Source organism: Rhizobium sp. TRM95796 (assembly GCF_025779995.1).
In the GTDB taxonomy this organism is placed as follows: domain Bacteria; phylum Pseudomonadota; class Alphaproteobacteria; order Rhizobiales; family Rhizobiaceae; genus Rhizobium_E.
This window is the reverse complement of sequence record NZ_JAOXHE010000005.1, coordinates 336,102-447,389: the sequence shown is the minus strand read 5'-3', so window position 1 is coordinate 447,389 and position 111,288 is coordinate 336,102. Positions and strand designations below refer to the sequence as shown.

At 64.4% G+C, this 111,288-nt stretch carries 111 protein-coding genes and 1 pseudogene (2 of these 112 running past the window's edge); 57 read left to right on the top strand and 55 right to left on the bottom strand.

Annotation, left to right across the window (positions count from 1 at the left end):
• The 4 genes and pseudogenes from OCK01_RS13585 to OCK01_RS13570 form a co-directional block, all read right to left on the bottom strand.
• Positions 1-763 carry the 5' portion of an HlyD family secretion protein gene (locus OCK01_RS13585; protein WP_263824381.1) on the bottom strand. 275 nt of this gene lie to the left of the window's left edge, so the window shows 763 of its 1,038 coding nt (coding positions 1-763); the start codon lies at positions 761-763; the stop codon falls past the left edge of the window.
• A gap of 18 nt (positions 764-781) precedes the next feature.
• A complete protein-coding gene (locus OCK01_RS13580; protein ID WP_263824380.1) occupies positions 782-2,392 on the bottom strand; it encodes an MFS transporter in 1,611 nt (536 codons plus the stop codon).
• A complete protein-coding gene (locus OCK01_RS13575; protein WP_263824481.1) occupies positions 2,389-2,814 on the bottom strand; it encodes a MarR family winged helix-turn-helix transcriptional regulator in 426 nt (141 codons plus the stop codon). Before OCK01_RS13575 ends, OCK01_RS13580 begins: the two co-directional genes overlap by 4 nt.
• A 166-nt stretch (positions 2,815-2,980) precedes the next feature.
• Positions 2,981-3,971 (bottom strand): annotated as a pseudogene (locus OCK01_RS13570) (carbon-nitrogen hydrolase family protein).
• A gap of 284 nt (positions 3,972-4,255) precedes the next feature.
• Here OCK01_RS13570 and OCK01_RS13565 point away from each other — a divergent pair.
• The 3 genes from OCK01_RS13565 (at position 4,256) to OCK01_RS13555 (ending at position 5,290) form a co-directional block, all read left to right on the top strand.
• Entirely contained in the window at positions 4,256-4,534 is a 279-nt protein-coding gene (locus OCK01_RS13565; protein WP_263824379.1) for a helix-turn-helix domain-containing protein, read from the top strand.
• Between the two features lie 166 nt (positions 4,535-4,700).
• Positions 4,701-4,856: a hypothetical protein gene (locus tag OCK01_RS13560; protein WP_263824378.1), complete on the top strand. Its 156-nt coding sequence runs from the start codon at positions 4,701-4,703 to the stop codon at positions 4,854-4,856.
• A 29-nt stretch (positions 4,857-4,885) separates the two neighbouring features.
• Positions 4,886-5,290 (top strand): type II toxin-antitoxin system death-on-curing family toxin, encoded by a 405-nt coding sequence (locus OCK01_RS13555; RefSeq protein ID WP_263824377.1) that lies wholly within the window; start codon positions 4,886-4,888, stop codon positions 5,288-5,290.
• Between the two features lie 75 nt (positions 5,291-5,365).
• Here the strand turns inward: OCK01_RS13555 and OCK01_RS13550 are convergent, their stop codons facing one another.
• Positions 5,366-5,743: a nuclear transport factor 2 family protein gene (locus OCK01_RS13550; protein ID WP_263824376.1), complete on the bottom strand. Its 378-nt coding sequence runs from the start codon at positions 5,741-5,743 to the stop codon at positions 5,366-5,368.
• A 5-nt stretch (positions 5,744-5,748) separates the two neighbouring features.
• A complete protein-coding gene (locus OCK01_RS13545) occupies positions 5,749-6,510 on the bottom strand; it encodes a DeoR/GlpR family DNA-binding transcription regulator (RefSeq protein WP_263824375.1) in 762 nt (253 codons plus the stop codon).
• 361 nt (positions 6,511-6,871) lie between these two features.
• Between OCK01_RS13545 and fba the strand changes: the two genes are divergently transcribed.
• Positions 6,872-7,936 carry a class II fructose-bisphosphate aldolase gene (fba, locus tag OCK01_RS13540; protein ID WP_263824374.1) on the top strand — a complete coding sequence of 355 codons (1,065 nt, stop codon included), beginning with the start codon at positions 6,872-6,874 and terminating at the stop codon, positions 7,934-7,936.
• 220 nt (positions 7,937-8,156) lie between these two features.
• On the opposite strand, the gene OCK01_RS13535 is transcribed toward fba, so the two are convergent.
• From OCK01_RS13535 to OCK01_RS13525, 3 genes are all read right to left on the bottom strand, one after another.
• Positions 8,157-8,483: a helix-turn-helix domain-containing protein gene (locus tag OCK01_RS13535; RefSeq protein ID WP_263824373.1), complete on the bottom strand. Its 327-nt coding sequence runs from the start codon at positions 8,481-8,483 to the stop codon at positions 8,157-8,159.
• A gap of 178 nt (positions 8,484-8,661) precedes the next feature.
• On the bottom strand, positions 8,662-8,877 hold the full coding sequence (locus tag OCK01_RS13530) for a DUF4287 domain-containing protein (protein WP_263824372.1): 216 nt from the start codon (positions 8,875-8,877) through the stop codon (positions 8,662-8,664).
• Positions 8,874-9,353 carry a VOC family protein gene (locus OCK01_RS13525; protein WP_263824371.1) on the bottom strand — a complete coding sequence of 160 codons (480 nt, stop codon included), beginning with the start codon at positions 9,351-9,353 and terminating at the stop codon, positions 8,874-8,876. The genes OCK01_RS13530 and OCK01_RS13525 overlap by 4 nt, the downstream gene beginning before the upstream one ends.
• Before the next feature lie 242 nt (positions 9,354-9,595).
• On the opposite strand from OCK01_RS13525, the gene OCK01_RS13520 reads away from it, so the two are divergent.
• The 4 genes from OCK01_RS13520 (at position 9,596) to OCK01_RS13505 (ending at position 13,626) form a co-directional block, all read left to right on the top strand.
• Positions 9,596-10,537, top strand: a complete 942-nt coding sequence (locus OCK01_RS13520) for a helix-turn-helix transcriptional regulator (protein ID WP_263824370.1) — start codon at positions 9,596-9,598, stop codon at positions 10,535-10,537.
• A gap of 114 nt (positions 10,538-10,651) precedes the next feature.
• Positions 10,652-11,872 carry a calcium-binding protein gene (locus OCK01_RS13515; RefSeq protein ID WP_263824369.1) on the top strand — a complete coding sequence of 407 codons (1,221 nt, stop codon included), beginning with the start codon at positions 10,652-10,654 and terminating at the stop codon, positions 11,870-11,872.
• Entirely contained in the window at positions 11,869-12,387 is a 519-nt protein-coding gene (locus tag OCK01_RS13510; RefSeq protein ID WP_263824368.1) for a hypothetical protein, read from the top strand. Before OCK01_RS13515 ends, OCK01_RS13510 begins: the two co-directional genes overlap by 4 nt.
• Positions 12,388-12,417: 30 nt before the next feature.
• Positions 12,418-13,626, top strand: a complete 1,209-nt coding sequence (locus OCK01_RS13505) for a calcium-binding protein (protein ID WP_263824367.1) — start codon at positions 12,418-12,420, stop codon at positions 13,624-13,626.
• A gap of 22 nt (positions 13,627-13,648) precedes the next feature.
• Here the strand turns inward: OCK01_RS13505 and OCK01_RS13500 are convergent, their stop codons facing one another.
• The 7 genes from OCK01_RS13500 to OCK01_RS13470 all read right to left on the bottom strand — a co-directional run bounded on the left by OCK01_RS13500 (position 13,649) and on the right by OCK01_RS13470 (position 20,135).
• On the bottom strand, positions 13,649-14,974 hold the full coding sequence (locus tag OCK01_RS13500) for a sensor histidine kinase (RefSeq protein WP_263824366.1): 1,326 nt from the start codon (positions 14,972-14,974) through the stop codon (positions 13,649-13,651).
• Complete coding sequence (locus OCK01_RS13495; RefSeq protein ID WP_263824365.1) at positions 14,971-15,639, bottom strand: response regulator transcription factor; 669 nt, start codon at positions 15,637-15,639, stop codon at positions 14,971-14,973. Before OCK01_RS13495 ends, OCK01_RS13500 begins: the two co-directional genes overlap by 4 nt.
• A 2-nt stretch (positions 15,640-15,641) precedes the next feature.
• Positions 15,642-16,064: a PepSY domain-containing protein gene (locus tag OCK01_RS13490; RefSeq protein WP_182827001.1), complete on the bottom strand. Its 423-nt coding sequence runs from the start codon at positions 16,062-16,064 to the stop codon at positions 15,642-15,644.
• A 166-nt stretch (positions 16,065-16,230) separates the two neighbouring features.
• Positions 16,231-16,644, bottom strand: a complete 414-nt coding sequence (locus tag OCK01_RS13485; RefSeq protein WP_263824364.1) for a hypothetical protein — start codon at positions 16,642-16,644, stop codon at positions 16,231-16,233.
• Positions 16,645-16,815: 171 nt separating this feature from the next.
• Positions 16,816-18,612, bottom strand: a complete 1,797-nt coding sequence (locus OCK01_RS13480) for a methyl-accepting chemotaxis protein (RefSeq protein ID WP_263824363.1) — start codon at positions 18,610-18,612, stop codon at positions 16,816-16,818.
• Positions 18,613-18,892: 280 nt separating this feature from the next.
• On the bottom strand, positions 18,893-19,333 hold the full coding sequence (locus OCK01_RS13475) for an RpiB/LacA/LacB family sugar-phosphate isomerase (RefSeq protein ID WP_263824362.1): 441 nt from the start codon (positions 19,331-19,333) through the stop codon (positions 18,893-18,895).
• 31 nt (positions 19,334-19,364) lie between these two features.
• Entirely contained in the window at positions 19,365-20,135 is a 771-nt protein-coding gene (locus OCK01_RS13470; protein WP_263824361.1) for a triose-phosphate isomerase, read from the bottom strand.
• 372 nt (positions 20,136-20,507) lie between these two features.
• Here OCK01_RS13470 and OCK01_RS13465 point away from each other — a divergent pair, with 372 nt between their 5' ends.
• The 14 genes from OCK01_RS13465 (at position 20,508) to OCK01_RS13400 (ending at position 36,407) form a co-directional block, all read left to right on the top strand.
• Positions 20,508-21,476 carry a sugar-binding transcriptional regulator gene (locus OCK01_RS13465; RefSeq protein WP_182827007.1) on the top strand — a complete coding sequence of 323 codons (969 nt, stop codon included), beginning with the start codon at positions 20,508-20,510 and terminating at the stop codon, positions 21,474-21,476.
• 121 nt (positions 21,477-21,597) lie between these two features.
• Positions 21,598-23,043: an ABC transporter substrate-binding protein gene (locus OCK01_RS13460; protein WP_263824360.1), complete on the top strand. Its 1,446-nt coding sequence runs from the start codon at positions 21,598-21,600 to the stop codon at positions 23,041-23,043.
• A gap of 188 nt (positions 23,044-23,231) precedes the next feature.
• On the top strand, positions 23,232-24,155 hold the full coding sequence (locus tag OCK01_RS13455; protein WP_263824359.1) for a carbohydrate ABC transporter permease: 924 nt from the start codon (positions 23,232-23,234) through the stop codon (positions 24,153-24,155).
• Positions 24,156-24,164: 9 nt separating this feature from the next.
• The gene (locus OCK01_RS13450; RefSeq protein ID WP_263824358.1) at positions 24,165-25,022 is read left to right on the top strand and encodes a carbohydrate ABC transporter permease; all 858 of its coding nucleotides are present in this window, start codon (positions 24,165-24,167) and stop codon (positions 25,020-25,022) included.
• 3 nt (positions 25,023-25,025) lie between these two features.
• Positions 25,026-26,144 carry an ABC transporter ATP-binding protein gene (locus OCK01_RS13445; protein ID WP_263824357.1) on the top strand — a complete coding sequence of 373 codons (1,119 nt, stop codon included), beginning with the start codon at positions 25,026-25,028 and terminating at the stop codon, positions 26,142-26,144.
• A complete protein-coding gene (locus OCK01_RS13440) occupies positions 26,141-27,265 on the top strand; it encodes an ABC transporter ATP-binding protein (protein ID WP_263824356.1) in 1,125 nt (374 codons plus the stop codon). Before OCK01_RS13445 ends, OCK01_RS13440 begins: the two co-directional genes overlap by 4 nt.
• Entirely contained in the window at positions 27,262-28,848 is a 1,587-nt protein-coding gene (locus tag OCK01_RS13435) for an FGGY-family carbohydrate kinase (RefSeq protein WP_263824355.1), read from the top strand. The genes OCK01_RS13440 and OCK01_RS13435 overlap by 4 nt, the downstream gene beginning before the upstream one ends.
• 4 nt (positions 28,849-28,852) lie before the next feature.
• Positions 28,853-29,890: a 2-hydroxyacid dehydrogenase gene (locus OCK01_RS13430; protein ID WP_263824354.1), complete on the top strand. Its 1,038-nt coding sequence runs from the start codon at positions 28,853-28,855 to the stop codon at positions 29,888-29,890.
• 7 nt (positions 29,891-29,897) lie between these two features.
• The gene (locus tag OCK01_RS13425) at positions 29,898-30,551 is read left to right on the top strand and encodes a class II aldolase/adducin family protein (protein WP_263824353.1); all 654 of its coding nucleotides are present in this window, start codon (positions 29,898-29,900) and stop codon (positions 30,549-30,551) included.
• Between the two features lie 2 nt (positions 30,552-30,553).
• A complete protein-coding gene (locus tag OCK01_RS13420; RefSeq protein WP_263824352.1) occupies positions 30,554-32,080 on the top strand; it encodes a glycerol-3-phosphate dehydrogenase in 1,527 nt (508 codons plus the stop codon).
• A gap of 241 nt (positions 32,081-32,321) precedes the next feature.
• Positions 32,322-33,362: a class II aldolase/adducin family protein gene (locus OCK01_RS13415; protein ID WP_263824351.1), complete on the top strand. Its 1,041-nt coding sequence runs from the start codon at positions 32,322-32,324 to the stop codon at positions 33,360-33,362.
• Positions 33,359-34,639, top strand: a complete 1,281-nt coding sequence (locus OCK01_RS13410; RefSeq protein ID WP_263824350.1) for an FGGY-family carbohydrate kinase — start codon at positions 33,359-33,361, stop codon at positions 34,637-34,639. The genes OCK01_RS13415 and OCK01_RS13410 overlap by 4 nt, the downstream gene beginning before the upstream one ends.
• The gene (locus OCK01_RS13405) at positions 34,636-35,469 is read left to right on the top strand and encodes a TIGR01459 family HAD-type hydrolase (protein WP_263824349.1); all 834 of its coding nucleotides are present in this window, start codon (positions 34,636-34,638) and stop codon (positions 35,467-35,469) included. Before OCK01_RS13410 ends, OCK01_RS13405 begins: the two co-directional genes overlap by 4 nt.
• An 11-nt stretch (positions 35,470-35,480) precedes the next feature.
• Positions 35,481-36,407: a sugar phosphate isomerase/epimerase family protein gene (locus tag OCK01_RS13400; RefSeq protein ID WP_263824348.1), complete on the top strand. Its 927-nt coding sequence runs from the start codon at positions 35,481-35,483 to the stop codon at positions 36,405-36,407.
• A 32-nt stretch (positions 36,408-36,439) separates the two neighbouring features.
• Here the strand turns inward: OCK01_RS13400 and OCK01_RS13395 are convergent, their stop codons facing one another.
• The 3 genes from OCK01_RS13395 to OCK01_RS13385 all read right to left on the bottom strand — a co-directional run bounded on the left by OCK01_RS13395 (position 36,440) and on the right by OCK01_RS13385 (position 43,228).
• Complete coding sequence (locus OCK01_RS13395; RefSeq protein WP_263824347.1) at positions 36,440-39,472, bottom strand: M10 family metallopeptidase C-terminal domain-containing protein; 3,033 nt, start codon at positions 39,470-39,472, stop codon at positions 36,440-36,442.
• Between the two features lie 331 nt (positions 39,473-39,803).
• A complete protein-coding gene (locus OCK01_RS13390; RefSeq protein WP_263824346.1) occupies positions 39,804-41,153 on the bottom strand; it encodes an HlyD family type I secretion periplasmic adaptor subunit in 1,350 nt (449 codons plus the stop codon).
• Complete coding sequence (locus tag OCK01_RS13385) at positions 41,150-43,228, bottom strand: type I secretion system permease/ATPase (RefSeq protein ID WP_263824345.1); 2,079 nt, start codon at positions 43,226-43,228, stop codon at positions 41,150-41,152. The genes OCK01_RS13390 and OCK01_RS13385 overlap by 4 nt, the downstream gene beginning before the upstream one ends.
• 370 nt (positions 43,229-43,598) lie before the next feature.
• Between OCK01_RS13385 and OCK01_RS13380 the strand changes: the two genes are divergently transcribed.
• Together OCK01_RS13380 and OCK01_RS13375 are read left to right on the top strand one after the other, a co-directional pair.
• The gene (locus OCK01_RS13380) at positions 43,599-46,277 is read left to right on the top strand and encodes a bifunctional acetate--CoA ligase family protein/GNAT family N-acetyltransferase (protein ID WP_263824344.1); all 2,679 of its coding nucleotides are present in this window, start codon (positions 43,599-43,601) and stop codon (positions 46,275-46,277) included.
• Between the two features lie 228 nt (positions 46,278-46,505).
• Complete coding sequence (locus OCK01_RS13375; RefSeq protein ID WP_263824343.1) at positions 46,506-46,934, top strand: hypothetical protein; 429 nt, start codon at positions 46,506-46,508, stop codon at positions 46,932-46,934.
• Positions 46,935-47,010: 76 nt separating this feature from the next.
• On the opposite strand, the gene OCK01_RS13370 is transcribed toward OCK01_RS13375, so the two are convergent.
• The gene (locus tag OCK01_RS13370) at positions 47,011-48,033 is read right to left on the bottom strand and encodes an NADP-dependent oxidoreductase (protein ID WP_263824342.1); all 1,023 of its coding nucleotides are present in this window, start codon (positions 48,031-48,033) and stop codon (positions 47,011-47,013) included.
• A gap of 133 nt (positions 48,034-48,166) precedes the next feature.
• On the opposite strand from OCK01_RS13370, the gene OCK01_RS13365 reads away from it, so the two are divergent.
• Positions 48,167-48,751 carry a TetR/AcrR family transcriptional regulator gene (locus tag OCK01_RS13365; RefSeq protein WP_263824341.1) on the top strand — a complete coding sequence of 195 codons (585 nt, stop codon included), beginning with the start codon at positions 48,167-48,169 and terminating at the stop codon, positions 48,749-48,751.
• A gap of 26 nt (positions 48,752-48,777) precedes the next feature.
• Here the strand turns inward: OCK01_RS13365 and OCK01_RS13360 are convergent, their stop codons facing one another.
• Positions 48,778-49,518: a sulfotransferase family 2 domain-containing protein gene (locus OCK01_RS13360; protein WP_263824340.1), complete on the bottom strand. Its 741-nt coding sequence runs from the start codon at positions 49,516-49,518 to the stop codon at positions 48,778-48,780.
• Between the two features lie 87 nt (positions 49,519-49,605).
• Positions 49,606-51,711 carry a S8 family serine peptidase gene (locus tag OCK01_RS13355; protein ID WP_263824339.1) on the bottom strand — a complete coding sequence of 702 codons (2,106 nt, stop codon included), beginning with the start codon at positions 51,709-51,711 and terminating at the stop codon, positions 49,606-49,608.
• A 198-nt stretch (positions 51,712-51,909) separates the two neighbouring features.
• On the opposite strand from OCK01_RS13355, the gene OCK01_RS13350 reads away from it, so the two are divergent.
• Both OCK01_RS13350 and OCK01_RS13345 read left to right on the top strand, forming a co-directional pair.
• On the top strand, positions 51,910-53,361 hold the full coding sequence (locus OCK01_RS13350; protein ID WP_263824338.1) for a DUF6880 family protein: 1,452 nt from the start codon (positions 51,910-51,912) through the stop codon (positions 53,359-53,361).
• Between the two features lie 122 nt (positions 53,362-53,483).
• A complete protein-coding gene (locus OCK01_RS13345; RefSeq protein WP_263824337.1) occupies positions 53,484-54,572 on the top strand; it encodes a helix-turn-helix transcriptional regulator in 1,089 nt (362 codons plus the stop codon).
• 75 nt (positions 54,573-54,647) lie between these two features.
• Here OCK01_RS13345 and cysN read toward each other — a convergent pair whose 3' ends face one another.
• The 3 genes from cysN to OCK01_RS13330 all read right to left on the bottom strand — a co-directional run bounded on the left by cysN (position 54,648) and on the right by OCK01_RS13330 (position 58,013).
• Complete coding sequence (gene cysN / locus OCK01_RS13340) at positions 54,648-56,123, bottom strand: sulfate adenylyltransferase subunit CysN (RefSeq protein WP_263824336.1); 1,476 nt, start codon at positions 56,121-56,123, stop codon at positions 54,648-54,650.
• Between the two features lies 1 nt (position 56,124).
• The gene (gene cysD, locus OCK01_RS13335) at positions 56,125-57,075 is read right to left on the bottom strand and encodes a sulfate adenylyltransferase subunit CysD (RefSeq protein WP_263824335.1); all 951 of its coding nucleotides are present in this window, start codon (positions 57,073-57,075) and stop codon (positions 56,125-56,127) included.
• A gap of 188 nt (positions 57,076-57,263) precedes the next feature.
• Positions 57,264-58,013 carry a phosphoadenylyl-sulfate reductase gene (locus OCK01_RS13330; RefSeq protein ID WP_263824334.1) on the bottom strand — a complete coding sequence of 250 codons (750 nt, stop codon included), beginning with the start codon at positions 58,011-58,013 and terminating at the stop codon, positions 57,264-57,266.
• Between the two features lie 407 nt (positions 58,014-58,420).
• Here OCK01_RS13330 and OCK01_RS13325 point away from each other — a divergent pair, with 407 nt between their 5' ends.
• From OCK01_RS13325 to OCK01_RS13310, 4 genes are all read left to right on the top strand, one after another.
• Positions 58,421-59,464, top strand: a complete 1,044-nt coding sequence (locus tag OCK01_RS13325) for a sulfate ABC transporter substrate-binding protein (RefSeq protein ID WP_412179008.1) — start codon at positions 58,421-58,423, stop codon at positions 59,462-59,464.
• A gap of 271 nt (positions 59,465-59,735) precedes the next feature.
• Positions 59,736-60,590 (top strand): sulfate ABC transporter permease subunit CysT, encoded by an 855-nt coding sequence (gene cysT / locus OCK01_RS13320; protein WP_263824333.1) that lies wholly within the window; start codon positions 59,736-59,738, stop codon positions 60,588-60,590.
• Positions 60,583-61,461 carry a sulfate ABC transporter permease subunit CysW gene (gene cysW, locus OCK01_RS13315; RefSeq protein ID WP_263824332.1) on the top strand — a complete coding sequence of 293 codons (879 nt, stop codon included), beginning with the start codon at positions 60,583-60,585 and terminating at the stop codon, positions 61,459-61,461. The genes cysT and cysW overlap by 8 nt, the downstream gene beginning before the upstream one ends.
• 11 nt (positions 61,462-61,472) lie before the next feature.
• Positions 61,473-62,507 carry a sulfate/molybdate ABC transporter ATP-binding protein gene (locus OCK01_RS13310; protein WP_263824331.1) on the top strand — a complete coding sequence of 345 codons (1,035 nt, stop codon included), beginning with the start codon at positions 61,473-61,475 and terminating at the stop codon, positions 62,505-62,507.
• Positions 62,508-62,809: 302 nt separating this feature from the next.
• On the opposite strand, the gene OCK01_RS13305 is transcribed toward OCK01_RS13310, so the two are convergent.
• Positions 62,810-63,049, bottom strand: a complete 240-nt coding sequence (locus tag OCK01_RS13305; RefSeq protein WP_263824330.1) for a hypothetical protein — start codon at positions 63,047-63,049, stop codon at positions 62,810-62,812.
• 252 nt (positions 63,050-63,301) lie between these two features.
• Between OCK01_RS13305 and OCK01_RS13300 the strand changes: the two genes are divergently transcribed.
• From OCK01_RS13300 to OCK01_RS13290, 3 genes are all read left to right on the top strand, one after another.
• Entirely contained in the window at positions 63,302-63,511 is a 210-nt protein-coding gene (locus OCK01_RS13300) for a cold-shock protein (RefSeq protein ID WP_182827030.1), read from the top strand.
• A gap of 170 nt (positions 63,512-63,681) precedes the next feature.
• Entirely contained in the window at positions 63,682-63,921 is a 240-nt protein-coding gene (rpsU, locus tag OCK01_RS13295; RefSeq protein ID WP_137157718.1) for a 30S ribosomal protein S21, read from the top strand.
• 84 nt (positions 63,922-64,005) lie between these two features.
• Positions 64,006-64,212 carry a hypothetical protein gene (locus OCK01_RS13290; RefSeq protein WP_263824329.1) on the top strand — a complete coding sequence of 69 codons (207 nt, stop codon included), beginning with the start codon at positions 64,006-64,008 and terminating at the stop codon, positions 64,210-64,212.
• A 70-nt stretch (positions 64,213-64,282) separates the two neighbouring features.
• On the opposite strand, the gene OCK01_RS13285 is transcribed toward OCK01_RS13290, so the two are convergent.
• The 5 genes from OCK01_RS13285 to OCK01_RS13265 all read right to left on the bottom strand — a co-directional run bounded on the left by OCK01_RS13285 (position 64,283) and on the right by OCK01_RS13265 (position 68,799).
• Entirely contained in the window at positions 64,283-64,723 is a 441-nt protein-coding gene (locus OCK01_RS13285; RefSeq protein WP_263824328.1) for a type II toxin-antitoxin system VapC family toxin, read from the bottom strand.
• Positions 64,720-64,998 carry a prevent-host-death protein gene (locus tag OCK01_RS13280; protein ID WP_263824327.1) on the bottom strand — a complete coding sequence of 93 codons (279 nt, stop codon included), beginning with the start codon at positions 64,996-64,998 and terminating at the stop codon, positions 64,720-64,722. The genes OCK01_RS13285 and OCK01_RS13280 overlap by 4 nt, the downstream gene beginning before the upstream one ends.
• 139 nt (positions 64,999-65,137) lie before the next feature.
• Entirely contained in the window at positions 65,138-67,132 is a 1,995-nt protein-coding gene (locus OCK01_RS13275) for a primary-amine oxidase (RefSeq protein ID WP_263824326.1), read from the bottom strand.
• A 69-nt stretch (positions 67,133-67,201) separates the two neighbouring features.
• Positions 67,202-67,360 (bottom strand): hypothetical protein, encoded by a 159-nt coding sequence (locus OCK01_RS13270; protein WP_263824325.1) that lies wholly within the window; start codon positions 67,358-67,360, stop codon positions 67,202-67,204.
• Entirely contained in the window at positions 67,357-68,799 is a 1,443-nt protein-coding gene (locus OCK01_RS13265) for an APC family permease (RefSeq protein WP_263824324.1), read from the bottom strand. The genes OCK01_RS13270 and OCK01_RS13265 overlap by 4 nt, the downstream gene beginning before the upstream one ends.
• A 121-nt stretch (positions 68,800-68,920) precedes the next feature.
• On the opposite strand from OCK01_RS13265, the gene OCK01_RS13260 reads away from it, so the two are divergent.
• Positions 68,921-69,934 carry an AraC family transcriptional regulator gene (locus OCK01_RS13260; RefSeq protein WP_263824323.1) on the top strand — a complete coding sequence of 338 codons (1,014 nt, stop codon included), beginning with the start codon at positions 68,921-68,923 and terminating at the stop codon, positions 69,932-69,934.
• A gap of 70 nt (positions 69,935-70,004) precedes the next feature.
• Positions 70,005-70,130: a hypothetical protein gene (locus OCK01_RS13255; protein ID WP_263824322.1), complete on the top strand. Its 126-nt coding sequence runs from the start codon at positions 70,005-70,007 to the stop codon at positions 70,128-70,130.
• A gap of 892 nt (positions 70,131-71,022) precedes the next feature.
• On the opposite strand, the gene OCK01_RS13250 is transcribed toward OCK01_RS13255, so the two are convergent.
• From OCK01_RS13250 to OCK01_RS13240, 3 genes are all read right to left on the bottom strand, one after another.
• Complete coding sequence (locus OCK01_RS13250; protein ID WP_263824321.1) at positions 71,023-71,475, bottom strand: hypothetical protein; 453 nt, start codon at positions 71,473-71,475, stop codon at positions 71,023-71,025.
• 283 nt (positions 71,476-71,758) lie between these two features.
• Positions 71,759-72,103 (bottom strand): hypothetical protein, encoded by a 345-nt coding sequence (locus tag OCK01_RS13245; RefSeq protein WP_263824320.1) that lies wholly within the window; start codon positions 72,101-72,103, stop codon positions 71,759-71,761.
• A gap of 113 nt (positions 72,104-72,216) precedes the next feature.
• On the bottom strand, positions 72,217-73,218 hold the full coding sequence (locus OCK01_RS13240; protein WP_263824319.1) for an asparaginase: 1,002 nt from the start codon (positions 73,216-73,218) through the stop codon (positions 72,217-72,219).
• Positions 73,219-73,304: 86 nt separating this feature from the next.
• Here OCK01_RS13240 and OCK01_RS13235 point away from each other — a divergent pair, with 86 nt between their 5' ends.
• Positions 73,305-74,039 (top strand): DUF3750 domain-containing protein, encoded by a 735-nt coding sequence (locus OCK01_RS13235; RefSeq protein ID WP_263824318.1) that lies wholly within the window; start codon positions 73,305-73,307, stop codon positions 74,037-74,039.
• A gap of 16 nt (positions 74,040-74,055) precedes the next feature.
• Here OCK01_RS13235 and OCK01_RS13230 read toward each other — a convergent pair whose 3' ends face one another.
• The 9 genes from OCK01_RS13230 to OCK01_RS13190 all read right to left on the bottom strand — a co-directional run bounded on the left by OCK01_RS13230 (position 74,056) and on the right by OCK01_RS13190 (position 84,147).
• Positions 74,056-75,135 (bottom strand): adenylate/guanylate cyclase domain-containing protein, encoded by a 1,080-nt coding sequence (locus OCK01_RS13230; RefSeq protein ID WP_182827044.1) that lies wholly within the window; start codon positions 75,133-75,135, stop codon positions 74,056-74,058.
• Positions 75,136-75,295: 160 nt separating this feature from the next.
• Positions 75,296-76,063 carry an SDR family NAD(P)-dependent oxidoreductase gene (locus OCK01_RS13225; RefSeq protein WP_263824317.1) on the bottom strand — a complete coding sequence of 256 codons (768 nt, stop codon included), beginning with the start codon at positions 76,061-76,063 and terminating at the stop codon, positions 75,296-75,298.
• A gap of 173 nt (positions 76,064-76,236) precedes the next feature.
• On the bottom strand, positions 76,237-77,451 hold the full coding sequence (locus OCK01_RS13220; RefSeq protein WP_263824316.1) for a cytochrome-c peroxidase: 1,215 nt from the start codon (positions 77,449-77,451) through the stop codon (positions 76,237-76,239).
• A gap of 205 nt (positions 77,452-77,656) precedes the next feature.
• Positions 77,657-78,304, bottom strand: a complete 648-nt coding sequence (locus tag OCK01_RS13215) for a hypothetical protein (protein WP_263824315.1) — start codon at positions 78,302-78,304, stop codon at positions 77,657-77,659.
• A 106-nt stretch (positions 78,305-78,410) separates the two neighbouring features.
• Positions 78,411-79,355, bottom strand: a complete 945-nt coding sequence (locus OCK01_RS13210) for a dipeptide ABC transporter ATP-binding protein (RefSeq protein ID WP_263824314.1) — start codon at positions 79,353-79,355, stop codon at positions 78,411-78,413.
• Entirely contained in the window at positions 79,352-80,353 is a 1,002-nt protein-coding gene (locus OCK01_RS13205) for an ABC transporter ATP-binding protein (RefSeq protein ID WP_182827047.1), read from the bottom strand. The genes OCK01_RS13210 and OCK01_RS13205 overlap by 4 nt, the downstream gene beginning before the upstream one ends.
• Before the next feature lie 193 nt (positions 80,354-80,546).
• The gene (locus tag OCK01_RS13200) at positions 80,547-81,446 is read right to left on the bottom strand and encodes an ABC transporter permease subunit (protein WP_263824313.1); all 900 of its coding nucleotides are present in this window, start codon (positions 81,444-81,446) and stop codon (positions 80,547-80,549) included.
• A gap of 10 nt (positions 81,447-81,456) precedes the next feature.
• Positions 81,457-82,461, bottom strand: a complete 1,005-nt coding sequence (locus OCK01_RS13195; RefSeq protein ID WP_263824312.1) for an ABC transporter permease subunit — start codon at positions 82,459-82,461, stop codon at positions 81,457-81,459.
• 90 nt (positions 82,462-82,551) lie between these two features.
• Positions 82,552-84,147, bottom strand: coding sequence for an ABC transporter substrate-binding protein (locus OCK01_RS13190; protein ID WP_263824311.1), 1,596 nt, complete (start codon positions 84,145-84,147; stop codon positions 82,552-82,554).
• A gap of 290 nt (positions 84,148-84,437) precedes the next feature.
• Here OCK01_RS13190 and OCK01_RS13185 point away from each other — a divergent pair, with 290 nt between their 5' ends.
• The 5 genes from OCK01_RS13185 to OCK01_RS13165 all read left to right on the top strand — a co-directional run bounded on the left by OCK01_RS13185 (position 84,438) and on the right by OCK01_RS13165 (position 87,667).
• Positions 84,438-84,836: a hypothetical protein gene (locus tag OCK01_RS13185; protein WP_182827051.1), complete on the top strand. Its 399-nt coding sequence runs from the start codon at positions 84,438-84,440 to the stop codon at positions 84,834-84,836.
• A 190-nt stretch (positions 84,837-85,026) separates the two neighbouring features.
• The gene (locus OCK01_RS13180) at positions 85,027-85,245 is read left to right on the top strand and encodes a hypothetical protein (protein ID WP_182827052.1); all 219 of its coding nucleotides are present in this window, start codon (positions 85,027-85,029) and stop codon (positions 85,243-85,245) included.
• A gap of 51 nt (positions 85,246-85,296) precedes the next feature.
• Positions 85,297-85,995 (top strand): SDR family NAD(P)-dependent oxidoreductase, encoded by a 699-nt coding sequence (locus tag OCK01_RS13175; RefSeq protein WP_263824310.1) that lies wholly within the window; start codon positions 85,297-85,299, stop codon positions 85,993-85,995.
• Complete coding sequence (locus tag OCK01_RS13170) at positions 85,992-87,530, top strand: cryptochrome/photolyase family protein (RefSeq protein WP_263824309.1); 1,539 nt, start codon at positions 85,992-85,994, stop codon at positions 87,528-87,530. Before OCK01_RS13175 ends, OCK01_RS13170 begins: the two co-directional genes overlap by 4 nt.
• Entirely contained in the window at positions 87,530-87,667 is a 138-nt protein-coding gene (locus tag OCK01_RS13165) for a DUF2256 domain-containing protein (RefSeq protein WP_263824308.1), read from the top strand. Before OCK01_RS13170 ends, OCK01_RS13165 begins: the two co-directional genes overlap by 1 nt.
• A gap of 185 nt (positions 87,668-87,852) precedes the next feature.
• On the opposite strand, the gene OCK01_RS13160 is transcribed toward OCK01_RS13165, so the two are convergent.
• From OCK01_RS13160 to phnF, 3 genes are all read right to left on the bottom strand, one after another.
• Complete coding sequence (locus OCK01_RS13160; RefSeq protein WP_182827056.1) at positions 87,853-88,278, bottom strand: hypothetical protein; 426 nt, start codon at positions 88,276-88,278, stop codon at positions 87,853-87,855.
• A gap of 96 nt (positions 88,279-88,374) precedes the next feature.
• Positions 88,375-88,656 (bottom strand): hypothetical protein, encoded by a 282-nt coding sequence (locus tag OCK01_RS13155; RefSeq protein ID WP_263824307.1) that lies wholly within the window; start codon positions 88,654-88,656, stop codon positions 88,375-88,377.
• 166 nt (positions 88,657-88,822) lie between these two features.
• Positions 88,823-89,569 carry a phosphonate metabolism transcriptional regulator PhnF gene (phnF, locus tag OCK01_RS13150; protein ID WP_263824306.1) on the bottom strand — a complete coding sequence of 249 codons (747 nt, stop codon included), beginning with the start codon at positions 89,567-89,569 and terminating at the stop codon, positions 88,823-88,825.
• A 90-nt stretch (positions 89,570-89,659) separates the two neighbouring features.
• On the opposite strand from phnF, the gene phnG reads away from it, so the two are divergent.
• From phnG to OCK01_RS13075, 15 genes are all read left to right on the top strand, one after another.
• Entirely contained in the window at positions 89,660-90,136 is a 477-nt protein-coding gene (phnG, locus tag OCK01_RS13145) for a phosphonate C-P lyase system protein PhnG (RefSeq protein ID WP_263824305.1), read from the top strand.
• A 261-nt stretch (positions 90,137-90,397) separates the two neighbouring features.
• Complete coding sequence (gene phnH / locus OCK01_RS13140; protein WP_263824304.1) at positions 90,398-91,024, top strand: phosphonate C-P lyase system protein PhnH; 627 nt, start codon at positions 90,398-90,400, stop codon at positions 91,022-91,024.
• Entirely contained in the window at positions 91,024-92,130 is a 1,107-nt protein-coding gene (locus OCK01_RS13135; RefSeq protein ID WP_263824303.1) for a carbon-phosphorus lyase complex subunit PhnI, read from the top strand. The genes phnH and OCK01_RS13135 overlap by 1 nt, the downstream gene beginning before the upstream one ends.
• Complete coding sequence (fosX, locus tag OCK01_RS13130) at positions 92,127-92,546, top strand: FosX/FosE/FosI family fosfomycin resistance hydrolase (RefSeq protein WP_263824302.1); 420 nt, start codon at positions 92,127-92,129, stop codon at positions 92,544-92,546. Before OCK01_RS13135 ends, fosX begins: the two co-directional genes overlap by 4 nt.
• Positions 92,543-93,421 carry an alpha-D-ribose 1-methylphosphonate 5-phosphate C-P-lyase PhnJ gene (locus tag OCK01_RS13125; protein WP_263824301.1) on the top strand — a complete coding sequence of 293 codons (879 nt, stop codon included), beginning with the start codon at positions 92,543-92,545 and terminating at the stop codon, positions 93,419-93,421. The genes fosX and OCK01_RS13125 overlap by 4 nt, the downstream gene beginning before the upstream one ends.
• A gap of 229 nt (positions 93,422-93,650) precedes the next feature.
• Positions 93,651-94,427 carry a phosphonate C-P lyase system protein PhnK gene (gene phnK / locus OCK01_RS13120; RefSeq protein ID WP_182827062.1) on the top strand — a complete coding sequence of 259 codons (777 nt, stop codon included), beginning with the start codon at positions 93,651-93,653 and terminating at the stop codon, positions 94,425-94,427.
• 1 nt (position 94,428) lies between these two features.
• Complete coding sequence (gene phnL, locus OCK01_RS13115; protein WP_263824300.1) at positions 94,429-95,133, top strand: phosphonate C-P lyase system protein PhnL; 705 nt, start codon at positions 94,429-94,431, stop codon at positions 95,131-95,133.
• Complete coding sequence (locus OCK01_RS13110) at positions 95,130-95,750, top strand: DapH/DapD/GlmU-related protein (RefSeq protein ID WP_263824299.1); 621 nt, start codon at positions 95,130-95,132, stop codon at positions 95,748-95,750. Before phnL ends, OCK01_RS13110 begins: the two co-directional genes overlap by 4 nt.
• A 135-nt stretch (positions 95,751-95,885) precedes the next feature.
• Positions 95,886-96,710, top strand: coding sequence for a phosphonate ABC transporter ATP-binding protein (gene phnC, locus OCK01_RS13105; protein WP_263824298.1), 825 nt, complete (start codon positions 95,886-95,888; stop codon positions 96,708-96,710).
• A gap of 81 nt (positions 96,711-96,791) precedes the next feature.
• Positions 96,792-97,697, top strand: coding sequence for a phosphonate ABC transporter substrate-binding protein (phnD, locus tag OCK01_RS13100; RefSeq protein WP_263824297.1), 906 nt, complete (start codon positions 96,792-96,794; stop codon positions 97,695-97,697).
• A gap of 107 nt (positions 97,698-97,804) precedes the next feature.
• Positions 97,805-98,767 (top strand): phosphonate ABC transporter, permease protein PhnE, encoded by a 963-nt coding sequence (phnE, locus tag OCK01_RS13095; protein ID WP_263824296.1) that lies wholly within the window; start codon positions 97,805-97,807, stop codon positions 98,765-98,767.
• A gap of 11 nt (positions 98,768-98,778) precedes the next feature.
• Positions 98,779-100,347 (top strand): phosphonate ABC transporter, permease protein PhnE, encoded by a 1,569-nt coding sequence (gene phnE / locus OCK01_RS13090; protein ID WP_263824295.1) that lies wholly within the window; start codon positions 98,779-98,781, stop codon positions 100,345-100,347.
• Positions 100,344-101,483: an alpha-D-ribose 1-methylphosphonate 5-triphosphate diphosphatase gene (locus OCK01_RS13085; RefSeq protein WP_263824294.1), complete on the top strand. Its 1,140-nt coding sequence runs from the start codon at positions 100,344-100,346 to the stop codon at positions 101,481-101,483. The genes phnE (OCK01_RS13090) and OCK01_RS13085 overlap by 4 nt, the downstream gene beginning before the upstream one ends.
• Positions 101,483-102,052 (top strand): phosphonate metabolism protein/1,5-bisphosphokinase (PRPP-forming) PhnN, encoded by a 570-nt coding sequence (gene phnN / locus OCK01_RS13080; RefSeq protein WP_263824293.1) that lies wholly within the window; start codon positions 101,483-101,485, stop codon positions 102,050-102,052. The genes OCK01_RS13085 and phnN overlap by 1 nt, the downstream gene beginning before the upstream one ends.
• 341 nt (positions 102,053-102,393) lie before the next feature.
• On the top strand, positions 102,394-102,675 hold the full coding sequence (locus tag OCK01_RS13075) for a helix-turn-helix domain-containing protein (RefSeq protein ID WP_263824292.1): 282 nt from the start codon (positions 102,394-102,396) through the stop codon (positions 102,673-102,675).
• 6 nt (positions 102,676-102,681) lie between these two features.
• Here OCK01_RS13075 and OCK01_RS13070 read toward each other — a convergent pair whose 3' ends face one another.
• The 9 genes from OCK01_RS13070 to OCK01_RS13030 all read right to left on the bottom strand — a co-directional run.
• Complete coding sequence (locus OCK01_RS13070; protein ID WP_263824291.1) at positions 102,682-103,296, bottom strand: DUF4166 domain-containing protein; 615 nt, start codon at positions 103,294-103,296, stop codon at positions 102,682-102,684.
• Positions 103,296-103,691: a DUF393 domain-containing protein gene (locus OCK01_RS13065; RefSeq protein ID WP_263824290.1), complete on the bottom strand. Its 396-nt coding sequence runs from the start codon at positions 103,689-103,691 to the stop codon at positions 103,296-103,298. The genes OCK01_RS13070 and OCK01_RS13065 overlap by 1 nt, the downstream gene beginning before the upstream one ends.
• A gap of 110 nt (positions 103,692-103,801) precedes the next feature.
• Complete coding sequence (locus tag OCK01_RS13060) at positions 103,802-104,653, bottom strand: calcium-binding protein (RefSeq protein ID WP_263824289.1); 852 nt, start codon at positions 104,651-104,653, stop codon at positions 103,802-103,804.
• A 109-nt stretch (positions 104,654-104,762) separates the two neighbouring features.
• Entirely contained in the window at positions 104,763-105,656 is an 894-nt protein-coding gene (locus tag OCK01_RS13055; RefSeq protein WP_263824288.1) for a metal ABC transporter substrate-binding protein, read from the bottom strand.
• A 41-nt stretch (positions 105,657-105,697) separates the two neighbouring features.
• Complete coding sequence (locus OCK01_RS13050; RefSeq protein WP_263824287.1) at positions 105,698-106,570, bottom strand: metal ABC transporter permease; 873 nt, start codon at positions 106,568-106,570, stop codon at positions 105,698-105,700.
• On the bottom strand, positions 106,567-107,313 hold the full coding sequence (locus OCK01_RS13045) for a metal ABC transporter ATP-binding protein (protein ID WP_263824286.1): 747 nt from the start codon (positions 107,311-107,313) through the stop codon (positions 106,567-106,569). Before OCK01_RS13045 ends, OCK01_RS13050 begins: the two co-directional genes overlap by 4 nt.
• Complete coding sequence (locus tag OCK01_RS13040) at positions 107,310-107,435, bottom strand: hypothetical protein (protein ID WP_263824285.1); 126 nt, start codon at positions 107,433-107,435, stop codon at positions 107,310-107,312. Before OCK01_RS13040 ends, OCK01_RS13045 begins: the two co-directional genes overlap by 4 nt.
• A gap of 370 nt (positions 107,436-107,805) precedes the next feature.
• The gene (locus OCK01_RS13035; RefSeq protein ID WP_263824284.1) at positions 107,806-111,264 is read right to left on the bottom strand and encodes an AAA family ATPase; all 3,459 of its coding nucleotides are present in this window, start codon (positions 111,262-111,264) and stop codon (positions 107,806-107,808) included.
• Positions 111,264-111,288, bottom strand: partial view of a metallophosphoesterase family protein gene (locus OCK01_RS13030; RefSeq protein ID WP_263824283.1) — the 3' portion only. The gene runs 1,232 nt beyond the window's last position; 25 of the gene's 1,257 nt are visible here — the last part of the coding sequence; the start codon falls outside the window, past its right edge; it ends in the stop codon at positions 111,264-111,266. The genes OCK01_RS13035 and OCK01_RS13030 overlap by 1 nt, the downstream gene beginning before the upstream one ends.

The window sequence follows — 111,288 nt, the reverse complement described above, 5'->3', positions numbered from 1 at the left end:
AATTGGCCGAGATCCAAATGCGGTCGGGCACCACCGACATCAGCTGCGTGCCGGTGGTCACATAGGCGCCGACGCGGGCGGCGACTTCGCCGAGGCGGCCATCGGATGGCGCGCGGATCGTCGTGTTGGCGAGGTCGATGCGGGCGAGTTCGAGCGCGGCGCGCGCGCCTTCGATCGCCGCTTCATATTGCTTGCGGGAGACGGCGAGCGAGACCAGCGCCTGTTGGGCGACATCGGCGTCGGCGCGGGCGGAGACGAGGCTGGCGCGGGCGGCTTCCAGCGCGCTTTCGCTCTGCTCCAGCGCCGTCTGCGAAATGGCGTTCTGGCGGGCGAGCGAGAGGTTGCGGTCATAGGTCGCCTGGGCTGTTTCCAGCCCGACATTGGCGCTGTCCACCTTCGCCTTGGCCGCCCTGAGCTTGGCCTCGTCTGAAGCGCGCTCCTGCTCCAGCGTGGCGAGTTGAGCGTCATCGGAGGCCAGCGTCGCCTCGGCCTGGCGGAGTTTCTGCACATAGATGCGGTCGTCGATCTTCAGCACCACATCGCCCTTCTTGACCCGCTGGTAATCGGTGACCGGCGCCTGCAGCACATAGCCCGACACCTGCGGCGCCAGAAACGTCACCTGGCCCCGCACATAGGCGTTGTCGGTGGTCTCCACCGACGTGGTGAAGGGCGGCAGTTTCCAGACATTGAGGATGAGCAGCACGCCACTGAGGCCGGCGAGGATGGCGAGAAGGCTGGCGATGGTGCGAATGATGCGGGACATGAGCGTGGTTCCGGTGGTTTAGACGGCGGCGGGCGCGGGACGGGCAAAGACCGCGCGCCAGGCGGTGTGGACAATGAGGGCTAAAAGCGCCAGCGCGCAGATGGCGGCGATGGCGAGGAAAAGATCGTTATAGGCCAGCACCCAGGCTTCGCGGGTCACCTGCTGGGCGAGCAACTGCCCGCCTTCGGCCGTGAGCAGCGCTTTGTCGGTCAGCACTCTGGCATAGGACTGGCCGAGCTGAGCGACGCGGGCGGCGACCAGCGGGTCGGCGCGGCCGAGATGGGAGACGAGATCGACCGAATGGACTTTTTCACGGATGGTCGCGAAGGTGCCGAACAGCGCCGCGCCGAACAGGCCGCCCATGGTCTGGGTGAAGATGAACACCATGATGAAGCTGGTGATGTAATTCGGCCCCTTCTTCAGCGCCCCGACGAAGCCCGCCGACAGCGCCGGCGGCAGGAACAGGCCGCCGCCGGCGGCGATCAGCGCCTGGCTGACGAGGATATTTTCGGGGCGGGTGAGATTGGTGGCGGAGGCGTCCATCCAGGCGCCGGTTCCGATCATGACGAGCGCCACGGCATGGATGAGCGGTTCGCGGCCCGGCTTGAGGATGAGGGCGCAAAAAGCCGAGGCGCCGACGGAGGCGACGAGGATCACCGCCCAGAGCGTGGTGAGCTGATAGGGCGCGAGCCCCAATTGCGTCAGCAGCGCCAGCGCGCCGGAGGCCTGTTCCGACAACGCGACGCGGAACAGCAAGAGCACGCCGAGGAAATGCAGCATCGGCGGCGACGTCAGCCAGGCGATGTCGAGCAGCGGCTCCTTGCGATTGAGTTCTATGACGACGGTGGCCGCGACGCCCGCCACCGCGACGGCGAGCAACACGCCGATCCACGGCGCCTCCAGCCACCAGTAATAACGGCCGAGCGTCAGCGCCACGGCGAGGCAGCCGAGGCCGGCGGCGAGAAAGCCGTAGCTGAGCAGATCGATGAGCCGGATGGTCATGGTGCGCGGCATGGGGCCGAGCGGCACTTTGTAGACCAGCGCGAAGGCGATGAGCGACAGCGCCACTTCGAGCAGATAAAGCGCATGCCAGCCGCCCATATCGAGCAGCGCCGGCGACAGGATGCGGGCCAGCGGCGCCGCCAACGCCTGATTGGCGAGCGCCAGCGACAGGCCGACCGTCATCTTCCGCGCCGGCGGAAACGGTTCGAGCATGTAGAGGAAGCCGAGCGAGGACAGCGCCGAGCCGGCCGCGCCGGCGAAGAAGCGCAGGATCAGCGCCGAATGGAAGTCGTCGACGAAGAGGTGGATGGCGGACACCGCGAGGAAAACGACGATGGCGATCTCGGCGAAATTCCTGAGCCCGAACTGATTGCGCACCTTGATGAGGATGATCGAGAGGCTGACATTGGGGATGTAATAGGCGGCCAGCAGCCAGGCGGATTCATTGGTGGTGACGCCGAACTGGCCCTGGATCTGGGTGATGTTGGCGGAAATGAAATTGAGCCCGAAACCCTGGGCGAGGCCGAGCACGATGGCGGTCAGCACATAGAAGAGGAACGGCCTGGGCGTGTGGGCGATCTGCGGCGCGGCGGGCGGTTGCTGCGTCTGGGCGGCGGTCTCGCTCATGCCAGCGTCTCGACATTTTTCGCCATCCGCGCGACGACGCGCTCGAAGGCGGCGACATCGGCGGGATCGAGGCCGGATTGCAGGCGGGCGCGAAAATCCTGCGCCAGCGCCTCGACCTCGGCGGATTGCCGGCGCCCCTCCTCCGTCAGCCGGACCAGCTTGACGCGGCGGTCGCCGGGATCGCTCTGGCGCACGAGATAACCCTGTGTTTCCAGGCCATCGAGCATGCGCACCAGCGTGGGGCCTTCGACCTCGATTTCCTGGGCGACGACATTCTGCGCCAAGCCCTCGGGCGCGCCGCCCAACAACCTCAGCAGCCGGCCGCGCGCCAAGGTCATGCCGCGGGCGCGGGCGTGATTGTCGAACGCCTTGCGCACTTTGCGGGTCAGCAGATTCATCTGGTCGTAAAGCGACAGCGGCATGTTCAAGGCCTTTTCGATAGCATGCTACTATTTAGGCGCCTATCGATTATTGTAAAGGGTCTGTGGATTTTTTCTCCCATCGGCTTCAATGTCAGAGCGCATAAAAAGTTCGGCCCGGCCCCCCAAAAGCAGCCCGGCCGAAGCGAAAATATCCCTCTCTTCCGGATCAGAAGCGGGTGCGGGCGGTGCTACGCGGATCATCCTCGGGGCGGGCTGCGGCATAGAGGCCCGCGCGGGCCTTTCTGCGCCAGGGTCGCGCGGGGTGATCGGGATCGCGACGGATCTCCGAAACGACAAGATCCGCCTCGCCATCATTGCGGCACAGGCCGGCCCAGCGGCCATCCGGCCCGGCGAGACCCGATGGCGCCCCCGGGCTCTGCGGCGCGTGCGCGCTGTAGCTGACGACGTAGCTGTTGCTGGCGGCGTGGCCGAGCGCTTCGGCGGCGAAGGCAGGCGCGGAGGCCGGGTTTTCTCCCGTGGTGGAGAAGAGCACCCCATCGACCTCCAGCGCCTCGTAGGCCGCGAAAATTTCGGGGTAGTGCGTCTCCATGCCCATGGCGAGGCCGAGCCGCAGGCCGTCGACGGAAAAGACCTGCGGCTCCCCGCCGGGGGAATACATGAAGGACAGCTTGGTTTGCGACAGCATGCGCTCGTCATACCGCGTGACGAGCCGGCCCCTATCGGAGATGACATAGAGGCTGTTATGCGGCCGGTGCGGCGGGGTGAGACAGTGGACCGCGCCAAGCGCGACGTAAAGGCCGAGTTCGGCGCACAGATCGGCGATGGCGCGGAGTTCCTCCCCAATCACATCGAAGCGGCAGCGGCTCCAGTCGGAGGCGCCGATCTCGCGGCGGCCGAGCGAGGACATCACCCGCTTGTTGGGCGCGACCAGCGCGCCTTCGGGGAAATGCGCAAGCCGCCCCCTCGACTTTCGCCCGGCGCATCAGCGCGCGGATCTCTTCGCCTCCGGCGCGCAGCGCCTGTTCATCGGCGGGATCGTCGCGATAGCCGGTCTGGCAGACGGCGATGCGCAGCGCCGTCGCTTGCCGTTCATCGGGTTCGGGCGCGCGCAATTGGCGGAGCGCCATCATGTAACTCTCACCGGTTTTCACCGCCCGGGCGCGGACAAGGCGCTTGAAACGTCTGTTGTCGGTCATGATTGGGCCTTTCGACGCCAGACGCGCATTCCCCGGCAACCGCATCCGGCAGACCGAACCACGGTGGATGAACCCGAGAAAACTCCCTTTGCCTTCGCGCAAGGGCCATGCCGGGGATGACCTCAGAAGGTGAGGCGCGGGCCGCGCCGAGCGCCAAGGTGCGACGGCGGGGACGATTCGTCAATTGCGGGAAATCGGCTTGGGCAATGGCTTGCGCAACGCCGAAATTGCTGCAGGATATCCGGATCGGCCCCGCTTCATATCCGTGAGAAGGAGCAATTGCGGTGAAGAAAGAGCCACTCGCGCTGATGGCGGAGCCTGACGACGAGGAGGATTTCGACGTCAGCGCCGAAGCGCTGGAACGCGGACAACGCGCCCGCATCATCCGCAGGACGCGCTCGGATCTCGGACTGACGGAGGCGGAATTCGCGGCGCGCTTTCGTATGCCCGCCGGCACGCTAAGGGACTGGGAACAGGGCCGCGCCACGCCGCCCGATTTCGCGCTCGCTTATGTGACGGTGATCGCGCGGTTTCCTGACATGGTGGCGGAGGCGCTGGGGTGATGGAGGATCGGACTGGAGGCCGCTTCCGCATTGTGTTTGGGAGCCGCTCAACCGATTGCTCCGCGGTGGAGAACATCAGCTTGAATAGACGGCGCTCAAGTGTTAATTCTACAAAATACAACGTGCGGGATATACCCAAGCATGAGACGGAAGGGAGAGCGACGCGATGCTCACCAAGACGAGCGGCCCTGAAGAAGAACAGGCTGCGACCAAAAGAACCGCGAAATTCCAGGTCCGCAATGTCGAGACAGTGGACGCGGAGCAGTCTGCGCAGGATTCCCTGAAACGCTTTCCACGGATCAACGCCGCGCTCGCCAAATGACTTTCCTTTGGATCGGGACGGATGACGCCGTGACGATCAACGCCGTCAACTGTGCGTCGACCCGGGAACCACATCAACTCATCGATCCGGGCAAGCTCGAAGGCGCGCTTGCGCGGCCGGAGAACGCAGCCTTTTACGACGGCGAGCAGGATATCCTCCGCCTCGCAATTGTTACGCTCGTGGCGATTGCCAGAGCGCACGCTTTTCTCCAAGGAAACAAGCGGACTGCCTTTCACTGCGCGCGGCTGTTCCTGCAGCGTCACGGCTATGATTTCGACCAGCGCCTCGACGAGGTGATCGGACTGTCGGGAGAACCCGTCGTCGCGGAGATGATCATCGCCGTCATCGAGGGGGAGAAAGAGGCGTTGGAGCTGGAAGTGTTTCTCGAAGCCTTCATCGTCGAAACCGGACAGCCCTTGGCGGATGGGCAATAGGACGCCTCCACGAGGGACGAGGCGCTTCGTCCGATGTCGGGACGCATCGTCTGCGCAGACCCCGAGCGGACGATCTCACCCCTCCCTGTCCAACCGCTTCTCACCCATCTTGAACCAGGCGTTGGCGATCAGTCCGTCGCGGATCTCGTAGATCGCCACCACCTCCACCTCGCCGCGGCCTTCCTCGAAGTTGCGCGTGACGATCTCGTGATCGACGACGAGATCGCCGAGCGCGATGCGCGAGACGAGCCGGCCGTGCAGGTCCGGCTCGCGGAAGCGCTCGACATGGCGGGCGCGGATCTCCGCCGCGCCTCGGGCGAGCAGGGTCGAGGGGAAAGCGTAATAGCCGCAATCCGCCGCCCAAAACAGCATGAAGGCGTCGATGTCGCGGGCGTTATAGGCGTCGAGTTGCGCCTGGACGGGATCGGTCATGACGATGTTTGCCGATGACATATCTCTCACCTCGCCACGCTCACCCTCGCCCCGCTTTCCGCCATCAGCCGCGCCCTCTCCGGATCGAGCGCGCCGCCGGTGAGGACGCCGGTGAAGGCGGAGAGAGGGGTGAAGGCGTGCAGCGCGCGCTTGTCGAACTTGCCGCGATCGACCAGCAGGAAGCTGCGCTCGGCGCTTTGCATCATCGCCCGCTTGGTGACGACGACCTCCTGTTCCTGATGGAAGGCGGTCGCGCCCTGGATGGCGGAGGCGGTGAGGAAGGCGATATCGGCGGAGAGCGAGGCGAGCGCCGCATCGGTGACCAGGCCGAAAAAGCCGTTGAACTTCTTGGAATATTGCCCGCCCAGCGCGATGAGGTTGACGCCCGCCTCGCCTGCGAGCGCCGTGATGACGCCGAGATTGTTGGTGATGACGGTGAGCGGCTTCAGATCGAGCAGATGGGCGCCGACGCGGCCGGCGGTGGAGCCGTCGTCGAGGATCACCGTCTGGCCGGGCTCGACGAGACCGGCGGCGGCGCGGGCGATGCGCTCCTTCTCGTCGGCGGCCATTTTCTGCCGGTAACGATAATCGCTTTCGAACCGGGCGGAGGATTGCACGGTGGCGCCGCCGCGCACCTTGCGCAGGAAGCCGCTCTGCTCGAGTTCGTCGAGATCGCGATGGATGGTCATTTTGGAGACGGCGAAGCGGGCCGCGAGATCATCCACGCTCGCCTGCCCCTCGGCGAGCAGCCATTGCATGATGCCGTCGCGGCGATCTTCCGATTTCATGCGCGCCCCTTCCCACTTCCGCCTGCGGTTTTGGCCGATCGCACGGCGGCTGGCAAGAGTCGGGAACGCGAAGCGGGCCGAAACGTTTGCGCTCGATGAGGCACGTACGGCAAGGACAGGGCGGGGATTTATAAAATCGATTTAAATATTTTATGCCGCCCGGGTAGCGGACGCAAAGCGATGGAGGACTGATTTCATTTCAAAATTTCAAATTGTTTCCGGTCTTGACTTTCATTTTCCGAGATTGCACCTAGACGAGGACTTAAATGTTTAATTCCATTTAAAACGTTTGAAATGGCAGACGTCAGGAATGGAGCTAGACTTCAGACACCGCCGACACAGGGTAACAGGAGGATAACACGTGGCGCGCATCACGCTCAGACAGCTTCTCGATCACGCAGCCGAATACAGCTATGGCGTCCCCGCCTTCAACATCAACAATATGGAGCAGGGACTGGCGATCATGGAGGCCGCTCAGGCGACGCGCGCGCCGGTGATCCTGCAGGCGAGCCGCGGCGCGCGCGCCTACGCCAATGACGTGGTGCTGGCGAAACTGATCGACGCGCTGGTCGAGATCCATCCCGACATCCCGATCTGTATGCATCTCGACCACGGCAACAACGAAGCCACCTGCATGACCGCCATCCAGCACGGCTTCACCTCGGTGATGATGGACGGCTCGCTCAAGGAAGACGGCAAGAGCGCGGCCGATTACGACTACAATGCCGGCATCACCCGCCGCGTGGTCGACATCGCCCATTGGGGCGGCGTCTCGGTGGAAGGCGAAATCGGCGTGCTCGGCTCGCTCGAACATGGCGGCGGCGAGCAGGAAGACGGCCACGGCATCGAGGGCGAGATTTCCCACGACCAGTTGCTGACCGATCCGGACCAGGCGGCGCAATTCGTGCGCGACACGCAGGTGGATGCGCTGGCGGTGGCGATGGGCACCAGCCACGGCGCCTATAAATTCTCGCGCAAGCCGGATGGCGAAGTTCTGGCGATGAGCGTGATCGAGGCGATCCACGCCAAGCTGCCCGACACGCATCTCGTGATGCACGGCTCGTCGTCGGTGCCGGAAGAACTGCAGGAGATCATCAACAAGTTCGGCGGCGAGATGAAGCCGACCTGGGGCGTGCCGGTGGAGGAAATCCAGCGCGGCATCAAGCATGGCGTGCGCAAGATCAACATCGACACCGACAACCGCATGGCCATGACCGGCGCGATCCGCAGGGTGCTCACCGAAAACCCTAGCGAATTCGACCCGCGCAAATATCTGGCCCCGGCGATGGCGGCGATGAAGAAGCTTTGCATGCAGCGCTTCGAAGAATTCGGCACGGCTGGCCATGCCGACAAGATCAAGCCGATCGGGCTCGCCGAGATGGCCAAGCGGTATAAGAGCGGAAGCCTAGCGCCCAAAGTGGGGTGACCGAGTTGTACGCGGAATGACGGGGAGCCGGGGGCCGGGAGGCCTCCGGAAGCGTCGCGCCTGTCCTCACGGAGCGGCCACACAGCGCGCTCAGAAACTCGGTTTTCCGAAGTCTGGGGACGAAAACTGACATCTTCGGAGCCCGTGACGGCGGCGATGATCAATCTCCCGCGGCTACAAGAGGCGGCGCGCCGAAGACGCTTCGCATTCGGCGTTATTTTCAATAGACCGCGACTCTTTCATCCGCCGCAACCCGCGTCGAAAACGTCAGACTGACCTCAATCATCGGCGCCAACCGGCGCAGGATGCGCAAGAGGCGGTCGAGCGTGAATTTGGCGAGATCGGCGTTGCGGACGCGGGAAATGTCGGCGGCGGCGACGCCGGTGATTTTCTCGGCTTCGCGCACGCTGATCTTGCGCGCATCGAGCACACCGACGATTTCGGCCGCAAGCTTGGCCTTCATCAGCTTGGTTTCGGCGTCGGTATCGCCAAAGTCGGCGAAGATGTTGCCGCTACCCCTGACAATCTCAAAATCGTCGTCGCTCACAGAGCTATCTTCTTTATTCGCTTCAGCCGGGCTTTGATGACCTCCACCTCCTTGAGAGGTGTGGCGACGCCTCTTGTGGACTTCTTCTGGAATGCGTGAACCACCCAGACCGCATCTCCGATCTGGACGGCCGATTTGCTAGCCCAACACGCTGGTTCAGGGACCGCAAGCCGCCCCCTCACCCGCCCTTGTCCTCCGCCAGCGTCTGCGCCACGATCGCATTGGCGTGGCCGTGGCCCATGCCGTGCTCGGTCTTCAGCATCGCCACCAGCTCCATATGCCTGGCGGGAGCGCGCGCCCGCACCAGCGCCTGCCAGTCGGCGATCGGGCGGCCGTATTTCTTTTCGATGGAGGGGAAATAAGAAGCCGGGCCTTTGATCTTGTCGTCGGTCATTGCGGGCCTTTCCGTGCGGCATCGATGGCGGCGACGTCGAGTTTCTTCATGGTCATCATCGCGGCGAAGGCGCGGCGGGCTTCGTCGCCGCCGGCGGCCATGGCGTCGAGCAGCGTGCGCGGGGTGATCTGCCAGGAGACGCCCCAGCGATCCTTGCACCAGCCGCAGTCGCTGGCCTTGCCGTCATTGCCGATGATGGCGTTCCAATAGCGGTCGGTCTCCTGCTGGTCTTCAGTGACGATCTGGAAGGAGAAGGCTTCCGATTGCGTGAAGGTCGGGCCGCCGTTGAGGCCGATGCAGTCGATGCCGGCGACGGTGAATTCCACCACCAGCACGTCGCCCTCGCGACCGTCCGGGAAATCGCCCGGCGCGCGGATCACGCGGCCGAGACGGCTGTCGGGAAATGTGTCGGCGTAAAAGCGGGCGGCGGCTTCGGCGTCGCGGTCGTACCAGAGGCAAATACGGTTGCTGGACATGGCTCTCCTCCCCGTCCTGTTCGAAGGCCGATCCTGTCAGCGCGACGGAGAACGCACAAGACGCGCGATGTGAATTTTCTCGCCGCTTGCCATCGAGGGGCAGCACCGGATTGCGGCGATCGCGACGCCCTCTTCGGAGAATGCGGAGAATATCTGCGGTCGAGTCCGATCGAGAGATTGACTTGGCGGCAGATCTGCGGATTTTTAGCCATGATGTAGAATTCTTGCGGATGGCGCTGTTGATGAACCAGACACCGGTGGCGGTCCGCGCGAGGATGGCGCGGGCGCAAGATGCGGCGGCCATGCTCGGCTTTCTCGAACGCCATCTCTGGCGCAGGACGGTGACCGACCCGGCTTTGCTGGAGTTCTGCGCCGAGCGTCTTGCGGCAGGCACGCTGCGCGGCGGCATGATCGAGGAGGTTCACAACCGGGCGGACGATCCTCTGGTGTTGTCGGCGGTCGGCGCGAGCGCTTTCGTGACCGATGAGGCCATTGCGGAATTCCTGACCGGCGACAGACCCATGGGCGCCCTGGACATGTTGTTGAAGGCCGGACGCGGCGAAGGCGGCATACTTGCGCGCGAAAGCGATATCGCCGCCGGCAATTCCGGCCCGGGGCTCAACCTGCTGGTGATCGGCTTTGCGCATCGCTATGACAATCCGGAGGATCCGCGCTGCCGGGCGCTGCTGGCCCGCGCCATCGGCCATTTCGTCGAGGCGCATTCCGGCTTTCTGCTCAAGCAGGCGGCGCGCGAGGATCCCGAGCCGGTCGCCGGCGTGCTGATCAGTTCCGGCATGCGCGAGATCCGACGCTACCGGCTCGGCGAGATGGAGATCGCCCTCACCCATCGCCGCCGCGACGACGCGCTGCCGATCTTTCCCGATTCCATCACATCGCAGATCCTTGCGCATGCGCCGCCGATCATTCGCTTCTCGCCGGCGCAACGCGGGTTGCTGGAACTCGCGAGCCAGGGAATGACCGACGAGGAGATCGGCGCGGCGCTCGACATTTCGATCAATACCGTCAAACGGACCTGGAAACTTATTTACGAGCGCGTCGAGGAACGCGCGCCGCAGGTGATCGGTCCCAGGCCGGCGGGAACGGCGCATGTGCGCGGCGCAGAGCGCCGGCGGCACCTGATGTCCTATCTCAAGCAGCATCCACAGGAACTGCGCCCGCACTGACGCGCGGCGGCGCCGTCGAAAAACCACGCAGGGAGCAACGCCGGGACCCTTTTAGGGTGATTGCGGAACGGCCGGCGGAGGCCAAACATATCGCCATCTCCAAGGAGAGGCGCGATGACCCTGAAGACGCATTTTCTCATCACCACCCGCACCACCACCTGGGCGATCGACAGCGATGCAGACGTGTGGATCGTCAAGCCCGCCGGCGCGATCCTCTCCAATCTGCAGGACGGCATCGTCGAATCCGTCGGAGCCTCCAACAACACGATCGACATCCAGGGCGAAGTGCGCACCAATGTGCTGAAGGAGAATTCGGCGACCGCGATCCTGGCCCAGGGCGACGGCACGGCCATCGGCGTGGCGGACAAGGGTAGCGTCGAAGGCTTTTTCGGGATCATGCTGTCTGGCGCCGATCAGCGGATCGTCAACAACGGCGTCGTGCATGGCGGCGACGACCGCGGCTATGGCGTCTATATGCGCGGCGACAAGGGATCGACGGTGGTCAATTCCGGCTCCATCGTCGCCGACACCGCCGTGTTCGTCTATGCCGGCATCAACCAGTCGACGCCCGACGGCGAGACGGTGATCACCAATACCGGCACGATCTATGGGGTCGACACCGGCGTGGAGACCCATAGCGGAGTGGGCGATTATCTGAAACTCGTCAACAAGGGGCTCCTGAAAGGCGAGGAGATCGCCTATAGCGGCGATATCGGCTCCGACAGGATCACCAATAGCGGCGCGATATCAGGCGATGTCGTCCTGGCCGGCGGCAACGACTATTTCCTGAACAAGGGCGGCAGACTGATCGGCAATCTCTATGGCGGCGATGGCGACGACACGCTGACCACCATCAACTCCAGCCTCAAAATGATCGAATCCGCCAATAAGGGGTACGACACGGTCTATTCTTCGGTCAATTATGCGCTCAACGCCAATGTCGAGCAGTTGCTGCTGACCGGCGGCAAGAATATCAATGGCGACGGCAACGAGATGGGCAACGCCATCGACGGCAATGCGGGCGCCAACCGGCTGCGCGGCTTTTCCGGCTCCGACACGCTGTGGGGCCATGCCGGCAACGACGTTCTGATCGGCGGCGGCAATGGCGACATCTTCGTCTTTTCCGAAGGCGACGGGCGCGACCGCATCGCCGATTTCCAGAATGGGTCGGACCTCATCAACCTTTCGGGCTGGACAGAGATGGAGACGTTCGCCGATGTCCGCCCCCATCTGCGCGTCGACGGCGACGACATCGTCATCTCCGCCGGCGGCGACAGCCTCAGGCTGACGGATGTCGATCGCTCGGAGATCAACAAGACGGATTTCATCCTGTGACGGCGCGCGCAAAGCTGCAGCGCCGCGCCCTGCGGGGCCTGCTGCCGACGGCGATCGCTGCGGCTGTGGCGGGACCGGCGCTCGCCGATGACTGCCGGCCGGTGGCCGACGCCTTTGATCTCCTCGGCAAAGCCTCCGCTTATCGGCAAGTCACCAGTCTCGACGGCAAGCTTCTGCTCGACAGCATCGCGATCGGCGACGATCTCTATGTCAGGGATGGCGAAAGCTGGACCAAGACCTCGCTCAAAAAAGGCCAGCGCGCGGCGATGACCAAGCGCATGGTTCCCGACGCCGCCAGCCTGAAGGACTGCGCTGTAGCCGGCGACGAGACGCTCGATGGCGCGGCCATGCATGTCTATGATTACACGCCGCCCGCCGTTCAAGGCGTGGGCGATCCCGGTCCGCAGCGGGTTTGGATCGGCGCCGATGACGGCCTGCCGCACCTTGTGACGAGCGCGCGCGCCAAGACGGACGCGCGGCTCATATTCGACGGCGTTACCGCCCCCGCGCCGTAAAGGCGCAGTCCAACAGGAAAGGAGCGCCCGATGGCCGGCGTCTCGCATGTCTACGGCAACCTCGCCTCCACAGTCGCCATCGACACGGATGGCGACGCCTGGACGTTCAAGCTGGGCGGAATATCCCCGAGCACCGGTCCCGGCATCCAGATGGTCGATGGCGCCGAGGGCAACGTCATCACCGTTCATGCAAACGTAAGGACCATCGCCGAATTCGAATCCGCCGTCGTGCTTTCAGGCACAGACTGGTTCATGTCGATCAGTTCGTTGGCGGTCATTTCAGGCTATAATGGCGTCTATATCGACGGCGGAGCTTCGGGGACGACGTCGTTTCTCGTCAATGACGGCGAGATCATCGCCAATGGCGGCGCGGGCGTGACCATGGCGCCGAAAGCGCAGTCGCCCTTGTCGATCACCAATTCCGGGCTGATCTCGGGGGTGGTGGGGCTCGAATCCGTGCGCGGCGCCAATTACGTCACCAACGCGAAGGACGGCGTGATCAGCGGCTCCTCCATCGGCGTGCTGATCGACGACAGCAGCCAAGCGCATCTGCTCAATCTTCAGAATTTCGGCCTGATCAAAAGCGCCAACACCGCCATCCAGGGTTCGAAGGCCGTCGATCATATCGAAAATTCCGGCCGGATCCTCGGCGATGTGAGGCTCGGCGCCGGTGATGACTACTTCGACACCATGGCCAAGGGTTCGAGCGTCGACGGCAAGATCTATGGCGGGACTGGAAACGATTTGATCCTCTTGCACAGCGCCGCCACGATGCTCATCGAAAAGGCCGGACAAGGCTATGATAAAGTCATATCGAGCGTGAATTACTCGCTCAACGCCAATGTCGAATCCCTGTCTCTCGAAGGACTGAAGGGGCTGACGGGAACCGGCAACGAATTGAACAATGAGCTCAACGGCGACGACGGCAACGACACGCTCCGCGGCATGGCGGGCAACGACACTTTGTTCGGCGATGTCGGCAACGACGTGCTGACCGGCGGGGCCGGCAAGGACATCTTCGACTTCTACACGACCCAGGGCCGCGACCGGATCACCGATTTCCAGAACGGGCAGGACCGCATGGACATCCACCTCTGGACCGGCATGGACACATTCGCCGATGTGAAAGCGCATGCATCGATGGCCAGCGGCGACCTCGTGCTCAAATTCGGCGCCGATGTCCTGACGGTGGCGGGCCTGACGCTGATGACGATGGACAAGACGGATTTCATCTTCTGATAGAGAACAATCCGCGCCGCCCTCACCCGCGCCTTTCGGGGAAGGAGAGCCGCGCCTCGAGCCCGCCCAGCGTGGAGGCGCCGAGCGTGAGGTCGCCGCCATAGGCGCGGGCGATGTCGGCGGTGATGGCGAGGCCGAGGCCGGAGCCCGAGGCGTCGGCGCTCGCGCCGCGGGCCAGCATGGCGGCGCGGTCGGCTTCGGTGAGGCCGGGGCCGTCGTCGCCGATGGTGAGAATGACCGCGCCCTCCTCCCGCCGCGCTTTCGCCTCGATGCGGCGGCTCGTCCATTTGGCGGCGTTGTCGAGGAGATTACCGATGGCTTCGGCGAGATCGGCGGGATCGGCCTCAAGGCTCAGACCGGAGGGACAATCGATCCGCCAATCGATGCCGCGATCCTCGGTCAGAGGCTTCAGCACCTGCACGAGCTTGCCCATCAGCGCGCCGACATCGGTGGTGGCCATGCGCTCGACGCCGAGCCTCGCGGCCTGCAATTGTCGGTCGGCGCGCTGGCGGACAAGATCGATCTGACGGAGCGCGAGATCGGCGGCGTCGGGATCGAGCCGGCTGGTGAGCTGGGCGAGCACGGTGAGCGGCGTCTTCAGCCCATGGGCGAGATCGGAGGCGCGCTGGCGGGCGCGTTCGATGGCGGTTTCGCGCTCGTCGAGCAGCAGATTGATCTCGCGCACCAGCGGACGGACTTCGAGCGGGCCTTCGTCATCCAGCCGCGCGACGTCGCCCGCCCGGATGCGGGCCACGACGCCGCGCAGCCTGTCGAGCGGGGTGAGCCCGAGGGCCGCCTGGATGAAGGCGGCGGCCGACAGCACCGCCGCCGTCAGCAGCAGCATGGTGCGCAGCCACGCATGAAAGGCCTCGAGCGCGTTGGTGATTTCACGCTCCGCAAACGCGACGCGGACGGTGAATTCGCCCGCCTCGGGCGCGTCCTCCAGCCGGGACCTGCGGCTGAGCACCAGAACCGGCGCGCCGTCGGGTCCCGCCGTCGTCTCGAAGGGCGGCATGTCGGAGGCGGTGAGCGGCTCATCGCCGAGCCTCGTGTCCCAGAGCGAACGGGACCGCAGCGGCTCTTGTCCCCCGGCCTCGAACTGCCAATAGCGGCCGCCCGCCGGCGCGCCGAGACGGGTGTCGGACCAAGCGGCGTTGAGCGTGAACCGGGTCTTGTCCCAGACCGCGGCGGCGGCGACGCTGTCGGCGAGCGCGGTCATCTCGGCGACATAGCGGTCGCGGACATAATCGGTGAAGAGCCGGCTCAAGGACCACCAGACGGTGGCGAGCGACAGCATGACCGCGATCACGGCGCCGATGGCCAGGCGAAAGCGAAGGCTGCGGATCATGCAGGCTCATCCGTGATGAGATAGCCGAAGCCACGCCGGTTCTCGAACGCGTCGGCCGCGGTCTTGCGGCGGAGCCGGGCGACCATGGCTTCGATGGCGTTCTTGGCGCTGTCGTCGTCGCGGCCCTGGACATGCAGAGCGAGATCGAGCGCCGGCGCCGGCCGGCCCCGGTTCTGCATGAGATAGGTGATCAGGCGATATTCCATGGCGCTGACGTCGATGGGCTTGCCGTCGAAGCTCACACGGCGGGCGGCCTCGTCGAGCGTGAAGCGGCCACAGCGCGCCACGGGGGCGGCGGCCGAGCGGCCGGCGCGGCGCAGCAGCGCCCTCAGGCGCGCGAGAAGTTCCTCGGGCCGGAAGGGTTTGGGCAGATAGTCGTCGGCGCCGGCGTCGAAGCCGTCGACGCGCTCCATCCAGGAGCCGCGCGCGGTCAGCACCAGCACCGGGGTCTCCACCCCCGCCGCCCGCCAGCGCTTGAGGATCGACAGGCCATCCATGCCCGGCAGGCCGAGATCGAGAATGATGGCGGCGTATTCGCCGATCTCGCCCTCCTCCCAGACTTCGGGACCGGTGCTGCGGCGCTCGACCACGAAGCCCGCGCCGGCGAGCTGGCCGCCCACGAGCTCGGCGATCGACAGGTCGTCCTCGGCGATCAGAATGCGCATGTTCAGGATCCCAGCAAGGAGAGGACGCGACCGCTCCGCGCGTCGATCCGCAGCGTGCGGATGACGCCGGCGTCGTCACGGATCTTGAAGCGATAAAAATAGCCGCGCATGCCTTTGCTGAGCCTCACGTCGATCACATCGCCCTCCATCTTGCTCTCGACGAGCTTGAGCGCCCTGGACAACGGCATCACCTCGCCTTTGAGGCGCTCCTGGCGCGCATCGTCATGGCTGAGGCCGGCGCGATTTCCATTTTTGCCGTCGCCGTCGTCGTCGCCATGATCGTCCCCGCCGTCATCGCCGCCATGGTCGTCGCCGCCGTCATGGCCGTCGCCGCCCTTGCCGCCGCCGTCATCGGCGCGCGCCGGTCCGGCCCAGGCCGCAGCCATGCCGAGAAGAAGCAACAGGAGATCGCGGCGCGCCAGCATGACGAGGTTCCAGGAATGCGAGACAGGTGGTCACGATCATGGCCCGCGAGAGGACCCGCGGTCAATCGCCCCAAGGCCCCGCCGCGCGGGACGGCGCGGCGGGGCTTCGGGCGGGAGATCCCGCCGGACCGGCGTGCGGCGGACGAGGCGCCGGTCATCGGAGACGTCAGCCGCGCTTGCCGTCGCGCCCGCCATGGTGACCGTGGCCGCCATGATGATTGCGGTCGCGGTCGCGGTCGCGATTACGGTGTTTGCCGTGTCCCTTGGCGTCGTCGTCATCGTCGGCGCCGTGATCGTCGCCCGCCTCGTCGTCGTCGCCGCCGTGATCGTCGTTCAGGTCGTGATCGGGGCCGTCGTCGGAAGAGGCGCCGTCGTCATCGGAGCCGTCGTCATCGCTGGACGAGGAGTGATGCTTGCCGTGCTTGCCGCCCTTGTCGTCGGGCCGGGTCTTGTCGTCGCGCCCCTTGGCGAAGGCGTCGCCGGCGCCGAACAGCGACGGGGCGGGCGCGGCGACGATGGCGGCAAGCGCCATCACCGACCCCAGCAACAGGCGACGACGTGATTGACTGGTGGTGTACATGTGCGTTTCCTCTCTCCAAACGGCCGCGGACCCATCCTGCGGCCCGGGCGATCCCGCCCTTGCAAGAGACTATGGCGGATCGCCGCTGACGGAGCGCTGAGGCCGGGCGTCAGCAAGTTGTCAGGAAAGAAGAGCGCGTGGTTCTTCGGCGACGGAGGACTGCCGGCGGTCTCAGAACTCTTCCCAGTCGCCGCCATTGGCGACTTTCTTGAGCGGGGCTGCGGGCGGCGCGGCGGCGCGGGCGGCGCGTTGCGGCGCCGGGCGGGCCGAGACGGTGGATGGGGCCGCTTTGGCGCGCGACGGCGCGGCGGAAGCCGGGGTCGCGCACGAGGTGCGGAACTGGCCGATCAGGGCCGCGAGCGCATCGGCGCGTTCGGCGAGCTGGTGGCTGGCGGCGTTCTGTTCCTCGACGCTGGCGGCATTCTGCTGCGTGCCCTGATCGAGCGCGGTCACGGCCTGGTTGATCTCCTTGATGCCGATGGTCTGCTCGCGGCTCGCCTCGACGATGGCCGTCACATTGCGGTCGATGTCCTGCACCCGGGCGACGATCGTCTCCAGGGCGCGGCCGGTGCGATCGACGAGATCGACGCCCGACTTCACCTGATTGGACGAGGTGGTGATGAGATCCTTGATCTCCTTGGCGGCCTTGGCGGAGCGCTGGGCGAGTTCCCGCACTTCCTGGGCGACGACCGCGAACCCCTTGCCGGCCTCGCCGGCGCGGGCCGCCTCGACGCCGGCGTTCAGCGCCAGCAGGTTGGTCTGGAAGGCGATCTCGTCGATGACGCTGATGATGTTGGAGATTTCCTTGGACGAATTCTCGATCTGGCCCATGGCGGCGACCGCGGCCGAGACGACCTGGCCGGATTCCTCGGCCGACTGGCGGGTCTGGCGGACCAGCTCGCCGGCCTCGGTGGCGCGGCGGCTGGAATCGTTGACCGTCTGGGTGATCTGTTCGAGAGCCGCCGAAGTCTCCTCCAGCGACGCCGCCTGTTGCTCGGTGCGCTTGGCGATGGAGCCGGCGCTGTCCAGCATTTCACGCGAGGTCACCGCGATGTCGCGGGACGCGCCGGCGATTTCGCCGATGACGCGGTCGAGCTTGGCGACGGCGGTGTTGAAATCGTGCCGGGTGCTCTCCATGGAGCGGTCGACCTCGATGGTGACCTGGGAGGTGAGGTTGCCGTCGGCCAGGTCGCCGATGGCGGCGCTCAGCGTTCGCACCGCCGTCATGCGCTCGGTCACGTCGGTGGCGAATTTGACGATGCGATAGATGGCGCCGCGCGAGGAGAAGACGGGATTGTAGGTGGCCTGGATCCAGACCTCCTTGCCGTTCTTGCCGACGCGGCGATAGGTGTCGGAAAAGAACTCGCCGGCGCGCAGCTTCTTCCAGAAGTCGATATAATCCTGCGAAATGACAAAGGCCGGATCACAAAACATGCGGTGCCGCTGCCCGATAATCTCGCCCTTCTCATAGCCCATGGTCTTGCAGAAGGCAGAATTGGCTTCGACCACCACGCCGTCGGGATCGAACTCGACCACCGCGACCGACCGCTCCAAGGCGCGCAACAGATTCTCGTTGTGCAGCGAGACGATCTTGGTGGCGGTGATGTCTGCGGCGATCTTGACCACGCCGACGACTTTTCCATTCTGCGTGATCGGATCGTAGGAAGCCTCGATCCAGACGTCGTTGCCGGCTTTCGAAATGCGCCGGAACTGGCCGCGATTGGGCTTGCCGGCGGCGAGGTCGCGCCAGAAGGCGGCGTATTCCGCGCTGTCGCGCAGCGCAGCCTCGACGAACATGCGGTGATGCTTGCCGACGATCTCATCGAGGTCATATCCGATGGCGGCGCAAAAATTGGCGTTGGCGCCTTCGATCGTCCCGTCCGGGGAAAACCAGATGATCGCATGCGAATGAGAAAAGGCGCCGTAATGCTCAACCGCGCGGCGGTTGCTGAAAAGCGTCGACAACATGAGTATCCCCTGAGACGTGTGCAACCTTATGCTGCACGCCCAAGGTTAATGATGGCTTTCTGAAACACCTCGAATTAATATTGGTCAGTTTCATAATGGGTTTTCTTGCCTTTTATGAACCTAAATTGTCTTTCCAGCAAGAAAGGCGATTTTCACCGCAACCCAGAGAATATCCGCCCCTTTTGAACTCAGGGCCGGTCAAATCACGCTCATTCCCCCGCGATGTCAGCGCCCGCGCGGCGCTCGGGCTGCGCGGACGCCGGACATGCGGAGTTTTCGCTCACCCCTTCTTCTCATCCAGCCGGTTGATCGCCTCGACATTGCCGGCTGAGGAGCCGTTCGGGTCGAATTCGGAGGCGAGCCACATGTCGACGATGGCCTTGGCGAGTTCGGGGCCGATGACGCGGGCGCCCATGGTGATGATCTGGGCGTTGTTGGATTTGGCGGCGCGTTCGGCGGAATAGGTGTCGTGGGTCAGCGCTGCGCGAATGCCCGGCACTTTGTTGGCCGAAATGCAGACGCCGATGCCGGTGCCGCAGCAGAGGATGCCGCGGTCGTTTTCGCCGCTGACGATGGTCTCGGCGAGATCGCGGGAGAGATCGGCGTAGAAGCCGGATTTGGAGAGATTGACCACTTCGAGATCGGCACGGGTCTTGAGATGGGCTTCGATGACGTCGATGAGCGGCTTGCCGGCGCTGTCGGCTCCGAGGGCGATTTTCATGGTGGTCTCCATTGTGTTGAGATGAGAAGCGTCAGGCCGCGTCGAGGGCCTTGGCGACGCGGGCGAGAATGTCGAGGTAGCCCTGAGGCTCCCAGGCGGAGCGGCCGATGAACAGACCGTCGATATGCGGCTGGGCGATCAGCTCGGCGCAATTGCCGGGATTGACGCTGCCGCCATAGAGAACGGGCACGTCGCGGCCCAGGGCGTTGCGCGCGATGTCGGCGATGTTCGCGTGGCGGGCGTCGGCGTAATCGGCGGTGGCGGGGATGCCGTTGACGCCGATGGCCCAGACCGGCTCATAGGCGAGCAGAACCGGGGCGGATCGGGCGTCGCCTTCGAGGCCCGACAATGCGCCTTCGACCTGGCGTTTCAACACCGCGTCGGCCTCTCCCGCCTCGCGCTCGGCCAATGTCTCGCCGATGCATATCAGCGGCGTCAGGCCATGGCGGACCGCGGCGGCGGTTTTCAGGCCGACGGTGCGGTCGGTTTCGCCGAAATGTTCGCGGCGTTCGCTGTGGCCGAGCTCGACCAGATCGAGGCCGCAATCGGTCAGCATCAGCGGCGAGATTTCGCCCGTCCAGGCGCCGTGATCGTCCCAATGCATGTTCTGCGCGCCGACCTTGACGGAGGTCTCCTTCAGTCGCGCCTTGACCTCGCGGACGGCGGTGAAGGGCGGAATGACGAAGCGTTGTATGCGCGGATCGCGCGCCGCATCGCTCGCCGCCAGCGCCTCGGCGAAGGCCATGGCTTCGCTGAGCGTCTTGTTCATCTTGAAGCTGGTGCCGACCCAGACCATGCGCATGCTTGCCTCCCTGATTTCCGGAGAAACATAACATCAGCTCTCGTCTTTGCAACATCGGAATGTGATAATGCGGCATCACGATGTTACATTCGATGACGGTCTCGTTCGTGCGAATTCGCAGCGCCGCCCTGCATCGCCTTTCGCGCACCGCGTCGACGCCGTCATCGGCTGCTGCGGCGCCGCATGACGTGACGCATCGCAAAACAACATTTCGGTGTGATGGAGCCAACGGACCATTGACAAAAATTTCAGAACGTGAAAATTCTTTCGTGAAATTTTTTTCGGCCAGACAAAAAAATATCACGCACTGCGGTAGACGCAGCGCAGCTAAACCGAGCGATCGGAAGGCCGACGGGAGGAGACACAGAGACCATGGCCCTATCGGCTTCAGGCGGCTTTCGCGACGACGAGACCAGCATGGCGACCCGCGCCGCCTGGCTGCATTACGCCGGCGGCCTGACCCAGGCCGAGGTCGCCAAACGGCTGGGCCTTTCGTCGCTGAAGGCGCATCGGCTGATCATGAAGGCCAACCAGGAAGGCCTTGTGAAAGTCTATATCGATTCCGACGTCTCCGAATGCGTCGAGCTCGAACAGAAGCTCTGCGAGCGCTTCGGCCTGACCTATTGCGAAGTCGCCCCCGATTTCGACAGCGACGAGCTTCCCCTGAAGGCGCTCGGTATTTCCGGCGCGCAATATCTGAAGCGCGAGATCGAAAGCGGCGAGACCAAGCTGATCGGCGTCGGCCACGGCCGCACGCTGGCCGCCTGCGTCGATTACCTGCCGCGCATGGCCAACACCAAGGCGCGCTTCGTATCGCTGCTCGGCGGCCTGACCCGCAAATTCTCGGCCAATCCGCATGACGTGATCCACAGGCTCGCCGAGCGCGTGGCGGCGGAAGCCTATGTGATGCCGGTGCCGTTCTTCGCCAACACCGTGGAGGACCGCGACGTGCTGTTTTCCCAGCGCGGCGTGCTCGACGTGTTCAACCTCGCCAACAGCGCCGATCTGCTGCTCGTCGGCATCGGCACGGCCGAGCGTGAGGCCTCGCTGGTGTCGACCGGCATGATCGAGACCAGCGAGATCGAGGAGATCAAGCATGCCGGCGCGGTGGGCGAAATGCTCGGCCATTTCTTCGACGCCGAGGGGCGTCCGGTCGAGACCATGCTGTCGAACCGCACCTTCACCTTGTCGCGCGAGGCGCTGAAGAACCGCCGCATCGTGGCGGTGGCGGGCGGCAAGCACAAGGCGCGGGCGACCCGCGCCGTGCTCAAAAGCGGATTTCTGTCCGGCCTCATCACCGATGAGCGGACTGCGGTCGAGCTGATGGCCGACGGGACTTGAGTTTTCCCGTCCGCGCCGCTGAGGAGAGCGGGGCGGATGGGGCGGAGGAATTACCGGTCAGGGTGGCCGGTATGGCTCGACAGAGCCGAGGAGACACCCAACTCGTGGAGGAGATACGGATATGCATGAGAAGGAAAAGGATCTGATCGACGCCTTCCTGCGCGGCCAGGTGGACCGTCGCGGCCTGTTGAAGGGCCTCGGCGCACTGGGCGTGACCGCGGGAACGGCCGGCATGCTGATGGGCATGATGCAGAGCCAGGCGCTGGCCGCCGACTTCGACTGGAAGGCGCATTCGGGCAAGTCGCTCAAGCTTCTGCTCAACAAGCATCCCTATGCGGATGCGATGATCGCCAACCTCAAGACCTTCACCGACATGACCGGCATCAACGTCACCTATGACGTGTTCCCGGAAGACGTCTATTTCGACAAGGTCACGGCGGCGCTGTCGTCGGGCTCCAGCGAATACGACGCCTTCATGACCGGCGCCTACATGACCTGGACCTATGGCCCGGCCGGCTGGATCACCGATCTCAAGGAATGGATCAACGACCCGGCCAAGACCAACCCGCAATATGCCTGGGACGACTTCCTGCCAGGCGTCAAGAACTCCTGCGCCTGGAACGGCACGCCCGGCGGCGCGCTCGGCTCCGACGACGCCAAGCAGTGGTGCATTCCCTGGGGTTACGAGCAGAACAACCTCTCCTACAACAAGGCGATGTTCGACAAGGTCGGCGCCAAGGTTCCGACCAATATCGACGAGATGCTCGACACCGCGGCCAAGCTGACCAAGGATGTCGGCGGCGGCGTCTACGGCATCGGCGTGCGCGGCTCGCGCTCCTGGGCGACCATCCATCCGGGCTTCCTGTCTGGCTACGCCAATTTTGGCCAGAAGGACCTCAACGTCTCTGCCGACGGCAAGCTGTCGGCCGCGATGAACACCAAGGAGTCCAAGGACTTCCACGGCAAATGGGTCAAGATGATCCAGGACAGCGGCCCGAAAGACTGGTCGACCTACACCTGGTATCAGGTCGGCACCGATCTCGGCGCCGGCGCCTCCGCCATGATCTACGACGCCGACATTCTCGGCTATTTCATGAATGGCGGCGACAACAAGATGAAGGGTCAGCTGGCTTATGCTCCCTTTGCGGCCAATCCGGCGGCTGAAGGGCCGACGCCGAACATCTGGATCTGGTCGCTGGCCATGTCCAACTTCTCGAAAGACAAGGACGCCACCTGGTTCTTCCTGCAATGGGCGACGGGTCTGGAACACGCCATCTTCGGCGCGACCAAGATGGACTTCGTCAACCCCGTCCGCAAGAAGGTCTGGGCCGACCCGATGTTCACCGAGCGGCTGAACAAGTCCTATCCCGGCTATGTCGAAATGCATGACAAGTCGGCTCCGGGCGCCTCGATCAAGTTCACGGCCCAGCCGCTGTTCTTCGACGTGACGACCGAATGGGCGGCGACGCTGCAGAAGATGGTGGCCAAGGAAGTGCCTGTCGACGAAGGCCTCGACCAGCTGGCGCAGTCGATCGACAAGCAGCTGCAGGAAGCCGGCCTCGGCTGATCGAAAGCTCCCCAAAGGGCTCCAAAGCGGGGCGCCCTTTCGCGACCGTAACCCTCTTTTGCGTCGCGCCCCGCAGGCGGCCGGGTTGTTCTCCCTGGCCCGGCCGCCTCTTCTCTCATGACATGCGCGATGGACGGAGCGATCCGTCCATCCAATGATGAAAACACTCCAAGACAATGGAGCGAAACATGGCCGAGACAGTCGCCGCAAAACGGGCCCCGTCGGGCTTCAGGATCTCCAAACGCGTCCTGCCCTATGTGCTGAGCCTGCCCGCGCTGCTGGTCTGCATCGGGATCCTCATTCCCTTCGTCACCGCGGTGATCAGCTCCTTCCAGCGCTACCGGCTGTCGCAGCCCTGGGCGCGCAAATTCAACTGGGGCGAAAACTACCTCAATTTCTTCACCGATCCGAGCTTCTGGAACACGCTGAAGATCTCGCTCGTCTATGCCGGGCTGACGGTCGTGCTCGAACTGCTGCTCGGCCTCGCCATCGCGCTTTTGCTGCAGAAACGCTCGACGGTGAACAATTTCATCTCGATCATGCTGCTCCTGCCGCTGATGACCGCGCCGGCGCTGGCCGCGCTGATGTGGAAGCTGATGACCAATCCGGGCTTCGGCATCCTCTCCTATGGCGCAAGCCTGATCGGACTGTCGGATTTCCGCTGGGCGTCCTCGCCGTCGACGGCGCTGTTCACCGTCGTGCTGGTCGATATCTGGGTCTATACGCCATTCATCATGATCCTGCTGCTCGCCGGCTTGCGCTCGCTGCCGACCCAGCCTTTCGAGGCGGCGGCGCTTGACGGCGTGCCGCGCAGCTTCGTGTTCTTCCGCATCACCCTGCCGATGCTGACGCCCTATATCCTGACGGCGACGCTGTTCCGGCTGCTCGACAGCATCCAGCAATTCGACATCATCTATGCGATGACCCAAGGCGGACCCGGCGACACGCTGACGGTGTTCCAGGTCGAGGCGTACCTCAACTTCTTCCAGGCGACCAATGTCGGACGCTCGGCGGCGCTGATGATCATCCTCTGGGCCATCACCTATTTCCTCTCAAACCTCTTCATCAAGAACTGGCTGCGGCTGCGCGAACGCGCCCGCGGCGAAGCGTGAGGCTCGATCATGGAAACCACCTCCCCTATCGAACGCGTGCTGCGCGCCATTGCGCTGACCCTGGTCGTGATCTTCTTCATGTTCCCGATCCTGTGGATCTTCATGATGAGCTTCCAGACCAACGAGACGATCCTATCGATCCCGCCGAAAGTGGTGTTTTCGCCGACGCTCGAAAACTATCAGGCGCTGATCACCGGCAAGCTGGTCTCCAACGCCGGCACGCTCGACATCGCCTTCATGCGCAATCTCGGCAATTCGGTGCTGTTGTCGGTCGCCTCGGTGGCGGTGGCGCTGCTGCTCGGCGTGCCGGCGGCCTATGCTTTCGCCCGCCACAAGTTCAAGGGCTCGGAGGACATTGCCTTTACGCTGCTGTCCTTCCGCTTCGCGCCGCCGCTCTTGGTGCTGTTGCCGCTGACCCAGTATTTCCAGTGGATGGGGCTGGCCAACACCTATATCGGCCTGATCTGGGTCTATCAGCTGATCTGCCTGCCGCTGATCCTGTGGATCGTGCGCGGCTATTTCGAGGACATCTCGGCCGACGTCGAATACGCCTATCGGATCGCCGGCCACGGCTGGTTCGCGACCTTCCGCAAGATCGCCCTGCCGCTCGCCGGTCCGGGCATTGCCGCCGCCGGCCTGCTCGCCTTCATCTTCGCCTGGAACAATTTCGTCTTCGCGCTGGTGCTGGCGTCGGCCGACAAGCAGCCGGTGACGGTGGGTGCGCTCGCCTTCGTCACAGCCTCTGGCATTCAATACGGCCAGATCGCTGCGGCCATCGTGCTGTCGATCGCGCCGACGCTTGCGCTCGCGCTCTACGCCCAGCGCTACCTCGTCGAAGGCCTGTCGCTCGGCGCGGTGAAAGGATAAATCATGGCCACGCTCGAACTCAAACACATCACCAAGCGCTTCAAGACGCATACGGTCATCGACGATCTGTCGCTCAGCATTGCGGAAGGCGAACGGCTCGTGCTGTTCGGCTCCTCGGGCGCCGGCAAGACGGTGCTGCTCCGGCTGATCGCCGGCGTGATCGATCCCGATCAGGGCCATATCCTGATCGGCGGCGAGGATGTGACCGATCTCGACGCCGAATATCGCGGCATCGGCATGGCGTTTCAGAATTTCGCGCTGTTTCCGCATATGGACGCCTTCGCCAATATCGCCACGCCGCTCGAGGCGCGCGGCGAGAAGGACGGCGCCATCAAGGCGGGCGTCGAAAAGGTCGCCAAGCTTCTCAAGATCGACCATGTGCTGACGCACAGGCCCAAGGCGCTGTCGAACGGCCAGAAGCAGCGCACGGCGCTGGCGCGGGCGCTGGCCGGCTCGCCGCCGGTGCTGCTGCTCGACGATCCCCTGCGCAATGTCGACGCCAAGCTCCGCTTCGAAATGCGGCTGGAGCTGCCGCGCGTGCTCGCCCGCCAAGGCGCGACCACCATCTATGTGACGCAGGACTACAAGGAGGCCATGGCGCTCGGCGACCGGATCGCCGTGATGGCGCATGGCAAGATCCAGCAGATCGGCGCGCCCGAGGACATCTATCTCCGTCCCGCCAATGTCGAGATCGCCCGTCTCTTCGGCGACCCGACCATCAACCTGCTCGACGTGACGCCGAAGAGCGATGCGGGCGGCGTCTATTGCGAGATCTCCAATGTGCGGGTGGCGCTGCCGCATGTGGCGCAGAGCGCTGCGGGCAAGCCCGCCATTCTCGGCCTCCGGCCCGAGACGCTGCGCTTCGTCGATCCCGCCGGCGAGAACGCCGTGCCTGTGACCGTGGAGGCGGAAACGCCGCTGAACGAAAAGACCGTAACGCTGGCGCTGACGGCGCGTAGCCGGGAAATCCTGGTGTCGCGGCCGGCTGGAGCGCCGGGGCCGACACATGGAAGCGCGGCGATCGCCATCGATGGCGGCCAGGCCTTCCTGTTCGACAAGGAAACGGGCGCGCGCCTGTCCGACAATGACAAAGCCCATAAGCATCAGGGAGTCGCGGCATGATGGAGACCGCTCTCAGGATCGACGGCGTCGACAAATTCTACGGCCCCGTGGATTACGGCGTGCATGCCGTCAAGAAACTGACGATGGATGTCAAGAAGGGCGAGATCATCGCACTGCTGGGCTCGTCCGGCTGCGGCAAGACTTCGACGCTTCGCATGATCGCCGGCTTTGAGGCCGTGTCGCGCGGACAGATTTCGCTGGGCGGCCGTCCGGTGCATATGCTGGCCCCGGTCAAGCGCAACGTCGCCATGGCGTTCGAAGGCTATTCGCTCTATCCGCCGCTGACGGTGAAGGAGAACATGGCCTTTGCATTGAAGGCGGCGAAACTCTCCAACGCCGAGGTGGAGGAAAAGGTCGCCTATATCGCCAAGCTGCTGGAGATCGAGGACATTCTCGGCCGCTATCCCAGCTCGATTTCGGGCGGCCAGCAGCAGCGCGCTTCCTTGGGCCGGGCGCTGATCCGCAACGCCGACCTGCATCTGCTCGACGAGCCGATGGGCCAGCTCGAGCCGCAACTGCGCGCCGTGCTGCGCGGCCGCATCAAGCATTACATCAAGGAGCGCGGGCTGACCGCCATCCTCGTGACCCATGACCAGACGGAAGCCAATGCGCTGGCCGACCGGATCGCGGTGATGGAAGGCGGGGTGCTGCAGCAGTTCGATACGCCCGAGATGATCAAGGAGCGGCCGGCCAATCTTTTCACCGGCACCTTTGTCGGCGAACCGCCGATGAACGTGTTTTCCGCCAGCGTCACAACATCCGGCGAAAGCGTGTCCTTCGGCCTCGGCGACGGGGTCAAGCTCGACTATCCGGCCTCCGCCTTCGCGCCCGAAGTGCGGGCGGCGCTCGGCAAACGCAACCGCGTGACGATCGGCATCCGTCCCTATGCGGTCAGGCGCGCCGATGACGGGGTTGCGGCCAAGGTTGCGGTCAATCAATGGCTCGGCGACCAGACCCATATCGCCGCCGATTTCGCCGGCGCCACCATGGTGCTGGTCGAGCATGACCGGGTAAGCCTCACCCCCGGCGAGACGATCCGCATCCATCTCGCGCCGAAAAGCCTGCATGTGTTCGACGCCGAGACGGGCGTTGCGATTTCGCATGGAGATCAATTGGCATGAGCGGCGGAGCGGTGAGACGCGACATCGTGATCGGCATCGACGCGGGCACGTCGGTGCTGAAATCCGTCGCCTTCGACCTGGCCGGCAACCAGCTGGCGGTGGCGTCGATCGCCAACCATTACGAGGCGGAGGGGCGTGCGGGCTGGGTGCAGGACATGACCCGCACCTGGGCGGACACGGCCCGCACGCTCGCCGACCTCGCCGACAAGATCGACAATCTCCGGGAGCGGGTGGCCGGCATTGCCGTCACCGCCCAAGGCGACGGCACATGGCGGATCGACGCGGACGGCAATCCCATCGGCAAGGGCTGGCTGTGGCTCGACGCGCGCGCCGGCGCGATCGTCGACCGGCTGCGGGGCGACGCGGGCGACATCGCTCGCTACCAGACCTGCGGCTCGGGCCTCGCCGCCTGCCAGCAGGGTCCGCAGCTGAAATGGATGCTGGAAAATGCCCCCGAGATGCTGGATGGCGTCACCACCACCTTCCACTGCAAGGACTGGCTCTATTTCAAGCTGACCGGCCAGCGCGCCACCGACCCTTCGGAAGCCGTGTTCACGTTCGGCGATTTCCGCAAGCGGAGCTATAGCGAGGAGGTGATCGATTTTCTCGATCTCCGCCACAAGCGCAGCCTGTTGCCTGAGATCGTCGATGGCGCGACCACGCATCATCCGCTGACCGAAGAGGCGGCGCGTCTGACCGGCCTGCCCGCGGGCACGCCCGTCGTGCTCGGCTACGTCGACGTGGTCTGCACCGCGCTCGGCGCCGGGCTTTACGAGCCCGGCGTGCAGGCGGGATGCTCGATCGTCGGCTCCACCGGCATGCATATGCGCTTCGCCGAAAGCCCCGACGACGTCTGGCTGAACGCCGACCAGACCGGCTACACGATGTGCTGGCCCGTGCCCGGCGCCTATGCGCAGATGCAATCCAATATGGCGGCGACGCTGAATATCGACTGGATCATCTCGGTGGCTTCAGGCCTGCTCAAGAGCATGGGCGTCGAGAAATCGAAAAGCGAGCTTCTCGGCCATCTCGACACCTGGCTGGCGGGGGCGACGTCGGACCCGATCCTCTACCATCCCTATATTTCCGACGCCGGCGAACGCGGGCCGTTCGTGGACGCCACCGCGCGCGCCTCGCTGGTGGGGCTGACGATGAATCACGGCTTCGGCGATCTCGTCCGCGCCGTGTTCGACGGGCTCGCCATGGCGGCGCGCGATTGCTACACGGCGATGGGGCCGACGCCCGACCGGGTGCGGCTGACCGGCGGCGCCGCGCGATCGGCGTCGCTCCGCGCCATTCTCGGCGGCGCGCTGAACGCCGGCGTGCAGACGTCGACGCGCGAGGAAGCGGGCGCGGCCGGCGCCGCGATGATCGCCTGCGTGTCGCTCGGCGTCTATCCCGACATGGCGGCCTGCGTCGCCGACTGGGTGAGCCCCTGCCTCAAGCCGGTGGAAGCGCCGGATGCTGCGATCGCGGCGCGCTTCGACCGCGCCTTCGACCCTTACCGCCAGACGCGGACCGCGCTCCGCCCGATCTGGCACATGCTCGCGGAAGCCCCTGAGGCCCCGCTTCGAAAGGACTGAGAGAATGAAGAAGATTGCGATCATCGGCGATCGTTTCATGCTGCCCACCGTGTTTCGCGACAAGATCGTCGACGCCTGTGGCGAGGACCACGACATTCGCCTGCTCGAGCAACCCTGGCCGGACGAGCCGATGGAGCATGGCTATGCGGTGGAAGGCATGGCCGGGCTCAAGGAATATATGGGGTCTGCCGAAGAGATCGTCTCCTTCGTCGACGACGCCGAAATCCTGGTGACGCAGCTTGCGCCGCTGTCGTCGGGCATGTTTGCGCAATTGCCCAATCTCAAATGCGTGGCGGTGTCGCGCGGCGGGCCTGTCAATATCGACATGCAGGCGGCCCGGGCTGCGGGCGTGCGCGTCGTCAACACGCCCGGCCGCAACGCCTCCGCCGTGGCCGAATTCACGCTCGGCGCGATCCTCGCCGAAACACGGCTGATCCGCATGGGACATGAAAGCCTGCGGGCCGGCGAATGGCGCGGCGATCTCTACCGCGCCGACCGGACGGGCCGCGAGCTCTCGGAAATGGTGGTCGGCGTGATCGGCTACGGCAATATCGGCACCAAAGTGGTGCGGCTGCTGCGCGCCTTCGGCACCAAAGTCATCGTGCATGACCCCTATGTGCAGCTGTCGGTCGATGACATCAATGGCGGCGTCGAGCAGGTGTCCTTCGACGATCTGCTGTCGCGCGCCGACATCGTGACCCTGCATCCCCGGGTGACCGAGGAGACCAAGGGCATGATGAACGCCGACAGCTTCGCCAGGATGAAGAAGGGCGCGATCTTCGTGAACACCGCCCGCGGCCCGCTCTGCGATTACGATGCGCTCTATGAGGCGCTGATCAGCGGGCAGCTGTCGGCCGCCATGCTGGAAACCTTCGCCGTGGAGCCGGTGCCGGCCGACTGGCCGCTCTTGCAGCTGCCGAATGTGACGCTGACCCCGCATATCGCCGGCGCCTCGGTGCGCACCGTGACCTATGCTGCCGAAATGGCGGCGGAAGAGGTGCGCCGCTATATCGCCGGGCTGCCCCCGGTCAATCCCTGCTGAGGCTGTTATGAGCACGGAAGACATCATCCGACGCTCCATCATCGAAAGCTGCCGGGCGATGAACGCGTCCGGGCTGAACCAGGGGACGTCGGGCAATATTTCGGTGCGCTATGGCGAGAGCATGCTGATCTCGCCGAGTTCGATCCCTTATGACGAGGTGACAGCCGACATGATCGCCTCGATGCCGATCTCCGGCGAGCGCGGCGCCTATGACGGGCCGAAAGTGCCCTCGGTGGAATGGCCGTTTCATCTCGACATCATGCGCTCGCGGCCGGATGTGAATGCGGTCGTGCACACGCATGCGCCCTTCTCGACCATTCTCGCCATCGCCCGCAAGCCGATCCCCGCCTGTCACTATATGATCGCCGCCTTCGGCGGCAATGACGTGCGGGTGGCGGACTATGCCCGCTACGGCACGCAGGATCTGTCCGACAGCGTGCTTCGGGCGCTGGAAGGCCGCACCGCCTGCCTGATGGCCAATCACGGCATGCTGGCCTGCGGCGACAGTCTCAAAAAAGCGATGTGGCGCGCCGTCGAACTCGAAACCATCGCCAAGCAATATTATCACAGCCTGCTGATCGGCGGGCCGGCGCTGCTGCCCGACGAGGAGATCGCCGGCGTCGTCTCGGCCTTTTCGGGCTATGGACTGAAGGAGAGCTGAGCATGACGGCTGACAAGGGCATCATCGACCTGTTCGTGATCGGCGGCGGCGTCAATGGCGCCGGCATCGCCCGCGACGCCGCCGGACGGGGCTTAAGCGTCGTGATGGTGGAGAAGGACGATCTCGCCCAAGGCACCAGTTCGCGCTCCGGCAAGCTGGTGCATGGCGGGCTTCGCTATCTCGAATATTACGAATTCCGGCTGGTGCGCGAAGCTTTGATCGAGCGCGAGGTGCTGCTCAATAGCGCCCCGCACATCATCTGGCCGATGCGTTTCGTGCTGCCGCACAACCCCGCCGACCGCCCGGCCTGGCTGGTGCGGCTCGGCCTCTTCCTCTACGACCATCTCGGCGGCAGAAAGCGCCTGCCCGGCACCCGCAGCCTCAACCTGCGCACCGCGCCCGAGGGCGCGCCGATCAAGCCCGAATACACCAAGGCCTTCGAATATTCGGACTGTTGGGTGGACGACGCCCGCCTGGTGCTGCTCAATGCGCTCGACGCCAAGGACAAGGGCGCGGAGATCCTGACCCGCACCGCCTGCACCACCATCCGCCGCGACGGCAAGCTGTGGGACATCGAGACCACCGACCAGCGCACGGGCGCCAAGCGCCGTTTCAGGGCCCGCTGCGTGGTCAACACCGCCGGCCCCTGGGTCAACGACGTGATCGGCCGGGTGGCGGGGCTGAATTCGGCCCGCAGCGTGCGGCTTGTGAAGGGCAGCCATATCGTCACGCGCAAATTCTGGGAGGGGCGGCAGGCCTATCTGGTGCAGAACCCCGACAAGCGGGTGATCTTCATCAACCCCTATCAGGACGACCTGACGCTGATCGGCACCACCGACATTCCCTATGACGGACGGCCGGAGGATGTCGCGCCCGACGGCAACGAGATCGATTACCTGCTGAAATCGGTCAACCGCTATTTCAAGCAGCAGCTGACCCGCGACGACATCGTCCATTCCTTCTCGGGGGTGCGGCCGCTCTATGACGACAACGCCGAAAATCCATCGGCTGTGACGCGCGACTATATTTTCGAGGTCGATGGCGACGGCGAGCGCGCGCCGCTGCTCTCGGTGTTCGGCGGCAAGATCACCACCTTCCGCAAGCTGTCGGAACATGCGCTGGAAAAGATCAAGCCGTTCTTCCCCGCCATGGGCGAGGCCTGGACGCGGCGCGGCGTACTGCCGGGCGGAGCGATGCCCAAGGCGGATTTCGACCAGTTCCTCGGCGATATGAAACGCGCCTATCCCTGGCTGCCGGCCCCGGTGCTCAAGCATTACGCCCGGCTCTACGGCTCCAGGCTGGTGACGCTTCTGGGCGACGCGCGCGGGATGGGCGATCTCGGCCAGTGTTTCGGCGGGGTGTTTTACGAGCGCGAGGCCTATTTCCTGATGCGCGAGGAATGGGCGGAGACGGCGGAGGACATTCTCGACCGGCGCACCAAGCATGGACTGAAGTTGACCGACAGCGAGCGGGCGGCGTTTGCGGGTTGGATGGAGCAGCGGCGCGTGCAGGCGGGGGCGGCGGAGTGAGGATTTCGTCGACAGGGTTGCGTCTGCGGCTACCCCCCTCTGCCCTGCCGGGCATCTCCCCCTCAAGGGGGGAGATTGGCCGGAAGCGTGCGCTCGGCGTCCTCCGGCCGCAGAGTTTGCCGCAGTCTCGACGTTGCGTGGAGGCAGGACGGCGCCACAGAGCAATCTCCCCCCTTGAGGGGGAGATGTCCGGCAGGACAGAGGGGGGTGAAGCCTCCGCACAAACCATGAAGGCAATCCCATGAGCAGCACCGAATACCAGGCCCTGATCGACCTCTCCGCCCGCATCGGCGCGGATCCCGCATTGGTGCAGGCGGCCGGCGGCAATACGTCGATCAAGGATGGCGACACGCTGTGGATCAAGGCGTCGGGCCTGTGGCTGGCGCATGCGAGGGAACGCGACGTGATGGTGCCGGTCAAGCTCGGCGCCATTCTCGACGCGGTCGCCAAGCACGATCCCTCGGCGGAAAAGGCGCATGTGCATGTCGACCAGGCGCTGGCGAAGAACGGCTTGCGGCCGTCGATCGAGACCACCGTGCATGCGCTGATGCCGCAGAAGGTGGTGGTGCATGTCCATTGCGTCGAGACGATCGCGCTCGCGGTGCGTGCCGACGCCGAGCAGATTCTGGCGGAGCGACTGAAGGGCGTGGCCTATGCTTTTGTGCCCTATTGCCGGCCCGGCCTGCCCTTGGCGCGCGCCATTCATGCGCGGATGCGGCCAGATATTTCCGTGCTGATCCTCGGCAATCACGGCCTTGTGGTGGCGGGCGAGACGGTGGCGGAGGCCGAGGCGCTGCTGACGGATATCTGCCAGAGGTTGGCGTCTCCACGTCGGCCGGCGCCGGCGGCGGATCTTCCGGCGCTGTCGCGGCTGGCGCTCGACAGTTCCTATATGCTGCCTGCGGATGAAAACCTGCATGACGCGGCGACCGATCTCGAAAACTGCCGGATCGCCGCCGGCGGCAGCCTCTATCCCGACCATGTGATCTTTCTCGGCCCCGGCTTCATGATCGCCGCGCCCGGCGAAAGCGCGGTCGAGATGGAAGACCGGCTCAGCAATCCGCCGCCGGTTCTCTTGTTTCCCGGCAAGGGCGTCTTGGTGAAGAAGGCGATCGAGCCGGGGCCGCTGGCGCTGCTCGGCTGCTTCGTCGATGTGGCGAGCCGCATTCCCGAAGGCGCGCGGCTCGGCTATTTCACGCCGGAACAGAATGCCGAACTGCTGGGCTGGGACGCCGAGAAATATCGCCAGGAGCTCAACAGGCGGGGAGCCAGCCTGCAATGACCCCGCGCCCGCTCGTCATCGGCCTGGATATGGGCACCTCGGGCGCGCGCGCCGTGGCGATGGACGGGGACGGCCTTGTCGTCGCCAGCGCCGCCGCCAAGCTTTCGAGCTTCAGCGACGATCACCGCGATCCCGAGGGCTGGCGGGCGGCGATGCGTTCGGCATTGACGGGCGCGCTGGCTGAGATCGACCGAAGCGCCGTCGTCGCCATCGCGGTGGACGGCACGTCTGGCACGGTTTTACCGGTGGATGGAAACGGGCGGCCGCTGGCGCGCCCGATGATGTATAACGATCCGGTGGAAGATGCGGGCATCCTCAAGGCGGTGGCGGAGAATGCGCCGCGCGACAGCGCCGCGCATGGGCCGACCTCCGGCCTCGCCAAGCTGATGGTCTTCCAGACGATTGCCGGCGTCGAGCGGGTGATCCACCAGGCCGACTGGCTGGCCGGGCAGCTGACCGGTCGCTTCGACCTCAGCGACGAAAACAATGCCCTGAAGACGGGCTATGACCCGATCGTGAGGCGTTGGCCCGACTGGATCGGGGCGACCGGGGCGAACATAGCGCTGCTGCCCGATGTGCTGCCGGCGGGCGCGACGATGGCGCGGATTTCGGCGCAGGCGGCGCAGACCTATGGGGTGAGCCCGACGGTGCTGATTGCCGCCGGCACCACGGATGGCTGCGCCTCCTTCCTCGCCACCGGCGCCGACCGGCCGGGCGATGGCGTCAGCGCGCTGGGCACGACGCTGACGGTGAAGATCCTGTCGGACACGCCGCTGTTTGCGCCCGACTATGGGCTCTATAGCCATCGCATCGGCGATATCTGGCTGGCCGGCGGCGCCTCCAACGGCGGCGGCGTGGTGCTGGCGCAGCATTTCGAGCCCGACGCCATTGCCGCGCTGTCGGCGCGGATCGATCCGGAGACCGACAGCGGCCTCGACTATTATCCGCTGCCGAAGCCGGGCGAGCGCTTTCCGATTTCCGACCCTGCCCTCGCCCCGCGCATGAACCCGCGCCCTGAGGACGACGCCGATTTCCTCAAAGCCATCTTTGAGGGGATTGCCGGCATTGAGGCCTTGGCCTATCAGAGGCTGGAAAGCCTCGGCGGCCCCAAGCTCGGCTCGATCCGCAGCGTCGGCGGCGGGGCGAAGAACGAGGTCTGGACGAGGATCCGGCTGAGGAAGCTCGGCGTCGCCGCCGCGCCCGTTCTCTCGGAGGAAGCGGCGGCGGGCGCGGCAAGGCTGGCGCTCAAGGCGGCGCAAGCGGAGGGATTGTTATGACGGAGACGATCACCGGCCTGCATGAGGTGGCCGACCGGTTCGACGCCTTTCTCATCGACCAGTTCGGCGTGCTGCGCGACGGCGCCGGCCCCTATCCGCAGGCGCCGGCGGAACTGAAGAAGCTGCGCGCGCTCGGCAAGAAGATCATCGTCCTCTCCAATTCCGGCAAGCGCTCGGTCGAAAATTCCGTGCGGCTCGCCAAGCTCGGCTTCAATGAGGCTGATTGGGACTGGTTTTTGACGTCGGGCGAAACCGCCTGGCGGATGATGGCGGAGGAAACGCAGGGCGGCGCGCGCAAACGCTGCCTGCTGATCAGCCGCGACGGCGACACTTCGCCGCTCGACGGGTTGGACTACGACCGTACGGACGACGCGGAAACCGCCGACATCGTGCTGATCGCGGCGAGCGAAGGCGACCGCTACGATCTCTGCCATTACCAGCGCCTGCTGCAGCCGGCGGCGGAGCGTGGGCTGCGCTGCCTCTGCACCAATCCCGACAAGGTGATGCTGACCGCCGATGGCAAGGCCTTCGGCGCCGGCCGCATCGCCGATCTCTATGAAGAGTTGGGCGGCGCGGTGACCTGGATCGGCAAACCCTTCCCGGACATCTACGACCAGGCCAAGATCTTTCTCAAGGACATCGCGCCGGCGCGCATCTGCGCCATCGGCGACAGCGTCGAGCATGACATCGCCGGGGCGCGGACGGCCGGCATTGCTTCTATCCTGGTGCAGACCGGCATTCACGCCGAGGCGACGGCGGCCGAGCGCGCAGCCCTTTTTGCGCATCACGCGGCGACGCCCGATTTCATCCTTCCCGACTTCCGCCTCTGAAAGGCCCGTTCATGGCGTTTACGCTCTCGCTCAACACCAATCCGTTGGTCAACCGTTTCGCCGAGGCCGACGATCTCATCGACACGATCGCGGAGAAGATCCGCATCGGCCATGTGCAGCTCACCCATGAATTCATCAATCCCGGCTGGCCCGCCGCGACGATCTCCAAGCATGAACGCGCCTTCGCCCGCGCGCTCGACCGCACCGGCGTCAAGGTGACCTCGGGCATGACCGGCCCTTATGGCCGGCTCAACCATTTCGGCCATCCCGACGCCGATGTCCGGCGCTATTATGTCGACTGGTTCAAGACATTCGCCGATATCTCCGCCGGGCTTGGCGCCTCGGGCATGGGCACGCAATTCGCCATCTTCACCCATCGCGATTATGACGACCCGGTCAGGCGCGAAGAGTTGATGAAGATCGCCATCGATTGCTGGGCGGAGGTGGCCGAACATGCGCAGGCGGCGGGGCTCACCTATCTTTTCTGGGAGCCGATGTCTGTGGGCCGCGAATTCGGCCACACGATCGCCGAATGCCAGGCGCTCGACCGGCGGCTGGCGGAGCAAGGCTTCGCCATTCCGATGAAGATGATGGTCGATATCGACCATGGCGACGTGACCTCGCCCAACCCTGATGACATAGACCCCTACGCCTGGGCAGGCGCCTTTCCCAAAGAGAGCCCGATCATCCACATCAAGCAATCCTCGATGAACAAAGGCGGCCACTGGCCCTTTACCGCGCAATACAATCGGGACGGCCGGATACAGCCCGAGAAACTGCTGGACGCGGTGCGCTCCGGCGGCGGAACCGACAACGAGATCTGCCTCGAACTTTCCTTCCGCGAACGCGAGCCGACCGACCACCTCGTCGTCGAGATGATCCGGGAGTCTGTGGAATTTTGGGAGCCGTATATCGATACGGGGTTCAATCGGGGATGACGCGGCGACGGGCGCTCAGAGGCGGCGCGCGGCTACAGAACGAAAAAGCCTCTCGACAGGCTCATGGGATCGTCGAGATGGAGCACGAAATCGGCCTTGCCGTCGCCATTGACGTCGCCGGAGATGTAGGTGTCCGACTTGGCCCTCTCGTAGCGCAATTCGCCGGCTTTGCCGGAGAAGGCCGCGGTGTCGATGAAGCTGAAGGCGTCGTTTTTCGCCGTGGCGGCATTGGCGTCGATGCCGGACAGGTTGATGCGGTCGCCGCTCTTGCCGTTGAAATCGTAGATCGTGTCGGACGCGGTCTTTGTGGCGCCGATGTCTTTCGCCGATTTCATGACGAAACTGTCCCTGCCCGAGCCGCCATAGAGAAGGTCGAAGCCGCCGCCGCCGATCAGCGTGTCGTTGCCGCCGCCGCCCTTCAGGACGTTGACGCCGCTATTGCCCGTCAATCTGTCATTGAAGCCGCCGCCGGCGGCGTTTTCGAAGAACAACAGCATGTCGGAGCCCTGGCCGCCGCCGATCGCCTGTAATGTGGTCGCGGCGAGATTGACCCTGACGCCGCCGCTTGCGGCCCCGTAGTCGACGGTGTCGATCCCGACGCCGCCATCCATCCGGTCGTTTCCGGCGCTGCCGCGGAAACTGTCCTTGCCGGCGAAGCCCACCATCCGATCGTCGCCCGCCGTGCCCGAAAGCACATTGGCGCCCTTCGTGCCGTCGATCGTGGCGACGCGCTCCAGGAAGAGCCCGCCATTGCCATTGTCGACCAGCGACAGATGAAACTGGCTCAGGCCATTGAAGGCGAAGCCGCGCTGCTCGCCGGCGCCGGAAAATTGGAAGACGCCGTTTTCGCCGGATTGGGTCCAGGCGAAATTGTCCGGCTCGGAGAGGCTATAACCGCTCTCCTGCGCGAGATCGACGCGGTCGCCGAGACCGAAGCCGCCGAGCGTGATCGTGTGACTGATGGACCATGGGCCGTCGATACTGTGGCGCAGCGTCTCCGCCCCGGCCCCCGAAAATGTCACCGTCCCGGTCCAGTCGCCCCGCAAGGTCAGGACGCCGCCATTGACGGCGCGCACAGCGCCTGCGCCGGAGAGCAGATCCTGAATGACCAGCGCGCCGCCATCCGCTTCGAAGACGCCGTCATTGACGATGGCGCCGCTGGTGTCGATCACCATGGTCTCGCCGGTCGTGGCGCGCACGACGCCTCCGGACATGTTGCGCAGCTCGAAGAGTTCGGTCCCCGGGCCATTCTGCGTCGTGCCGATATAGCCGCCGCCGGCGATCACGCCCGAATTGGCGAGCACGGCGATCTCGCTGCTGTTTTCACCGCGGATCATCGAGTTGGCGCCGAGCGTCAGCACGCCCGCGCCGGACAGCGCTGCGCCCTGCCCGTCGATCAGCAGCGTGGCGGCTTGCGTCGGATGGAAGCCGATGTCGCCATCGTTGACGATTGCACCGCGAAAAAGACCGCCGTCGATCCGGACTGCGCCATGATTGGTGACGGCGCCCTGCCCCGTCGAGCCGTCCAGAACCGAGGCGGCAAATCCGACGAGTTGGATCAAGCCGCCATTGGCCGTTTCCAGAGAGCCGCCCCGCACCTCGCCGCTGCGAATGACGACCGTCGAGTCCACGCCGTCCGCGAGAATGGCGCCGTCCTTGTTGTCGATCGCGGTGGAGCCCGAATTGACGCCGATCGACAATTCGGCTCCGTCGACGGCGCGCAGAACGCCGGCGTTGACGAAACCGACCGTGCCATAGATCACGAGCGCGGCGTCGGCATTGTCCGCCTCGAACACGCCGCCTTCGTGATTGACCACCGACAGGAGCTTCGTCGCCAGGGCGCCGTTGTCGTAACGCCCTACATAGCCCGCGCCGCGAATGACGTTGTCGACATTCTCCAGCGTCGATTCGACGGTGTCGCTGGCTCCCTGCAGCATGGCGAAACCGACATTGTCGCCCGCGCCGGCGCTGTAGCTGAGCACGACCTCGCCGCCGCCCGTCAGCCTCGCGGACGAGGCGACGCGCAACGCCGTCCAGTAGCCGAGCAGACCGATTTCGCCGTGATTGACGATGTCGCCCGCGATCTGCGCCTCCGTGCCGATGCCGAAGGGGACGCCGAGCCGGACGAGGCTGTCGGTGGTGATGGTGACGGCGCCCGCTTCGGTCGAACCGTCGAGGATGGTGTAGCCCGGGCCGCCCCCGGCCGCGACGTAACCGCCCCCGGTTTCCAGATAGATGACGCCGCCGCCGGACGTGTCCAAGAGCCCGCCCGTGAGCGCGGTGTTGTTGAGCACCGTTTTCGAGCCCGCGCCATAGGCGCCGACATAGCCCGATGACGACTGGTCGACGAAAGCGTTGTCGACGATGAGTTGCCCGCCGCCATTGGACACCAGCGCGCCTGTGTTGACCAGGGGATCGGTCTCGGCGACGCCCGGCGCGATGATCAACCTGCGCCCGCTCACATCCGCGTCGATGACGCCGCTGTTGATGATGGCCACGTAGCCGCCCGGGAAATATTGCTGGAAACTCCAGCCAATCTGCCCGACGCCGGAGATGCGGCTTTCATTGTGCAGCGTGGTGACGGCGCCCAGAGTGCCGGTCAGAAAAGCCGTTCCGTCGACATTGCTGGTCAGGCGCAGGTCGCCGGAGCCCGACAGGTGAAACTCGCCCGAATCCATCAACAGATAGGCCGAACCGCTTTCACCGCTGATGGTCATGAGATGGTTGTTGACGATGCCGCCGAGCACGGTGACGCTGTCGGTCAGGATCGTGAACGCGCCGTCGTTGCTCAAGGTGCCGCCGATCGTCATCAGCGATGCGTCGGCGATCACCGAGCCTGCGGAAGTGACGTCGAGATTTCGGGTGGCGACCTCCCCGGTCAAGGGGGAGTGATGGTCGAAGACATTGTTGGAGATCGTGACGCCCGCGGTCGCGACCACGACGTCGTCCGCGCCGCCCGGAACGACGTTGCCTTCGAAGTTCGTCCAGACGATCTCGCCAGACTCCTCGTTGATGACGACATCTGTCCACTCCGTTCCAAGTGTCGCCGTGAATGCAATCGCCATGCCGATCCTCCCCGTCGCGACAGCGTTCCCGACGTGCGGAGCGTCTATATCGCCGGATCACGATAGTGACGCGTGCAGAGCATGTCAATTGAAACGGCGCATCGCAAAGTTCTCTCCGCGTCTCTTCTAGCGCCGAGACACGAACAACCTTCGGATATTCTTCATCGCCTCGTTTACATCTTTTGGTTATTCACCGCAGTGCAAAACGTTCCAAGCGCCGATCCAAGTGTGACGGATCGGGCGCGCCCGATGCGAGGGCGGCCGGGCCGCGCGATGCAGCTGCTTGATGACCGCCAACGAAAAAGAGGCCGGAAGCCGGCCTCTTTCGTGATCAACGCTCCAGCATCGACTTGCCGAAATAGCTCGTCAGCGGACGCACCAGATAATCCCAGGGCGTGCGATAGGTGGTGCGGATGAACACGTCCACCGGCATGCCGGGGCGAATCTGCTGGGTCGGCCCGAGATATTTCTCTTCGCCGGGAAGCAGTTCGAGCGAGGCCGTGTAATAGCTCTGGCCAGTGCGCTCATTGGTGATGATGTCGGCCGAGACCCGGCGCACGCGACCGTTCAGATCCGGCGTATGACGGTGATCGAAGCTCTGGAAGCGAATTATGGCCTCCTGCCCCTCATGCACCTGGTCGATCTGGGTCGGCGGCAATTGCACGCTCACCACCAGCTTGACCTTTTCGGGCACGATTTCCATGATCGGCTCGGCGGCGCGCACGACCGCGCGGATGGCGTGGACCTGCAGGTTGAACACCTTGCCTTCCATCGGCGCCTTCACCTCGATGCGCGACAGCGTCTCGAGCGTGGAATTGCGGCGCTCCTTGAGCTCGGCCACCTTGGCGTCGGTGTCGGAGAGTTCCTTGATCGCCTCTTCGCGCATCTGGGCCGAGACGTTGATGATGGCGAGCTCCAGTTCGGCGACGCGCGCCCGGTTCTCGGCGATCGACGCCTGCGATTCCGACATGCTGCCGCGCGCCTGGGCCGCATCGCGCTCATAGGCGCTGACGCGGGTCATTTCGGTCAGCCCCTTGGCGAGCAGCGCCTTCTGGCGATCGACGTCGCCGGTGAGCAGCGTGAACTGCTCCTGCAGCGCCGCGATGCGCGCGCGCAGACCGTCGTTCTGCTTTTCGATCTGCGACTTGCGCTCCTGCAGCTGCTGGATCTGCTTGTCGCGGGTCAGCCGCCGCGCCACCAGCAATTCCCTCTGGCTGCGGATGATTTCAGCGGCCGTCTCGTCGGTCTTGGCGCGTTCGACGAGATCCTTGTCGAACACCGGTTCGGGCAGTTCGTCCTGTTCGGCGATCAGCCGGGCGCGCACGCCGAGCAGCGGATAGAGCTGGCTTTCCGTCACCGCGAGTTCAGCCCGATCGAAGGTGTCGTCGAACACGATCAGCGTCTGGCCGGCTTCGACGACCTGTCCGTCGCGCACGAGGATCTTGCCGATCACGCCGCCGGTGGCGTGCTGGATCACCTGTCGCTTGGTTTCGACTTCCACCACGCCCTGGCCGACCACTGCGCCGGCCATGGTGGTGAACACCGACCAGGCGCCGAAGCCGAACACCAGGATGAACAGCGTCGCGAAGCCCATGATCATGTAGCGCCGCGCGCTCCAGGATTGCACGGCGGCTTGGGGCGCGCTCGGCGCGGCGCGGAGTTGCAATGCGTCAGGGCTCATTTCTGCTCCCCGTTCTCGGAAGCGGCGGCATCGGCGCGACCCGGTTGTTGTTGTTCGGCGTCGCCTTTAGCTTCAGGCTGTGGCGGTTTTGAGGCCCCGGCGTCGGACGGTCCCGACGCCTGCGGCTTGACGCCGATGCCGGGAAGCAGACCGGTTCCAAGAATGCCGGGCAGCGCCGGACGCGCGCCCGATGGCGGCGCAGGACGCGGCGCGCTCGAGGGCGCGCCGCCGGGCGTCGGGCCCGTGGGCGCCTGCGGGCCGGGCGTTGGCGCGCCGGGCGCTGGCGCGCCGGGAGTTCCGCCCTGGGCGGCGCCGCCGTTCGGCGCCGGCGGGCGCGGTCCCTGCGGAAGCTGGGCGGGCGCGCCCGGCTGACCGCCGTTCTGCTGGCCGCCGGACCCGATCGACTGGTAATTCTTCAGATGCTGCTTGAGCACCTCGTCGCGCGGGCCGAAGGCCACGCGGTTGCCGCCTTCGAGAATGAGGATCAGGTCGCACTCCTCGATCGCCGCCGGCCGATGCGCCATGATGACCACCGAGCGGCCCTCTTTCTTGGCGTTGCGGATGGCGATGTTGAGCGCGGCCGAGCCCTCGGCGTCGAGATTGGCGTTGGGCTCGTCGAGCACCAAGAGCACGGGATCGCCGTAGAGCGCGCGGGCAAGGCCGATGCGCTGCTTCTGGCCGCCCGACAGGCGCTGGCCCTGGGCCGGCAGCTTGGTGTCGTAGCCCTGGCCGAGCTTGACGACCAGATCATGCGCCGCCGCCTTCTGCGCCGCCGCCACGACCTTTTCGGAATCGACATCAAGCGCCAGCCGGGCGATGTTCTCGGCGATCGTTCCTTCGAACAGCGCCACGTCCTGCGGCAGATAGCCGACATAATTGGCGAGGTCGTCGACATTGTACTGGTCGATCGCCGCGCCATCGAGGCGCACCTTGCCGGCCTGGATCGGCCAGACGCCGGTCAGCACGCGGGCCAGCGTGGACTTGCCGGAGCCGGACTGGCCGATCACGCCGAGCGCCTGGCCGGGCCTGAGTTCGAAGGACAGGTTGCGCAGCGTCGGCACCCGCTCGCCCGGCGGCACGACCGAAATGTTTTGCACGTCGAGAATGGCGCGCGGCTTGGGCAGCGTGGTGCGCTGGGCCTCCGGCGGCACCTTGGTCAGCACGTCCGCAAGGCTCTTCCAGCCCTGGATGGCGCGCTGGATCAGCGCCCACTGGCCGATCATGCCTTCGATCGGCGACAGCGCGCGGCCGATGATGATCGACGAGGCCAGCATCGCGCCGGAGCTGATATGGCCCTGGATGGCCAGCCAGGCGCCGGCGCCGAGGATGGCCGATTGCAGGAAGATGCGGAAGGTCTTGGAGGTGGTGGAATAAAAGCCGTTCTGGTCGCTGTAGTCGATATTGGCGTTGAGCATGTCCTGACGGAAACGCTGCCAGCGCACCGCGGTGGAGGTGCGCATGCCGAGCGCGCGCACGGTGTCGGCCTCTCGCTGCAGCGTGCCGGTCCATTCCTCCGACAGGCGGGCGGTGTTCATCGCCTTTTCCTGGTTCTCCTTGGTGCCGTTCTGGTTGAGCCAGGTCAGCGCGATGAGGATCAGGCCGCCGATCACGCCGAGCACGCCCATCAGCGGATGGAAAATGAAGATGATCACCACGAAGATCGGCGTCCACGGCACGTCGAACACCGAGAAGGCCGCCGGCGAGGCCAGAGCGCGCTGGATGGAATCGAGATCGCGCATGGCGGTGTTGGTGTTGATGCCCTGCGACGCCAGCATGGTGCGATCGGTGACGATGCGGAACACCCGCATTTCCAGCTTGGCGGCGAAGCGCGCCCCGATGCGCGCCGAAATGCGGGCGCGCATATGGTCGAGCACGCCCATGATCGCATAGAGCGCGACCAGCAGGAGCGTCAGCACGACCAGCGTGGGCTCGGAGCGGCTGGTGAGGACGCGATCATAGACCTGAAGGCTGTAAATCGAGCCGGTCAGCACCAACATATTGACGAAAAAGGAGAAAATACCGATTGCAACAAATGCGGAGCGGCTTTCGGCGAGGGCCGCCCGAAGCTCCTCCACACCGTTTTTCTTAGGAGCTGCGCTCAAAATAAGCCTCACACGAGAAAATATGCGTTATTTCAACAGTCTCGGCCGCACGGGCGCGGGCCCGACGAATCCCGTCTGTCGTTCGGCCATTGGTTAACCGCCATTAACGCGGTTTAAAGGTGACAATCAATAGCGCGCAGTACAAAGCTTTGTGTAAAACCCAGCTTTATCTACTCGATTTTCCTAGAAGAATTCAAAACTGGACTGTGGATCGTCCGCCATCGGAGGTTCTCGCGAAAAAAGTGGCCGACCCCGCCGGGCTTGAGCAAAATCAAGGCGCGCGACGCCGGCAGACCGCAGGGATGGCGCAACGCCCGGCCCGGGTCCGACCAAGGAGACGCAGATGACGATCCGCAATCTCGACCATGCGCTTGCCCCCCGCTCGATCGCCGTGATCGGCGCCTCCGAACGGGAGGGATCGGTGGGCGCGGTGATTCTCGCCAATATCCGGTCCAGCGGCTTCGAAGGCGAAATCTATCCGGTCAACCCGAAATATCCCCGGTTGGCGGGTCTCGATTGCTTCGCCCGCGTCGCCGACTTGCCCGAGGCGCCGGATCTCGCCGTCATCTGCACCCCGCCGGAGACGGTTCCCGGCCTGATCGAGGCCTTGGCTGCGCGCGGCTGCCGTGCGGCGGCGGTCATCACCGCCGGCGTCACCGCGACGAGCGGCCTCAGGCAGGCGATGCTCGCGGCGGCGCGGCCGCATCTCTTCCGCATCTTCGGACCGAACACGGTGGGCCTGATCCTGCCGCACGCCAAACTCAACGCCAGTTTCGCGCATATGACGCCCGCGCCGGGCGGCGTGGCGCTGATCTCGCAATCCGGCGCCATCGTCACCTCGCTGATCGATTGGGCGGCCGGCGAAGGCGTCGGCCTGTCGGCGGCGATCTCGCTCGGCGACATGGCCGATGTCGACGCCGCCGATTGCCTGGACATGCTGTCGGGCGATCCCGACACGCGGGTCATCGTGATGTATCTCGAATCCATCGCGAATCCGCGCAAGTTCATGTCGGCGGCCCGGGCCGCCGCCCGGATCAAGCCGGTGATCGCCATCAAGCCCGGCCGCCACGCCGCCGCGGCCAAGGCCGCCGCCACCCATACCGGCGCGTTGTCGGGCGCCGATCGGGTCACCGAGGCGGCGTTGAAACGCGCCGGCGTGCTCCGGGTTCGGGCTCTGGATCAGCTGTTCGACGCCGTCGAGGTGCTCTCGCGCTTTGCGCCGATGCAATCCATCCGCGCCGGCCTCGTCACGAACGGTGGCGGGGCCGGCGTGCTGGCCGTGGACCGGCTGATGGACTGGAAGGGCGATCTCGCCGAGCTTTCCACAGAGACGATCGCCGCTCTCGACGCGCAACTGCCGGCCAACTGGTCGCGCGCCAACCCGGTCGACATCATCGGCGACGCGCCGCCCGCCCGCTATGTCGAGGCTGTCCGACGCGTGGCCCGCGACCCCGGCGTCGACGCCGTGCTGGTGATGAACTGCCCGACTGCGCTGGCGTCCCCGCTCAAGGCCGCGCGCGCGGTGGCGGGGCTTGCGAAAGACGGGCGCATCGAGGGCAAGCCGACGATCGCCTGCTGGCTGGGCGAGGAGACGGCGCGCGAGGGCCGGGCGGCGTTGCGCGCGGCGGGCGTCGCGACTTACGCGTCGCCCGAAGCGGCGGCCGACGCCATCGGCTATCTCGGCGAATGGTCGCGCGCGCAGGCCGCGCTGTCGCGGGTTCCGCAGGCCTCAGCGGAAATCTCGCCGGAGGCGCGGGAGAAGGTGGCGGCGATCCTGCGCGCCGTCGGCCGCGACGGCCGCACCATGCTGAGCGAGGCCGAAGCCAAGGCCGCGCTCTCCGCCTATGGCCTGCCGACGCCGGAGACGCTGGTCGCGGCGACGCCGGACGAGGCCCGCGTCATCGCCGAACGCTTGCTCGCGGACGGGGGACGCCTCGTCGTCAAGCTGCAATCGCGCACGATCACCCACAAATCCGATGTCGGCGGCGTCATTCTCGGCGTCGACAGCGCCGACGCGGCCGTCGCCGCTTGCCGGGACATCGAGAACCGGTTGACGGCGCTCGGCCAGGCCGACGCCATCGACGGCTACGCCATCCAGCCGATGATCGAGCGTCCGGGCGCCCAGGAGCTGATCATCGGCGCGAGCCTCGATTCCGTCTTCGGCCCGGTCATCCTGTTCGGCGCTGGCGGCACGGCGGTCGAGGCGCTCGACGACGCCGCCATCGGCCTGCCGCCGCTCGACGCCGCGCTGGCCGGCGACCTCATCGACGCCACCCGCATATCGAGGCTGCTCAAGGGCTATCGCGACCGCAAGCCCGCCGACCGCGCCGCCATCATCGCCGCGATCCAGGCGATTTCGGCGCTGACCGCCGATTTCGGCGCCATCCGCGCCCTCGACGTCAATCCGTTGCTGGCCGACGAGGACGGCGTCATCGCGCTCGACGCCCGCATCGAGATCGATCCCGCCAAACTCGACGAAGCGGCCCCCAACCGCGCGCTCGCCATCCGGCCCTATCCCGGCGACTGGTCCGAAGACGTCGATCTCGGTCCGATCCAGGCGCATCTCCGCCCGATCCGCCCAGACGATCTCTCGCTCTACGGCAACTTCTTCGCCCGGGTGACCGATGAAGACCTTCGCCTGCGCTTCCTCTCGCCGCGCCGGCATTTTCCCGACCAGATGCTCAAGCGGCTGACGCAGCTGGATTACGACCGGGAAATGGCTTTCGTCGCGACCGATCGAAACACGGGGGCGCTGATGGCCATCGGCCGCCTCAACGCCGATCCGGACAAGGAGAAGGCTGAATATGCGCTGCTGGTGCGCAGCGACCTGCAGGGCCACGGCCTCGGCTGGACGCTGCTGCGCCGCCTGATCGATTACGCCCGCTCCGAAGGCGTGCGCCGCATCGAGGGCGTCATCCTCGCCGAAAACGACCGCATGCTGCAGATGGCCCGCGACTTCGGCTTCACCATCGCCCGCAACGCCGACGACCTCAGGCTGACGACCGCCAGCCTGATCCTCTGACCGGAGGGTGAGACAGGGGCTGGGGTGGGCGGTCGCAGCCGACGCCGCCGCGCCGTCAGACGTCACCCCGGCCGGTTGCGACACGTCAGGGCGGAACAATGTTGGGCGAGTAGAGCGGCGTAATTGACAAGGGAGGCCCTCATGGAAATTCAATCCATTGAAAACAATCCTGTTTCAAAGACATCGTCCTCGCGTTCTGCCGCCGATCAGGGCTTCGACGCCCTGGTCGTGGGCGCCTTGGCCGGCGGCGCAGCCGACAAGCAGGCGCTGAACACGGAATACCGCACCGCGCTGTTCGAGCTTGCCGATGACAACCAGGATGGCGAACTGAGCCGCCTCGAACTTTCACAGTCGGTCAAAAATGGCGGCGGCGATGAATCGCAGGTCGAAGCGCTGTGGCGAAGCTTGACCGACGACGTCGACGCCAACCCGACATCCGAAGATTTCAGCGCCCAATTGGCGACCAGCGCCTCGCCTGAAAACGGGACATTGGGTGCGGTCGGCTTCAACATCTTCGACGGCAATGGCGACGGCAAGTTGACCGAGGCCGAGATCGAGCGCCTACTGGAAGACAGCGACCACGACGACAACGCCGCCGCGCGCCTGCTCGAGCAGCTCCAGACCTTCGCGCCCTCCGAGCAAGGGGCCGCTTCCTAAGCCGTCTCCGGCCTATGGGGCGGCGGACGGTCCCGCGTCGTTGCGACCGTCTCTCCGCCCCCCGCATCGTATCCCGTCAGTCGGCTCTGACGATCAGCTTCCTGCCGCTGTGGCTGCCGTCGAACAGGGTCAGCAGCGTCTCGGGGAGCTTTTCGAACCCGTCGACGAATTCTTCCCGGTAGCGGATCTTACCGCTGGCGACCAAAGGCGTCATCTCGGCGAGGAAATCCGGGAACGCATGCATGACATAGGGTGTGGCGAAGGCCATGATATCGACGAAACGATAGTGGATCAGCGTGATCAGGCGAGGCAGATAATTGACGCCGCGAGGCAGTTCCGTATCGCTGTAATCGGCAATCGTGCCGCAGACGACCATCTTAGCATGCGGATTGAAATATTCCATCAGCACCGGAAAGAGCGGGCCTCCGACATTTTCATAAAAGGCGTCGATGCCGTCGGGAAGGGCGCGCCGGATCTGTTCTTCGACATCATCCGCCTTATAGTCGATCGCCGCGTCCAGGCCGAGCTCGTCCTTGAGATAGGCGGTCTTGGCCGGCCCGCCGGCGATGCCGACGACCCGGAGTCCGCGGAGCTTGCCGATCTGCGCCGCCGTCGAACCCACCGCGCCTGCAGCGCCCGTGACCAGCAGCGTGCCTCCGGGCTTGAAGTCATGAACCCTCGTCATGCCGTACCAGGCGGTAAAGCCCGTGAGACCTAGCGGTCCGAGCGCGGTCGACAGAGGCGCGACGGCCTCGTCGAGCTTGCGGATGTCGGATCCGTCCGAGACGGCGTAGTCCTGCCAGCCCGACCAGGTCTGGATTTGATCGCCAGGCGCGAAATCCGGGCAACGGCTTTCCACCACCACGGCGACCGTCGGTCCGCCCATCGGATCGCCGATCTCGATCGCAGGCCATTCGGACGAGCCGTTCCCCATCAAATTGCGCTGGTAGGGATCGATGGAAAACAACTGGTTGCGGAAGAGAACCTGTCCCTCCCCCGGTGTTGGAGCCTCTTCTTTCAGAAACGTGAAATCCGAGGGTCTCGCAGGGCCTTCAGGGCGGGCGGCGAGTGTGAATTTGCGGTTGGGCGTATCGGCCATCATTGTCCTCGATTGCGTGCAAGCGTTTCATAACGCTCATTACATAATAATCGTTATGAAACTGGACAGGATCTGTCAAGCGACTTACATAACGAGCATTCTGAAACGATGATCGGCAGTGGGATCACACCGCATGGGTCGCCCGAGGACTTTCGACATAGAGCAAGCGCTGGAGGCGGCGCTCGCCGTGTTCTGGCGCAAAGGCTATGAAGGCGCTTCCTACGCCGACCTGGTGGAGGCGACCGGCGTGGAGCGCCCTGCCCTCTACTCGGCCTTCGGCAACAAGGAGGCGCTTTTTCTCCGGGCGCTGGAGCGTTACAACGCCCATTACGGCAGCTATGTCTGGAAGGCGATCGAACTCGAAACGTCGCGGCAGGTCGCGCAACGGGTGCTCGAGGGCGCTGTCGAGCTCAGCACGCGGTTCGACGATCGAACGGGTTGCTTCGGCATCAATGGCGGCGTCGCGGGCTCGGACGATTCCGAAGCCAGCCGCCAAGCCCTGATCAAATGGCGCGCCGATGGCGAGGCTGTGCTGCGCGAGCGGTTCGAACGAGCCAAAGGCGAAGGCGATCTCCCCGACGACGTCGATCCGTCAGTGCTCGCCGCCTATCTGCTGACGATCGCCCATGGCGTCGCCGTCCAGGCGAAGGCAGGTTTTCCACGAGAAAAGCTGTCCGCCATCGCCAGGCAGGCGTTGAGCGCCTGGCCCGGAAAATAATCGCTGCTCGGAGAGGCGGGGCCGCCTCACAAGCTGTAGCCGAACTTCTCGATTTCCCAGGCGTTCATGTCGCGGATCAGCGCATCGGCCTTAGGGTGGGCTTTGAAGATGTCCTGGGTGGTCAGCGCGCGGTTGCGGGTCGAGCCCTTGGCGTGAATGTCGGTCATCGTGTCCCACAGGCCTGTCAGCCCCGGCTTCTGCGCTTCGAGGCGGCGCATGTCTTCTTCGAAATGTTCGTAGCGGATGTAGAAATCCACCACGTCTCGATCGCCGATCATGTAGTTGCGATAGTTGGAGGCGATATAGGCCTTCTTCTCGATCAGGAAATCGGTGAAGCCGGAAATATCCGGGTTGTCGGTCTTCTTGTTGCTTTTCCAGAAGAACATCGACACGGCGCGGTCCCAGGGGTTTCTCACCACCGAGAGCTTGGTGTAGCCGTTCCAGATCTTCGCCCCCAGCCGGCGGCGGGCGAGATTGGCGGGAATGTGGTTGTAATATTTGAGCGGCAGCCAGTATTTGCCGAGCCTCGGCTCCTCGTTCATCTGTTTGACGAAGAGTTTGGCCCAGCCGAAATTGAAATTGCACGGACCCTGAAAGCCGTGGCGGGCGCGGATCGCCTCGTCGGCGCGGGAGACGGGGGTGATGATGTCGCCGCCGTCGCAATATTTCGACAGGGCGATTTCCAGCGAGGTGCCGGCGACCTTGCGGGCCTTCAGGAAAATCAGTTTGTGCGCATGCGATACGATCATGGTCCGGGCCCGTCTCATCGGCGCGGGCCCTCGCCCGCATGGACCGGTTGTGTAAGCAGACGCCGGGCCAAAGGCAAGGCCTCGGACGCCTGCGCCATGCCGGTTTCAGAGCGCGAAATCGCCGGCCGTCAGCGTGTGCAGCCCGGCGAGCGCGATCTGGAAATCGGCCTTGCCGTCGCCGTCGATATCGCCTTCGACCAGCGTCAGGTCGTTGGCCTTGCCGGATTTGTCCACCTTGACCATATGCAATTCGCCGGCGCGGTCGTGAAAATCCTGCGCCTTGATGAAGCGGAAGGCGTCATTGCCGGCGCCTGTCCGGGCGTCGATCGACTTGAGGTCTATCAGATCGGCGCCGGTGAAATCGGCGATCACGTCCCGGTTCTTGCCGACCACGGAATCGGATTTGGCCAGGAAGATGAAGCGGTCCGAGCCGGCTCCGCCGTCGAGCGCATCGCGCCCCGCCCCGCCGGTCAACAGATCGGCGCCCCGCGCGCCGTCCAGCGCATTGGCGGCTTTCGAACCGGTCAGCCGGTCGGCGCCGTCGCCGCCCAAAATGTCCTCTATGCCCTCGATGGTGACCGCGACCCCGTCGATGCGGCCCTTGCCCGTGGCGAGGTTGAGGGTCGAGGCGGAGGATACGGCGGCGGCGTTGAGCAGATCGACGCCGCCATCCTTGTCGGCGAGCGCCTTGGAATGGTTGGCGACGAAATTCGAAAATTCGTTGGTGTACCAATAGGTGTCGTTCTTGCCGGCGCGGGCGCCGAACAGGTTCACGACCACATCGGACACCGACACGGCGTCGCCGAACCCGTCATCGACAAGCGTGACGCTCCAATCGCCCCGGCTCGACACGCCGCGAAACCCCTGGGCGTGGAAGGTGAAGCTGCCATTGACCGCATCGCCATAACCCGCATCGGCGATCAGTTCCTGCCTCTGGCCGTCAGGTCCGGTCAGATAGCAGCGGAAATCCTGGTCGAAAATCGCAGAGAGACCTATGGTGACCGTCACCCGCTCCACCTGAACGCCGGCGGCGAAGGTGGCGGTCATCGACGTTCCAGCCAGATCGCCGTCCGGCAGGTCAATCGAGGAATCGAGCAGATCCACCGACGTGGAGACCTGGTTGGCGCTGGTGGATCGGGCGCTCCAGCTCTCGGCCAGCCTCACGGCGGCCAACGCGTCGACCAAGCCGTAGCCGTAGTCGAGACTATAATGCATGCCGCCGCCGTTCCAGTTCGTCGCGCCATTCCAGCCCCAGCCGGTGCGTTCGAAACCTGTGACGGCGCCGCCGACCTCGGAGCCGACATGGCGGGCGCTGATGGCGAGAATGGTCTGGATGTCGCGCCAGCCGAGATCGGCATTGGCGTCTTCCATCAGTGCAACCACGCCCGACACCATCGGGGCGGCGGCGGAGGTGCCGTTGAAGACGCCGGTATAATTCGGATTATCGATAAGGTCGCCCGTGCCGGTGATGGCCGTGGTGATGATCTGGCCCGCGAGCGGCGAACCGAAGGCGGACACTAGGATCGGCGCGCCGTAACTCGAATACTCCGAGACCGTCCCATTGCGATTGACGGCGGCGACGATGATCTGGCGGGTATCGTTGTCGGACTGATTGTGATTGACGTCGATCTTGTCATCACGCGAATTGCCTGCGGACTTCACCAGCGCGATGCCGAGACCGCCGCGTCCATTGACGACCGCATCCTCGATGGCGGCATGGATGAGCGCCACATTCGACGCGCCATCGAATGTGTCGTAATCGCCGGCGCCGCCGAAGCTCATATTGATGACGCCGACGCCCTGCTCCACCGCATCGCCCAGAGCCGAAACGAACTGCTCGCGCCACTTGTCCGCAGTGACGTCATAGCTGATCCGGGCGCCGATCAGGGTCGCGCCATAGGCGACGCCGACGCCGCCGACGCCATTGTTGGCGGCTCCGATGATGCCCATCACCGCCGTGCCATGCTTGTCCAAGGAAAAGGCTGGCGCAGCGTCGTCGTCCAGATCGGCATAGTCGCGGTCCGCCGTCGCATCGTAATTGGCCGCGAGATCCTCGTGGTCATGATCGAATCCGTCGTCGATCACCATGACCTTGACGCCGGCGCCGGTATAGGCGTTCCAGACGGCCAGCACGTTGAGGTCGAACTCGCCGGCCGCGGAGTTCTTCAAATGCCATTGATCAGAAAACAGAGTGTCCGCAGGCGTCGTCATGGCGCGCTCCCCTCATGTACGAGTCCCCTAAAATAAGCAGAACACGATACACGCGAAGCGGCAAGTGGCCGGACTATCCCAAATCTGGGCGGGTTTTGGAGGACAATGGCGCCTTCGGGCCGATGGAGACGTCCGGCGCTCTTGTCGATCGCGCGATTTCACTGTCAAAAAGGTCTTAAAAAAGAGGAGCTGACGATCATGGCGCGCGCGACAACCCTGACCATCGAGAGCTTGAAAGACCTGGGCCTCGACAAACTCGCCGCATTGGCGCTCGACCAATGCGGCCGCGACGCCGCCTTCAAGAAGCTGGTCAAAGCCGCGCTCGCCGGCGCCAAGGGTCCCGAGGCCGTGGCCAAGCTGATCGACAAGCGGCTGGACGGGCTGGCGCGCGCCAAGAGCTTCGTCGATTGGAACAAGGAGCGGGCGTTTCGCGACGACCTCCAAGTGATCGTCGACACGATCATGAGCGAACTCGCGCCCGCATCTCCGCCCCTCGCACTCGATCGCATCCTGCGCTTCGTCGGCACGCATAGCGGCGTGTTCAATCGCATCGACGACAGCGGCGGCCGCATTCAGGCGGTCTATCATCAGGCGATCGAACAGATCGGACTTCTCGCGCCGCAACTCGGCGCGGAAGACCTGGAACGCCTGCCGGAACGGATGCAGGCGGCGCTGATCGACAGCGAGCACGGCTATCTGATCGACGCGGCGCAGGTCGCTCTGCCGAATCTGCCGGACAACGTGCTCAAGCGCTGGGACAAGACGCTCACGCCGCTCGCCGAGCCCAAGGCGAAGAAGTCCGGGCGCGGCGGCTTCGGCTTCGATCCGGTCGAACATCAGGCTTCCGAAATTCGCCAGCTGATCGCGCTGAGACTCGGCGATATCGACACGCTGATCGCCATCGAGGAGAGCTTGCCCGAACATCGGCAGGAGCCGCTTGCGGTAGCCGAATTGTTGCTGTCGGCCGGCCGCGCCGCAGAAGCGCTGGTCTGGGCGCGCAAAAATCCGAAAGGCGGCCTGAAAGTGATGCGCATGACCGATATGGCCGATGGCGGCATGGCCCTCGCTTTCGACGCGGGCCGGCGCGCGGAGTTGGAGGCGGGCATCCTCGACGCGCTCGGCGACAAGGATGCGGCGCAGGCGCTGCGCTGGAAACAATTCGAGACGGCGCTCGATCCGGGCGCGCTCGGTGCCTATATCGCCGCGCTCGGCGATTTCGAGGAATTCGAGGCGCTCGACCGCGCCTTCGCCCATGTCATGTCGGTCAAGCAGATTTATCGGGCGCTGCAATTCCTCGCCGCCTGGCCGCGGCTGGATCTCGCCGCCGCGCTGGTGGAGCGCGAGGCGACACAATGGGATGGCGCTTATTGGGAGATCCTGTCCGAGATGGCCGAGACACTGGAAAACGACCATCCGCTGGCCGCGACCATCCTCTACCGGGCGCTTCTCGACGACATTCTCGCACGCGCCCGCTCGAGCGCCTATGGCCACGGCGCCCGGCACCTGGCGCAGTTGGGCGTTCTGGCCAAGCGGCTGGACGCGGACGCCGTCGCGCGGCTCGGGCTAGAGACGCACACCGCCTATGAACTTGGCCTCAAGAAGACCCACGGTCGCAAGAGCGCCTTCTGGAGTAGGGCGGAGAAGAGGTAGAGACAAATGTTTCGGTAAATTTACGGCAATGGCGACATTTCCCGATTTTCATTCATATTGGCATGCCATAGGTTCCTTCGCTCAGAAGGTTGCTCTGGAGGATGTAGTCGCGGGACATGCAATTGACAGATAAATTGATCGACCGGATCTATGAGGCTGCCGTACTCCCCGAACTCTGGCCCGAGGTCATCGAGAATGTCGCTGCGGCCGTGGGCGCATATGGCGGTTCGCTCTTCACCGTCGGGGCCGGTCATTCGGCGGCGGCGGCGTCGCGCAACTGCGTCGAGCATCTCGACGCGCTGCTCAAAGGCAATTGGGGCAGCCTGAATATCCGCGCCCAGCGCCTGCTCGCCGATCCCACCGCGGATTTCGTCACAGACGAGGATATCGTCAGTCCGGAAGAACTCGAAAACCATCCGATCTACCGGGATTTCCTCAGGCCGCGCGGGCTCGGCTGGGTGGTCGGCACGCATATCATGGGGGCGGACGACGATATCGCCATCTTCTCGATCGATCGCCTCTATACGCAAGGCCCCTTCGACAGAAGCGTGGTGGCGGAGCTCAACGCGCTGCGTCCTCATATCTCGCGCTCGGTGCTGTTGTCGCGCAAATTCCAGGAGCAGGAGACGAAGGGTGCGCTTAAGGGGCTGCAATCGGTGGGCATTCCCGCCGCGACGCTCGATGCGCGCGGGCGGGTGCGGCTGATGAACGAGGCATTCTCACAGCTGTCGGCGCAGATCACCGCGGGCGCATCCGACCGCATTCATCTGACCGACGCGGTCGCCAACGCTCTGCTCAAACAATCACTGGAGGAACTGGCGCTTCGCTACGGTCCGCCGATGTCGATCGGCGTGCGGGGGCAGGACGACCACGCGCCCTTCGTGCTGCATCTGACGCCGATGCGCGGACGCGGACGCGACATGTTCGGCGGCGTCTCGATCATCCTTTCGATCGTGCCGCTGACGCAGCCGGGGCTGCCCTTCCGCATGCTGGTGCAGCGGCTCTATGATTTCACCAGCGCCGAGGCGCGCATCGCCGAACGGCTGATCGCCGGCGATTCGGTCAAGCAGATTTCCCAGGCCTTCGGCATCTCGGCTGAAACGGTGCGTTCGCACACCAAAAGCGTGCTGGCAAAAACCGGCGTCTCCCGCCAGATGGAGTTCCTGGCGCGGTTTTCGTCTTTTCTGGGATCGGGCTCCGCGCCGGAGTGATGTTCAAGACATGCAAATCGACGAAAAAGGGCGCCGCGCGGCGCCCTTCCTCATTCCCGGCTCCGACAGAACCGCTTATTCCTCGACGCCGTCGATGGCCTTGCGGGCCTGGACGGCGGTGAGGCGGCGGATTTCGACTTCGTCGCGGCGGGCGGCAAAGAGTTCGCCGGTCAGGATCTGATCGGCGAGATCGGCCGGGAGCGAGACGAGCACGCGGGCGTCGTCGCCATGGATGGCTGAGACTTCGCTGCGGCGGGCCGTGATCATGCCGCCGGCCACCGTGTTGTTGGTGTCGGGATCGATCAGGATGAAGGCGCCGGTCGAGCGGTTCTGCTCATAGGCGTCGAACACCGCCTGCTCGTCGAAAGCGAGATGCACGCGGCCGATGGCGTTCATGTCGAGGCTCTCGGCGGCGGCCCATTTGCCGGTCTTGAGATCGAGCTTGGAGATCGGCTCGACCTGCACGCGCTGGCGGCGCGAGCCGGATTTCAGCCAGTAGCGCTTGCCGGGCTGGATGCCGCCGGGCTGCAGCGCCACCAGTTGGGCGTCGAAGGCGAGACCGATCATCGGCTGGGCGTCATAGGAGGCGATAAGGTCGCCGCGGGCGATATCGACCTGACGGTCGAGCACGAGCGTGACCGCGTCGCCAGCCACCGCCGCGTTGCGCACCAGATCGAAGGTGACGATCTTGGAGACATTGGCGATCATGCCCGAGGGCAGGATGACGATGGAATCGCCCGGCTTCACCGCGCCGCCCGAGACCGTGCCCTGATAGCCGCGGAAGCTTTCGCCGGGGCGCGACACGCGCTGCACGCTCATGCGGAAGCCGGTGGCCTGGGCCGAGCGGACCGGGGCCTTTTCGAGCGCTTCGACGATGGTCGGGCCTTCATACCAGGGCATGGAGGCGCGGCCGTCATAGACGACGTTTTCGCCCTTGAGCGCCGAAAGCGGAATGGCGGTGACCTGGCGGACGCCGAGCGACAAAGCCAGTTCCTTGAAATCGTGGCTGATCTTGTCGAAGATCGCCTTGTCGTAGCCGACGAGGTCGATCTTGTTGACCGCCAGCACGAACTGGCGGATGCCCATCAGGGTCGCGATCGTCGCATGGCGGCGGGTCTGCTCGAGCAGGCCGGCGCGGGCGTCGACGAGCAGCACCGCGAGATCGGCGGTCGAGGCGCCGGTCGCCATGTTGCGGGTGTACTGCTCATGGCCTGGGGTGTCGGCGACGATGAACGAGCGGCGGTCGGTGGCGAAATAGCGATAGGCGACATCGATGGTGATGCCCTGTTCGCGTTCGGCCTGGAGACCATCGAGCAGCAGCGCGAAATCGGGCAGGCCGAGATCGTTCTGCTTGCCCGAGTCGCGGTTGAGCGCCGCGGCCTGGTCTTCCTTGACGGCCTTGGTGTCCCAGAGAAGACGGCCGATCAAGGTCGATTTGCCGTCGTCGACGGAGCCGCAGGTGATGAGGCGCAGCGGACGGGAATCACGCGTAATCGCATGGCTGTCGGCGTTGAGGAGCGCCTGTTCGGCGAGATTGGAGGGAGCGGTCATCTCAGAAATATCCTTCGCGCTTCTTCTTTTCCATCGAGCCGGCCTGGTCGCGGTCGATGGCGCGGCCCTGGCGTTCGGAGACGGTGGCGATTTCGAGTTCGGCGATCACCTCGTCGAGAGTGGAGGCCGTGGAGCGGATGCCGCCGGTCAGCGGCCAGCAGCCGAGCGTGCGAAAACGGACCATGCCTTCCTGCACCTGTTCGCCGGGAAGCGCTTCGAAACGCGGATCCTCGGCCCACATCAGCATGCCGTCGCGCTCGACATATTTGCGGGTCTTGGCGAAGTAGAGCGGCGGCAATTCGATGTTTTCCGCCTGGATATAGCGCCAGATGTCGACTTCGGTCCAGTTGGACAGCGGGAAGGCGCGGACGCTTTCACCCTGGCGGATCATGCCGTTATAGATGTTCCACAGTTCCGGGCGCTGGTTGCGCGGATCCCATTTATGGTCGGGCGTGCGGAAGGAATAGATGCGTTCCTTGGCGCGGGACGCCTCTTCGTCGCGGCGCGCGCCGCCGAAGGCCGCGTCATATTTGCCGGCGTCGAGCGCCTGGCGCAGCGCTTCCGTCTTCATCACGTCGGTATGATAGGCCGAGCCATGGCTGAACGGGCCGATCCCTTCGGAGGCGCCGCGCGGATTGGTGTGGACGACCATGTCGAGATCGAATTTTTGCGCCGTGGCGTCGCGGAAGGCGATCATCTCGGGGAATTTCCAGCCCGTATCGATATGCAACAGCGGAAAGGGCACCCGGCCGGGATAGAAGGCCTTGCGGGCGAGATGCAGCAGGACGGAGCTGTCCTTGCCGATGGAATAGAGCATCACCGGCTTTTCAAATTCGCCGGCCACTTCGCGGAAGATGTGGATGGCTTCGTTTTCCAGCGCCTTCAGATGCGGATCGAGCGGCTGGCGCGCCGGCGCATCCTTGGCGTGGGCGTCGAATTCGGACATGTGCATTTGTCTACCTTTCCCGGGATCGGGTTCCTATAGCAAGGGCGAGAACCGCCCCTCATCCCCCTGCCGGGACCTTCTCCCCGCGCCTGCGGGGAGAAGGAGGATGTGGCAAGGCCTGCGCTCCATCGACCTTCTCCCCGCGCGCGGGGAGAAGGTGGCGGCAGCCGGATGAGGGGCGGTTCGACGCCGAATTAAAGCTCGCTCGAATTGAGCGAGGGGAGCGCTGCTTCCGGCACATGCAGGCCGCATTCGCGCTTTTCGTCGTTCTCCCACCACCAGCGGCCGGCGCGTTCCGACTCGCCCGGCTTGATGGCGCGGGTGCAGGGTTCGCAGCCGATCGAGGGATAGCCGCGCGCATGCAGCGGATTGATCGGCACCGCCTCGTCGGTCACGAGACAGTTGATGCGGTCGAGATCCCAGTCGGCCAGCGGGTTGACCTTGAGCAGGTTGCGCTCGGCGTCATATTCGACGAAGGGCGTGTCGGCGCGGTTGCCGGACTGGCCGCGACGCAGGCCGGTAACCCAGACCGACGCGCCCGTCAGCGCGCGGGCCAGCGGCTTGACCTTGCGGACGCCGCAGCAGGCGTGGCGGGCCTCGACGCTGTCATAAAAGCCGTTCATGCCGTATTGGGAGACAAAGGCGTCGACATCTTCCTTGAGCGGGAAATAGCGATTGATCGTCATGCCGTAGCGCGCTTCCGTCTCGGCGATCAGCGCCACCGTTTCCGGAAAGAGACGACCGGTCTCGAGCGTGGCGACATCGATGTCGAAGCGGTTCTGGCCGATGACATGGGTGATGACCTGATCCTCGATGCCGAGCGACGTCGTGAAGACGACCCGTCCGCCGAGGCTGGCGGCGAGCGCCAGACGCTCCGCCAGATCGAGGCCGGCCATTTTGTCGTTGAGCGACTGCGCTTCCTGGGAGAGATTCATGATGGTCATGTCTTTGGTCCTGAATTCCGATGCCGGGATAATCGCAGTTTGGGCTGCCAATAGACAGAAATGCGTTTCCCTCAGGTCCCGAGGCGGGAGCAAATATCTCTGCGATTCCGTGCTTTCGGCGAAAAAGCTGGCGGACGCGCGAGGCCTGCCCTTCTTCGTCTCGCGCTGCGCGACCGCGAGTCCAAACCGGCGCTCCGACAGCGATGCGGCGGCAGATGCGGAGAATATTATTCCTCGTGCGCCGGCTTTTCCCGGCTCTGCGTTTCAGCAAACGCCGTTCTCACACGCATCCTGAAACAAATTTGCGCGCAAACCGCGTGAGATTTTGCTTTCTTCACTCCAGTGAATTGACATAATATACCAATTTAATAGGGTTTATGCATTCCGTCGATTAGGAGGACGAACGCATGATTACCGCACTTACCCGCCGCCACCTCGCATCCCGCGCCGTCGCGCTCGCCATGGGCCTCGCGCTGACAGCCGGCGGCGTCGCGCCCGCCTTCGCCGAAACGCAGCTGCTCAATGTCAGCTACGACCCGACCCGCGAATTCTACAAGGAGTTCGACGAGGTCTTCGCCGCGCACTGGAAGAAGGAAACCGGCGAGGATGTGTCGGTCAAGCAATCGCATGGCGGCTCCGGCAAGCAGGCCCGCGCGGTGATCGACGGGCTCGAAGCCGATGTGGTGACGCTGGCGCTGGAAGGCGACATCGACGCGATCGCATCCAAGACCGGCAAGATCCCGGCCGACTGGAAGACGCGGCTGCCCAACGATTCCGCTCCCTACACCTCGACCATCGTTTTCCTGGTGCGTCAGGGCAATCCCAAGGGCATCAAGGACTGGGGCGATCTGGTGAAAGGCGACGTGCAGATCGTGACGCCGAACCCGAAGACCTCCGGCGGCGCCCGCTGGAACTATCTCGCCGCCTGGGCTTGGGCCCACAAGGAATTCGGCGGCGACGAAGCCAAGGTGAAGGCCTATATCGCAGACCTCTACAAGCGGGCCCCGGTGCTCGACACCGGCGCGCGCGGCGCGCTCACCTCGTTTGCCCAGCGCGGCATCGGCGACGTGCTGATCGCCTGGGAAAACGAAGCCTATCTCTCGCTCGACGAATTCAAGGGTGAAGGCTTCGAAATCGTGACGCCGAGCCTATCGATCCTCGCCCAGCCGCCGGTGGCAGTGGTCGACGGCAATGTCGACGCCAAGGGCACCCGCAAGGCGGCCGAAGCCTATCTCGCCTATCTCTATACGAAGGAAGGCCAGACGCTCGCCGCCAAGCATCACTATCGTCCGTTCAAGCCGGAGCTTGCGCCCGCCGATCTCGTGACGAAGTTTCCCAAGCTGGAACTGGTGAAGATCGACGATCCGCTGTTCGGCGGCTGGAAGAAGGCGCAGCCGACCCATTTCGGCGACGGCGGCGTGTTCGACCAGATCTACAAGCCGGCAAACTGAGGCCTTTGATTACAGAGGGTGTTGTTACCCCCCTCTGCCCTGCCGGACATCTCCCCCTCGAGGGGGAGATTGGATGGGGGCGACGCCTTCCCCAATCTCGACGTCGATTGCTGGGCTAAGGTCTGGCCGCCTGCCGATCTCCCCCCTTGAGGGGGAGATATCCGGCAGGACAGAGGGGGGTGGCCACGGGCTGCAACCCTCTCTCTCATAACAAAAAACAATCTTCGGAGACGGGCAAAGCCTGCTCCTGCCTCACACAACGGGGAAGTCCATGTCCAACCAACCACTGACCGAGAGGATCGGTTTCAGGCGGCACAGCGTCATACCGGGCTTCGGGCTCAGTTTCGGCGTCACCGTCGCCTGGCTCGCGCTGATCATTCTCATTCCGCTCGCCGGTCTCGTGCTGCGCTCCGCCGCGATCGGCGTCGACGGCTATCTGGCACTTCTCGCCGACGGCCGCACGCTGGCGGCGCTCAAGACCTCCTTCGGCTCGGCCTTCATCGCCGCGCTGATCAACGTGATCTTCGGCATTCCGATCGCCTGGGCCCTGGCGCGCTACCGCTTTCCGGGCAAGCGCGTCGTCGACGCCATCGTCGACCTGCCCTTCGCGCTGCCGACGGCGGTCGCAGGCATTTCGCTCGCCGCGCTCTACGCCAAGAACGGCTGGGTCGGGCAGTTCTTCGAGCCCTTCGGCATCAAGATCGCCTTCGGCCCCGCCGGCATCGTGGTGGCGCTGATCTTCATCGGCCTGCCTTTCGTGGTGCGCACGCTGCAGCCCGTCATCGAAGAGATCGACCGCGAGGTCGAGGAAGCCGCCGCCACGCTCGGCGCCAGCCGCTTCCACGCGATCCGCCTGGTGATCCTGCCGTCGCTGACGCCGGCGATCCTCACCGGTTTCGCGCTCGCCTTCGCGCGGGCGGCGGGCGAATATGGTTCGGTGATCTTCATCGCCGGCAATATTCCCTTCGTCTCGGAAATCGCACCGCTGCTCATCACCATCAAGCTCGAGGAATTCGACTATGCCGGCGCGACCGCAATCGCGACCGTGATGCTGGCGGTGTCCTTCCTGATGCTGTTCGCCATCAACCTCTTGCAGGCCTGGACGCGGAGATACGCCAATGTCTGACGCCCTCCCCTCTTCCAAGACCCGCGCATGGCGCTCGCCGGCAAGCGAAAGCCTGGGCGCGAAGATCGGCGTCATGACCATGGCCGCCGTCTATCTCGGCCTGATCATCGTGCTGCCGCTGGTCGCCGTGCTGACCGAAGCCTTCCGCAACGGCTTCGAGACCTATACGGACGCGCTGAGCGACCCCGACGCGATGGCCGCCATCAGGCTGACGCTGCTGGTCGCCGCCATCGCCGTGCCGCTCAACCTCGTCTTCGGCGTGGCCGCCTCCTGGGCGATCGCCAAGTTTGAATTCAAGGGCAAGGCTTTTCTCATCACGCTGATCGACCTGCCGTTTTCGGTGTCGCCGGTCATTTCGGGTCTGGTCTATGTGCTGCTGTTCGGCTCGAGCAGCGTGCTCGGCCCATGGCTGAAGGAGAACGGCGTGGAAGTGCTGTTCGCCGTGCCCGGCATCGTGCTCGCCACGATCTTCGTGACCTTCCCCTTCGTCGCCCGCGAACTGATCCCGCTGATGCAGGAACAGGGCACGTCGGAAGAGGAAGCCGCCATCACGCTCGGCGCAAACGGCTGGCAGACCTTCTTCCGGGTCACGCTGCCCAATATCAAATGGGGCCTGCTCTATGGCGTGCTGCTCTGCAACGCCCGCGCCATGGGCGAATTCGGGGCCGTGTCGGTCGTCTCGGGTCATATCCGCGGCGTCACCACCACCATGCCGCTGCATGTCGAGATTCTCTATAACGAGTATAATCTCGCCGGCGCCTTCGCCGTGGCCTCGCTTCTCGCCCTTCTCGCCCTCTTCACCCTCGTCGTCCGCACCGTGCTCGAAATCTGGTTTTCGCACGGCATCGCCGGCGGCAACGGCTCGCATTAAGGTTCACCCCCATGGAAATCCGCATCAAGAACATCCGCAAGGAATTCGACCGTTTCCCGGCGCTGCACGACGTGTCGCTCGACATCCGCTCGGGCGAGCTGATCGCGCTGCTCGGCCCCTCAGGCTCCGGCAAGACGACGCTGCTGCGCCTGGTCGCCGGATTGGAGCAAGCCACCACCGGCCGCATCTTCTTCGGCCAGGAAGACGCCTCCTGGAAGCCTGTGCAGGAACGCAATGTCGGCTTCGTCTTGCAGCACTATGCGCTGTTCCGCCACATGACGATTCTCGACAACATCGCCTTCGGCCTGACCGTCCGGCCCAAGGCGACACGTCCGCCCAAGCAGGAAATCCGCCGCAGGGCGCTCGAACTCATCGACATGGTGCAGCTGACCGGGCTCGAGAAGCGCTATCCCAACCAGCTGTCGGGCGGACAACGCCAGCGCGTGGCGCTGGCCCGCGCCATGGCCATCGAGCCGCGCGTGCTCCTGCTCGACGAGCCCTTCGGCGCGCTCGACGCCAAGGTGCGCAAGGAATTGCGCAAATGGCTGCGCGATTTCCACGACCGCACCGGCCACACCACCATCTTCGTGACCCACGACCAGGAAGAAGCGCTGGAATTGGCCGACCGCGTGGTGGTGATGAGCCAGGGCGCGATCGAGCAGATCGGCTCCTCCGACGACGTCTATGACCGGCCGAACTCGCCCTTCGTGTTCTCCTTCATCGGCGACAGCGTGGAACTGCCGGTGACCGGCTCCAACGGCAGGACGCTCTACAACGGCGCGCCCGTGGGAATCGCCTCGACGACGGACGGCCCCGGCCGGCTGTTCTTCCGTCCCGCCGACGCCGAACTCGTCTCCGAAGGCGCGGGCGTGACAGGAACCGTGACCGGTCTGCGCCGCCTCGCCGGCACGCGCATCATCGAACTCAATGTCGGGACCAAGGCCGAGCCGCGGCTGATCGAGATCGAAGTTCCCCTGGAAGCGCAGGTCGCCAAGGGACAGGCAGTGACCTTCAGGCCGTCGCGGTGGAAGGTGTTTGCGGGGTGACGCCGAGGATTTAGAGCGTATCTCAGCTTTTCAGGCCATTTTTGCGCAGCGTGCAGAACCATGAGGATCTGCACGCTGATTTCTGTTTGGCGCTAGGCGAGAATGTATGGATAAGGCAGAACAATGACTTCGCGCGCGCCGGCAATCCGTCCGGGCCTGCCCATTCGGGATTGAGTGCGAGCATCGCAGCGCAGTCCCTGATTCTCGCTGTGACAGCGGTCGCGACGGCGGGGTTGCTACGCCCGATGGCAGAATCGCTTTTGTAATGTGCGCCGCGTCCGGGAAGGCGCGCAGCGGCCATTTCAGGCCCCGGTTCTCGCTGCGCGGAGGAAGAACACCTTCATTTCTGCATCCGTGGCGAAGTGGCCGGCCTCCGTCTCCGCTAGCCCTGCCTCGATCTCAGCCCGATGGGTCTCATCGAGATCCACATAATGTTCAACGGCGATTCCCACGAGCTCGGAGGGACTCACGACCGCAGGCCGCGGGGCGCGCTCCAGCTTGGCCGCCGCCTCATCGGATATATCGAGAATTAGGCGGGTCATGTTTGTCGCCCTGATCGTCAGCAATATTCGCCGGGACACGGCTCGCGTCAACTCGCTCAACCGTCCTGCAACGCCTACGTTCGCAGCCTCCCCCGGGGTTGATCTTGCCGCGCTTTCGGCTTATAAGCGCGCGATCGATACTTGCTTGCGACCTTTGGCCGAGACGACGCGCTCTTTCAGATTTCCTGTCAATTTCGATAGCCCATGCGACTCGCCGTATGGGAGAACCTGCGATTTGAAAGGAAAATCGTCATGAACACTGGTATCGTGAAGTTCTTCAACACCACCAAGGGCTTCGGCTTCATTGCTCCGGAAGAAGGCGGCGCCGACGTGTTCGTGCACATCTCCGCCGTCGAGCGTTCGGGCCTTTCGGGTCTGGTCGAGGGTCAGAAGGTGATGTTCGACATCGTCCGCGACCGTCGCTCCGGCAAGAACGCCGCCGACAACCTGCGCGCGGCCTGATTCTATCCCATGGCCGCCGGCCGGCTCACGCCGGCAACGATGCGACCGCGGTTTTTCGAGAGGTCGGGAACCACTCCCGGCCTTTTTTACTTTTCCATGGATATGCGTCCGAGAGACCGATCCACAACCGGCGGCCCTCCAGGGCGCCCGCCAGACTTCAAGGAGTTCGAATGCAAGTTCTCGTCCGTGACAACAATGTCGACCAGGCGCTGCGCGTCCTGAAGAAGAAGATGCAGCGCGAAGGCCTGTTCCGCGAAGCAAAGAAGCATACGGCTTACGAAAAGCCGTCCGAAAAGCGCGCGCGCGAAAAGGCCGAAGGCATCCGCCGCCAGCGCAAGCTGCAGCGCAAGAAGCTGCAGCGCGAAGGCCTGCTGCCCGCGCCGAAGCGCGCCGTGCGCCCGTCGCGTTGATCTGAACGCGCTTTCTTTCTTCCGACCTTCGCCGCCGCGCGATCTCTCGCGCGGCAGCCCCGCTCCCCCAAGAGGAGACCGCGTATGACCGCGACCAAAGACGCCTTCTTCAATCCGGCCAAGATGACCAGCCAGGAGAAGATCGCCCAGACCAACCAGACCGCCCGTCGCATCATCGACGAAGAAACCACCGCCCGCGAGAAAAAAACCGAGCGCCTGCGCCAAGCGCGCATGGAGCAGCAGGACGCGGAAGCCGTCGTGACGCCGGTGAAGAAGAAGGCGAAGAAGTAAGCATTGGGCTGCGATTTGCTTGCTTGGCGACAGCGCACAGTCGAGACCTGCGCGCTATATCAAAAGCTACTCATGCTTGGCCAGGATTGTCCCATGGGTCGAAGATCGCAGCGCCGGTAAATTCCACGTCTTTTTTGTTGCGCGTGACAAGGCGCAAATCGTTGTTGATCGCAGCGGCGGCGAGAAGAGTGTCTATGACGGGCGGGGGATGAGACGTCTTGCGCTTGATATCTCCTGAAAGCCGTCCCCACAGCAAAACATCAGCATCTCCAACAGAGAGAAGCCGCGTCGCAAATCGTTCGGCCAATGCGTTGCGGGCTGCGGAATATCGAGAGCGGTCCGGGGCGCCCTCCGCCAGATTGTATATGCCCTTGTCATATTCAGCCAAGGTCAACACGCTGATATAGAGGTTTTTTTCATCTTGCGCCCGCGCCCAGGCTTTGACGCTTGGCGCGCCGTTTGGGTTCATCAGAGATGAGACGACATTGGTGTCGAGTAGCCATCCCTTCACAAAACCAGATCCCGTTCCTTTTCCGCTTCTCGCTCCATCTCGAGACGATAGAGCGGTAAGGTTTCCATGAAGTTCAGGAAATCTTGTCCAGGCTGATCGGCCAGGAGGCGCTGGTATTCCTGAAGGCTAATCATGACGACAGTGCGGTCAGCATCGCCAGTGAGGAATTGCGGCCCCTCGGTTTCAACCCTCGCCAGGATCTCCCCTAGACGCTCTCCCGCGCTCTCGACGGTCCAAGCTGTCTTTTCTCGCTCTTTTTTCCTTTGCTGCTTCATTGGGCTCTCCCTACGAGACGCTGGATCATATCATAGCTCGACGCCCGTATACAGGGTTCGCGCGGCAGTCGTCCCAACAACCCGTATCAGAACGCGCGGGAGCCCCTCGCCCCGGCGCGTCACTCTCACTCTGCTGCCCTCATTTCCCGCCGCAGCACCCGCTCTCCGGCTTCGGCGCGCAGCACCCCTCGCCGTTGTTGTCCCGGCTGTGGTCGTTCTTCTCCGCCGGCAGGTCCATGGCGATGTTGGAGGCGAAGAAGCCGTTGGGTTTCAGAGTGAAGCCGGCATATTCGACCGGCATGATCGGAAAATCCTCGGGCTTGCAGACATGGGTGTGGCCGAAAGAGTGCCAGAGCACGATGTCGGCATTGTCGATATTGCGGTTCTGCTGCACAAATTTCGGCAGGCCGTCGCCGCCGGCATGGATATTGGGGTAGTCGCCGCTGGCGTATTTCTCCTTGGGGTCATAGGCGGTGACCCAGATATGCTTCTTGGCGAAGCCGCCGCGCCGGGCGACGGTGGAGCCCGGCTGTGCCAGCATGACCGGCGACGGCATCACCACCAGCTTGTAGCCCGGCGCCTTGCCGACGGAATTCTTCACATTCGGGTTCTGGACCTTCCAGTAGCGGCCGGTCTCGCCATTGGCGTTCTGCGGGCTGTCGAGCTCGCGCTTCAGCGTGCGGCTCGTCGTGTCGAAGACATTGCCGTAAGGGTTATCCTCGCCCCAGGGACGCGGCAGGAATTCATGTTCGGTCACCGTGTTGCCGGAGCCGTCGATGTCCATATGCAGGCGGGCGTTGAAGAAGTGCTGGTGGGTCGGGCCGCCGAGATTGTCGTCGACCATGCCGCCCCAGCGATAGGTCTCGCCATCGGCGATCGCGGTGGTCTGGATGATGCCGGTGAGCTTGGCTTCCAGCTGGATCGTGCCGTCCTGATAGAGATACCAGTAGAATCCGTAGTCGTAATTGCCGACGGTGGCGAAGAAGGAGATGACGAGGCGACGCGAGCGGCGGACTTCGAAAATGCCGTTGCGGAATTCGTAATGCTTCCAGAGGATGCCGAAATCCTCCTCATGCATGCAGATGGCGTTCTTCATCACGAAGGGCTGGCCGAGATCGTCGGCGGCGGGCACGTCGAAATAATGGATCTGGCCGAGGCAGTCGCAGCCGAGCTCCAGGCAATTGGCGAGACGCCCCAGGCCATATTCGCCGGCGTCGAAGGCGCTTTTCCAGTAATGGTTGGATGAGGGATCGGCATAGGGCACAACCATTTCGGTGACCGAGGCGCGGAACATGACCTTGCGTTCCTTGCCGTTTTCAGACGCCGCCAGTTCATGCAGCACCAGGCCTTCGCGCGGGGTGAAGCCGACGCGGAACGTCCAGCCTTGCCAGCTGACCTTCCAGCCGTCGACGGTAAAGCTCGGCCCTTCCGGCTGGACGATGTGCAGCGGCTTGAGATCGGTGCGGGTGACCGGGAAGGTCTCGCGGCCGTAATTGCGCTTCTTCCTCGGCACCGGCACGATCTTTTCGTCATCGACGAGATCGAGCACCTTGTTGTTGATCAGATCGACCACCGCGACGACGCCGTCGATCGGATGGGCGTAGCCATTGTCGCGGATATCCTCGCGCCAGTAGGACACGGCGCGGACGATGCGGGCGCCCTTTTCGAAATCAAGACCGAAATAGCCCGACGAGAAGGGATCGACCTGGACGAGCGGGATATCCTCATCGGTCAGGCCGCGCTTCTTGACGGCGGCGACCCAGCGCGGATCGGCCTTCACCGTGGCCTCGATGGTTTCGAATTCGCACAGCATCACCGGCGGCTGGCCATAGGGCGCGCTGTCGAGCGGCAGGCGGATATGGCTCGCGACCATCTTGGCGGAGAGATCGACGATGCTCTCATGCGTCTCGCCGGTGGTGATGTCCATCGACAGGATGAAAGCCAGGCGCGGCAGGGGCTCGCCGGCGCGATAGGCGGCGAGACCGGCTTTATCGGGTTCTTCCAGCCGGACGATCGGGAAACGGATGGTCTCGGCGAGCGCCTTCTCGTCCTTGAGGATGGCGACGGCCTCGGCGATTTCGTCGAGACTGAGCAGATCGAGCGGATGGGTGGTTCTGGCGGCGACAGCGTCCATGGCGGTGTTTCCTTCAAAATCAGGTCAGGACGACCCGCGCGGCGACAGGTGCGCGGGCCAGAGATGGGATCAGCCGCGGCCGGCGCAGATCTGGTCGATCATCGCCTCGCCATGGATGCAGAGGATCGAGCAGACGGCATGGGCTTCGGCGGCGACGGCCAGCGTGAGGGCAAGGATGACCCCGACAAGCAGCCGGTCGGCGATGGGCAGTTTTGCTAGCGCGATCATTCGAAGGCCTTTCCGAGCGTGGCGTAGAAATCGGGACGGGTGGACTTGACCCGAAGGGCGAAGGCCGCGCCGGCCAGGCCGACAAGGGCGATGACATAGGGGAACGCCTTGACGATTAGGCTCTCGCTGCCCGACAGCAGCGACAGATTGGCGATGACCAGACCCAGCGCGCCGAGAAGGCCGATGAGCGCCGCGGCGGGAGCGATCACGGTGGTCCAGACGCCGTGGCGCGAGGGCGTCTTGCGGAAGAACAGGATGATGGCCACGCAGACCAGCGCCTGCACTGCGAGAATGCCGATGACCGCGAGCGCCGACATCCAGGAAAACACCACCGCATAGGGATCGGCGCCGCCGAGCACGAACAGCGCGAGGATCAGCGCCGCCGTGGCCGATTGCAGCCAGCCGGCGACATGCGGCGAGCCATGTCTGGCATGCGCCTTGCCGAGCGCCTTATGCGCCAGGCCTTCGCGGCCCAGCGCGTAGAAATAGCGGTTCAGCGTGTTGTGGAAGGACAGCACGCAGGCGAACAGGCTGGTGATGAGCAGCACATTCATGACCTGGCTCGACCAGGCGCCGAGAATGGCGTCGGAGGCGGCGAAATAGAAGGTTTCGAGGCCGGCGCCGGCGGCCGCCTGCACCTTGGTCGGGCCGTAGAACTGCACGATGGCCCAGGTGGAGAAGGCGTAGAACAGCGTGATCAGCATCACGGCGACATAGGTTGCGCGCGGAATGGTCTTTTCCGGATTTTCCGCTTCCTCGCCGAAAATGGCGGTGGCTTCGAAGCCGATGAAGGAGCCGACCACGAAGACCAGGGCGACGCCAAGGCCGGGGGCGAAGACGGTGGCCGGCGCAAAGGAGGTCATGGTGAAGCCTTCCGGCCCGCCGCCGGTGAAGAGAATGCCGAGATCGAGCAGCAGCAGGATGACGATTTCGGCGACCATGCAGACGCCCAGAATGGCGCCGGAAAAGGCGATGTTGCGCTGGCCGCAGACATGCACGACGACCAATGCGGCTAAAGACCAGGCCCACCAGGGCAGATCGGCGCCGAGACCGGCCATGGCGCCGGCCATGAACACGCCGAACAGGCCGTAGACCGCCACTTGCACCGCCGTATAGGTGACCAGCGCCATCAGCGCGCCGCCGACGCCGGCGGGCTTGCCGACTCCCTGGCTGATATAGGTGTAGAAGGCCCCGGCCCCGCCCACATGGCGGCTCATGGCGGTGAAGCCGACCGAGAAGACAAGATAGAGCAGGCCGGCGAGCACGAAGGCGCCGGGCACGCCTGCGCCATTGCCGAAGGCGAAGGCGGCGGGCGAGGCGCCGACCACGGCGGTGAGCGGCGCGGCGGCCGCGACCACGAAGAAGACGATATGGGCAAGACCGACGGAATTCTTCGCCAACCGGTCTGGGATCACGGGCATGCTGGCTTCCAAAGTCATGACAACCCCTCTTTTGCTTGATTTATATCAAGAGGGTAGGCGCGGCATTCTGGCGCGGAAATTGCAAGTTCCGCCAATGAATCGATAATTCGCGCCAGCACCCGCTGCGGAGAGCGTCAAAATGGCAGCTGCACCCGATTTCATCACCCGAATGCCCGCGATTGCTTCAATTCGCGCCTCGGTGCTGATGCCGCTGGTGCAGGAAATCGACAAAAGATCGGGAAAGACCGATCTTCTGCTCGCCTCGCACGGAATTTTGCGGGGTCAGCTGAGCGATCCCTATGCGGTGGCGCCGATGGCGCGCTATATCGCGTTGTTCGAAGAGGCCGCCTCGATCCTCGGCGATCCCCATCTCGGCGCGCGGCTGGGCGCGGCCTCCAAGCCCGCCGATATCGGCCCGATGGGCGTGCTGTTTTCACTCTCGCCGAGCATCAAGACAGGCTTTCGGCGCATGGCGAAATTCGTCAACGCCGTGCAGGGCGCGACGCAATCCGGCCTGTTCGAGGATGGCGAAACCTATGTCTGGAGCTACCGGCTGACCGAGCCCGCGATGTGGCCGCGCCGGCAGGACAGCGAATATTCGATCGCGGCGACGGTGGAGCTCGCCCGCTCCTCCTTCCATCGCGGCTGGAGCCCGCTGGAGGTGCATTTCGAACATTCCGCGCCGCGCGACGTCGCCCCTCTCGAACGTATCTTCCGGGCGCCCTTGCGTTTCGGCCAGACCAGCAACCGCATCCTGATGACGCGCGAGGCGGCCGACAAGATCCACCGCGCCGAAGACGCCGGCCTGACCGCCATGCTGGAGCGGCACATCGCCGATATCGTCGGCGACACCGATCATGAGCCCACCTTGACCGAAAAAGTGTCGGCGCTGATCGGCATCTATCTCGGACACAGGCCGATTTCGGCCTCGGCGCTGGCGACGGAGCTTGGAATGTCCTCGCGCACCCTGCAACGGCGTCTGGCCGAACAGGGTCTTTCGCTGCGCGGAATGGTGCGGCAGCATCGCCGGCTGCTGATGGAGCAGAAGCTCACGGAGCATATGCCGAAAGCGCGCATCGCCGAGGCGCTGGGCTATGCCGACGGCACCGTGTTCTGGCGGGCGGCGAAGACCTGGAAAGCAGGCGACACCTGATGAGGCGGCGAGCGGCTGGCCAATCGGCGTCCTGCGGCTGACGAGGATGAAGCTCAGGCAGGCGAGAAACATGGCCAGCGCCACGGCCGTCGGCATCAACCCGCTCTCGGGCGGCGCCACCCAGGGCGTGAGCGCCGCCTGCAGATCGACGACGGCGCGGGCGAAGGGCGCGGAGCCGGTGACCATCATCACATAGGCCGGCAGGCTGGCGGAGGTGGCGATGGTGAAGGAGAAGGAATAGGAGGCGACGAAGCCGGCGATATAGGCGACGAGCCTCAGCCCCGGCTCGGCGGCGCGGCGGAAGAGCTCGACCGGAAAGCAGAGAAACATCACGAGCGCGGCGAGATAGAAGGTCTCGATCGGCAGCGCCGCCAGCACTTTTTCGAGCGGGATGCGCGCGAACCAGAGATTGCCGACAGCGGCCAAAAACTGCGCGCTCGCCCCGAACCAGACGAACAGCGCCAGCCCCCAGAGCGGGCTCATGCGCAGATAATGAATGCGCAACACGCTGGCCGCCAGCAGAACGGCTGCGGCGGCGAAGAGCCCATAGGGCCTGACCACGGCATTGAGCCGCGCCTCGACATCGCCGCAGCCGCCCACTGCCGCCGCGCAGCCCGAAAGCCGGAAGAACAGCCAGGAGGCGTAATAGAGATAGAAGGAGAAAAACACCCAGGCCCCGACGGCGAGCGCCGCCCATCTGAGATAACGTCCGGCAAACATCTTTTCGCGCGGCCTCCCCTGCTCTTTCGCAGCGGACGACAAGGCGAGCTATGGGCGCCCGGCCCCGGGGACGAACGGTTCCCCGGAGCCGGAACGATAAGCCCGGGCCTCATGCCCGCAAGCGCAACCCTATATTAGCAAAGAGAAAGCGCTCCGCTCGAAAGTGTGAAAACGGGGTGAAGAGGATGTGGCGGAGGGGGTGGGAGGTGTGTTGGAATGGGACGGGGATGGAGGGAAGCGTTGCGGATCGCAGGGGCTTTGGTAAATGTACTTGCAACGACAGATGGGTGCTAAAGGCGGTCGGCTCTGTAAATTGAAATTTTAATTGGAATAGTTCTTCTTCCTCAATACCTACATCAAAATTCAATTCATATCGCAATAACCAACCCAAGAACAGCAACCACAAGCGTCGTCCAACTTACTATAGGCTTGAATCTCATATCAATTTCATTATACACCTCTCTTCTCAATGCGAAATGACCGGTTTCCGTCAAGTAATAATCAGTGAAATTGCTAGACCAACGCCAAATACCATTTTCGTCCTCGCCCCATTGATCGTGAGGCTTTGGCGGCACAGGAATTTTCCATCTCGCAGCCATATTTAACGTTTTTCTTGTCTCTATCTCCGCTTTCTCATCTAAACACAGATGTATTTCAAACAAAATTCTGTTCTTGCAATTAAGATAGTCAATTACGTCATCGGGCTTTCGTGATTCGGCAATATTATTGAGGTCCGCCTCAAGCTCCTCAACCCGATGGTCAATACTTGCTAAATTAGCCCTATCCGCCGCCAACTGATGTATTAACGATATCCAGCTCATTTCCGTACTCAACCATCCTCAAGAATATTAATAAACAAAATTACAATACAGGTGCACTAATTGCAAGCAACGCATATTTTCAAGCACAAGCCATCATTCGGAAATATTGAAGATTTACCCGGTGCGAAGCAGCAGATCAAATTAGATGAACAGCGCGACCTCTACCTTACGCATCATCCCTTCCCAGCTTCATCAGCGCCGCGCGCCGTCCGCATAGATCTTTAAAGACCTGCCGCGCCGGAATGCTTGTGCGGCGCTCGTTCAGTGATTTGCGAATCTTCGTTCACTGGATGTTTTCCACCGAACCTCTCTCGCCCACAGTCGCCAGCATCCGTCGCGCCAGCGCATAGGCGCGGGCGTCGCCGCGCTCCATAAGCGCCCCGGCGACGACGCGCGCTTTATCGGAGAGGTTGGTCAGTCTGCTCGGATCGACATTGTCGAACACTCTGAGGGTGTAGGTTTTCGCCGCGACGGCGAGAAGCTCGATGAGGTCGGCGTCGCGTTTTGAAGATTGCGAGACCGCGAGGTCTGAAGGCTTCGGACGTGACGATGCAGCTGCGCCCGCATCGTCGCCGTCCGGCGCCAAGCCGCTTTGGCTCGAGATAGAATTTGCGCTATTTGCAGACATGATCGACGGCTCCCTGAGCTTGAAAGATAAGCTCGAACGCCGTGCAGCGCAACATCGGGTCAACCTTTTGCAGACAACGCCCGCTTGGTCATGCAGGCAACTGTCTTCCCCCCTCAAAACGCCGGATTATACCTGACCTTGCCTACCTCGATACCGTTCCAGTTCTTCATCACATAGCTCGCCCGCGCCTTCAGTTTGGCGGCGATGTCCTGGTCGTGGTCGAAGAGTTTGGCCAGCACGCCGGCGATCATGCTTTCGGCTGCGCGGGTGGCGCCGTCTTCGCATTTCAGCGCGACCGCCAGGCCCTTTTCCGGGACCACGGCGCAGAAGACGCCTTCGGCGCCGGTCTTGGCGAAGATGCGGCCAGGGGCGAGCGCCATCAGGTCGGTGCAGGCGCGTTTCGCGCCGGCGACGTAGAAGGGTTCCGCCATGCAGGCGTCGATGATGCGGCGGGCGGATCGGGCGCGGATGGGCTCCAGGTCCTCGCCGGTCAGCATTTTGGCGAAGCCATGGGCGAGGCCCTTCAGCGGCACGGCGTAAGTGGGGATCGAGCAGCCGTCGACGCCGCAAGTGTCATGCGCGAGCGCCGCGCCCGTCAGCCCTTCCATCACGCCGCGGATTTCGCCCTGCAGCGGATGCTCGTAGGTCACGTAATCCTTCACCTCCATGCCGGTGTGGCAGGCGGCGCAGATGAAGCCGGCATGTTTGCCGGAGCAGTTGTTGTGCAGCTGGTTGGGCCGCTCCATGGCGCGCGCCTGGGCGATGGCGACGGGCTGCTCGAAAGACCAGTGCGAGCCGCATTCGAGATCGGCCTCCGAGCGGCCGGCGGCGGCGAGCATGGAGGCTGCGAGCGCGGCTTGTTCCGGTTCGCCGGAATGGGACGACGCCGACAGCGCCAGCTCCTTGTTTCCGAAGCCGTAGGCGTCGGCGGCGCCGCTTTCCACCAAGGGCAGCGCCTGCATGGCCTTGCAGGCCGAGCGCGGGAAGACGGGGCGATCGATTTCGCCGAGCGAGAACACCACCTTGCCCTCGCCGTCTACGACGGCGACCATGCCGCGATGGCGGCTTTCGACGAGATCGCCGCGCGTGACGTCCACCAACACCGGATTGGTCATGATTCCACCCTCAGAAAGCCGAAATTCACCTGGAAAACGAAACTTGTGTGAGGGCATGGCAAAATTTGAAGGGGAAATCAACGCGGATGACAAGCATCAAGCATCTATCGCTGGCGATCGCGGCGTTATACCTCCTGCCGAGCCTGGCCTCGGCCGGCTATTGGGCTGCGCGGGACAGGCCCGCCAACTGGAGCTCTGCGGATTGGAGCGCCAGCGGCGTTCTCCCCTCGCCCGCCGAGGACGCCCGCGCTCGCGTGGCGGTGCTGGCGGCCCGCACCGGCGGGCTCAAGGGCGCCTTCGCCGTCCACAGCTGGCTCGTCGTCAAGCGCGCAGGAGCAGCTGATTACGATCGCTACGACGTGGTCGGCTGGGGCAATCCCGTCAGGCGCAACGGCTATCCCGCCGACGGGCGTTGGTATTCGAATGTCCCCGAGATCGTCTGGCAGGCCGAGGGCGACAAAGCCGAAGCGCTGATCCCGAAGATCGAAGCGGCGATCGCCGCCTATCCGCATGCGAAAGCCGGCAGCTACCGGCTGTGGCCGGGACCGAACTCCAACACCTTCGTGGCCGGCATCCTGCGCGCGGTGCCCGAGATCGACGCGGTGCTGCCGCCCAATGCCGTGGGCCGCGATTATCTGCCGGGCGGCGGATTCCTCGCCTACGACGCCGCCGGCGATCTGCATCTAACGCTCTATGGGCTCGCGGGACTGTCGGTGGGCGTCAAAAGCGGGCTGGAAGTCCATCTCCTCGGGCTGGTGGCCGGGATCGACGTGACGAGGCCGGGCGTGAAGATTCCGGCACTGGGGCGAATTGGGGTTTGACGAGCCGCGCCAGCCGCTACGCCGCCGCGGCGCCGCCGATCGGAATGGGCGCGGCGGCGGCGCGGGCGCGACTGGTGAGCGTCTTCAAAGCCACGGCGCGCTCCAGGCCCTTGATTTCGAATTCGCCGCAGGGCGCCGCCTCGGCGTGATCGGGCAAGGCGGCGAGCGCCAGCGCGTCTTCGGTCACGAAGATGCCGGGGCCGAGCGGCTTGATCTCGCCTTCGAGCTTGCCGACCATGTTGATCGTGTCGCCGAAATAGGAAATCTTGTGGTGGTCGACGCCGATTTCGGCGCGCACCACCGCGCCGGCATGGATGAGGATGCGCACTTCCGGGGCCTGGCCGAAGCGGCGGATCGTATCGGGCGTGTGCTTGTCGAGCTTGCGGATCACGTCGAAGGCGCATTGCAGGCAGCGCGCGCCATTGAGCGGATCGCGCAGCGGCCAGGACACCAGCGCCGCATCGCCGATATAGTCGTCGATCGCGCCGCCCCAGTCCTGCACTGGCTCCGACATGATCTTGAAGATGCGCCCAATATAGCTCGCCGCGGCGGTCGGGCCGTTGCGCTGGGCGTAGCCGGTCGAGCCGGTGACGTCGAGATAGAGGAAAATGCGGTTTTCCTCCACCGGCCGGCGGTAGCGGCCGAGCACGATGTCGGTGAAGATGCTGCGCCCGAGAAGCTCGCGCACCCGCAGCGCCGCCGACAGCAGCAGCGCCACGATCATGCTGTAGGCCCAAGCGGTCCATGGCGGCGCGTGCTGGCGGATGGAGATGCGCGGATCGGCGCCCTCGATCCACCAGTGCAGGAGCGAGGCGACGCGGGAGCCGACGATGAACAGAGCGGTGAAGATCAGCACTTTGGCCAGGACATAAGCAGGCGTCGACAGCGACGCCGTCCACTGCCTCAGGCGATTGAGAAACATGCCGCGCTCGAACAGTATCGTGGGCATGATGCTAAGAGGCGCATAAAGCAGGCCCAACATGGCGGAATTGAACGCCACATAGCTGTAGAGCATGCCGGCGAGCGCCGTGCTGATGAGACCAATCAGCCAGATCAGCGCTTCCCTGCGAAGTCTCTTCGGAGGCGTTATGTCCATGTTTTCATTGCGCCGGCCCCGCAGGCTGGCGCTCTCCTTTCCGTCGCGTCCCACTCTCTAGGCGGGCTTCGGCCGTCGCGATGCGCGTCCGTCGAAAGCTTGTACGGAAATCCGAAACCGCGTCAACTCGGCGACTTGATCAGATGCGGTCGGCCCCGCGTCACGGCATGAACTGGCCGCCATTGACATCGATGGTCTGTCCCGTGACATAGCCCGACATTGCGGCAGAGGCGAGGAAGAGATAGGCGCCGACGCAATCCTCCGCCGTTCCCGGACGGCCCAACGGCACGGCGGCGGCGACTTTTTCGCCCTGTCCCGGCAATGCGTATTTTTCCTGGAACGGCGTCTCGATGAAGCCGGGCGCCACAGCATTGACGCGGACGCCATATTTGCCGAACTCCAGCGCCAGCCCCTTGGTGACCGCGCCGACAAAGGCTTTCGACGAGCCGTAGACGCCGGAGCCCGCCGTACCGCCGGTGCGCGCCGCCACCGAGGTGGTGTTGACGATGAAGCCGCCCCGCTTCTTGAGATGGGCGATCGCCGCCTTTGAAGCGACGACCACCGAGCGGGCGTTGAGATCCATCACCGCGTCATAGTAGTCATCGGTCATGTTTTCATAGAGAACGCGGGCGACCATCGCGCCGGCATTGTTGATCAGGCCGTCGAGGCGGCCGAAGGCGCTTGCTGCCTCTTCGACGACGCGGGCGATCTCCGTCGATTTCGATGCGTCGCCCCGCACCAGCGCGGCCTCGCCGCCCGCCGCCCGGATATCGGCGGCCACGGCTTCGGCGGCGTCGGGGCTCGAATTGCAATGCACGATCACCTTGGCGGCCTGGGCGCCGAAGGCGCGAGCCAGCGCCGCGCCGATGCCGGTCGATGCGCCGGTGATCAACACCGCCTTGCCGGCGAGATCTGGTAGTGTCAGCATGATTTCCTCCCTCGGCGGCGCAGGCCGCGTGCGTGTCGGCCCCATAGGTATGCGCGACGAAACCGCCTGTCCAGAGCCAATGAGGAACGTCCCTCAGCCTGATGTATCGAGGTATGGTCCGGACCATTATCGGGCGCATATCTATGATGGACCCGAAGTCCGGCGACAATCGTTCAGGGGGCGGCGGCCCCTGCGCCCGTCCCGGCGCCCGTCGGCGCGGGCGCTTTGGTCAGGAGCGGCTCGTAACGCTTGTCGGTCAGCGTCTTCAGGAAGGCGACAAGCGCGTCGATTCGCTTGTCGTCGAGGCCGGGGCCGGTTTCCAATTCCTTGGTCGCCAGATTGTCGGCGATTTCCGGCGGGGCCCAGCGCTCCCCGGTCTCCGGGTTGATCTGCCGGCTCTTCTTCTTGGAATTGTACTTGTTGTAGAACAAGATTACGGTCCGGAGATCCTTGAACACGCCGTTGTGCATATAGGGGCCGGTCACCGCGATGTTGCGCAGCGTCGGCACCTTGAACTTGCCCTTTTCGGCCGGATCGCCGGCAACCTGGGGATTTGCGGCGAGGCCGATATCGACATAGCCCGATTTCACGCCGTTCCTGGCGCGGGCGGCCTCATTGGCCGGCACGCCGATATTGAAATATTTGTGGCTCGAAAAGGTCGAACTCTCATAGCGGCCGTCGGCGCCCTTGATGTCGTGGCAGAGGCTGCAATTGGCGAATTGGCTGGAGAAGAACAGGGTGCGGCCGAGCTCTTCCTGGTCGGTCAACTTCTCCTCGCCACGCAGATAACGGTCATAGCGTGAATCGAAGGGCGAGACGTCCTTGCCGCGCTCGAAGGCGGCGATGGCGCTGGTGACGGAGGCGAATGCCTTGTCGTCCGTGGTCAGCGCCTCCTTGCCGTACAGGCGCTGAAACGCGTCGATATAATCGGGATTTTCCTGGATGCGGGCGGCGACCGTCTTCTTGTTGGGCATGCCCATTTCGATCGGATTGAGCGGCGGACCGCCGGCCTGGTCCTCAAGCTTGGCGGCCCGGCCGTCCCAGAACTGTCCTCCCATCCAGACGCCGGTCGCCTCGTCCTTGTGGAAAGCGGGACTGAAGGCGGCGTAGGCGACGGAGGGGGCGTTGCGGTCGCCGAAGGACCTGCTGTCGTCGCCGCGCGAGACGGCGGCGCCGCCGGGCTCGTTGTGATCGCTGAACCCCATGTCGGGCATATGGCAGGTCGAACAGGCCTGCGTCCGGTTGAAGGAGAGGTTCTTGTCGTGAAACAGCGCCGCGCCGAGGCTCTCCGGCGTCGGATAGGCATTGGCGCCAGCGATATGGATCGCGGCGCCGGCCACGGGAACCGTCAACAGAATGGCGAGAGAACAGATCTTGATCGAACGCATGATGATCGTGCCGTAATGAGAAAACGTCCGTCGTTACCGCCGACGAACGGCCCTGTCCCTGACATCGGTCAAGGAAACAAGAAGATGAGCGTCCTTCTCACATTTTTGCGGCGGCGCGAAGGCCTCACGCGCAAGCCGCGTCAAATTAGCCGCAGCCTTGTGTTTTTTGCGGGCTTTGATGGCGCGCCGAGCCAGGTGACAGACGCTATTGTTGGGCCGGTTGCGCCCCCGGCTGCGGTTCTGCAGCAAGTCTCGTCGCGATCGTCCTGATATCGCCGGAGATCAGCTTGAGTTGTTCGGCGTTCTGATTGGAGACGTCCAGCGCGTTCTGGGCCAGTTTCTCGGCGTTGATGGCCTGGCCGACGGAACTGCTGGCGGCCATGATCCCGTTGCCGAACTGAGATGCGCCGAAGGCGGCAAGGCCGATCATGACCGCGACGATCGAAATCGCCGTGCCGACCAGGAAACCTTTGCTGGGAAGCGAGTGGCGCATCTGAGCAACTTCGGACTGCATCAAGACCATCTGGCCCTGAATCTGCTCGATGCGCTTGTCCACCGATCGAAGCTCGTCCTTCAGGTCCGACTTGAAGCTGGTGAGACCCGACTCGAACTTCGAGAACTCGCTCTTGAGATCAGCCACCGTCGCCTGGACGCGCGCTTCCGTGCGCTCCAGCTTGGCGTCGATCTCTTCACGGGTCACGGTCGTTTCCATCTTGCTCGCTGCCTTGGATGCCGACGACATATGGGGCGTCGTGCTCGGATGTTCCACCCCGAAGCCGATCAGACCGCTGCGCTCCACCGGTTGAGCGGAAACACCGGGCCATGCGCCTGGAAAATCCTCATATGTCGGCATGACCGGTTAGCCCTGATGCGAGCAGATTATCGCGAAAAGATTACCCGGACATTACCATTAAAAAGCGCGCGGTCAAGGCGATGCAACCAGACAAAGCTCCGCGTTTCTACAGCGGATGATAGCAGAAAAACCGGTGCGACGCCTCGCCGCTTTCGACCGGAAACGCCTGGCGGCATTCGTCGGTGGCGCGCGGGCAGCGCGGATTGAACGGACAGCCGGGCGGCGGATTGAGCGGCGACGGCAGTTCGCCGGTCAGCTGGATCCGGGTCTTCTTGCGGGTGGGATCGGCGATCGGCGTGGCCGACAGCAGCGCCGCCGTATAGGGATGGCGCGGATGGGCGAAGACGTCCTCGACCTTGCCCGTTTCCACCGGCTTGCCGAGATACATGACCATGACGTCGTCGGCGATGTGACGCACCACCGACAGGCCGTGCGAGATGAAGAGATAAGCGAGCCCCATCTCCTTCTGCAGATCCATTAACAGGTTGAGCACCTGCGCCTGGATTGACAGATCGAGCGCCGAAACGGGCTCGTCGAGCACCAGCACCTTGGGCCTGAGCATCAGGGCGCGGGCGATGGCGATGCGCTGTCGCTGGCCGCCGGAGAACATATGCGGATAGCGATCGTAATGTTCGGGACGCAGGCCGACGCGGGTCATCATGTCCACGGCCTTGGCCTTGCGGGTCGCCGCGTCGTCGCTCGTGTTGATCTTGAGCGGCTCCTCGAGGATCGCGCCGATCTTCTGGCGCGGATTGAGCGAAGCGTAGGGGTTCTGGAAGACGATCTGCACCATGGCGCGCAATTCGCGATCGGCGGCGTTGGCCGGGCGGCCGGCGATGGTGAGTTCGCCTTCGGTCGGCGTCTCGATCATAGTGACGAGCCGGGCGAGCGTGGACTTGCCACAACCGGATTCGCCGACGACGGCGAGCGTCTTGCCTTCCTCGAGCGAGAAGCTCAGGCCGTTCAGCGCCTTGACGGTGGATGGCTTCCGGAACGCGCCGCCGCCGACGTCGTAATAGCGCTTGAGATCGGTTCCCTGGATGATGGTCATGCGAAGGCCTCCTCCTTGCTCGGATGGCCCTGGGGGACGCCGTGGACGAGCGGATAGTTGCACAGCGCCGAGCCGAGTTCCGGCCCTTGGCGCTTGGCGGTTTGGCGACAGAGATCTGTGGCGAATTTGCAGCGCGGCGAGAAGAGACAGCCCGTGGGCCTGTCATGCGCGCCGGGCACGACGCCCGCGATCGACGGCAGGCGACCGCCGGCGACGGCGCGTTCCGGAAGCGCCGACAGCAGCGCCGCCGTATAGGGATGATGCGGGTCGGCGAAAAGCTCGATCACCGGCTGCTCCTCGACCTTCTGGCCGGCATATTGCACCTGGACGCGATGGGCGGTCTCAGCCACCACGCCCATGTCATGGGTGATCAGCACCAGCGCCATGCCCTCCTCCTCCTGCAGACGCACGAGAAGATCGAGGATCTGCGCCTGGATGGTCACGTCGAGCGCGGTGGTCGGCTCGTCGGCGATCAGCAGTTTCGGATTGCAAGCCAGCGCCATGGCGATCATCACGCGCTGGCTCATGCCGCCAGACATCTGATGCGGAAAATTGCCGAGCCGGCTTTCGGGCGCGGGAATGCCGACCTTCTTCAGGAGCTCGATCGAGCGGGCGCGGCGTTCGGATTTGGACAGACCGAGATGCGTCTTCAGCGCCTCGTCCAGTTGGAAGCCGACGGTGAAGCAGGGATTGAGCGAGGTCATCGGCTCCTGGAAGATCATCGCCACATCCTTGCCGATGATCTTGCGGCGGTCCGCCGGCGACAGGGAGCGGAGATCCTTGCCGTCGAACAGCATGGCGTCGGCGGTGATCTTCGCCGTCCAGGGCAGAAGCCCCATCACCGCGAGCATGGCCACCGACTTGCCCGACCCGGACTCGCCGACCACCGCGAGAATTTCGCCGCGATCACAGGCGAGCGACACGCCGTCGACGGCGCGAAACAGACCCGAGGTCGTCTCGAATTCGACGGTGAGATTTCGTATGTCTAGCAAAGGCATTGTTTTCGCCTCTCTCCAAGAATATCATTGGCGCGGTCCACAGGAACTGGCCCATGCGCGCTTATCAGCCGAAGCCTTCCAAACCGATCCCGCCCTACAACACGACGCCGCTTGATGGCCCGACGGGTCCCCAGCCGGGGTATTGACCGTCCGTGATTGAGGACGAGGCCGCCCCGTGGGGGCGGCGCCGTCATCACGACCTCTTCAGCTTGGGGTCGAGCGCGTCGCGCAGGCCGTCGCCCATCAGGTTGATCGCGAGCACGGTGATCAGGATCGCGAGCCCCGGGAAGGTGACGACCCACCAGGCGCGCTGGATGAATTCGCGCGCTTCGGCGAGCATCGTGCCCCATTCTGGCGTCGGCGGCTGCGCGCCCATGCCGAGGAAGCCGAGGGCCGCGGCGTCCAGGATCGCCGCCGAGAAGGCCAGCGTGGCCTGAACGATGAGCGGCGCAAGACAGTTGGGCAGGATGGTGAGAAACATCAGCCGCGTCGTGCCGGCGCCCGCCACCCGAGAACCCACCACATAATCCTTGCCGCGCTCGATCATCACCGCAGCACGCGTCAGGCGCACGAAATGCGGCTGGTTGACCAGCGAAATGGCGATCATGGCGTTGACCAGGCCCGGGCCCAACACCGCCACGAGCACCAGCGCGAGCAGCAATGACGGGAAGGCCAGGATGATGTCCATCACGCGCATGATCACCGTGTCGACCTTGCCGCCGAAATAACCGGCGACCAGGCCGATCAGCACGCCAGAGATCACCGAGATCGAGACGACGACCACGCCGACGAACAGCGAGAAGCGCGCGCCGAAGATCAACCGCGAAAGAATGTCGCGGCCCACCGCGTCGGTGCCGAGGATGAACAGCGACGAGCCCTTCTCCATCCAGACCGGCGGCAGGAGCAGAACCGAGCGGTCCTGCGCATCCGGCGCATGCGGGGAGACGAACGGCGCGAAGATCGCCATGAACAGGATGATCGCGAAGATGACGAGGCCGATGACCGCGCCCTTGTTGCGAGAGAAATAGAACCAGAATTCGCGGAGCGCCGAAGGCGGCGCGGCGACGGCGGTCTTTGTGTCTGTCAAAGCCATGTTCCCTCTCCTATCTCGCGATGCGCGGGTTGAGGAAGCCGTAGAGCAGGTCGACGATCAGGTTGACCAGCATGATGACGGCGGCGATGAGCAGCAGACCGCCCTGGACGACGACATAATCACGCTTGAACACCGCATCGACCATCCATTTGCCGATGCCCGGCCAGGAAAAGATCGATTCCGTCAGGATCGCGCCGGCGAGCAGCACGCCCACCTGCAGGCCGATGGTGGTGACGACCGGGATCATGGCGTTGCGGAGCGCATGCACGCCCACCACCCGGAACGGCGTCAGCCCCTTGGCGCGGGCGGTGCGGACATAATCCTCGCCCAGCACTTCCAGCATGGCCGAGCGCGTCTGGCGCGCGATCACGGCCAGGGGGATCGTGCCGAGCACGATGGTCGGCAGAATGAGATAGCTGACGGCGGACTGGAAGGCGCCTTTCTGGCCGGAGAGCAGGCTGTCGATCAGCATGAAGCCGGTGACCTGCGGGAAGAAATACATCAGCGAGATGCGGCCCGACACCGGCGTCCATTGCAGATAGCCGGAGAAGAAGATGATCAGCAAAAGGCCCCACCAGAAGATCGGCATGGAATAGCCGACCAGGGCGACGCCCATCACCGTCTGGTCCACCCAGGAGCCTCGCTTGATGGCGGCGATCACGCCGGCGGGCACGCCGACGGCGACCGCGAGCAGGATGGCGCAGAGCGAGAGTTCGACGGTCGCCGGAAACAGCGCGAAGAATTCGTCGAGCACCGGACGCTTGGTGACGATGGATGTTCCGAGATCGCCCGTGACGATGCCGCCGAGATAATCGGCGAATTGGGCGTAGAAGGGCCTGTCGAGGCCGAGATCATGCATGATCTGGGCGTGCCGTTCGGGATCCATGACGCGCTCGCCCGACATCAGCATCACCGGATCGCCGGGCAGAAGACGGATGAAGGAGAATGCGATCAGGGCGACGCCCACGAAAGTGGGGATCAGCACAGCCAGCCTGCCGATAAGAAACCGCAGCATGGGCTCTTTCCATTGTTCGAAAGCGGGGAAGCTCACGCTTCCCCGCTCATCACCCTCCCGCCATGGAAGGGCCGTTTCGATTGTGACGGATTATTCCGAGATGTCCACGCCGTCGAAGCGATGGATGCCGAGCGGATCCATCTGATAGCCGATGACCTTCTTGGACACGGGCGTGAAGCCGACGGAATGGTCGATCGTCGCCCAGGGAGCCTCGCGCTTGAACACGACCTGCGCCTCTTCATAGAGCTTGGTGCGCTCGGCGATGTCGGAGGTGACCTTGGCCTTCTTCACGAGATCGTCGAACTCTTTGTTGCACCACTGGGCGCGGTTGTTGCCGCCCACGGCGTTGCAGCCGAGCAGAGTGTCGAGGAAGTTGTCCGGGTCGCCGTTGTCGCCGGTCCAGCCGAGCATGACGGCGCCGTCGCGGTCCTTGGCCTTGGACTTGTCGAGATATTCGGCCCATTCATAGGAGACGATCTCGACTTCCACGCCGATCTTGGCGAAGTCGGCCTGCATGATCTCGGCCGCGCGGCGGGCGTTGAGCATGTAGGGACGCGACACCGGCATGGCCCAGATCTTCATCTTCAGGCCCGAAACGCCGGCCTTTTCGAGAGCGGCCTTTGCGGCGTCGACGTCGTATTTGTCGTCTTCGACCTTGTCGTTATAGGACCACATGGTCGGCGGGATCGGGTTCTTGGCCGGCTGGGCGGCGCCCTGGAAGACGGCGTCGACGATCGCCTGCTTGTTGATCGCCATGTTCAGCGCCTTGCGCACTTCCGGCTTGTCGAACGGAGCCTGGGTGGTGTTGTAGGCGAGATAGGCGACGTTCAGGCCGGGCTGCTCGATGACGTTGAGGTTCGGATCTGCCTTGAGGTCGGCGACATCGGCGGCGTTCGGATAGGGCATCACATGGCATTCGCCGGCCTTGAGCTTCTGGGCGCGCACGGCGGCGTCGGTGGTGATCGCGAAGACGAGATCGTCGATCTTTTCCTTGCCCTTGAAGTAGGTGTCGTTGGCCTTGTAGCGGATCACGGCGTCGGGCTGATAGGCCACGAAGGTGAAGGGGCCGGTGCCGAGCGGCATCTGGTTGAGCTGGCCCATCTTGCCGTCGGCCTGCAGCTTGTCGGCATATTCCTTGGACATGATGGAGGCGAAGTCCATGCCGAGATTGGCGAGGAACGGCGCTTCCGGCTTGTTCAGCACGAATTTGACGGTGAGGTCGTCGACCTTTTCGACGGCCTTGACGTTTTCGGGCAGGCCCATGCCGGCGGCATATTCCCAAGCGGCGCCTTCGACATATTTATGCCAGGGATGATCGGCCTTGAGCTGACGCTCGAAAGAGAAGATCACGTCGTCGGCGTTGAGGTCGCGGCTGGGGGTGAAGTATTCGGTCGTCTGGAACTTCACGCCGGCGCGCAGCTTGAAGGTGTATTCGAGGCCGTCCGGCGAAATGGTCCAGCTTTCGGCGAGGCCGGGCTCGAGCTCGGTGCCGCCATGCTTGAATTCGACGAGGCGATTATAAGCCGTGCGCGAAGAGGCGTCGAAGGTCTGGCCGCCGGTGTAGAGCGCCGGGTCGAAGCCTTCCGGAGACGCTTCCGAGCAATATACGAGCGTCTTGGCCTGGGCGGCGAGAGCGAAAGTGGACACGAGGGCGGTCGCTGCAAGCAGCGTGGCGAGCTTCTTCATCTTGGTTTTCCCCTATGGTTTGTCCCCGCTGACATCCGCCGGCGTGGTTGCGGCAAAAATGAGCGTATCCCTTTCTAAATTGCAAGCGGTTCTGAGAAAATAATTTTCCAAAAGGTCAAAAAGCATACAATTTCCGCGCTCTTTGTGAATTTTCGAAGGCGAAGCCCAAAATTCCCGTTCCGTTTTGCACAGGCTCGCGCTAGAGCGAAACCGCAGCAAAACAGCGCGCGCCGCGGGCTCCTCCCATGATTGTTCGCCCACGCCGCCCAGTTCTAAGGACATCGAGCTCAATGACCCTCCGCCTCGCGTTTGCCGCCGTCGTCACGGCGCTTCTCGCATCCTGCACCACGACCGGCGTCATCTCTTCCGATCCGCTCTCCCAGCGTTGGGTCGGGGCCGAAGCCGGCAAATTTTTCGCCGCCTATGGACCGCCGGCAGGCGACCAGGACAGCGGCTCGACTTCGACCTATGTGTGGAAGGGCGGCTACAAGACCGTGCGCGTGGCGGCTCAGGGCGAAGGCAAGGCGAAGAAGAAGGCCACCACCCGCTATCTGTCCTGCACCGTCAAACTCACGGTCAACGACAGCTACAAGATCACCTCGATCAAGGCGATGTCCGACCGCGCCGGTCTCGACGGCGCGCCGAGCTGGTGCGCGCAGTTCCTCGACGCCGCGCCGAAGAAGGCCTGATCGCGCCTCTTTCGCGATGATTTGAAGCGCCCGCCCGGTCGGCGGGCGCTTTTGCGTCGGAACGAAATCGCATTCCGGTGATTCTCCTCTGCGGAAACCGCGCCGGCGCGTAGTCTCGCCATATTCCCCGGTTAGTTTCCGCAAATCGGCATCAGGCTGTCACGGGCGGCGCCAAACAGGAGGGGCGGACATGCGATATCTACTCGACGGACAGGACATCGGCATGTTCGGGCCCGACGATCTCGACCGGCTCGCCTCGGCTTACGCCAGCCTGTGCGGCGAACACGCGATTTCCGACAATGAGGAAGCCTGCCGGCGTCTGGCCCGGGCCTTGATCCAGCTTTACCGCCATGGCGTGCGAGAGCCGCAGCAGCTCGTCACCGCGCTTCGCATGAGCCCGGCCGCGTAAGGCCGATCCCCTCGCCTCTCTCCTGCGTAGGAAAGAGAAAAGGAGACTGGCATGGCGCGATTTCTCATCATCGCCGCTTCGAGCGGCATCGGACAGGCGACGGTAAGGCTGCTGACCTCGGCCGGGCATTCGGTGGTGACCACCGCCCGCGACACCGCCAAGATAAACCCCGACATTCTCCTCGACGCCAGCGATTTCGACGCCGTCGACCGCGCCGTCCAGCAGGCGGGCGACATTCAGGGCGTGGTCAATTTTTCGGGGTCGCTGCTCTTGAAGCCCGCGCATCTGACCACCCGCGAACAGTATGACGGCGTCATCTCCGCCTCTCTGACCACCGCTTTCGCCACGGTGCGCGCCGCCGGCAAGCATATGAGACAGGGTGGATCTGTGGTTCTGGTCTCCTCCGCCGCAGCGATGGAGGGGCTCGCCAACCACGAAGCGATCGCCGCCGCCAAGGCCGGCGTGATAGGCCTGACGCTCGCAGCGGCGGCGAGTTACGCCGGGCAGAAATTGCGCGTCAACGCCGTGGCGCCGGGCCTCACCGAGACGCCGCTGACGGCGGGGGTGACCGGCAACGACCTATCCCGCAAAGTCTCCGAGGCGATGCATGCGCTGGGCCGGATCGGAACCCCCGACGACGTGGCGCGCGCCGTGTGTTTCCTCCTCGACCCGGCCAACGACTGGATCACCGGCCAGACGCTCGCCGTCGACGGCGGCCTGTCGCGTGTCCGGCCGAAGATGAAAGCATGAGCGCGCTCCGCCTGGTGCTGGGCGACCAGCTCAGCCGTTCGATCTCCAGCCTCGTCGGCGCCGACAAGAGCGAAGACGTCGTTCTCATGGCCGAAGTCATGGACGAGGCCAGCTATGTGAAGCATCACAAGAAGAAGATCGCCTTTCTCTTCGCCGCCATGCGCCATTTCGCCGAAAGCCTCAAGGCGGAGGGTTTTAGGGTCCGCTACATCAAGCTCGATGCGGCCGGCAACAGCGGCAGCCTGGGCGGAGAGGTGGAGCGGGCGCTGAAGGAGACGGGGGCGGACCGGGTCGTCGTCACCGAGCCCGGCGAATTGCGGCTGGGCCGGGAAATGCGCAGCTGGAAGACGCGGCTCGACATCGACCTCGAAATCCGCGGCGACGACCGCTTCCTCTGCAACCATCGGGAATTCCGCGACTGGGCGGAAGGCCGCAAACAGTTGCGCATGGAGTTTTTCTACCGGGACATCCGACGCAAGACCGGCCTGCTGATGGAAGAGGATGGCGAGCCGACAGGCGGGCAGTGGAATTACGACAAGGACAATCGCAAGCCGCCGAAGGACGGCATGCGCTTTCCCGCCCGCGTCGCACATCAGAAATCACCCATCACCCGCGACGTGCTGGATCTCGTGTCGGAGCGGTTCGACGACCATTTCGGCGATCTCGAACCGTTTCACTACGCCGTGACCCACAACGAGGCGATGATCGAACTCGAACACTTCATCGAGACCTGCCTGCCGCGTTTCGGCGACTATCAGGACGCCATGGTGGCGGGCGAGCCCTATCTCTATCACTCGCTGATCTCGTCCTATCTCAACGCCGGCCTGCTGACGCCGATGGAGATCTGTGAAAAGGCCGAAGCCGCCTTTCGCGCCGGGCATGCGCCGCTGAACGCGGTCGAAGGCTTCATCCGCCAGATCATCGGCTGGCGCGAATATGTGCGCGGCATCTATTGGCTTCACATGCCCGATTATGCGACGCGCAACCATTTGGAGGCGAAAGAGCCGCTGCCGTGGTTCTACTGGTCGGGCGAGACGCGCATGCGCTGCATGGCCGAAGCGATCGGGCATACCCGCAAACACGCTTATTCGCACCATATCCAGCGGCTGATGATCACCGGCAATTTCGCGCTGCTGGCCGGCCTGCTGCCGAGCGAGGTCTGCGAATGGTATCTCGCCGTCTATTCCGACGCCTATGACTGGGTGGAACTGCCCAACACGCTGGGTATGGCGCTTTATGGCGACGGCGGGCTGATGGCGAGCAAGCCCTATGCGGCGAGCGGCGCCTATATCAACCGGATGAGCGACTATTGCGGCGGCTGCCCCTATGATCCCAAGGAGGCGTTGGGCGACAAAGCCTGTCCCTTCAACGCGCTCTATTGGGATTTCCTCGCCCGCAACCAGGACCGGCTGAAAGCCAATCCTCGCATGGCCATGCCCTACAGGAACTGGGAGCGCTTTGCCGACAACAAGCGCAAGGCGTTGCGCGCAAAAGCCAAGACGACGCTCGACGCCATGCGCGAGGGCCGGCTCTGATGGCCAAGATGACGAAAAAGCGGGACCTGCCGACCAAGACCTGCCCCCGCTGCCAGAAGCCGTTCACCTGGCGCAAGAAATGGGAAAAGGTTTGGGACGAGGTGAAATATTGCTCGGAGCGGTGTCGGCGGGGGTGAACTCCTTGACTTCCGGTCGCCCCATGCAAATATAGGGAGTGTGGCATAAAGAGCATTTTGAGCCGGTTTCACCTGCATATCGACCCGCTCATGTGGATGGTAGGCTCTGCAGGGAGCTTATTCGCAGGACATTAAGTTGGTCTCCGAACCCTTGCGCTAAGGCGACGCTGCTACTGCGAGCACGATCAAAGCACGGTCCCGATGAGGGAACCGTGCTTTTTGTTTGCCGAATAGGCTGTGACGACAGACCAGAAGGGCATATCTCGCTGATCGCGCCATTCGAGAATTGCCGTTCCCGTCGCTGATCGCACAGCCATAAGCCGAGTCTTCCGAAAACTGTCGCCGCTGTAAAACAGCGGAGTGCCAGGACGGATAATCAGGGCCACGTAGTGACCGACCCCTTCCGATGTCGTGATCCCGGCGGCGGCCATCTCCTTTGCGTGTTCAGCCCAAATATGCCTCAGACCATATCCGTGATTGGGGCCAATATGACGCCCGATCAAGAGACGAATCTCCCCTCCAGGTAAGTGGACGCCGCGCGTGACGCAGGGAGGGACTTGTCCGAAAGTGAGGCCGCCAGTGATCGGATGGGGAACGAATTCGGTGGCCATCTCCGCCAGTCCATACAAAACTCAACCAGACGATTACCAGAGGTTGAGAGCATGAACAAACGGTACTTTCTTATGCAAAGAGCCGGTATGGCCGCCTTACTTCTTCCCCTTCTTCACCGGCTTGTCCTCTTCCTCCACATGCGCGTCATTCGCCTCGACCGGATCCAGCCGGTGCTTGATGGCCAGCGCATAAATGGCTTCGAGGATTGAGGCGTCCTTGAGGTCGGGGTCGGAGAGCGCCAGCAGCGAGGCGCGGACGATTTTCTTGCTGGAGGCTTTGGCGCAATGATCGACGACATAGGCGTAGAGCGCCTGATCCTTGAGCCCGTCGCGCGCGCCCTCGAGCAGGGCCTCATAGATTTTCTTGCGTCCGCTCATGCGTCCAACTTCCTTGCTTTACCAATTTTACACCACCCAGGAAGCTGACGACGCTGGCGTTTTCGGCCGCGTTCACAAAGCCTCGGGTCTGCGCAAGGGGAAGCGGAGGCTGTTGTCACAATCAAGCGTCATATTATGACATTGAGAAACAGCGCTTTGTGACAGATCAGACCGGCATGTCGAGTTTCAAAGTGACGCGATCCGCCGCAAAACAGGTCACGGCGTATTGGATCGGCGCGCCGTCGGGCGTGGCATTGACGGCGCGGGCCTCCATGACCACGGCGCCGGGCTTCAACTCCAAGAGCAGCCGTTCGCGCTCGTCGGCGAGCCGGGCGGTCAGGTCGGTGGTCAGGCGGATATAGTCGGTGACGCCGAGCTCCGCATAGGCGCGGGTGATCGAGCCGGTGTCGCGCACGGCAGCCGCCATGCCGGCGAATCGGGCGGCGTCGAAATGATTGATCGAGGTGGAAACCGGCACGCCGTCGGCGCGCGACACCAGCGTCAGCCGGAGCAGTTCGACGCCGAGTTCGACGCCGAGAGCCGATGCCAGCATGGCGTCGGCCTCGATGCGCTCTTCCGCCACCAGCCGGATGTCGCGAGAACTCGACTGTCCGGCGAGGCCTTCGGAAAAGCGCGTGCGGCGGGTGATCGGGAAGGTGAAGCGGGTCTGGCGGCGGATCAGCGTGCCGCGGCCCTGGACGCTGTCGAGCAGCCCCTCCTCCACCAGCGCGGCGATGGCCGCGCGCACCGTGTGGCGGTTGACGCCGAAGCGGGCGGCGAGCGCGATCTCGCCCGGCATCATGCCCTCGAATTCGCCATCGGCGATCGACTGGCGGATGGCGTCGGCGATCTGCCGCCAGAGAGCGACGCCCGAGCGGCGCTCGACCGGTCCCCGCGATTTTTCTCCGCTCACCGCTTTCTCCCGTCACAGGCCTGTCATGGTTGAAGGATACACAGCGCTTATCGAACTTGTCTAGTTAAATAGACAAATGGAGAGCGATCCATGACAGAATCCCCAGCCTCACCGGCACATGAAACCCAAGCAGGGCCGGAGCGCAAGCGCCGCATGAACGCTTTCGCCCGGGCCGGTCGCGGCGAACTCGAACAATTTCTCGCACAGCATGCCGGCGCTGTCGGCGTGTCGCCGGTGCGCGGTCCCGAAACCGGGCTGGTGATGGTGCGCGGAAAGATCGGCGGCGGCGGTTCGCCGTTCAATCTCGGCGAAGTCAGCGTCAGCAGGGCCAGCGTGCGGCTTTCGACCGGCGAGATCGGCCATGGACAATTGCTCGGCGGCGACAAGGTCCATGCGCGGCTGGCGGCCATTCTCGACGCGCTCGGACAGCGGGCGGAGTTTTCCGCAGTCGTCGATGGGCTGGTCGCGACGATCGAGGCGCGCGTGGCGGACGAGGATGCGGCGCTGGCGGCTGAGACGGCGGCGACCAAGGTCGATTTCTTCACGCTGGTGCGCGGGGAGGATTGAGATGGATCCGCGTTTCGATTTGCAGGCTGCGGGCTGGAGCTACCCCCCTCTGCCCTGCCGGGCATCTCCCCCTCAAAGGGGGAGATTGGATGGGGGCGGCGGCTTCCGCAGCATCAGACAGCGACTGTGCCGCAATGTCGAACCTATCGAGAGGTCGGGGCATCGCCGCAGTTCGATGTCCCCCCTTGAGGGGGAGATGTCCGGCAGGACAGAGGGGGGTGGCCGCAAGCGCTCCGCATCACATTTTCACGGAGCATGCGCATGACCGCCACAGACACCTACACAGGCGCCTTTTCCGACCCCGTGCTCGAGGCGCAATTGGCGTTTCGCGTGGTGATGGACGCGATGGCGCGGCCCGGGACGATCGGCTGGATCGAGGGCGACGCCCGCGGGCCGAAGCCGATGGGACGGGCGCAGAGCGCGATCGCGCTGACGCTGTTCGATCAGGATACGCCTGTTCATCTCTCCCCTGCGCTGGCCAAGGCCGGCGCAGCAGCCTGGTTGGGCTTCCAGACCGGCGCCGCCGTCACCGACATCAAGAGCGAGGCGCGGTTCGCTCTGATCGAAGCCGGGGCGCTGTTTCCGGCGCTCGCCTCTTTCGGTCGCGGCAGCCAGGATTATCCCGATCGCTCGACGACCGTGATCGTCGAGCTGGAGGCGCTGGAAGGCGGCGAGGAACTGACGCTGGCGGGACCGGGCATCCGCGACCGCATCACCATTTCGCCCAAGGGGCTGCCGGGGCTGTTTCCAGCGCTCTGGGCCGAGAACCATGCGCTCTATCCGCGCGGCGTCGACCTGATCCTGACGGCGGGCCGCGCCTGCCTGTGCCTGCCGCGATCGGCGCGCATCCTCGCCGCCACGCCTGAACTGACCGGGGAGAAAGCCTGATGTATGTCGCCGTCAAGGGCGGGGAAGCCGCCATCGCCAATGCCCATCGCCTGCTCGCCGACCGCCGCCGCGGCGACCGCAGCCTGCCGGGTCTGACGCTCGAGCAGATCACTGCCCAGCTCGGCCTCGCCGTCGACCGGGTGATGGCCGAGGCCTCGCTTTACGACCGGACGTTGGCCGCGCTCGCCATCCGCCAGTCGCGCGGCGACATGATCGAGGCGATCTTCCTGCTCAGGGCCTATCGCACCACGCTGCCGCGCTTCGCCTCCTCCGTCCCGGTCGACACCGGCGCGATGAAGATCGAGCGACGGGTGTCGGCGACCTATAAGGACCTGCCGGGCGGACAGTTGCTCGGCCCGACTTTCGATTACACCCATCGCCTGCTCGATCCCTCGCTCGCGAGGGACGACGCGGTCGAGGCGCCGGCGCGGCGCGAGGCGTCGCCCGAACGGGTGATGCGCGTCTCCGACATTCTCGACGGCGAAGGGCTGATCGAGGGCGACGGCGATCTCGGCCCCGATCATGTCGCGGGCGACATCACCCGCGAGCCGCTGGAATTTCCGCTCGCCCGCGATCTTCGCCTGCAGGCTCTGGCGCGCGGCGACGAGGGTTTTCTGCTGGCGCTCGCTTATTCCACCCAGCGCGGCTACGCCCGCACCCATCCCTTTGTCGGCGAGATCCGCATCGGGCTGGTGGATGTCGAGATCGAGCTGCCGGAACTCGGCTTTTCCGTCTCGCTCGGCCGCATCCGCGTCACCGAATGCCAGATGGTCAACCAGTTCAAGGGCTCCGCCAAGCAGCCGCCGCAATTCACCCGCGGCTACGGCCTCGTCTTCGGCCAGTCCGAGCGCAAGGCCATGGCGATGTCGCTGGTCGACCGGGCGCTTAGGGCCCAGGAATTCGGCGAGGATGTGGTCGCCCCCGCCCAGGATGAGGAATTCGTGATCTCCCATTCCGACAATGTCCAGGCGACGGGCTTCGTCGAACACCTGAAGCTGCCGCATTACGTGGACTTCCAGGCCGAACTGGGCCTCGTGCGCCAGATGCGCGCGGAATACGAGGCCCGCTCTCAGGACCAGAACGAGATGATGGAGGCCGCGCAATGATCGAGGGCCTGTCCCATATCACGCTGATCGTGCGCGATCCCGACGACATGGCCGATATCCTCAAGACCGTGTTCGACGCCGAGGAAATCTATGACAGCGGGGCGCAGCAATTCTCGTTGTCGCGGGAAAAGTTCTTCCTCATCGGCGGCGTCTGGGTGGCCGTGATGCAGGGCGAGGCGCTCGGTGAGCGCAGCTACAATCACATCGCCTTCAAGATCCCCGACGCCGCGTTCGACGTCTATGTCGAACGCATCGCCTCGCTCGGTCTCGATATGCGCCCGCCGCGGCCGCGCATTCCGGGCGAAGGCCGGTCGATCTATTTTTACGACCGGGACAACCACCTGTTCGAACTTCATACCGGCACGCTCCAAGAGCGGCTCGCGCAGTACGCCCAGCAAGGAAAGGCCGCGCAATGACGCCCGATATCGCCACTTACAACTTCGCCTATCTCGACGAGCAGACCAAGCGGATGATCCGCCGGGCGATCCTCAAGGCCATCGCGATACCCGGCTATCAGGTTCCCTTCGCCTCCCGCGAAATGCCGATGCCTTACGGCTGGGGCACGGGCGGCGTGCAGGTGACGGCGGCGATCATCGGGCCGGAGGATCGGCTCAAGGTCATCGACCAGGGCGCCGACGACACCACCAACGCCGTCTCCATCCGCGCCTTCTTCGAGAAAGTCGCGCGGGTCGCTGTGACGACGAAGACGCGCGAGGCCACCATCATCCAGACGCGCCACCGCATTCCCGAGGAGACGCTGCAACAGGGCCAGATCCTCGTCTATCAGGTGCCGATCCCGGAACCTCTGCGCTTTCTCGAACCGCGCGAGACCGAGACGCGGATGATGCATGCGCTGGAAGAATACGGCCTCATGCATGTGAAGCTCTATGAGGACATCGCCCGCAACGGCCATATCGCCACGACCTATGCCTATCCGGTGAAAGTGGCGGGACGTTATGTGATGGACCCCTCGCCCATTCCGAAATTCGACAATCCGAAGATCGACAATTCCGAGGCGCTGCAGCTGTTCGGCGCCGGGCGCGAAAAGCGCATCTATGCGGTGCCGCCCTACACCCAGGCGACCAGCCTCGATTTCGAAGATCATCCGTTCGAGATCCAGCGGTTTGAAAAGCCCTGCGCGCTGTGCGGCTGCACGACCTCCTATCTCGACGAGGTGATCCTGGATGATCGCGGCGGCCGGATGTTCGTCTGCTCCGACACCGATTTCTGCGAGGACCGACGTGCGCAGGGGCATGTTGGGGATCAGAGTGAGTTGGAGGCGGCGGAATGAGGGGCTTTTTCAAAGTCGCGCCGTCGAACGGGACGCCAATTCCCCCTCTGGCCTGCCGGCCATCTCCCCCACAAGGGGGGAGAAGACTCGCGGCTTCCTCCTGCCTCGCTTGGGCCGCAGCGCAGCGGCAGGTTAAGCCCCTCCCCCTCGTGGGGAGGGGTTGGGGCGGGGTCTTTTCTCCCCTCGCAATTGCCGCCGCCGCAGCGATCAAGACATCAGGAGCCCAGCCATGACCGACCTTCCTCTCCTCAAAGTGCATGGCCTGTCGAAATTCTATGGCGGCCGTATCGGGTGTTTCGACGTCAATTTCGATCTCTGGCCTGGTGAAGTGCTGGCGATCGTCGGCGAATCCGGCTCCGGCAAGACGACGTTGCTCAATTGCGTCTCCACAAGGCTGTCGGCGCAGGCGGGATCTGTCGAATACCGGATGCGCGACGGGCAGTTTCGCAATCTCGCCGATATGGGCGAGGCCGAGCGCCGGTTCCTGATGCGGACCGATTGGGGCTTCGTGCATCAGAACCCGGCCGACGGCCTCAGGATGACGGTATCCGCCGGCGCCAATGTCGGCGAGCGGTTGATGGCGATCGGCGACAGGCATTACGGCCATATCCGCGACACCGCCTTCGACTGGCTGAGCCGCGTGGAAATCGGCGCCGATCGCATCGACGACCAGCCGCGCGCCTTTTCGGGCGGCATGCGGCAGCGGCTGCAGATCGCCCGCAATCTGGTGACGGCGCCGCGGCTCGTCTTCATGGATGAGCCGACCGGCGGGCTGGACGTGTCGGTGCAGGCGCGGCTGCTGGATCTCATTCGCGGGCTCGTGTCCGATCTCGGTCTCGCCGTCATCATCGTCACCCATGATCTGGCGGTGGCGCGGCTCTTGTCGCATCGGATGATGGTGATGAAGGATGGCCGCGTCATCGAACACGGGCTGACCGACCGGGTGCTGGATGATCCGCGCCAGCCCTATACCCAGCTTCTCGTCTCCTCGATCCTGCAGGTGTGACATGACCACTCCCCTCGTCGTCCACGAGGTTCGCAAGAGCTTCACAATGCATCTGCGCGGCGGGCTGGAGCTGCCCGTCGTCAATGACGTGCATTTCTCGCTGAAATCGGGGCAATGCGCGGTGCTCGGCGGCCCCTCCGGCGTCGGCAAATCGTCGATCCTGAAGATGCTCTATGGCAATTACGGCGTCGATTTCGGCCAGATCCTGATCGCCCATAAAGGCCGCACCGTCGATCTCGCCACGGCCAGCCCGCGCGAGATCCTCGACATCCGCCGCCATACGCTCGGCTATGTCAGCCAGTTCCTGCGCGCCGTGCCGCGCGTTGCGGCGATCGACGTGGTGGCCGAACCGCTCGTCTCGCTCGGCGAAAGCCATGCGGCGGCGCGCGACAAGGCCGCCGAACTGCTGGCGAAACTCAACCTGCCGGAAGCGCTGTGGAGCCTGCCGCCCGCCACCTTCTCGGGCGGCGAACAGCAGCGCGTCAACATCGCCCGCGGCTTCATCACCGATCATCCGATCCTGCTGCTCGACGAGCCGACGGCGTCGCTGGACGCGACCAATCGCGCCGTCGTCGTGGAGATGATCCGCGCCAAGAAGGCCGAGGGCGCAGCCCTGCTGGGCATCTTCCACGACGAGGACGTGCGGGCCGAAGTGGCCGACCAGATCATCGACGTCTCGCATTTCTCCGCCCGAAAGGCCGCATGATGACCAAGCTGTCTGTTGAACCTCTGATCCATCCGACGGCCGACGTCCAGGACAGCCGGCTCGGTCGCTATACCGAGATCGGCGAGAACTGCCGGATCTCCGAACTCGACATGGACGACTATTCCTATATCGAGCGCGGCGGCCAGGTGTGGTGCGCCACCATCGGCAAATTCGCCAATATCGCCGCCTCCGTGCGCATCAACGCCACCAATCATCCGACCTGGCGGCCGACGCTGCATCATTTCACCTATCGCGCCGGCGACTACTGGCCGGATGCCGAGGACGAGACCGAGTTTTTCGAATGGCGGCGGGGAAACCGCGTCGTGATCGGCCACGACGTGTGGCTCGGCCATGGCGTGACTGTGCTGCCGGGCGTGACCATCGGCAACGGCGCCGTGGTCGGCGCGGGCGCGGTGGTCAGCCGCGACGTCGCGCCCTACACGATCGTCGGCGGCGTGCCGGCTAGGCTGATCCGCGAACGCTTCGACCGCATCGTGGCGGAAAAATACGAGCGTCTGGCCTGGTGGGACTGGGACCACGACCGGTTGCGCAATGCGCTCGATGATTTCAGATCCATGACAGCCGAAGAATTCCTGGCCCGCCACGCCGGCGTCTGATCGACCCCAAGCGCCTGAAACTCTCGGGCCCGCAGATGTCAGAAAACTGTCATCGCACTGACATTCAACAGTCAAGCAGCGGGCCTAGAGAAGGGGAAGATCTTAAAAAATCATAAAATGGGAAAGGCTGGCCGCATGTTCGAATTCAGGCATGTCACCAAGCAGTTTGGCGCAAAGACGGCGGTGCGTGACGTGACGCTCGACATACCGAGCGGGCAGATGGTGGGCATTATCGGCCGCTCCGGCGCCGGCAAATCCACCTTCATCCGGATGATCAACCGGCTCGGGCCGGTGAGCTCGGGAGCCATCCGCTTCGGCGGCCAGGAAGTTTCCAGCCTCCGCGGCGAGGCGTTGCGCCGCTGGCAGCGCGATTGCGCGATGATCTTCCAGCAGTTCAACCTGGTGCCGCGGCTCGACGTGCTGACCAATGTGCTGCTCGGCCGGCTGAACCATCGCTCGACGGTCATGTCGGTGCTCGGCCTGTTCTCCCGCGAAGAGCGGATCATGGCGATCGCCGCGCTCGAACGTCTCGGCATCGAACAGACGGCGCTGCAGCCCGCCGGCACGCTGTCGGGCGGCCAGCAGCAGCGCGTCGCCATCGCCCGCGCCCTGATGCAGGAGCCGAAAGTGCTGCTTGCCGACGAGCCGATCGCCTCGCTCGACCCCTTGAACGCGAAGATCGTCATGGACGCGCTGCGCGACATCAACGAGCAGGACGGCATCACCGTGATCACCAATCTGCACACGCTGGATACGGCGCGGCACTATTGCGAACGCATCATCGGCATGGCCGACGGCGCCGTGGTGTTCGACGGTCCGCCGGAGGCGCTGACGCCCGAGGCCGTCAAACAGATCTACAACACCGAGGACGGCATCGACGAAAGCATGACCTCGACCGCCATTTCCAGACCCGCCCGTCATGAACGCTCGCTCGAGCCCATCGCGCTCGCCGGCGTCTGAGGCGACACCAGTTCGCCCGCCCGCGTCAAAGGCAAAAACCGCATCAACAGAGCCGGATGATCCGGCTGAGGGAGACCATCAATGTTCAAGAAAGTCCTGTTCGCGTCCGTCGCGCTCCTGACCGTGGCCACCGGCGCCATGGCCGAAGACCTCAAGGAATTCCGCATCGGCATCCTCGGCGGCGAAAACGAAGCCGACCGCCTGAAGAGCTATCAGTGCATGGTCGAAAAGCTCCCCTCCGTGCTCGGCGTCGAAAAAGTGTCGCTGTTCCCGGCCGCCGATTATGACGGCGTCGTGCAGGGCCTGCTCGGCGGCACGCTCGATTACGCCGAACTCGGCGCTTCCGGCTACGCCAAGATCTACCTCGCCAACGCCAAGGCCGTCGAGCCGATCCTGACCACCGTGCAGACCGACGGTTCGATGGGCTATCACTCGGTGCTCGTCGCCCGCAAGGACAAGGGCTACAAGACCATTGAGGACCTCAAGGGCAAGAAGCTCGGCTTCGCCGATCCGGACTCTACCTCTGGCTACCTCGTTCCGAACGTGACGCTGCCGGAAGCGCTCGGCATGCCGGTCAAGGAATTCTTCGCCTCCACCGGCTTTGGCGGCGGCCATGAAAACCTCGTTCTCGAAGTGCTCAAGGGCAATTTCGACGCCGGCACGACCTGGGCTTCGGGCGTGGGCGAATTCAAGGACGGCTACACCTCGGGCAACCTGCGCAAGATGGTCGACAAGGGCATCCTGAACATGGACGACCTGGTGCAGCTGTGGGAATCGCCCTTGATCCCGAACGGCCCGATCGTCGTCCGCACCTCAATGAACCAGGACATGAAGGCCAAGTTCAAGGACTTCATGATGAACCTGCCGAAGTCCGACCCGGCCTGCTTCTCCGCCATCCAGGGCGGCGACTTCAAGAGCTACACCGAAGTCAATGTCGACTTCTACAAGCCGATCATCGACGCCCGCAAGGCCGTCATCGGCGGCTGATTCAAGCCTGATCCGCGCCGGTGGCCCCTAAGTCCACCGGCGCATTCTTTTCTGACGACGGCCGCAGATGAACAGCGGGCGTAAACGACATGCGGGAACAGGCGGACATGGCCCTCAGCAACACCCACCCGGTTCTGTCCGACAGCGGACGGCTCGTCGAACAGCATTGGCGCGATCTCGCCGCCCGCCGCCGGCTCTATACGTTCATCGGGCTTGCCGCTTTTCTGATCGCGATGAGCGGCTCGCTGTGGTTCGCCAACGAGACCAATTCCGGCAAATTCTTCGACCGCCTGCCCTATTTCTTCGATTTCCTGCACGAGCTTCAGCCGCGCGATCCTTTCGAGATCATCCGCGCGCTGTTCGACCTGCCCTCGCCCTATGACGACGGCAGCCTGAAATACAATTATCCCGAAGGCCGCTATTACCTGACTGAAAGCCTGTATCTGCCGGAATATATCTACAAGATGATCGAGACGATCAACATCGCGCTGATCTCGACCGTGATCGGCGTGGTGTTCGGCTTCATGCTGGCCTTTCTCGCCGCCAAGAACATGATGCCCAATCCGTGGATCCGGGCGCTGGCGCGGCGCTATATGGAAATCCTGCGCGCCTTTCCCGAAGTGGTGATCGCCGGCTTCTTCCTCGCCATCCTCTCGCTCGGTCCGGTGCCCGCCATCATCGCGGTCAGCCTGCACACGATCGGCGCGCTCGGCAAACTGTTCTATGAGGTGATCGAGAACGCCGATATGAAACCCGACGAAGGCCTGCGCGCGGTGGGCGCCAACTGGTTCGAGCGGGTGCGCTTCGCCATGCTCCCGCAGGTGCTGCCGAACTTCATGAGCTATTTTCTGCTCAGGCTGGAGATCAATGTCCGCGCCTCGACCATCATCGGCGCGGTCGGCGGCGGCGGCATCGGTGAACTCTTGCGCCTGTCGATCAGCCAGAGCCATGCGGCGAAGACGATCGCCATCGTCGGCCTGCTTCTGGTGACGATCATCGCCGTCGACCAGTTCTCCGCCTGGCTGCGCAAGCGGCTGGTGGGCGAACAGGCCTTCACCCCGATCGGCTGAGGAGAGTGACCATGACCCGCATCGCCCGCCCCGACATGGACGCCATCGTCGCCCGCCACCCGGAGATCTTCCAGCGCAGCGCCTGGCAGCGGTTCCGAGGCCCTGTTTTCACCGGCCTGTTCCTGCTCTATCTCGTCTTCTGCGGCTGGTTCTTCCATATCGGCGCGGTGTTGTCCGGCGCCAATTGGGGCATTGCCGGCGCCTATCTCGCCGACTGGGTGTCCTATGAAAGCCGGCCCGACATCGAGATCGGCAAGGACGGCAAATTGCGCGTGGTGTTCAACCGCGCCGACCCCGCTGGCATGAACGATCCTCGCCCAGACTGGCTGGTCGCAGATTTCAGCAGCCAATCCAAGGCCGCCCCCGAGGCGCAAGCGGCGTCCGACGCCTCCATCGCGCCGCAGAAGAAATCGACGATCAGTTTCATGGCGCCGCCGAAGGCGGCGGAACCTGCGGCTGCAACCGATGCCGCGGCGGCAACGGACGAAACCGAGCAAGTGGCGAGCAAGGTCACCGTCAACTTCTCCGCCTCGACCTCGATCGAAACCACGCCCGACCGCGTGCTGGTGAAACGCGGCTCCGAAACGCTGACCGTGCTTCTGGATGGGTCCGGCGAAACGCGGCTGACCGAGCCCATGCCCGCCTGGGCCGAACAGCGGTCGCCGGGCGGCAAGATCACCGTGTCGCTGGGCCTATCCGGTTGGGCCGATATCGAGGACGACCGGGTGCGCATCCGCAACCGCTTCTTCGGCTGGCCGAACTTCTTCTTCGACACCAATTCCGCCTTTTTCGGCAAGAGCTTCGGCCAAGTCACGAGCCTGATCGCATCAGGCCCCGAGCTGAAGCCCGGAACCAGCAATCTCTCGCTGGCGCTGAACGATTTTCTCTACAATCCGTCCTGGCAGCATCTCGATGTCTGGGTCAAGCTGATGCAGACCATCGTGATGGCCTTCGTCGGCACGGTGCTGGCGACGCTGATCGCCTTTCCACTGTCCTTCCTCGCCGCCCGCAACATTACCGGCAACCGGCTGACCAACCAGCTGATCAAGCGCTTCTTCGACTTCCAGCGTTCGGTCGACATGCTGATCTGGGCGCTGTTCTTCACCCGCGCTTTTGGTCCCGGACCGCTGGCCGGCATGTCGGCGATCTTCTTCACCGACACCGGCACGCTCGGCAAGCTCTATGCCGAGGCGCTGGAAAATGTCGACCAGAAGCAGCCCGAAGGCGTGCGCTCGGTGGGCGCCTCGCCGATGGCCGTCAACCGCTTCGGCGTGCTGCCGCAGGTGATGCCGGTGTTTCTCAGCCAGGCGCTGTATTTCTGGGAATCCAACACGCGCTCGGCCACCATTCTCGGCGCGGTCGGCGCCGGCGGCATCGGGCTGAAATTGTGGGAGGCCATGCGCACCAACAGCGACTGGGAAAATGTCGCCTATATGGTCATTCTCATCCTTATTGTCGTCTTTGTCTTCGACCACATATCCAACACGCTGCGCTCGCGCTTGATCGGGTCGACCAGTTCGACCATCATCCTGCCGCTTCCCGGCGCGCCCGCCTCTCCAAAGAAAGCAGTCTCCGCATGACCGAAGAGCTCATCATCCGCAACGCCCGCATCGTCCTCGAAGACGAGATCGTCACCGGTTCGCTCGTCGCACGCAACGGCGTGATCACCGACATCGACACCGGGCCGACGACGACAGGCGAGGATTTCGAGGGCGACTTCCTGATCCCCGGGCTGGTGGAGCTGCATACCGACCATCTCGAAAGCCATTATTCGCCCCGGCCCGGCGTGCGCTGGCAGATGGTCTCGGCCATCCAGGCGCATGATGCGCAGGTCGCCTCCTCCGGCATCACCACCGTGTTCGACTGCCTGCGGATGGGCTCGGACGAGGATGGCGGCTTTGCGCCGGGCGAAATGCGCGAGATGGCCGATGCGCTGAAGCGCGCCCAGGAAGAGGGCCGGCTGCGCGCCGACCACCTCATCCATCTGCGCTGCGAAGTCTCGGCCGCCGACGTGCTCGACCATTTCGACAATTTCACCGACGTCGCCGAAGTCCGGCTGGCGTCACTGATGGACCATGCGCCGGGGCAGCGGCAGTTCCAGACCATGGATCAGTACACGCTCTACTACAAGACCAAGCGCGGCCTTTCCGACGAAGCCTTCGCCCAGTTCGTGGCGCGCCGGCAGGAGGCCTCCGCGCTTTACGCCGACAAGCATCGCCGGGCGATCGTCGACCATTGCCATCAGCGCGGCGTCACCGTGGCCTCGCATGACGACGCGACGCTCGACCATGTCGAGGAAGCCAAGGGCTTCGGCGTCAAGCTGGCGGAATTTCCGACCAGCCTCGACGCCGCCAAGGCCTCGCATGAAGCCGGCATGAGCGTGCTGATGGGAGCGCCCAACATCGTGCGCGGCAAATCGCATTCCGGCAATATCGCCGCCCGCGATCTCGCAGGTCACGGCGTGCTCGACGTGCTCTCCTCCGACTATGTGCCGCTCAGCCTGATCCACGCGCCCTTCGTGCTGGCCGACGAGGACAACGGCATGGATCTCTCCCAGGCGATCCGCATGGTGACGACGACGCCGGCCAAGACCGTCGGCCTCGACGATCGCGGCCGCATCGCCTCGGGCCTGCGCGCCGATCTCGTGCGCATCCGCCGCGACCACGGCGTGCCGGTGGTGCGCTCGGTGTGGCGACAGGGACGACGGGTGGCGTGATGGATCTGGCGATCAAGCCCGCGCTGTCGACCCGGGGCCGGCTGGTGGTGATCGTCGGTCCCTCGGGGGCCGGCAAGGACACGCTGATCGACTATGCTCGAAACGCGCTCGCCGACCGGCCGGATTTCGGCGTGGTGCAGCGGGTGATCACCCGGCCAGAGGAGGCTGGCGGCGAAGCCCATTCCGCCTGCGGCCTCGACGATTTCGCCCGCTTGAAAGCCGAGGGCGCCTTCTGCGTCGACTGGGGCGCGCATGGCCTGTGCTACGGCGTGCCGGCCTCGCTAAAGCAGGTGATCGCCTCGGGCGCTGTGCGGCTCGTCAACGGTTCGCGCCGGGCGCTGCCTTTGTTTCGCGCAGCCTTCGGCCATGTCGAGACCGTGCTGGTGACGGCGGCGCCCGAGGTGCTGGCCCGACGGCTGGCGGCGCGCGGCCGCGAAAGCCTCGAGGAGATCAAGGCCCGGCTGGCGCGGCAGGTGGAGGACCGGCCGGAGGATTACGACCTGGTGATTTCCAATGACGGCGCGGTGGAAGAGGCCGGGGAGCGGCTGGCGGCGTTTCTGAGGGGGTGAGCTGAGGAGCTGCTCTTCAGCTACAGCTCTCTGAAGACCCGATGATTGACAGCGATGGTCGGTAGGGCCATCTTTCCAATATAAACGTGGTCCGCAAGCGTCAGGATCCATCGCCCGCCGAGGCTTATCAAGAAGCAGGGCTTTGACACGGTCGCGAAGCGGTAAAGGCGCTCGGCGCTAGACGGCAGGGTTCGCTCCTGCCATCCGCGTTTGAATGTCTACGACTGATACTGCTTTTCCAACTGAGGGCGCGAACTCAGGGTGTTTGCATCCCTATTCACCTTGAGTTCCGCTTCGGCAGATCGGGTTGGCTACGGCGACCTCGTAAAGGAGATCAGGCCATGACCCATCAGGCATTCACCAATGTTTGGGACGCGATCGAGGACAGCCCGTCCGAAGCCGAAAATATGAAGCTGCGGGCAAAGCTGATGATGGCGCTTGAGACGCATATCCACGCCAAAGGCTGGACGCAATCCGAGGCGGCCGGACGGCTGGGCGTCAGCCAGCCGCGCATCTCCGATCTGCTGCGCGGCAAGATCTCGCTGTTCGCGCTCGATACGCTCGTCAACATGGCCGTCGCTGCCGGATTGAAGATCGAGATCACCGTGACCGAAGCGGCGTGAGCCCTGTCACTCCACACGCTCCACCCGCGCCACCGTAAACTCGCCGCGATAGCTGTAGATCTCCCCGAACCAGGGATGCAGCACGCGCATCTTCATCCGAAACCGATCCTCGTCGATCGCCTCCTCCTCGGCCTCGACCCGACCGAACAGATGGTCGAACGGCAAGGGAAGCAGGCGGCCGAACAGCGGCAGGAGATAGCCGCGATGGCTTATGGCGATGCGGGCGCCGTCCAAGCGGTAGCTGGCGCGCCAGGCGAAGCCGGCCGGCATATATTCCACCATCTCGTCGCTGAAATAGGGCGTGAGCCGCGAGCGGAAGCGGTGCGTGCGGCCATCGGGCCGCAGGAAGGAGCGGTCGAAATCGCAGGCTTCGGCGCCCGCCTCCCCGCTGAAGCGGATGACGACGGGAATGTTCTCCCCTGTAAACGGCGCGAGCGTGCGCGAGAGTTTGATAAGCGGGGCGAGTTTCTCGAACCAGGGCGCCATAGTGATGGTCAGCGCGCCCTTGAGCAGCACGAGATCGCGGGAGCCGGCGCGCGGCGCATAGCGTCTGCGCAGGACGGGCGGCAGAGACGCCCAGTCCGGGCCGAACACCGTTTCGAACAGGGACCGGCTTTCCATCAGCGACCGCCGAGATTGTCGATCTTGCCCGCGCCGAGCAGGCGGATCAGAAGATTGCGGACGCCGCGCATGGCGGGATAGGTAAAGCGCGCCAGCGCCGGCGAGCGGAACAGAAAGGCGTTCATGCGATTGAACCAGCCGTGTTCGGAGCCGATCAGCCCCATCAGCGTCAGCGCCTCCGCGCCGTGATAGAGACGATCGCCATAGGCGAGCACCATGCCCTCGTCGAGGTCGAGCCCGGCTTGATTGATCCTCGCCATCAGCGGGTGGTCGCGCTCCACGCGGGCGTCGACGAGATTCAGATGTCCGACCGACTGGCGGATGCGCAACGCCTGCGCCGCCACCCGGCAGAGCGGACATTCGCCGTCATAGACGAACCAGACATCGCCTTGCATGACGCACTCCCCCTATTCCCTCCGTCACCGGTAACAGACGGGCAGGACGGGCGCAAAAGGTCAAAGTGGCGCAGGTTCCAAGACGCGAAACGTGGACTGCGAAAAGTTCGTCAAAAGAGGACGTCGTCGCGGCCGATCTCCCGGATGGAGACGCCGAGCAGCGTCGCATGCTCGCCATTGCCGACATCGATGATCACCGCCTCGCCCTTCTGGGTCATATGGTGGTCGACGAGGTCCCTGTAGTCGCGGATGGCGGCGATGCGCGAAACGTCGAGAAGATCGTGCTCTCCCTTCCTGTCGCCGAAATCCGTGACCGTGTCCGAACTGAACCGATCGAACACGAAGGTGTCGTCGCCCGCCCCACCGGTCAGCCGGTCGTCGCCCTTGCCGCCGACGAGCACGTCGTCGCTGCCGGAGCCGTTGAGGACGTCGCGGCCAGCCCTGCCGTTCATGCGGTCGCCGAGCGCGGTGCCGGAGACGGTGTTGTCCCTGTCGTTCAGCGCCCTGTCGAAGGTGGTGTTGAGCTGGATCTTGAAGGTGATGAAGATGTAGCTGTGGCGGCTGGTCGCGAGCCCGCCGAGATCGATGTAGAGCGCGTCCTCGCCCGTCGTCTGCTTGCTCGCGCCATAGGCATGGGTGAGCTTGATGTCCTTCTCGTTCAATCCGTGGATATTGGTGTTGAGCGTGAAGCCGGCGATGCGTTCGAGCGCGCCATATTTGTCGGCGAACATCGGGCCGTTGAACACCTGTTCGGACCAGACGGCTTCGGCCTTGAAATCGATGAAGAATCCCTTCTCGTAGAGATCGATCTGGAAGAGCGTCGCGCTCTTGCCGATTTCGACGTCGTCTCCCACGGTGACGTCGCCGCTATAGAGGGAGTTCTTGTCGAGATCGCCTTCATAGCTCGTATATTTGTTGGGATGCAAATAGGCGTAATAGAGTTTGCGGCCGTTCCAGCTCATATGATGCCTCGTGATTTCGGGCGACGCGCCGAATCATCAAAACCTCATATGGCGCGGGAAAGCTTTCGCGGAGCGGGTGACGCGGGCGCCGGGCCCGCGTCGGCTTTGATCAGCTGTTCTTGCCCATGGCCGTGGCGAGGAGATCGACATTGTAGCGGAACATCGCCTCATAGGTCGGCGCGGCGCCGTCCTTGTCCGAGAGTGATTCCACATAGAGTTCGCCGCCGGCGCTGGCGCCCGTCGCCTTGGCGATCTGCTTGACGAGGCGCGGATCGTTGGAATTTTCGAAGAAATAGGTCTTCACATGCTCGGCCTTGATCTGCTTGATCAGTCTGGCGACATCGCCGGCCGAGGCCTCCGTTTCGGTGGAGACCCCGATCGGGGCGAGGAACCGCACCTTGTATTGGCGGCCGAAATAGCCGAAGGCGTCATGGCTGGTCAGCACTTTGCGCGCGCTTTCCGGGATCTTGTCGATGCGGGAATGGGCGTAGGCGTCCATGGCGTCGAGCTTGTCGAGATAGGCGCGGGCATTGGCCTTGTAGGCCTCGGCGTCGGCGGGGTCGGCCTTGATCAGCGCCGCCTCGATATTCTTCACCCAGACTTTGACGTTGACCGGGCTGTTCCAGACATGCGGATCGGTGACGGTCTGGCCGTCTTCCTCCATCTTGCGCGTTTTGACGCCTTGGGAGACGGTGACCGGCTTGCCCTGATAACCCGAAGCGGCGATCAACCTGTCCATCCACCCTTCCAGCCCCTCTCCCGAAACGAAGACCACCTTGGCGGATTTCAGCGCCTTGGCGTCGGTGGGCGACGGTTCGAATTCATGGGGATCGCCATTGGGGCCGACAAGGCTTTTGACCGTGACATGGTCGCCGCCGACCTGTTTGGCGATATCGGCGAGCACGGTGAAGGAGGCGACGACGGGGATCTCATCGGCAAAGGCCGGGGCGGCGAAAGCGAGGATCACAGGCAGGGCCGAGGCGTAGAGCAGGGTTTTCTTCATGGCAGGCTTCCTTTCGGGATGATCGGGCGTGACGCCGGGCGTCAGCCCTCGAGATGCGGACGGGGAAAGAGTTTCGGCAGCCAGCCCGAGGGGGCGACGGCCAGCGAGACGACGAAGAACAGCGCCGCCGCCATGATGATGGTCGGGCCGGAGGCGAGTTCGAGATGATAGGAGGCGATGAGGCCGAGATAGCTGGCCGCCGCCGCCGACGCCGCCGAGATCAGCATCATCGCCGGCAGGCGATCGGTCCAGAGACGGGCGATGGCCGCCGGAAGCATCATCAGTCCCACCGCCATCAGCGTGCCCAAAGCCTGGAAACTGGCGACCAGATTGAGCGCGACCAGAAACAGGAACAGCGCGTGATGGATGGGTCCGCGCCCGCCAACGGCGCGCAGGAAGCCGGGATCGAAACATTCCGCCACCAGCGGCCGGTAGATGACGGCGAGCGCCAGAAGCGTGAAGGAGGCGATGGCCGCGATCTGGGTCAAGGCTTCGGCGTCGATGGCGAGGATCGTGCCGAACAGCACATGCAGGAGATCGATGTTGGAGCCCTTGAGCGAGACGATCAGCACGCCGAGCGCCAGGGACGCCAGATAGAAGCTCGCGAAACTCGCATCTTCGGGGAGCGTTTTGCCGCGGCTAACGAGACCCGCGAGCAACGCCACGGAAAGACCCGCGACGAGGCCGCCGAGGCTCATGGCCGAGACCGACAGCGTGCCCGCCGCGAGATAACCGATCGCCGCGCCCGGCAGCACCGCATGGCTCATGGCGTCGCCCATCAGGCTCATGCGCCGGAGCATCAGGAACACGCCGATGGGGCCTGAGCCGACGGCGAGGCACAGCGAGGCGACCAGCGCCCGGCGCATGAAACCGAAATCGGCGAAGGGCGCGATGAGGAGATCGTAAGCCGTCATGCCGCGATCTCCGGGCGGACGCAGACGCCCGCCGTCTCGTCCCAGCTTTCCGACATGGCCCGGGCTTTCAGGAGATTGTCCGGCGACAGTGCCGTCTGCGTCGGACCCCAGGCCACCTGTTCACGGGCGATCAGCAGCGTCTCGGGGAAATGCGTGCGGATCTGCTCGACGTCATGCAGCACCGCCACCACCGTGCGGCCCTCGCCATGCCAGCCGGCGACGAGCGCCAGCAGATCGGCTGTGGTGCGGGCGTCGATGGCGGTGAAAGGCTCGTCGAGCAGAATGACAGGCGCATCCTGCAGCAGCAGCCGGGCAAAAAGCGCCCGCTGGAACTGACCGGCCGACAATTGGCCGATCGGCCGGCGATCGAAGCCCGTCAGCCCGACGGCGGCCAGCGCCTCGCCGGCCTTGACGAGATCGGCGCGCGACATGCGCCCGAAGGCGCCGACGCGGCCCCAGGCGCCGAGCATCACCGTTTCGATCACCGAAATCGGAAAGCGCCGGTCGATCTCGGCGGCTTGCGGCAGATAGCCGAAATCATGCTTCGACAGCCGATGCTCGATGCGCCCCTCGACCGGCCTTATCTCGCCCATCAGCGCCTTGAGCAGCGTCGATTTCCCCGCCCCGTTCGGCCCGGCGATGGCGGTGAGACTGCCTGAGGCGAACTCGCCCGAGACATGATGCACCGCCGGATGCCTGCGATAGGCCAGCGTGAGATTGGACATGCGGATAGCCGCGCTCATGGCAGCGCCACCGCCCAGACCACGGCCGCCCAGAGCCCGGCAATGACCACCAGCGCGAAGGCGACGCGCAGGAGAGAGGACTGGCCGAGAAGGCCGGGGGAAAAGGGAAAATTGCGCCGCATCGGGTTTCCGAAAGTTAATGTAATAACATTACATTATGTGGCGATACAATAGTGGCCGAATGTTGGCAAGGGGGGAGTGTGTGGAGGACTGGTCGTTTGAGGGTTTTGTCGTAGACTTCGCATCTTAAGGGGTGCCTGGGGTTACCCCCCTCTGTCCTGCCGGACATCTCCCCCTCAAGGGGGGAGATTGGCTGGGAGCTCGATCCTCGCCCAGTCATGGACGTCGAGAGTTGGGGAAGCCCGCGCCACATCCAATCTCCCCCCTTGAGGGGGAGATGGTCGGCAGACCAGAGGGGGGTGGCCGCAATTTCTGCGTTATCGACCCCTGCCCCTACTCCCCGTGGACGCCTTTGCAGCGTCCCCGGCCCCCTCACAACTCATGCACCCTCACGCCCGGACATACCTGCATGGCCATGTCGCGGATATGCTGGTGGTGGGTGAGGTAGATGACCTGGCCGGAGCGGGCCATGGCGGAGAGTTGGGTGAGCGCTTCTTCGGCGCGCATGTCGTCGAAGCTTTCCATGATGTCGTCGGCGATGAAGGGCGCGGGCGGGCGGGCGGCGGCGTATTCGCCGTAGCCGGCGATGCGCAGCGCCAGATAGAGCTGATATTGCGCGCCCTTGGAGAGATCGCCCGCCTGTTTGGAGCCGCCGTCGGCGGAGAGCGCGATCAGCGTTTCCTGCTGGCCGTCGCGCTGGGCGGCGAGGCCGCGATAGGCGCCGCGGGTGAGTTGCGCAAAAGCGTCGGAGGCGCGGGCCATCATCGAGGAGCGGTGGCGGTCGCGATAGAGCCTCAGCGCCTGTTCGGCGGCGAGCGCGCCGAGCCGGAGTTCGAGCGTGCGGCGCGCACCCTCCTCGATGTCGAGCAGCACCGTGCGGCGGGCGGAGACCAGCCGGGCGACGCGGTCGTCGCCGTCGATTTCCTGGAGCCGGGCTTCCGCCGCACTGGCGGCGGCGTAGAGGCGCTGGGTTTCGAGATCGAGCCCTTCGGCGGCGGGCCTGGTTTCTTCGATCTCGGCGAGCAGCGCGTCGCGGTCGAGGCCTGTCAGTTCCTGTTCTGCCGCGGCGATATCGGGGGCTGCGAGACTGTCGCGGAGATCGCCGGCAAGATCGGCGATGGCGCGGTCGAGCTCCGCGCCGCGCCGGATGAGCGTCAGCGCCGCTTCGACGCCATCCAGGCCTTCCACGCCGAAATGCTCGGCGAGACGGGCGGTTTCGGCTGCGAGCGCGTCGCGGGCCGCCTCGATTTCGGCTCGTTCCTCGGTGAGCTTGACCAGACGGGCTTCAGTATCGCGGCGACGGGCGGCATCCTCGCGGGCGTCGCGCAGGCGGCGCTCCACATCGCGATGGATCTGCAAGGGCGATTGCGTGTCGTCGAAACCATAGTCGTTGGCGAGGCTGCGCATGGCGTCGCTGAAGAGATCGATGTCGCGGTTCATCTTGTCGATGCGATCGGCGGTGACGGCGCGAGCGGAGAGCGCGCTGTCGAGCGCCTGCAGCTGGTCGATCAGTTCACCGGCGACCGAAGGCGTCGGGGGCTCATGCCCCTCACCCGCTTCCATCAGCCAGGAGCCGGCCAGCGCTTCGCGCCAGGCGGCGCCCCATGCGGCGAGTTCAGCCTTGGCTTCGGCTTCGGCTTTACGGCGACGGAGGAGATCGGCCTCGCGGGCGGCGTAGGCGTCGGTCAGCGCGGCGCGGCGGGTTTCTGTGTCAAGAAATCGGCGGCCGGTGAAGGTCAACGCATCGAGCTCGGCGGAGGCGTCAACGCGCAGACCGCAGGCGGCGAGCGCTTCGGCCAGCCGCTCGCGGGCGGCCTCAAAGGCGGCGACCACTTCGTCGCGGGCGCGCTCGCCGTCGTCGAGGGCGGTGAGCGCTTCGAGCGCAGCGTCGGCGTCCTGTCGCCAGGCTTCGAGGCGGGCGATCTCGGGCTCAACGCCCGGAGCGATCTCTTCGACATAGACGGCGAAGGCGTCGCGGAGCGCGGCGAGCGCTTGCGCGGCGTCGTCGCGCTGGCGCGACAGCGTCTCGGTCTGGGCGTCCAGACGGGCGAGCGACTGGTCGAGACCGGCCAAACGGGCGGCTTCGGCGGCCTGGGTCATGCGGCGGGCGCGATAGGCGTCATCCGTGTCGAGCGCGGCGCGGAAAGCCTCGGCGGTCTCCAGGGAGAGGCTGGCGCGATGGACCGACCAGGCGGCCTCGCGGGCGGCGCGGGCGTCGGTGAGCACGGCGTCGGAGACGACGCCCTGCTGATCGGCGAGCGCCGCGCGTTCGGCGAGCAGACCGGCGCGTTCCGGCAGGAGACGGCGAAGATCGGCCTCGAGGCCTGATAGCGTCTTGTCCGCCTCGTCGAGGCGTTTGCGCCAGTCGGCGAGTTCGCGCACGGGCGGCAGGCGGAGATCGGTGAGATCGTCGCGGCGGCCGCGCCAGGGGCGCAGCGCGGCGAGCCGGCGGTCGAACTGGAGTTTGGCGGCCTCGACATCGCGCTCCAGCCGCTGGATGCGACCCGAGAGATCGACGCCCCGGCTTTCGGCGAGGCAATCGGAGAGCCAGGCGAGCGCGGCGGCGTCCGCCCCTGCCCCGGCCTCGCGGTCGATGGCTTCCTGGGCGGCGTCCAAGGCCTCATTGGCGGCGCGGGCCTCGCGGATGGCGGCGGCCCGGCGCTCCGTGAGCGGGCCATGCGCCTTGATCAGCGGCCTGATCGCGCCGAGACGGGCGGCGGGCAGCAGCAGCCGCGCCGGATCCTCTTCGTCGGACCGACCGAGACGGGCGAGGCTGTCGGCGACGCGGCGGTCGGCGTCGCGCAATTCGCCTTCGCGTCGCGGCAGATCCTGCGCTTCGGCGCGGGCGCGGGCGGCGAGATCGGCCAGCCCCTCGAACCGGCTTTCGGCATTCAGAATGGGATCGACGGGCTGCTCGTCCTCGCCGCCCGCAAGCGCCTGCTGCTCGCGGATCAGCCGCGCAAGCGCCGTCTCGGTTTCAAGCGCGCGGCGGCGCAGGGAGGCGACATCGCGGTCCCAGCCCTCGGGCGGCGCGGGCGGCAGGGAGAGTGCGGCGCGCTCCATGCGCAGCGCGGCGAGACGGGCGGCCTGGGGCAGCGCGCTCAGCCGCTTCTCAGCGCGGTCGAGCCTGACCCGGAGCGCGGCGCGGTCGCGATTGGCGGTCACATAGGCCGAGCGGGCGCGGTCGCGCTCGGCAGACAGACGGCTATGTTCCGTGGCGGCGATGTCGATGCGGTCGCGTTCGGCCTTCAACTCCTCCAGCCGCCGCTTGAGTTCGGCGAGTTCGGTCTTGGAGGCGCGGGGTTTGTGGAAGCCGTCGGTCTCCGTGCGGATCGCCTCGAGCCGTTGGGCGAGTTCCGACAGGCCGGCGCTGGCCGAAAACAGCAATTGTCCGAGATCGCCCTTGCTGTCGAGGATGGCGCGGCCGCCCTCTTCCAGCGTCGTCTCGTCGAGCGAGAACATGGTGCGATAGGCGTCGCGATCCAGCCCGCCGAGATCGCCGAGCAGCAAGTGATCGCCGACCGGCTGGTCGGCTTCATCAAGCAGGCTGGCCTGCGGTTTCTTGATGCGGGTCAACAGGCGCGGGCCGCTCGCGGTGTCCAGCCGCGCCGCGATGCGCATCGACTTGTAATCATGCAGGAAAGCGTAAGGCGAGCGCGGGTCGATGCCGTAAAGGAAATCGAGCCAGGCGGAGAACAGCGTCGACTTGCCGGCCTCATTGGGGCCATGGACGATGTGGAAATCCGGACGATTGTCGGGCCTGTCGCCGAAATCGAGGCTGCGATCGGTGAATTTGCCGTAGCGAATGAGATCGAGCGTGCGGATGCGCATCAGGCCTCTCCTGCCTCGCGCAGC

Bases quoted from the DNA above. Each gene is read 5' to 3' on its own strand.
- OCK01_RS13580 (WP_263824380.1), bottom strand. From the start codon at position 2,392: ATGAGCGAGACCGCCGCCCAGACGCAGCAACCGCCCGCCGCGCCGCAG.
- OCK01_RS13575 (WP_263824481.1), bottom strand. From the start codon at position 2,814: ATGCCGCTGTCGCTTTACGACCAGATGAATCTGCTGACCCGCAAAGTG.
- OCK01_RS13560 (WP_263824378.1), top strand. From the start codon at position 4,701: ATGCTCACCAAGACGAGCGGCCCTGAAGAAGAACAGGCTGCGACCAAA.
- OCK01_RS13550 (WP_263824376.1), bottom strand. From the start codon at position 5,743: ATGTCATCGGCAAACATCGTCATGACCGATCCCGTCCAGGCGCAACTC.
- OCK01_RS13545 (WP_263824375.1), bottom strand. From the start codon at position 6,510: ATGAAATCGGAAGATCGCCGCGACGGCATCATGCAATGGCTGCTCGCC.
- OCK01_RS13530 (WP_263824372.1), bottom strand. From the start codon at position 8,877: ATGACCGACGACAAGATCAAAGGCCCGGCTTCTTATTTCCCCTCCATC.
- OCK01_RS13525 (WP_263824371.1), bottom strand. From the start codon at position 9,353: ATGTCCAGCAACCGTATTTGCCTCTGGTACGACCGCGACGCCGAAGCC.
- OCK01_RS13520 (WP_263824370.1), top strand. From the start codon at position 9,596: ATGAACCAGACACCGGTGGCGGTCCGCGCGAGGATGGCGCGGGCGCAA.
- OCK01_RS13515 (WP_263824369.1), top strand. From the start codon at position 10,652: ATGACCCTGAAGACGCATTTTCTCATCACCACCCGCACCACCACCTGG.
- OCK01_RS13505 (WP_263824367.1), top strand. From the start codon at position 12,418: ATGGCCGGCGTCTCGCATGTCTACGGCAACCTCGCCTCCACAGTCGCC.
- OCK01_RS13500 (WP_263824366.1), bottom strand. From the start codon at position 14,974: ATGATCCGCAGCCTTCGCTTTCGCCTGGCCATCGGCGCCGTGATCGCG.
- OCK01_RS13495 (WP_263824365.1), bottom strand. From the start codon at position 15,639: ATGCGCATTCTGATCGCCGAGGACGACCTGTCGATCGCCGAGCTCGTG.
- OCK01_RS13490 (WP_182827001.1), bottom strand. From the start codon at position 16,064: ATGCTGGCGCGCCGCGATCTCCTGTTGCTTCTTCTCGGCATGGCTGCG.
- OCK01_RS13485 (WP_263824364.1), bottom strand. From the start codon at position 16,644: ATGTACACCACCAGTCAATCACGTCGTCGCCTGTTGCTGGGGTCGGTG.
- OCK01_RS13480 (WP_263824363.1), bottom strand. From the start codon at position 18,612: ATGTTGTCGACGCTTTTCAGCAACCGCCGCGCGGTTGAGCATTACGGC.
- OCK01_RS13475 (WP_263824362.1), bottom strand. From the start codon at position 19,333: ATGAAAATCGCCCTCGGAGCCGACAGCGCCGGCAAGCCGCTCATCGAC.
- OCK01_RS13470 (WP_263824361.1), bottom strand. From the start codon at position 20,135: ATGCGCATGGTCTGGGTCGGCACCAGCTTCAAGATGAACAAGACGCTC.
- OCK01_RS13465 (WP_182827007.1), top strand. From the start codon at position 20,508: ATGGCCCTATCGGCTTCAGGCGGCTTTCGCGACGACGAGACCAGCATG.
- OCK01_RS13460 (WP_263824360.1), top strand. From the start codon at position 21,598: ATGCATGAGAAGGAAAAGGATCTGATCGACGCCTTCCTGCGCGGCCAG.
- OCK01_RS13455 (WP_263824359.1), top strand. From the start codon at position 23,232: ATGGCCGAGACAGTCGCCGCAAAACGGGCCCCGTCGGGCTTCAGGATC.
- OCK01_RS13450 (WP_263824358.1), top strand. From the start codon at position 24,165: ATGGAAACCACCTCCCCTATCGAACGCGTGCTGCGCGCCATTGCGCTG.
- OCK01_RS13445 (WP_263824357.1), top strand. From the start codon at position 25,026: ATGGCCACGCTCGAACTCAAACACATCACCAAGCGCTTCAAGACGCAT.
- OCK01_RS13440 (WP_263824356.1), top strand. From the start codon at position 26,141: ATGATGGAGACCGCTCTCAGGATCGACGGCGTCGACAAATTCTACGGC.
- OCK01_RS13435 (WP_263824355.1), top strand. From the start codon at position 27,262: ATGAGCGGCGGAGCGGTGAGACGCGACATCGTGATCGGCATCGACGCG.
- OCK01_RS13430 (WP_263824354.1), top strand. From the start codon at position 28,853: ATGAAGAAGATTGCGATCATCGGCGATCGTTTCATGCTGCCCACCGTG.
- OCK01_RS13425 (WP_263824353.1), top strand. From the start codon at position 29,898: ATGAGCACGGAAGACATCATCCGACGCTCCATCATCGAAAGCTGCCGG.
- OCK01_RS13420 (WP_263824352.1), top strand. From the start codon at position 30,554: ATGACGGCTGACAAGGGCATCATCGACCTGTTCGTGATCGGCGGCGGC.
- OCK01_RS13415 (WP_263824351.1), top strand. From the start codon at position 32,322: ATGAGCAGCACCGAATACCAGGCCCTGATCGACCTCTCCGCCCGCATC.
- OCK01_RS13410 (WP_263824350.1), top strand. From the start codon at position 33,359: ATGACCCCGCGCCCGCTCGTCATCGGCCTGGATATGGGCACCTCGGGC.
- OCK01_RS13405 (WP_263824349.1), top strand. From the start codon at position 34,636: ATGACGGAGACGATCACCGGCCTGCATGAGGTGGCCGACCGGTTCGAC.
- OCK01_RS13400 (WP_263824348.1), top strand. From the start codon at position 35,481: ATGGCGTTTACGCTCTCGCTCAACACCAATCCGTTGGTCAACCGTTTC.
- OCK01_RS13395 (WP_263824347.1), bottom strand. From the start codon at position 39,472: ATGGCGATTGCATTCACGGCGACACTTGGAACGGAGTGGACAGATGTC.
- OCK01_RS13390 (WP_263824346.1), bottom strand. From the start codon at position 41,153: ATGAGCCCTGACGCATTGCAACTCCGCGCCGCGCCGAGCGCGCCCCAA.
- OCK01_RS13380 (WP_263824344.1), top strand. From the start codon at position 43,599: ATGACGATCCGCAATCTCGACCATGCGCTTGCCCCCCGCTCGATCGCC.
- OCK01_RS13370 (WP_263824342.1), bottom strand. From the start codon at position 48,033: ATGGCCGATACGCCCAACCGCAAATTCACACTCGCCGCCCGCCCTGAA.
- OCK01_RS13365 (WP_263824341.1), top strand. From the start codon at position 48,167: ATGGGTCGCCCGAGGACTTTCGACATAGAGCAAGCGCTGGAGGCGGCG.
- OCK01_RS13360 (WP_263824340.1), bottom strand. From the start codon at position 49,518: ATGAGACGGGCCCGGACCATGATCGTATCGCATGCGCACAAACTGATT.
- OCK01_RS13355 (WP_263824339.1), bottom strand. From the start codon at position 51,711: ATGACGACGCCTGCGGACACTCTGTTTTCTGATCAATGGCATTTGAAG.
- OCK01_RS13350 (WP_263824338.1), top strand. From the start codon at position 51,910: ATGGCGCGCGCGACAACCCTGACCATCGAGAGCTTGAAAGACCTGGGC.
- cysN (WP_263824336.1), bottom strand. From the start codon at position 56,123: ATGACCGCTCCCTCCAATCTCGCCGAACAGGCGCTCCTCAACGCCGAC.
- cysD (WP_263824335.1), bottom strand. From the start codon at position 57,075: ATGCACATGTCCGAATTCGACGCCCACGCCAAGGATGCGCCGGCGCGC.
- OCK01_RS13330 (WP_263824334.1), bottom strand. From the start codon at position 58,013: ATGACCATCATGAATCTCTCCCAGGAAGCGCAGTCGCTCAACGACAAA.
- OCK01_RS13325 (WP_412179008.1), top strand. From the start codon at position 58,421: ATGATTACCGCACTTACCCGCCGCCACCTCGCATCCCGCGCCGTCGCG.
- cysT (WP_263824333.1), top strand. From the start codon at position 59,736: ATGTCCAACCAACCACTGACCGAGAGGATCGGTTTCAGGCGGCACAGC.
- cysW (WP_263824332.1), top strand. From the start codon at position 60,583: ATGTCTGACGCCCTCCCCTCTTCCAAGACCCGCGCATGGCGCTCGCCG.
- OCK01_RS13310 (WP_263824331.1), top strand. From the start codon at position 61,473: ATGGAAATCCGCATCAAGAACATCCGCAAGGAATTCGACCGTTTCCCG.
- OCK01_RS13305 (WP_263824330.1), bottom strand. From the start codon at position 63,049: ATGACCCGCCTAATTCTCGATATATCCGATGAGGCGGCGGCCAAGCTG.
- OCK01_RS13300 (WP_182827030.1), top strand. From the start codon at position 63,302: ATGAACACTGGTATCGTGAAGTTCTTCAACACCACCAAGGGCTTCGGC.
- rpsU (WP_137157718.1), top strand. From the start codon at position 63,682: ATGCAAGTTCTCGTCCGTGACAACAATGTCGACCAGGCGCTGCGCGTC.
- OCK01_RS13290 (WP_263824329.1), top strand. From the start codon at position 64,006: ATGACCGCGACCAAAGACGCCTTCTTCAATCCGGCCAAGATGACCAGC.
- OCK01_RS13280 (WP_263824327.1), bottom strand. From the start codon at position 64,998: ATGAAGCAGCAAAGGAAAAAAGAGCGAGAAAAGACAGCTTGGACCGTC.
- OCK01_RS13275 (WP_263824326.1), bottom strand. From the start codon at position 67,132: ATGGACGCTGTCGCCGCCAGAACCACCCATCCGCTCGATCTGCTCAGT.
- OCK01_RS13270 (WP_263824325.1), bottom strand. From the start codon at position 67,360: ATGATCGCGCTAGCAAAACTGCCCATCGCCGACCGGCTGCTTGTCGGG.
- OCK01_RS13265 (WP_263824324.1), bottom strand. From the start codon at position 68,799: ATGACTTTGGAAGCCAGCATGCCCGTGATCCCAGACCGGTTGGCGAAG.
- OCK01_RS13260 (WP_263824323.1), top strand. From the start codon at position 68,921: ATGGCAGCTGCACCCGATTTCATCACCCGAATGCCCGCGATTGCTTCA.
- OCK01_RS13255 (WP_263824322.1), top strand. From the start codon at position 70,005: ATGGCCAGCGCCACGGCCGTCGGCATCAACCCGCTCTCGGGCGGCGCC.
- OCK01_RS13250 (WP_263824321.1), bottom strand. From the start codon at position 71,475: ATGAGCTGGATATCGTTAATACATCAGTTGGCGGCGGATAGGGCTAAT.
- OCK01_RS13245 (WP_263824320.1), bottom strand. From the start codon at position 72,103: ATGTCTGCAAATAGCGCAAATTCTATCTCGAGCCAAAGCGGCTTGGCG.
- OCK01_RS13240 (WP_263824319.1), bottom strand. From the start codon at position 73,218: ATGACCAATCCGGTGTTGGTGGACGTCACGCGCGGCGATCTCGTCGAA.
- OCK01_RS13235 (WP_263824318.1), top strand. From the start codon at position 73,305: ATGACAAGCATCAAGCATCTATCGCTGGCGATCGCGGCGTTATACCTC.
- OCK01_RS13230 (WP_182827044.1), bottom strand. From the start codon at position 75,135: ATGGACATAACGCCTCCGAAGAGACTTCGCAGGGAAGCGCTGATCTGG.
- OCK01_RS13225 (WP_263824317.1), bottom strand. From the start codon at position 76,063: ATGCTGACACTACCAGATCTCGCCGGCAAGGCGGTGTTGATCACCGGC.
- OCK01_RS13220 (WP_263824316.1), bottom strand. From the start codon at position 77,451: ATGCGTTCGATCAAGATCTGTTCTCTCGCCATTCTGTTGACGGTTCCC.
- OCK01_RS13215 (WP_263824315.1), bottom strand. From the start codon at position 78,304: ATGCCGACATATGAGGATTTTCCAGGCGCATGGCCCGGTGTTTCCGCT.
- OCK01_RS13210 (WP_263824314.1), bottom strand. From the start codon at position 79,355: ATGACCATCATCCAGGGAACCGATCTCAAGCGCTATTACGACGTCGGC.
- OCK01_RS13205 (WP_182827047.1), bottom strand. From the start codon at position 80,353: ATGCCTTTGCTAGACATACGAAATCTCACCGTCGAATTCGAGACGACC.
- OCK01_RS13200 (WP_263824313.1), bottom strand. From the start codon at position 81,446: ATGGCTTTGACAGACACAAAGACCGCCGTCGCCGCGCCGCCTTCGGCG.
- OCK01_RS13195 (WP_263824312.1), bottom strand. From the start codon at position 82,461: ATGCTGCGGTTTCTTATCGGCAGGCTGGCTGTGCTGATCCCCACTTTC.
- OCK01_RS13190 (WP_263824311.1), bottom strand. From the start codon at position 84,147: ATGAAGAAGCTCGCCACGCTGCTTGCAGCGACCGCCCTCGTGTCCACT.
- OCK01_RS13185 (WP_182827051.1), top strand. From the start codon at position 84,438: ATGACCCTCCGCCTCGCGTTTGCCGCCGTCGTCACGGCGCTTCTCGCA.
- OCK01_RS13180 (WP_182827052.1), top strand. From the start codon at position 85,027: ATGCGATATCTACTCGACGGACAGGACATCGGCATGTTCGGGCCCGAC.
- OCK01_RS13175 (WP_263824310.1), top strand. From the start codon at position 85,297: ATGGCGCGATTTCTCATCATCGCCGCTTCGAGCGGCATCGGACAGGCG.
- OCK01_RS13170 (WP_263824309.1), top strand. From the start codon at position 85,992: ATGAGCGCGCTCCGCCTGGTGCTGGGCGACCAGCTCAGCCGTTCGATC.
- OCK01_RS13165 (WP_263824308.1), top strand. From the start codon at position 87,530: ATGGCCAAGATGACGAAAAAGCGGGACCTGCCGACCAAGACCTGCCCC.
- OCK01_RS13160 (WP_182827056.1), bottom strand. From the start codon at position 88,278: ATGGCCACCGAATTCGTTCCCCATCCGATCACTGGCGGCCTCACTTTC.
- OCK01_RS13155 (WP_263824307.1), bottom strand. From the start codon at position 88,656: ATGAGCGGACGCAAGAAAATCTATGAGGCCCTGCTCGAGGGCGCGCGC.
- phnG (WP_263824305.1), top strand. From the start codon at position 89,660: ATGACAGAATCCCCAGCCTCACCGGCACATGAAACCCAAGCAGGGCCG.
- phnH (WP_263824304.1), top strand. From the start codon at position 90,398: ATGACCGCCACAGACACCTACACAGGCGCCTTTTCCGACCCCGTGCTC.
- OCK01_RS13135 (WP_263824303.1), top strand. From the start codon at position 91,024: ATGTATGTCGCCGTCAAGGGCGGGGAAGCCGCCATCGCCAATGCCCAT.
- fosX (WP_263824302.1), top strand. From the start codon at position 92,127: ATGATCGAGGGCCTGTCCCATATCACGCTGATCGTGCGCGATCCCGAC.
- OCK01_RS13125 (WP_263824301.1), top strand. From the start codon at position 92,543: ATGACGCCCGATATCGCCACTTACAACTTCGCCTATCTCGACGAGCAG.
- phnK (WP_182827062.1), top strand. From the start codon at position 93,651: ATGACCGACCTTCCTCTCCTCAAAGTGCATGGCCTGTCGAAATTCTAT.
- phnL (WP_263824300.1), top strand. From the start codon at position 94,429: ATGACCACTCCCCTCGTCGTCCACGAGGTTCGCAAGAGCTTCACAATG.
- OCK01_RS13110 (WP_263824299.1), top strand. From the start codon at position 95,130: ATGATGACCAAGCTGTCTGTTGAACCTCTGATCCATCCGACGGCCGAC.
- phnC (WP_263824298.1), top strand. From the start codon at position 95,886: ATGTTCGAATTCAGGCATGTCACCAAGCAGTTTGGCGCAAAGACGGCG.
- phnD (WP_263824297.1), top strand. From the start codon at position 96,792: ATGTTCAAGAAAGTCCTGTTCGCGTCCGTCGCGCTCCTGACCGTGGCC.
- phnE (WP_263824296.1), top strand. From the start codon at position 97,805: ATGGCCCTCAGCAACACCCACCCGGTTCTGTCCGACAGCGGACGGCTC.
- phnE (WP_263824295.1), top strand. From the start codon at position 98,779: ATGACCCGCATCGCCCGCCCCGACATGGACGCCATCGTCGCCCGCCAC.
- OCK01_RS13085 (WP_263824294.1), top strand. From the start codon at position 100,344: ATGACCGAAGAGCTCATCATCCGCAACGCCCGCATCGTCCTCGAAGAC.
- phnN (WP_263824293.1), top strand. From the start codon at position 101,483: ATGGATCTGGCGATCAAGCCCGCGCTGTCGACCCGGGGCCGGCTGGTG.
- OCK01_RS13075 (WP_263824292.1), top strand. From the start codon at position 102,394: ATGACCCATCAGGCATTCACCAATGTTTGGGACGCGATCGAGGACAGC.
- OCK01_RS13070 (WP_263824291.1), bottom strand. From the start codon at position 103,296: ATGGAAAGCCGGTCCCTGTTCGAAACGGTGTTCGGCCCGGACTGGGCG.
- OCK01_RS13065 (WP_263824290.1), bottom strand. From the start codon at position 103,691: ATGCAAGGCGATGTCTGGTTCGTCTATGACGGCGAATGTCCGCTCTGC.
- OCK01_RS13060 (WP_263824289.1), bottom strand. From the start codon at position 104,653: ATGAGCTGGAACGGCCGCAAACTCTATTACGCCTATTTGCATCCCAAC.
- OCK01_RS13055 (WP_263824288.1), bottom strand. From the start codon at position 105,656: ATGAAGAAAACCCTGCTCTACGCCTCGGCCCTGCCTGTGATCCTCGCT.
- OCK01_RS13050 (WP_263824287.1), bottom strand. From the start codon at position 106,570: ATGACGGCTTACGATCTCCTCATCGCGCCCTTCGCCGATTTCGGTTTC.
- OCK01_RS13045 (WP_263824286.1), bottom strand. From the start codon at position 107,313: ATGAGCGCGGCTATCCGCATGTCCAATCTCACGCTGGCCTATCGCAGG.
- OCK01_RS13040 (WP_263824285.1), bottom strand. From the start codon at position 107,435: ATGCGGCGCAATTTTCCCTTTTCCCCCGGCCTTCTCGGCCAGTCCTCT.
- OCK01_RS13035 (WP_263824284.1), bottom strand. From the start codon at position 111,264: ATGCGCATCCGCACGCTCGATCTCATTCGCTACGGCAAATTCACCGAT.